The following is a 115,343-nucleotide window of genomic DNA, read 5'->3' as shown; positions in this document are numbered from 1 at the left end:
AATATTTCAAACAATATATAGTTTTTTTAGTCAAACATTTGAGGTATGAAAATTTAGTCCAGCATTATATAATACAATAACAAATATATTCCTATTAATTATCTTTATGAAGTTTGTTCGATTAATTTAAAAAAGGACTTGTTAGTCCTTTTATTCTTTTCAATCAATTATTAGTCCTGTGTCTTTATTAATTTCTGGTATTTGTGGTTCATTGTTTTTATTTCAACGATATACTAAATTATAGTTTCAAATAAAATCTGAATCATTTTTTAAGTGTTGTCATCAAGTGTTTTGATTATTAATAAAATTATTATCAAAATAAAATTTTGTCGTTATATAATTATTTTCATATTTATTTATATAAAAATATCATTTATTAGTAGCAGTTAAAAATTATTTATTAGGCGCCTGTGTTCTAGGAATATTAGTTCATTTGCTATTTTCTGGTAGTTGTTGTGGTTCTGGTGTAGGTTTATTACCCCCCCCCCGCGTTTTCATTATTATTTGGTTTTTCACAACTAATTAATGTTGTTGTACTTGTTGCTGTTAATCCGATTACTCCTAAAATACTTAGTAACTTTTTCATATTTTACTTCTCCTTTATTAAAATTACTTGAATGCTATAATTGATTTTATCATATATCAATAATGTATTAAATAATTTTAATATTAAATTTATAAATTAATGAAAGGTATATAAATGTTATGTATAGTCATTTAAGTTTTATTGATAAGGTTAAATTGGAAAAATTATTATTATCAAAATTATTTTTAAAAAAGAATGGTGAAATAAATATTTCACAAATTGCTAAATGTTTGAACAGAAATCGTAGTACTATTTTGCGAGAAATTAAGCGTTTTAAAACTATTGATGAATATAGTGCTTATAAGTCAGATAAAATGTATTATGAGAAAAGAAAAAAGAATAATAAAAGATATAAGTTTACAGAAGAACAATTAAATTTTATTAATATAAGATTTAATGTTTATCGTGATTCTCCATCACAACTTATTCATCGTTATTTTCTAAAGTTTGGTATTAAATTTCCTGTTTGTGTTAAAACATTGTATAAATGAATTCGTTTGGGTTTTTATGGTTTTTTAAAACAGAATTTACGTCATCGTGGTAAAAAATATAAAACAAAAGGAAAATTTGATAATGGTGGTAAATTAATTAATTTTAAATCAATATGAGATATTGAGAATAAAGAGACTGATGTTGGTTGATTTGAAATGGATACCATAGTTGGAAAAGAGCATCGATCTAGTAATTTGGTTTTATTTGAACAAAATAGTAAAAGTTATTTTGTTATGAAATTAAAAAATCATACTGCTAATGAAGTTGTGGAAAAGTTTAAAGATATTGTTATAAGTAATAATTTATTTGGGAAAATTAAAGGAATAATAACTGATAGAGGAAAAGAATTTAGTAAATGAAGAGAATTAGAAATATTTGCTGAAACACAAGTTTATTTTTGTGACCCTGGTAAACCACAACAAAAACCATTAATTGAATATATGAATTCTGAACTTAGAAAATGATTTCCTAAGGGAACTGTGATTTTAATAATGTTAGTCAACAAAAAATAAATTGAGTAGTTAATGTTATAAATGATAAATTAAGGCCTGTTCTTAATTGAAAAACAGCAAAAGAGGTATTTTCAGATAATTTTAAATAGGTTTATTTGAAGTAATTTAATAAATTATTTTTTAGTGTGCTTAATTTTCCTTAAAATAAAATAAAAACTATAAATATTTTGATTTTTAAAAATTTATAATTGATTTTTTATGATTTTTATTGTATTATTTGACTAATAAGATTTGTTGCAATTCATTTTACATAATTCCAATTTTAAAAGAAAAAGTATTATTATGCATGTGGACTAAATGGATCAATAACTGCTAAAGTATCTGGTTCTTCTTTTGCTCCCATTTTATCATCAATATTATAATATCTATTATCTGACATTTTAATTCAATCAATAATATCTTTTATTTCCGCTAATTCTTCATAAAAATCAATTATAAATCAATCATAAAATTTATAAGTTACTAAATCACCAACTTCTTGCGCATAATGTGCTAATTTATTGGTTAAATCAGCAAAATATGCCCGTTTTGTTTGATAGGTTTCCATTAGTTCAGTAATATTTTTAACATTATGATATTCTTCAGTAATATTTTTTACTTCATAATGACCATCACGATCTAATACAAAGTTCATAATTCGACGTTGATGTAAAACTTCGTCTTGGGCTTGAACTTGAAAATAATGACTAAAACCAGGAAAACCTAATTTTTCAGCGGCTGAACTTAAATTATAACAAAAAAATTGCATTTTAAGATGTTCATTAATATATTGTTGTAAGTCTTTTTCCATCTCTTTTGTTAACATAACTCTCCCCCTCTTTCTACTTCCATTGTACACCTTTTATTGTCAGTTTAATTTAAAACAAACTTTTTTATTAAAATAATAAAATTGGTTTTCTTTAAATTTGAATTTTGATACTTCAATTTTTTTAGCATCTGGGCTAATTTTTAATTCATCAAAATTAATTAATTCATTAAGATTAAGGTTAAAAATAGTTGTTTTCTTCTCATTAATATTTGGATAAAACTTATTCCAAATTGCTTTAATTTGCGTTGCTGGTTCATTATGATGAGCAAGATCATTTAATAATGTTCCAAATTGTTGATTTGATAATGTTAAATATTGATTATTATTTGGTTTAGTTAATTTTAACGTTGCATGTTTTAAAACTTTGCTTAAATCAACTTTATATGTTTGATTAACAACTAAATCATCAATAAACTTATTGTTTTTGGTTGGTAACGCGACAATTTTAAAGCTATAATTAGTAATTTCATTATTAGTTAAAGTTTGATCATTGGCTTTAAAATATTTTAATTCAAAATATTTATCAAAAGTTTCATCTTGATAACCTAGGAATTCCATTACTTTTATTTTAATAATCGTTGGTAATTTATCAACATAGTTGTCTTCTCCAATAACGATATTATTAGTTAAATATTTATCAAATTTTCAAGTTTGTAAACTTTCAAAATCAACATATTCTTTTTCATAAATAAAACCATTTTTACGGAATTTTCTTGGAGCTCTTCATTGCGCATAAACTGCTAATACTAATCCCAATACTGCAATTAAAATTAAAACAGCATAATCTAATTCCCGATAATTTTTAATAAATAATGTTGAGACATCATCACGTTGTGTTTCAAGAACAAAACGAATTAAATTTCATAAAAAGAAATAAAAACCAGTTTGCACTCCACTACGTGTTATTGAATAACGACCAGGATTATTTAATTTTGTTAATTGGGCACTATCATTGTGTCACCATCTTTTAAAAGTATTACTTAGTTCTGATTTCGATTTAGTAATTGATACTTTTGGCATTTCATCTAATTGTTTTTGCGTTGGCACATAATTAAAATACGCTTTATCCCAAACTTCTTTTCATGTCATTTTATCTTTTTTAATATATTTCCGATTAAAAAAATGAATAAAATTATATTTTAAATCAAAAGGATATTCTTTTGAATCTTTTTTCCACGGTTTTTTACTAAATAATTGACCAGCAAACGGAATAAAGAAAGTAATGAATAATCACACTAAAAAGTTGAAGAACGATTCATATAAGAAGATTGGTTGACGAAAGACAATTTGTCCGCCAACTGCAACTGTTTCTGGTGATAAACCATCTCATTGTCATAAGTTATCACGAATAAATGCTGGTAATCAACGTAATGAATCATAAGAAGTAACACTCCCCAATAATTCGTGATTAAAGAAATTACCTCAACGCCCTAATACTTGTCCCAATAAAATATTTGGAATAATAGCATCAGTGTAAACTCAAAGAGAAACTTTTGCTTTTCGTCCAACAATCCCAAAGACAATTAAACCAGCAATAGTTCCAAACAGAACACCACTATGAATACTCATTCCTGCTTTTCAAAAGGCAAATAATGATCAAAATGGTACGGCTCCTGGTTCTGTTACTCATGGATTATGAATATCATTATTAACTTTTCCAAAAAAACTAGCACCAAATAATGAAAAAGGAATAATAACAAAAATTGACCAAATTAAAGGTTCAATTGGAATCTTCTTAATTTTTAACCGAATAAAACAGGCTAAAACAGATAAAATCATTCCCGTTGTAATAAATACAGCATACATATGAACTCAACCATCATATGTTGCTAAAATATCATGCGGCGTATTCGTTGGGGTAATTCAATCCGGAGAAGGTGGACCACTTGTTAATAAGATGTTACTCATTTAATTTTTCACTCCTTTTATTAATAATTAATTACTAATAATCAATGCATAACAATTATATACCAAGTTCTAATAAAAAAGTACACTTATTTTCTTTAATTTTGTCGAAAACTCTTGATGAAATAAAAAAAATCATCAATATGACAATTTGAAAACTAATTTTGTGTAAGATTATGATTTTGCTTTAAATTTTTTAAACGTTAAAATATAATACCGTTGATTGTTGGTTTGGTGTTAAACCTTTGTGTTGGTATTTTCATTTTCAGAGCTTTAAATAATTTTGAATATTAGTGAAACCCAAACCATGATAATGAATTAAGGCTTCTTTAAGACTGGATTGTAATTTACTAATCTTATTTAACTTTTGATAACTAGTATCAGGGTTTGTACTAGTTTTGGTGGAATATAGAGTAGAATTTGTCTTTAATTTTGTCGAAAACTCTTGATATTTATAAAATATACCTAAAATTAGGTATATTTTTAATATATAGAGGTAAATAAATGATGAAAAAAATAATTACAGAATTAATAAATAGCTTAACAGATGATCAATTTTTAGAATTTTATGAAAAAATAAAACAACAAGCAGACTTAATTAAAAAACAAAAACGTTTAAATGAAATTGATCAAAAATTTAGAGATAAAGGCATTATATGTCCTAATTGCAAATCTTTTCATTGTGTTAAAAATGGTCATAATTCCGAAGGAAAACAAAAATATTTATGTAAAAAATGTCGTGCTAGTTTTGATGCATTTCGTCATCATTTTACTTATTGAAGTCATTTAAATTATGAACAGTGAAATTTATTAATTCAAATTTCATTGTTAGGACAATCTAGTAAAATAATTTCTCGTTTTATTAAAACAACCCCAAAAACCGCTTGATATAATCGACAAAAATTAATGCAATCAAAACAATTAGAAAATACACAGTTAAAATTTAAAAAATTAAATGGTCAAATCCAAATGGATGAAACATTTATTAAAGAAATTCATAAAGGCAATTTTAAAGATAAATTTGATAAACGAAAAACTCATCTCGATCCATTTTCAACTGATACCAAATGCTGTATTCAAATGGCAGTTGATAGCAATAATAATATTTTTGTTCAATCCACCAATACCAAAAGATTACAAAAACAATGGATTATTGAAAATATGAATAAGCAACTAATTAAAGAAAAATCAATAATTATTTCTGATATGCAACCACTATATTTATTAGTAGCAAAACAAACAAATTCTACTCTATATTCCACCAAAACTAGTACAAACCCTGATACTAGTTATCAAAAGTTAAATAAGATTAGTAAATTACAATCCAGTCTTAAAGAAGCCTTAATTCATTATCATGGTTTGGGTTTCACTAATATTCAAAATTATTTAAAGCTCTGAAAATGAAAATACCAACACAAAGGTTTAACACCAAACCAACAATCAACGGTATTATATTTTAACGTTTAAAAAATTTAAAGCAAAATCATAATCTTACACAAAATTAGTTTTCAAATTGTCATATTGATGATTTTTTTTATTTCATCAAGAGTTTTCGACAAAATTAAAGGAATTTGTTTGTTTTGCTACTAATAAATATAGTGGTTGCATATCAGAAATAATTATTGATTTTTCTTTAATTAGTTGCTTATTCATATTTTCAATAATCCATTGTTTTTGTAATCTTTTGGTATTGGTGGATTGAACAAAAATATTATTATTGCTATCAACTGCCATTTGAATACAGCATTTGGTATCAGTTGAAAATGGATCGAGATGAGTTTTTCGTTTATCAAATTTATCTTTAAAATTGCCTTTATGAATTTCTTTAATAAATGTTTCATCCATTTGGATTTGACCATTTAATTTTTTAAATTTTAACTGTGTATTTTCTAATTGTTTTGATTGCATTAATTTTTGTCGATTATATCAAGCGGTTTTTGGGGTTGTTTTAATAAAACGAGAAATTATTTTACTAGATTGTCCTAACAATGAAATTTGAATTAATAAATTTCACTGTTCATAATTTAAATGACTTCAATAAGTAAAATGATGACGAAATGCATCAAAACTAGCACGACATTTTTTACATAAATATTTTTGTTTTCCTTCGGAATTATGACCATTTTTAACACAATGAAAAGATTTGCAATTAGGACATATAATGCCTTTATCTCTAAATTTTTGATCAATTTCATTTAAACGTTTTTGTTTTTTAATTAAGTCTGCTTGTTGTTTTATTTTTTCATAAAATTCTAAAAATTGATCATCTGTTAAGCTATTTATTAATTCTGTAATTATTTTTTTCATCATTTATTTACCTCTATATATTAAAAATATACCTAATTTTAGGTATATTTTATAAATATCAAGAGTTTTCGACAAAATTAAAGCTTATTTTTACAACATATTTGTAATTCTCTTCTTTTTAAATTATAATTTACCCAAATTAATATAAACATTAGAAAGCGAAGTGAAATTAGAAATGAACAATACTGCGTTATCAGGAGCAGCAGTTAATAAAATTAAAACTCTTCATCAATAACATCTTCAACAACACTATAAAAAAATTACTAGTTTTTGACGAAAATCAATTATAATCGACATTATTTTTTGTATCTTAATTACAATTTTAGCAACATCTTTGCTAGTAGGAATTATCCTTAAAATTGTCAATACTAATAATAATCAATTACAATTTTATCTTATCTATCTTACCTTACCACTATTGGTGGTAACAATTATTATTTATATTTTAATCAAAGCTGGCGCTGTTAGCATTAGTCTCTTTCTTAACCGCTTAGATTATAATGCATATTACCGAATTGCAATTGAAGATCTTTGAAAAGATGAAATTAACCTTGATGAAGTAAGCAACAACTTTAAAATTATCCCCGAACCAAATTTTACTAGTTTTAGTAAATACCAAAAAAAATAATCTTTTACAACAAAGTTTAATTCGAGTAAGTAGTTTAGAAGAAAAACTAGATAATAAAATTATTAACGGAACAACAAAAAATAACACCTTTTCATTAGGTGTTATTACTGTTCGAAAAACAATGGTTTTCTTAAAAACATTAATTTTTTGTCTTCTTATTGGTCTAATTATTTTGGCTAGTCTTTCTAATAGTAAAGGCAAAGATGCAAAAACATCAAATAGCATTGCTAATGGTATTAATATGACTTAATTATTATTATGAATTGAAATGAAGCGATCAGAAAACTACTTTTTCTTTACTGCAACATTACCAAAAAACTTTGAAATTGAAGCAAATATTGTTCCTCATCAAAACAAATTTAAAAAGTTTATTTTAAATAACAAAGAAATTCAACTAGAAGGAACAGAATTTCCGAACTTATTTGATACTAATACAACTGATCCAGTTGAATTACGAAAGATTTTAACACCAAAAGTAATGGCTAATTTAATTGATAATAGTAATAAATATCAAGAAGTTTTATCAATGTCTTTTGTTAATAATAAGTTTACTTTACTGCTTGATAAATATTATTATAGTAAAAAAGCACATCATCAAGATCAAATTTGAAAACCAATTATTGCAAGGAACAAAAATATTCAAGACTGTATTGATGATTTAATTGCTAAAATTGAATTAGATTTAAGTCATTTAAAAAAGGGATTAGATTATTTAACTGGGTTTGACATTAAATAATCAAAAATTATTACTTGATATGGTTTAATTTTTTTATCAAAAGTTTGATAATTGTTATAAACAATTTTAAAATTAGGTGCCTTATCATCAAGCATAATTTCTTGGTTTGACAAATTAATAATTACTAAAAATTTTTGATCCTGATAAAAACGATAAAAACTTAGTACAACGGGATTAAGCTCAATAAAATCAATTTGGCCATAACTAAAGGCTAAATTTTTTTTGCGGAACTGAATTAAAAATTGATATGCTTTAAAAATTGATTGGGGACTGTGATAATCTTTTTCCCAGTTAACTTTTAAATAATTTGTATTTACATTAATTCATGGTTGATGAGAACTAAATCCACTAAACTGCTGATCATTTTATTGCATTGGTGTTCGAGCATTATCCCGTTAACGTGCACTAAGAACCTTTAAAATTGCAGATCTTTCATAACCCTTTTGTTGCAAAATTTGATAATAATTGATTGATTCAATATCTTTCAGTTGATTAATATTTTGATAATCATTATTTTCCATCCCAAATTCTTCCCCTTGATAAAGATATGGTGTTCCCCTTAACAATAAAACAACCGCAGCAAGCGCAATTGCTGATTCAAAACGATAACGTTGTGGGTCACCAAAACGAGACAACGCTCGTGGTTGGTTATGGTTATTTAAAAAGGTTGCTAACCAGCCACCTTCTATTTGAACTAATCTCTGTCATTCTTTAAGATTTGCTACTAATTTTGCGGGGTCATAAGGAGCTAATGCTCACTTTTCATTATTTAAATAATCAATTTTTAAATGGTGAAAAGTAAAAGCCATATTTAATTCTTTTGATGCTGGTTTAGTATATAAAATGTCTTGTTCAATTGAAGTTGAAGATAATTCCCCAACTGTGACAACATTTTCTTTCATATGATATGTTTTTTGCCCCATTTCTTGTAAATAAGTATGAACTTGTGGTGAATCAGTATAATATTTTCGCCCATCACCCGTTAAATCATCAACAAAGACTTCTGGTTTTCCAATTAAATTAATAACATCGAAGCGGAGCCCTTGTACCCCTTTTTGCAATCAATAATTAATAATTTCATAAATATCTTGGCGTAATTAATCATCACGCCAATTTAAGTCAATCTGAGTTTTATCAAATAAGTGTAAATAAAACTTTTGTAATTTATCAAGATACGCTCAAGCTGAACCACCAAACTTACTATGTCAATTATTTGGTAGCACTGTTTTATTTCCCGGTAAAAAGAAAAAACGCTTTTGATAATCTTTATACCCTGCAAGTGCTTTTTGAAACCACTGGTGTTCAATTGAACAATGATTAAAAATCATATCCATCATAATATAAATGTTTCGTTTTTTTGCTTCACTAATTAATTGTTCAAAATCATCCATTGTTCCAAACAAGGGATTTATTTTTTTATAATCAGCAACATCATAGCCATTATCTTTTTGTGGGGAAAAATAAATTGGATTTAGCCATAAATAATTAACACCTAACATTGCTAAATAATCTAACTTTTGAATAATACCTGGGATGTCACCAACCCCATCATTGTTAGTATCATAAAACGATTGTGTATGAATTTTATACACAATCGCTTCTTGAAAATTAATTTTACTCATTATGTTCTCCTTTACCGTTTAATTTCTTATTTACTAAGTATTTTCCACTACGTTTGGTTGTTTTCTAAAATTAAGTAAACTTTTTCCTTTAATGTTTAATAATTCATTTCGTAATTTAGTAAAACGTGGAATTTTTTCTAAAAACCAAGTTAGCGTCATACTTACTCCCATTGTTAATAATCCACTAATAATAAATCATATAAAGCCGGTTCCAATAAATGTGTTAACGCCATTAACCTGGCTAAAAGGTTGAATTGATAAGACACCTAGTCAGGCACCGTTTCCAATTCCGTTTGAAGTCACACCAGCAACTGTTAATAATAAGGAACCACTCGCTGAACCAATAATTGCACCTAAAAATGTTACTAATAACAAACCAACCGGAAAGACAATTCCAAAAATTACTTGTTTAATTCCTGTTGTTGTAATTCCTTGAATAGCATATAATGCAGCAATATACCCAACAGAAATAAATAGTCCTCCCAAAAAACCATTTAATAATGTATTAATAATTCCTGCCTTAATTTTACGATCAGACGATTCAAAAGCACCAATAATTGCTTGTTCAGAATAAGATAAATGGCCTTCTAAAACTGATACATCAACTTTTGCTAACTTATCAATTTCATTTTGATATTGCACTATTTTAATAGTATTTTTCATTGTTTTCCCCTTTATTTTTAAAATAAACTATGGTTTAGATTATACATTAAATCCTAATAATTTTGCAAATAATGTTCAGCATTCATCACGACCAATGTTTTTACTACTTGATGTTTTAATAAAATAATCGCCATCGGCAAAATTTAATTTTGTTTTAATAATTTTTTCTTGTTTCTGAATGTCGTTTTTTTTCAACTTATCTAACTTTGTTCCAATAACAACTGTTAGAATTTTAAAGTGCTTTAAATATTGGTACATCTCATAATCATCTTGGGTTGGAGAATGACGTAAATCAACTAAGAGACAAACAAATTTTAAATTATTTCGTTCAGTTAAATATTGTTCCATCATTTTTGCAAAAGCAACTTTATGTTCATCGTTCACTCTGGCAAAACCATAACCTGGGGCATCCACAATTCGAAATTGATTATTATTAATTGTAAAAAAATTTAGCATTCTTGTTTTTCCTGGAGTTTGTGAAACTTTTGCTAATTGCCGTTGATTTGTTAACATATTTAAAAAACTTGATTTTCCAACATTACTTTTTCCTAAAAAAGCAATTTCAAATAAATCATCATTAATTCATCCCATTTTATTTACAGCCGAAGTAAGATAATTGGCATTTTTAAACTTAAACATTATTTTCCCTCCAATTGGCGATTAATTTCATACATTAAAATTGTTCCTGCTTGAGCAACATTTAATGATTCTAACTTTGAACTAATCTTAATTTGAACATTATAGTCACTAATTTTTTGTAAATCAGCAGAAAGACCATGCCCTTCGTTTCCTAATGCTAAAATATATTTTTCTGTTTTGTTAACCTGTCATTCTTTCAAGAAAACACTTTTTTGTTTTAAAGCAGTTGTCACAAGTTTATAGTGTTTTGCTTGTAACGCTTTAATTTCTGACAAACTAAGTTCTTTAATAATAGTACGAAAAACTGCCCCTTGGCTGGCTCGCAATACTTTATCATTAAAAATATCAACCGGGTGATTATATAAAATAATATTAGTAAAATTAAAACCTAAACTGGTTCTAATTAATGTCCCTAAATTCCCGGGGTCTTGAATATTTTCTAATAATAAAATATTTTGATTGGCCTTAAAATCATTGTTACTATTCATTTTATTTAAGTCAATAACACCAACAATATTCTGACTATTTTTGCTCTGACTTAATTTTGCTAAAATAGGTTCTGAACAAATTGTTATTAAAACATTAGCAATATTTTTTAATTTTGACCTATTTGCTGCGGTTGTTAAAACCTCAACTAGTAATTCTTGTTGTAAAGCTTCTTCAATAATATTTCAACCTTCAATTAATGCTAAATTTAATTCGTCACGATATTTTCTGTCTTTTAACTTCACTAATAATTTAACATGTTCATTTTGAGTTGAATTAATTTCACGATACTGCATTTGCTTGTTTTCTTTCTCTCTTAATTAACATACATAAAACCAACAAGATATTTTTTTGTTTTAGGATCATCTCATTGTTTTTTAGTTTCTCCTGTTTCCCGAATTGCCACAGCCATTGCTCGTGGCCGTTTTGGTGGGTCTTGCATTTTTCCTAATAAAACCGATAATCCGGTGCGTTTATTTTCGTGATTATTTTCTTTGTTATAATCTTCGGCATCTTTAACACCAACTTGTTTTGCCATAATTTTAATTTTATTTTTTTTATATCAACGTTGAAATTGCAAGTATTTTTCAAAAGTTCATTCCTTTTCTTCTCATGTTAAGAAAATACGATCTTTTTCTTCATCTCAACTATCTAAGTAATCACGAAAATTTGTTTGTGAGGTTGGCCCTTGTTCCATCATTTTAAAAGTTCGATCAATTGTTTCTGATAGAGTATCATACCCGTAACCAATAAAAGCATTACCAATTCAATGATGTTTATAAATTGGTTTGATGGGATCAATTGGTTCAGTAAAAGTAACAGCATATGACCAATATTTATCATCAGCTTTACTACGAAAAAGTTCATATCCAAATTTTTCATGCTTTATAATTACGGCATCTTTCTTAATTTTGCATACTAAATGTTTAAAGCTTTTAACAATTGCATCAATTTCAGTTGCAGTTAAAGGGGCTTTTAATTTTGGTTGTTTTGATTTTAGAATATGTTCTGCATAATATGATGGCATAATAAGTATAAACCTCTTTCTTTAAACCTTAGTAATTAACTAATTATAATTTTAACTTTTATCATTCGTTAAGTAAAGGATAATTATTAATTAATCTTTACTTCAAAGATACTTTTTAAAAATTTTAAACATAAATAAATATTACAATTTAAAAAAGAAAGAACTTAATTTAATTATTTTGACAATTTAAATTCTTCTTTCTTTTTTTCTTAAAAATAATAGTTTAAACTTATTCTTAAAGTTTATTTTACTTGTGCATTTAAATAATCTTTTAAACATTTTAATGAACAAACATTAACATTATCAATTCGCATAATTTTTGATTTAAGGTTATCACATTGATAACAAACAAACGCTTTTGATTCATCTAAATGATGGGTACATGGTTTTGCTTTATGCACTCAACACTCCGTAATCCCTTCTCCTAATAGTTCAAAATCACTACCATTGTCATTGACCATTCGTGAAAAACTAACTCCTTGCGCAACATCATGACCACAAGCTGATTTAATTAAAACAGATAAAATTTCATATGAAGAATTAGCAAAAACTAAATTTGACATTTGATTTTCATAATTACAAGTTTCACAATCAAAATATGGAATATTAGTTAAATGTTGGATTTTTGCTACTAAATCAGCAAATTTATCTAATCATTTATTATTACTTAAAACTTTATTATTCATCTTTTTAATCCCCCCACTTAATTGTTTTATTAAGATATTTGCGTAAGCATTCTCGTGAACAATAATTATTATCAAGAACTAAGTGTTCATCATCTGGGTAAAGCAATTTTTTGCAATAAACACAAGCAACATTATTACGTAAAACTTTAATATATGAATTAGTGACATAATTCATTTCATTACATTCATTACATAAATCAACATTAAATTGATCAATTGTTTCTTTTTTTACATTAACTTTATCAAAACTAAAACCAAAAAAAGATCATAAATATTTAAATCATCAATATCTTTCTCCTGATTACAGTTATTACAATAAAACGAAGTAGTTTTACCAAGTTTAATTATTTCACATAAATACCCAAATAATTCATCTTTAAACTTAATTCAATATTCATAATGACGTTTAACAATATTTTAATTATTTTGCTCATTATTTTCAACAGTTGGTTTATCATGATCTTGCAAGTTTTCTAATTTCATTATTATATCCTCCAAAGAATTCAATGGATTAATTATATCACAAATTAAACGGAAACAATGATGAACTTATCCTTTAATTTTGTCGAAAACTCTTGATATTTATAAAATATACCTAAAATTAGGTATATTTTTAATATATAGAGGTAAATAAATGATGAAAAAAATAATTACAGAATTAATAAATAGCTTAACAGATGATCAATTTTTAGAATTTTATGAAAAAATAAAACAACAAGCAGACTTAATTAAAAAACAAAAACGTTTAAATGAAATTGATCAAAAATTTAGAGATAAAGGCATTATATGTCCTAATTGCAAATCTTTTCATTGTGTTAAAAATGGTCATAATTCCGAAGGAAAACAAAAATATTTATGTAAAAAATGTCGTGCTAGTTTTGATGCATTTCGTCATCATTTTACTTATTGAAGTCATTTAAATTATGAACAGTGAAATTTATTAATTCAAATTTCATTGTTAGGACAATCTAGTAAAATAATTTCTCGTTTTATTAAAACAACCCCAAAAACCGCTTGATATAATCGACAAAAATTAATGCAATCAAAACAATTAGAAAATACACAGTTAAAATTTAAAAAATTAAATGGTCAAATCCAAATGGATGAAACATTTATTAAAGAAATTCATAAAGGCAATTTTAAAGATAAATTTGATAAACGAAAAACTCATCTCGATCCATTTTCAACTGATACCAAATGCTGTATTCAAATGGCAGTTGATAGCAATAATAATATTTTTGTTCAATCCACCAATACCAAAAGATTACAAAAACAATGGATTATTGAAAATATGAATAAGCAACTAATTAAAGAAAAATCAATAATTATTTCTGATATGCAACCACTATATTTATTAGTAGCAAAACAAACAAATTCTACTCTATATTCCACCAAAACTAGTACAAACCCTGATACTAGTTATCAAAAGTTAAATAAGATTAGTAAATTACAATCCAGTCTTAAAGAAGCCTTAATTCATTATCATGGTTTGGGTTTCACTAATATTCAAAATTATTTAAAGCTCTGAAAATGAAAATACCAACACAAAGGTTTAACACCAAACCAACAATCAACGGTATTATATTTTAACGTTTAAAAAATTTAAAGCAAAATCATAATCTTACACAAAATTAGTTTTCAAATTGTCATATTGATGATTTTTTTTATTTCATCAAGAGTTTTCGACAAAATTAAAGAACTTATCTGTTAAATAATGTTAAATGAGGTAACAATGACCAAACAATTTAACTGAAAAATTTCTAAAAATTCATAGTATAATTCTTATATGAAATAACTATCTTTAAGATGAAAGGAGTCAAATTTATGGCTAAAAGAATGTTATCATCACTTTTCAACATCTTGTTTTGTTGATTAAACGTAATTTTATGAATTTTTAATGTGAATCCTGTTGGGACCCTGCTTTTTGGAACTGATTGTCCAAATACGCGCAAAGGAAAATTTGTTTATGGATTATGTTCTTTGTTACAATGAATTTTAATGGCAACAATTATTGGAACAATCTTCGTCATTATTTTCTGAGCAAAAGGAGAACCATCAATTGCTCAACGTCTTGCTAAATTAGTGTAATAATAAAAAATAAAAAGTTTTAATAAATATCCTTATAAAGATCTTTGTTAAAACTTTTTTAATTACAACAATATTACTTTGTTGTTAACAACGGAATTGCTTTTGTATAAATTTCTAACATTTTTTGTAAGTCGCTGATTTTAACATACTCATTATATGCATGCATTGTTGACTCATTAATATCAAATTCATCCCCAAAAGCAACACAGTTTGGCATTGCTTTTGCATAAGTTCCACCACCAATTGCGACTGGTTTTGCATAATGATCACCAGTAACATCACGATAAACTTGCATAATATTCTTAATCATTGGACTATCAAGTGGCATATGAATTGGTTTTTCTGAAGAAATAATCGCTAATTGTAAATGATATTTTGATAGTTCCGCTGTTAATGGTGCTTCAACATCTTTTAAATGATATGAAATTGGTACTCGCATGTTTAATGTCAAACGGGTTTTTTCAGCATTAATCTCAACAATGCCATTATTAACAATCAATAAACCGGTATCATCTTTCATTGTTGAAAAAATTTGTTTAAAATTAAAATCATTGTATAGATGTTTTTTCACAAAATTAGCAATTGGCGAGTCAGTTGTAAATTCAGCATACGTTGCTAATGTTACTAAAGCAGCATTAATTCCTCGTTCAGGTAAACTACCATGGGATGCTTTTCCTTTCACGATTAATCAATCATCTTCAAGATCTGTTTCAATTTGTTTTTGGTCTAACTTAGTTTTAATGTCTGTAAGATAAGGTCCTTGATAACGAACAACATCAGCCACACAATTGTACGCTTCGCCACCTAATAAAACAAATTTTTGTCCCTAACCAATAATATCGGCATTAATAATTCCTTTCTCGGCATAAACAACTGGAAACTCACCATCTGGGGTTATAACCTAATGCTGGAGTTCCTTCAACTGCCATATATGCTTTAATTGATGCTCAATCGGTTTCTTCTGTTAAACCAAAAATTAAACGAATACAATAATCTGGTTGATAATTATGATCTTTTAAATATTTTAAAGCATACAAATTAATAATGGTTGGTCCTTTATCATCAAATGCACCACGACCTAATAACTTTCCATCGCTAATTTGAGGTTGAAATGGTTCAAAATCTCATTTTTTAAGATCACCCGCCGGAACAACATCTAAATGCCCTAAAATTGCAAAGATTTCAGCACCCGTTCCATATTCTACATACCCATAACGATTTTCAGGGTCCTGATAAGTTTTAAAACCTAATTCTTTTGCTATAAATTAACAGCATAATCTAAGACAGCTTTTGTTCCTGCTCCAGATGGGGCATTTGGTTGTGCTGCACTACGAACAGATGGAATTTTAATAACATCTTGAATTTTTACTAGTGCTTCTGAAAAATATTTTTCTTGTAATTTAATAACATCTATTTCCATTTTATTTTCCTTTCCCTTTTAAGGGCCTTGATACTCATATTATAACATAAAAATTATTCCATAATATTAACTAAAATATCATTTAAGATATTTAATCCTTGTTTTGTACAACGTAAATGATTATTTTCAAAAACCAAATTATTTTTTGCAACTTCAGCGGTAATTTTAGCTTCATAATAATTTACTGCTGCTTGTGCATCTTTGACTGTTCCTAAATTAATGCCCTCCAAAATTCGTAATCCCATCATTAAAATTTGAAAATAATAATCTGCTAATGATATTTCTGTTTTCTGCTGCGTTCAATTGGCATATTTTCGACTATTTTCTAATAAATAATAACCATCATCATTAATAAAACCAGCTGCTCCTGGTCCAAGCAATCAAAATGATTTATTAGTTCAATATCCTAAATTATGCTGTGATTTTTTATTGTTATTAGTGTAATTTGAAATTTCATAACGAACATACCCCATTTTTTTAAGAGCCGCATTAATAATTTCATCAAAGGCAATATCATAATCAGGCAATTTAACTTTCGTTTTTCCTCAGTAAGAATTTTCTTTTAAAATTAATGAATATCAACTAATATGATCAGGTTGTAATTGTTTAACCATTATTAAGTCTTGTTCAATATCAGCTGTTGTTTGGTCAAATAAGTTATAAATTAAATCAAAAGAAATATTATTAAAACCCTCCCTGCGCGCTAAATTATAACTAGTAACAATATCTGCAACACTATGATGACGATTAATTTTTTTTAATAACTGATCACTAAATGTTTGCACCCCAATTGATAACCGATTAACATGATATTTTTTTAAAAGTTGCAATTGACTTTTCGTAATTCTTTCAGGATTTAATTCAATAGTATATTCAACAACTGCTGTTTGATCAATCTTTTGCAACAATTGTAATAATTTTTCTAATTGGCTATCATCCAAACTGTTGGGTGTTCCGCCTCCTAAATAAATTGTTTTTAAGTTGAATCGTGGTTGGGGCTGTGAAATTTCTGCTTCTAACGACAATAAATATTCGTCAACCATTTCATTTCGTGATTTTTTGATTTTAAAAAAATCACAATAAAAACAAATATGGTCACAAAAAGGAATATGTACATATAAATGTTCAATCATTATTAATCCTCACTTCTTTATTAATAATTATAAGATAATTTCAAATAAAAAAGAATTGTTTTCAACACAATTCTTAATTACGGTTAAATCAACGACCAAGGATTGGTTCACCACGACGTTTACGACGACGAGCAATTAACCATGGAATTGAAATTACTAGCGTTAAGATAATTAGAAAAATAATAAAAATAACTAAGCAAATGCGATTGGTTTTCTTCTTCAACGCCGCTAATTCTTCTGGTTTAACAATTTCATAACCATAATAACCAATAATATTTGCTTTACGTTTTTTTGTTAAAACAATATTAGCAATATGAATTCCTAATGTTGCAATTAAAATCGTAATTGTAATTGTAATTGCTGCTGTTAAATCATCAACAATTCCCCAACTTCAAAATCCAAATCGGAATTCTTCGCCAGAATGTTGTTGAAAACCATAAAGGATTCCTAACACAATTCCGCCAAAGAAATATGTTGGAAATGCTAATCAATTTAAAATAATACTACGAACAGTCATTTTTTTATAATTATCAATCAAGAAGTGTGGAATCGTATGATTACCACGCATTAAATGCGAGATATAATTGTTTGTTTCAATGCGAACCCGTGATAAATCAAAAATTCCGGCAAATAATAATCCTAATGAAATTAATAAAAAGGTAATTGTTAAAAATGGATGGGGAATATATTTCGCTTGAATTTCCATAATTGATGATAAACCTTGTTGATGTGAAATGAAATATAAGGCAATAAATAAACTTGTTGACATTGTGCCAAAAAGACCAAATGTAATCATAATTAGTGTTCGAACTTTTTCCGAACGAATTTCACGCGCAATTTCTAACGGAATTAATTTATTAGCATATTCACGATTAAAATGACGACGACGATGTTTTGCTGGTAATTGTGGCTGATAAGCATAACGATTATTTTCAAAACCATTTTGAAAAGGTTGACCTTCCAACTGGGCTGGTGGTAAATAATTATTATTTTGATAAAAGGCAGGTGGAGCTGGCATTGCATTTGCCATCATTTGGTTTCCATCAAAATATGGTTGTGGATTTACATTAGGATAATAGTTTTTGCCATCATAAGATAATTCGGACTGGTTAAATTGTTCGTTAAACTGTAACTGACTATATGGATTAACAACACGACGTTGGTAAGGACGACGATATTGATTTACATAAACATGATCATCATTAAAATAACCATCACGATTATTTTGATAATTCATTGCTTCTGGATACGAATACCCACCATAATTCTGTTGACCTGCTAAATATTGATCTTGCATTGAATTTGATGTTGGTTGATGAATTCGCCGTGGTAAAATTTGTGGTTGCACTGGACGAGAATAATTATTAGCGGCATCATGATTATAATAAGGTTCAACATAACCTGGCGGTGTTGATGGTGCTACTGGTGCTGTAATTAACTCACGTTCTTCATCAATATACTGTCTTTCATTATTTGTATAATAATTATATTGGTTATTTAAATTCATTCGTGCCGGACGAATTGTATTGTGATTTTGATATAACATTTCGGTATTATTTAATTGATTTTGTTTATATGTTTCATTGGGACGGAAGTACTGATCTTGTGGCCATTGATTTTGCGCAATACCATTATTATTTATTTGTTGATGAGAAAAATTTGGGTCATTTTGGTTCAATAATTCAGGATTAAAATTATCACCATAACCATTACCTGGTTGCATTTGTGACTGTTTATTATGTTCTTTATCTTTAGTCATAAAAGATTTTACTGTATTAAAAAAACCCATACTTTGTTTCACCTACCCTACTTGTGAAAATTAATTTATTTAAAAAAAGAATTATCTAGTTTTTATCACCCGTTTTTCTAGCTAGCATAATTTCTTGTTCAAAATACTCAATTTTTTCCTTAAAACTTGTTTCTTCTTTTAATTTCATCATATTTGTTCAATTTTGATTATTCTTTTTACTTCGAAATAAAGAAAAAGTAATAATAAAATAAATAAATAATAATAGCGTTGCGAACCCTAGTAGAAATCCAACTAACCCGATTATTGGAATTTCTAAATCTAAGATTTTGATACTAATAGCCAAGATTCCTCCCATATAAACACCACACTATCTAAAAGCATTATACTATAATTTTTAAATTTTTACAAAAAATATTTTTTTATTTTAATCCATCTTCTAACGACGTTAGAATCGCTTTTTTAAGTGTTTTTTGGTTCTCATATGTTAAAGCTAAGGTATCAACAAAATGTAATTGATTTATTTTACGATAAATTTTTCCAACCGTTGTCGCTAATTTTAGTAACTTTGGATCTTTATCAATGTAATTAATAATTTTGCTATCAATTCATTTTGTTTTTTCAACACCCAATCAATTAGCGTTTGTGCTTGATGATTGATCAGTATTAATTCAACATTTATTAGTTGCTTTCTTAGCATCTCATATTTTACTATCTGCTTGATAACCACATGTTGGTGAATAAATATTTATTAAAGCATCTTCTGTTGCTTGAGCAATATTTAATAAGCCACTCGTAATAATATATTGATCACCATAAATCTATGCCTGGGCTGTATCAACACCAACTACTTTTGCCTTTGCTTCATTATATTTAATTCGATCAATTGTATCTTGCGTTTATGATCCTGCAACCGGAAAAATAACATTCGCCTGTTTACTAATTAAGTAGTCTGAGATAACTTTACCATCCCCCTGATTAAATGATTGCGAAAACTATGATTCGTTTTTATTTAATACTGTTTGTACTTTATTAATCGGTTGTAATCCCTTCAATGTTGGACTAATTCCTTGTAAGAGAGTTAAAATATCTTGTTTTAAGTGATGTAAGTTAGGATAAAGGCTATTGTTATTAATTATTTCATTAAAAATATCCGCTGATAATAAAAAGCCTCATAAGTAATTTGAAACCCCAATTGGATTATCCATCCAACCATAAGTTCCAATCCCTAATTGACCATTAAATTGTGTTTGATGCAAATTAAGTCACATTGCTGTTACAAGTCCCGCTAAAAAACCAGCAATTTCTTTTTGAAATAAAATTCCAACAACATTATCTACTCACGATTCTTTTTGATCCATATTCTTATGAATATTTTTGCCACTACCATCAATAAAAATGATATTATTTGCTAATGTCGCCGCTCAACCAATGGTATTACCATGAATAAAACCTGGTAAAATTAATGTTTTTGCACCAGCAATACTTGCTGTAATATAAGCTGCTTTAAACTCTGCTGGGGTTAATCCTACTGGTTCAAAGTAACTGGCACGGATGTTACTATCTTGTCAATTTGATAAAACTGACTGTTCGGAATGTGTGACAAGATATCGACTAGCTCCTTCTCACGCTGATTGATTAAAAGACTTATCATTAATAGTACTACTACTAATAACTCAAATATTACTCATATATTGGTATTTTTTTAAACAAGCTGTTAAAAAACTAGTTAAAGGAATAACTATTTGTAACGCCATTATAAACTTCATTAGTTTTTTCATTATACACTCCTTTTTAAATAAGTTAAAAATAATAAAAAGCATTGCTTCTTAAACCAAGGAATAATTAATTATTATGTTAACTTTTATTTTTTTCATCTGCCCCAATTGCCATATTTGACTTTACCCGACTAATAAAGCTTTCACGTAGCAATAAGTTAATTTTAGGAACTAATAATCGTAAATGATTGCGATATTCCGCTAAAATTAGGTCTGAGGTATAATAAAATATTAACAGAATAATTAATACAATTGATGCACAAATTGTAAAAATTATTGTTGTAATGTTATCAATTTGACCAGCAAAATTATCAACTGGAATATAGTTTTGCCCGGGAACAACATAATTACTAAATATTCAAATTTGTTTGTCACGAACAAAGTCATCAAAGAATTTTGTAATAAATTCAACACCAAATCACAATAATTGGAATTGAGCAACAACGGGACGATTAGTTGGTGAACGATATTTTCACTCACAAGTCATTGCAAATAAAATACTAAAACACATTGAATAAGCTAAACCATTAATTATTTGTAAAAATAAGTATACATCAGGAGAATGGTTAAAAGCAGCAACACTAAAGAACAAGAATCATAATAACAACCCTAAACTAAAACAATATTTAACACCGATTTTATTATAAAGTAAATGACATACTAAATAAGCCCCAAAAAATTGCGGAATTAAAAATAACTGTTCATTCAAACGAACAAATTGGTTAACTTTTCAAACATTATGGTATTTTTCCCAAGTCCGCTGTCCCAATAATCAAATATAAATATTTGATTGGGAGATTTCTTTTAAGGCAATAATTAAAATAAACATAAAAAAGATAATTAAAACTTTTTTTCATTTAAATGGTTCAAACATTTTTTGTTGTTCAACGGTAAACGGCTGCAAAGTAAATTCTTTATGTGAAAAGAACGAATATAACATTGCGGCAATCCCAATCGCACAAACCACAATTGCCCCAATTATTACAACTTGTAAATGATTGGATAAATCGCTCCCTCTTGTTGTCACCAAATTATTAAATTCACCACCAAAAATAAGGGCAAAAGTCATTAATGGGGCAATTAAACTAACCGTTTTAAAAGGAAAAAACTTACGACCATAGACTTCATTATATGACAGAAAATAACTAGCTTTACTAATGATTCCAAACCCTAAAAAAATCGCCGCAATAATTAAAGTTGGTAGCGACGGATAAGCCATTAAAATAATAATCCCTAGTGCGGAACCAGCGAAAATCCCATATTGCGCAAAATGTCACCCAACACGATAAAAAACCTTATGTAAGAAAACATAAGGAATCATTGCTAAAAATGCATAAAATGAAAGCGATGTAACGGCAATTAACGCAACCCCCTCAAAATTATTGATTGAAGCAGCAAAAAATAAATTTCTAAATTCTAAATTATCACCAATAATTGCTGATAACGCAAATCAATATAAAAAAGTTTGAACGAAAAATGTCTTTTGACTAGCATGTTTAATTTTAATGTTTTTCGCTAAAATTAAAATATAAAGAACAAATAACAATAATAACATTAATGGATTAAATAGAAAAACATCTCAATTATTCTTTAACATGCTTGGCCCCTCTTTCTTCTATGATAAATTATAGCACAACTTAATTTACATCTGTTCAATAACATTAACCCCTAATAAGTTAAAGGCATTTGCTAAGATTTGATAAATTACTTTAATAAAAACTAAACGTTGTTTTGTTAATTCTAAGTTATCTAAATTAATAACTTTTGATTCATTATAATACGAATGGAATTGCCGTGCAATATTTTGTAAATAATCACAAATTAGATGCGGTTGACGTAACTTTGCGGCTCCTTCAATACAACGATTAAACAAATCAATATCATTTAAAAGATCTAATTCTTTTTGGGAAGTTAATAACTCAAAGGTTTTGACATCATCAACCTTAATATCATTAACTTTAGCTTGTTGTAAAACACTATTGCAACGTGCTGTTGCATATTGGGCATAATAAACTGGGTTTTTTGATGAATGCTCTTTTAAAACACCAATATCTAAATCCATATGACTTTGGGCACTCTTTGAAACTAACATGTAACGAATCGGGTCAACCCCAATTTCTTCAATTAAATCAATTAATCAAACTGCTGTTCCTTTTCGTTTACTCATTTTATATTCAGCACCATCTTTAATTAAACGGACCATTTGAATCATATCAATATCTAAAATATCTTTTTTATAACCTAATAACTGTAAACCAGCTAGCATTCGGATAATGTACCCATGGTGATCACCACCTCAAAAATTAACTAATTTATCAGCTTTTGACCGCATTAAGCGTTCATTATGGGAAGCTAAATCTGGTGTAATATATGTTAAATCGCCATTTGATTTAACTAAAACACGATCTTTATCATCACCAAAATCAGTTGTTTTTAATCATAATGCACCATCAAGCTGATATGTTTTATTTAGTTTCGAATATTGTGCTAATGTACTTTGAATTTTACCACCTTCATACATTGATGCTTCTGAAGAATAGTGTTCGATTTCAACACAAAATAATTTTAATTGTTCCTTAATAATATCTAAAAATAAATCAACTGACTTCTTACGAAACATTTCGTGCACTTCTGGATCACTAAGTTTATAATCCTCATCAAAAGTTACATCAATAAATTTATCTTGATACTTATCAACAAAATATTGTGCTACCCCATCACACATATCCCCGCGATATGCTTCTGGTGGTAGTTCTGTTTTTTTCCCTAATAAATTTAGATAACTTACAAAAACAGTTACTGCAAGATTATTAATTTGATTACCTGCATCATTAACATAATATTCAGTTTGCACTTTATACCCAGCGGCACGTAAAATCCGAGCAACACTATCACCAATTGCACCGTTTCGGGCATGCCCAATATGTAAAAAACCAGTAGGATTTGCTGATACAATTTCTAAATTATAAATAAAGTTTTTGGGGGCTGAATGACCATATTTTGTTTGTAATTTTAAAACATCACTAATAACGTGCTGTAATTGTTCATCAGCTAATGTAAAATTAATAAATCCTGCCCCAGCAATTTCAATTTTTTTAAAATACGGTTTATTATTTTTTTCAATAAAGGCAATAATTTCTGCGGCAATTTTGTTTGGCGCTTTTTTTAAATCCTTAGCTAATAATAAAGTTAGATTTGTTGATAAGTGCCCAAACCCTTCTTGCCGTGGTTTTTCAACCATCACTTCTTTTGTTAAATTGTGGACCTTTAAATATTGTTGTAAAAGTTCTTCAATCAGTTTAACGTTCGTATTCATAACTCCGCTTCCTTTCTTATTCTTATATATATTTTACATACTTTTTATAATTACTTATCTTTTTTTCGAATTTTACAATAATAAAATCCATCAGTATTGTTTTCATACCCAAAAGTTTGCTCAGTTGCAATTATTTCAAGATCATTATATTTTGCTAAAAAATTCCTAATTTGGAGGTTGTTTTCATATACTTCAAATGTACAAGTAGAGTAAACTAAAATACCTCCTGGCTTTAATAATTCATAGGCTTTCTCTAACAATTGTTCTTGGATTTCGACCAAATTAGCTAACTTCTCATTTGTAAAAGAATGATATTTGATTTCCGGTTTTCGTTTAATGACACCAAGACCACCACATGGTGCGTCACATAAAATTTTATCATATTTAACTGATGCAGTAATTTTTCTAGCATCTAATAAATGGGGATAAATATTTGTAATTCCCAGTCGTTTTGCATTAGTCTTAATTAAATTAAGTTTTCTTTCACTAATATCACATGCATCGATAATACCCTTATTATTCATTAACTGACTTAAATGGGTTGTTTTACCACCAGGAGCACTACACATATCTAAAACACGATCAGTTTCTTGCGGATCTAATACTTCGGCAATTCGCATACTCATTTCATCTTGAATAAAAATTAAGCCCTCTTCAAACATTTCTTAATTAATAACTGGTTTTTCGGCAATAACACCAACCGGAGAAACGACACTTTTTGTTAAATTATAACCAGCATACTTTGTTAATAATTCATCCTGTGTAATTTTTAAAGTATTGACACGAAAAGCAATCTTTGGAATTGTTAAATTATCTTCCATTACTTTTCGGGCAACTTCTTCGTTATATTCATTCCGAAGAATTAAATATAATGACAAAGGAAAACTATATTTAATACTTAACTTTTTTGTTTCATCAGTAAGTTTAATTTCAAAAATATCTTCCTTACTTTCAAAAATCTTTTTTAAAGTAGCATTAACAAACCCGGCATATTTTGGATTAAGTTTTTTGCCAATATTAACTGCTTCGTTAACAATAGCATAATTTGGAATTCGGTCTAAAAAACGAAATTGATAAATGCTCATTCATAAAATTACTTGGAGTTTTTGATTAGTTTTTCTATTATCAATAAATTGATTAGCAATATATTCTAAATATAATTTGTTCTTAAGAGTGCCATAAACAATTCGATAAACTAAGGTTTTATCCTGGTCAGTAAAACTGGCATTTAGTTCAATTGTTTTTGCTAATAAATGATTACTAAATTTATTCTTTGCAAAAACTTTTCACAGAATATCTCAGGCTAATTCTCTTGCTCGCATACCTTAACCACCTTTAGTTAACTTATATACGATTAGCAATTTCTTGCTCTAAAATTGTTTTAATTTCTGCCACTGCTTGTTCAACGGTATTATTCACAACAACATAATTATAGTTACTTTGTAACGGAAGTTCATCAGCTGCTTTTGCTAACCGGGCTTGAAGAACAGATTCCGGTTCACTTTTTCGACCCCGAATTCGGCTCTCTAATTCTTCTAAACTTGGTGGAATTAAAAAAATTGAAACTGCATCAGTAATTTTTTCTAATACTTGTGTTGCTCCTTGAACTTCAATTTCTAATAAAACATTATTTCCCTTTTCAATTTGTTCAATACAATATGATTTTGGGGTCCCATAATAATTCCCAACAAATTCTGCATATTCTAATAACTCATCATTTTTAATTGCATTTTCAAAGGTTGGCCGATCAACAAAGAAATAATTTAAGCCCTCAATTTCATCTGACCTCTTTTCCCTTGTTGTCATTGAAACTGAATAAGCTAAATTTAATTCTTCATACTTGAACAACTCCTGACAAATTGTTCCTTTGCCAACGCCTGATGGACCAGAGAAGATAATTAAAAAACCTTTTTTTTGCACACTAATTTTCTCCTTTTTCTAAACGTAGTATATATAAATACTTTTTTTTATATTTTTTGTAACGTAACATTACTAAGTCAAATTGAACAAATGATAGTTCTTGATTTGATTCACAAACTATTATTCCATAGTTATTTATAATATTGTTTTTCAATATTATAGTAATAATATCATAATAATATTCAATTTGTTTAAAAGGTGGATCCAAAAATAAAATATCAATTGTGCTATGGTTTTGAATTATTCAATTTAATAACACATTATAATCATAATTTAACACTTTTCCATTCGTAATTTTTAAGTTTTGAAGATTAGTTGTAATTATTTGGTAAGCACCTTGATGAAAATCATTAAAATAACATTGCTGTAAACCACGTGATAACCCTTCAATTCCTAGTTGACCACTACCAGCAAAAATATCTAAACCAGTTTTATTTTCATAAATAAAATAATTATCTAAAATATTAAACATATCCTCTTTTACCCGGGCTGTCATGGGTCGTGTATTCATCCCCCCTAATGTCTTAATTTGATAACCCTTATATTTTCCCCTAATTACACGCATCGTTTTAGTCCCTTTTCTATCTTTTTTAAATTATACTAAATTTCTTTAATAATTATGGGATATGTTATAATTTTTTAAGAGGTGATTTTTAGTGTTGCAAAATGAAATTCCAAGTAAAGACTGATTAGTATTTGATGATACACCATCAATTCGACAATCATCAAGTGATGTTTCATTCCCATTATTGCCTGAAAATGAACTTGTTATGCAAAAACTAATTGATTTTGTCCGATATTCACAAGATCCACAAAAAAATGATAAACAAACCATTAGACCTGCCGTTGGCCTTGCCGCCCCACAAATTGGTCATAATATTAAGATGTATTATATTAGAATCGAAGATACTGATGATGAAACTGGAACCAAAAAAATAAATGAGCATGCCATGATTAATCCAAAAATTAGTGGCAAAAGTAGCCAATTAGCTTGTATTGAAGAAGGAGAAGGTTGTTTAAGTGTTGATGGTGATAAAGAAGGTTTTGTTCCCCGTAGTTTTCGGATTATCATTGAAGGATATGACTATCTAAAACAACAAAAGGTAACAATTACCGTTCGAAGTTATGAAGCAATTGTTTTTCAACATGAACAAGAACATTTAGAAGGTAAATTATATTATGACTTAATTAATAAAAAGAATCCTTGATTAAAAAATTCTGATTGGATTATTTTATAAATTTAATAACTTTTAACTTTTTTAAGAAAAAGTATTTTTTTGTAAACTTATTAATCTTTGTGTTATAATTTTTTGCATACTGGGAGATTAACTTTTTTTCTTTATTAAATAATAAATTTAATAAAGAAAAAACTATGAATTTTTAGAATTATGAGGTGATAATTTCAATGAATGAAGAAAACAAAGAAATAAATAAAATTAGTAAACCAGCAACTACAAAACCAGCTAGTATAGTACCAAAAACAACAACACAAAATATTATTAAAAATAAGTTTCCAACAAAAGTCTTTGCCCTAGGAGGGTTAGAAGAAGTTGGTAAAAATACATACTGTATTGAACATGATGAAGAACTAATTATGCTTGATGCAGGAGTTAAATTTCCTAGTTCAACAATGCTTGGAGTAGATGCTGTTATTCCAAATTACAATTATTTGAAAGAAAATCAACGAAAAATAAAAGCCCTATTTATTACCCACGGGCATGAAGACCATATTGGGGGAATTCCATACTTATTAAGAGAAGTAACAATTCCAATCATTTATGCTCCTCGACTAGCTGCTGCTTTAATTCGTGACCGATTAAAAGAAGCAAAGTTAGAACAAACTACTATTGTCAAAGAAGTTGACAATATGAGTGTTATTAAAACAAAAAACTTTAAGATTAACTTTTTTGCTGTTAACCATAGTATTCCTGATGCTTTTGGCATGTCAGTTATGACACCAAATGGAAAAGTCGTATCAACAGGAGACTATAAATTTGACTGAACACCATTAGGACATCGTTCAGATATTGAACGAATGGCAAATGTGGGCCAAGAAGGTGTTATGTTACTAATGGCTGACAGTACAAATGCCGAAGTTGAGGGATATACTCAAACTGAAACAAAAATTATTAAAAATATTGCAGAATTATTCGTAAAAGCAAAAGGACGAATCCTAATTTCAACATTTGCTTCAAATGTTCACCGGATTCAACACATTGTTGAAATTGCGAATAAATATGGTCGTAAAATTTTAGTTTTCGGGAGAAGTTTAGATCGAATTATTAAAATTATCCGACAAATGGGACACTTAAAAATTTCTGATAAAGCCTTTATTAAAGCTAATGATGCTAAAAACTATAAGGATAACGAAATTTTAATTATTTGTACTGGAAGCCAAGGAGAACCAATGGCTGCTTTATCACGAATTGCAAATAATCAACATCAACATATTTCAATTGTTCCTGGTGATACTGTTATTTTCTCATCATCGCCAATTCCTGGTAACCAAGCTGATGTTGAACGTGTTATTAATAAACTAGTTCGTGCTGGCGCAATTGTTCAAGAAAATAGTCCGTTAAATCAAATCCATACCTCAGGACATGCTTCACAAGAAGAACAAAAACTATTATTTACATTATTAAAACCAAAATATTTTATGCCAATGCATGGGGATTATCGTATGTTACGTCAACACGGTGAAACCGCAAGTAGTGTTAATGTCCCAAAAGAAAACGTCTTTATTTGTGCCAATGGTGATCAAATTGAAATGTTGAATGGGACAGCTGCCATCGGAAAACGAATTGAAGCTGAAGCGGTGTATGTGGATGGAAAAGACTTATCTGGACAAACAACTGCCGTTGTTCGTGATCGTGAGATTTTGTCAAAAGATGGTTTAATTGCTGTTGTTATTTCAATTGATTCACAAAATAACCAGTTATTAACCCCTCCTCGTATTATTTCACGAGGAAGTTTCTATGTTAAAGAATCAGGAAATATTATTAATGAATCAATTCGCTTAGCAACCGAAGCAGTTAATGAAGTTTTAAAAACACAAAAACCAACCTTTGGTGCTCTTAAAAATGCAATCAAACAATCATTATCGCCGTTTATTTACCGTTATAAACGTCGTAATCCGCTAATTATTCCTGTCATTTTAAATAAAAAATAAAAGAATATTTTAATTATTCTTTTTTATTTTATAAAATGACATATAATTTTAATTAATACTAAGAAAGGATATTATTAACTATGAATAATGAACAAATTGAATTATTATGAACTAACTTAAAAAAACAAGACAACAAAGTGATAATTCCCTTAACAAAATTTCATGGGTATCAACAAACAACTGATAAAGGAACTATTTTAGCGCTTTTTAACGAAGCTGGCCACCCTATTGAACAAATTATAAATGGAATTGGTTTTGTCGCCTTTGATCATACTGTTTTTTATGCCCTTGGTGGGGGTCAAATCTCCGATACTGCTATTTTAATGAAAGATACACATACAATTAGCGTTTTTGATCTTAATAAACAAATTTATAAAAAAGTATATCTTCATCTTGTTGATACACAAGGAACAACAATTAAGCTTAATGATACTTTAGAACAAAAAATTGACCAAGAACGGCGCATTAAACTTACTAAAAACCATACAGCACAGCATCTTCTGTCATATATTATTGAGCAAATTTTAAATGATGGTGAAATGACATATTCAGTTCAAATTAAAACGGATTATGCTTTATTGGCAATGAATAAAGTTTATAATTGATTAGATATTATTTTAACAGCGCGAGAAAAAATTATTAATGATTTAATTAAACATGATATTGCTAAAATTGAACATCAAATGCCAATTGCCGAAGCAATAAAATTAAAAATTGCTCATCCAAATTTTGAATATGACCCAATTGTCCGCGTTGTTGAATTCCCTACAGCAACAATTGATTTATGTGGTGGAACCCATGTTAATAATTTACAAGAAATTGATTTTTTTGAAATTTGAGATTGTTGAGTTGATAAAAAGAAAGTTAGAATTCAATTTTCAACCAATAAAGCAACAACACAAGCATATTTTACGAACTGAATTAACCAAAAAAGAACAGCATTAGAACAAAGCGTCAAAAAAATTAGTGGTTATGATCCAACTTTTACTTTTATCATTCCTAATTTTTCGGTTCCAACAACTTTGATTGAAAAAAATAATTTAAACCTTAATATTGAAAAATTAGAAAAAGACTTAAATGAAACAGCAAAAGTTAAATATAAACAACTATTACAAATTATTGAAGAAACCACTTTTCCATTTAAAACAATTCCTATTAACGATAATTTAACAGTGCAAGAAATTATTATTAATGATGAAAAAATAACCCTTGAATTAGTTCGTAATAAATTAAATAAATACTTACAAGAACATCAAAATACCCTAATTATTTTTGTTAATACAAGGTTAAAGTATGGTTTTATTAGTTTTACGAAAAAAAATCAAACTGAATTTAATCTTAATAATTTCTTACAAACAAATAAAGAACAATTTAAAGTTACCGGTGGTGGAACCCCATTCTTTATTAGTTTTACATATCAAAATGAAATTAATTTATTTTTAGAACAATTATTAACTACTCTAAAAAATAAAAAGACCAAGAAGGTCTTTTTATTTTATCTAGTTAGAAAACTTGGTGCGGCAATAATTAAAATAGTACTAATACAATTTAAACCACTATGAGCAATAATATTATAAGTTACATTGCCATTAACAACAATGAACAACATCCCTAATGCTAGTGCTGCGCCTAAATAACCAAGAAGGTGTTCTCAATCACCAGTTGCCGTAACATGCATTCCAGCAAAAAAAATTGTTGAAGCAGCAAAAGCAATTCATTTATTTCCCGTTAAACTAAAAATTCCATGCCGACAAGCTAACTCTTCAATAATTGGGGCAACAAAAACCGTATAAATCGATAAAATAACAATATTTCACCACTTATCAAGCCCTTTAATTAAACTATTTTGATTATTTGATGCAGTTGGAGTTATTAATGATTGTAAATAACCAAAAGTAAGATTAAAAAGAAAAACCACAACAATTGCAATTGCACTAACTAGCAATAAACGTTTATAGTCTTGTTTAAAAGTTAATTTAATTTTTTTAAAAATAAATGGCGAAGTTTTGTAAGTAATAAAAATCGTCACCAACGCAGCAATTAAACTTGTTAATAAATTAATTGTTGTTAACGCAGCAGCAGATGGTTGAAATAAATTAGCAATAATACCAATTATTAAACCAACCATATTAGGAATAAAATAAAAATAATAAAATACAATTGCCCCAGAAAGCATAATTTCGTTTTGAGCACGACTAATAACAAAATAAGAACCAACAGCAACAATAATTCAACTAACAAAATTCATCCCAACTAATGAATATTGATCATGCGCAAATAAATAAGAAATTAAAATACTAATAAAAAATGGAGCAAAGATTGCTGTTCCGATAAAAATATAACCAGTATTACGAACATTCACCAGTTTAAAATCAAATGGTTCTGCACGGTCAACTACGGTTGGTTTTAATTCATATCATGGTCTTTTAAAATTATTATAAACATTTTCATTATCATTCATCTTTAATACTCCTTTAAACCCTATTTGTTAATTATATACCGATTATAACTAAAATATTGTTAAAATTACGAATTCTTTCATAAAAAAAGATATTAGATAATATCTTCTGATTTAACAATTAATGATGGTTGTGTCATTTCAACCGGAATTTCCTCATCCAACAATTCTAAAATGGTTGGTGCAATATCAGCAATCGCTGGGTCTTTATCACGTAATTTTAATCCTGCTTTAGTGATAATAATTGGAACTAATTGGGAAGTATGTTTTTTATTTGGTCCCCCAGTTTCATCAATCATAACTTCAGCATTACCATGATCAGCTGTAATAATCATAATTCCAGTAACTTTCTGCATTGCTTGATAAATTTTGCCAAGACAATCATCAATTGTTTTTACTGCTGCAATCGCTGCTGGTAAAATTCCAGTATGACCAACCATATCACAATTGGCAAAATTTAAAATAATAACATCAAATTCATTACGTTCAATTTCAGCAATCAATTTATTAGTAATCTCATATGCTGACATTTCTGGTTTTAAATCATATGTTGCAATTTTTGGTGATGGAATCAAATCAGCTGAAGCACATGGCAATGTAATTTCAGCTTGAGTTGCTAACCCATTTTTAAAATAGTCTTTTCCTCCGTCAAAGAAAAACGTCACATGCGCAATTTTTTCTGTTTCAGCAATTCGCAACTGACGATAACCCTTTTTGCTTAACCATTCTCCCAAGCCATTAACAACTTCAATTGGTTGAAAAGCAACATGTTTTGACCCAACTGTTTCAGCATATTCCATCATTGACACAAAATAAATGTCATTTAATTTTGGCACAAAATAACTTTCTGCTTCATTAACAGGAAAATTAGCATTTGTTAATGCTGAAGCAATCGCAATTGCCCGGTCAGGACGAAAGTTAGCAAAAAATACGCCGTCGCCCGCTTTAATGTAGCCTTGTGGGGTATTGATATTATAAGCTGGCATTAAAAACTCATCATTACGACCAGCCGCATATTCTTGATCAATATAGGCTAACGGGTCACTAAACTCAGCTCCTTTTCGTGAAACTAAAACATCATATGCAACTTGCACCCGGTCATATTTTTTATCACGATCCATTGCATAATAACGACCCCCAATTGTAGCAATCACCCCTACTTTTAAAACTGCTTGTAAAGCGTTAAATTGTTCAATATATGTTTTAATACATTCTGGTTTAGTATCACGACCATCACCAAATAAATGTAAATAAATTTCCTTAACACCTTCTTTTGCTGCTAATTGATACGCGACAAAGATATGATTAAGATGGGAATGAACACCACCATCAGAAAACAATCCCATGATATGAAAAGCACTATTATTTTGTTTTGCAAAATTAATTGCGGCTAAGATTTCTGGATTTTGATTAAAAGTTCCATCCTTAATAGCTTTATTAATTAATGTTAATGACTCATATTTAATTCTACCAGCGCCCAAATTAATATGACCAACTTCTGAATTTCCAATTTGCCCAGCTGGTAACCCAACTCATTCTCCCGATGCATGAGCAGCTACTCAAGGGTATTTTGCTTTTAACATTTCAACATTTGTCATATGTGCTTGTGTAACAGCGTTTCCTTTTGAATCAGGGGCAATTCCTCATCCATCAAGAATTGCTAATAAAATTGGTTGTTTAGCTTTCATCTTAATATTTCTCCTCTTTTTCTTTTTCCTCAACAATTATATAATTATTTTTTACTATTGAGAATATATTTTTCAATCATTTTTGCAACGCCGCCTTATTCAATATTACTAGTAATATCTTTTGCGATTGCTTTAATTTGATCCTGCCCATTATTCATTGCAATTCCTAACCCAACATTTTTTATCATTCAATAATCGTTCATACTGTCACAAATTGCCATCATTTCTGATAGGGCAATCCCCCACTGTTGTGAAATTCATTTTAAACCTGCTAATTTACTAATTCCAGGAGCATTTACTTCAGCGGTATGGGAAGCATCAATTGCAATTTCAATGTTTTCAGCACGTGCTAAAGTAATAAATTCATCCGTTTCCTGGACATCCATTATAATACATTTGTAATCAGTATTTTTCACTTCCGATAAACTATCATATTGAATAAATTCACCATGAAAGAAAGTTAATTCTGGGTTATTTTCGGCAATAGGATCAAAATTAACAACTACTTTTGTTAAATCATCAATATAACATCATATTTTTTTGTGATATTTTGTTGCTAATTGAAATAAAAAGTTAACTTGCAGGATAGACAACGTTTATTGATGCACAATCTTGTTTGTTTTAATATCATAAATACAAGCACTATTAAAACCAATAAAATACTGCTGAAAATAATCCATTTTTACTTTTAAAGCTTCTGGCAAGGATGTTAAAACTGGTCGTCCCGTTGCAAAGATAACTCGCACTCCCATTTCTTGGGCTTTAATAATTGGCATAATATTATCCGTTTCAATCCCTTGATGAAAACGACATACAGTTCCATCCATATCTAATGCGATTAATTTAATATTTCTCATAATTTCCTACTTTCTATTAAAAATTCCATAATTATATTGTAAAAGAAAAAACCATATTTTTAAATATGGTTTATGAATTTAAATAATAAGTAGTTGGTGATATTGATTTATTATCTGACATTAATGCTCCCGCGCTTTTACTAACAGTTAGGTTTGTTCCTAATAATCAATCTTTAATTTCGGTGCGAAAACCATAAATAGCGCCAACACAACCACCTAAAATTGCTAACATTATTAAAACACTAACGAAGACTGTTAATCAAGGACGTGATTTTTTTGTACAATTTTTACATTGACATTGTGTTCCATCATTTTCAATATTAGTATTTAATTTTCGATTTTTTTTACGACTTCCTTTGCTATTTTCATCTTCAAATAAATCGGTTGGTAAAGATGCTGCAATATTCATATTTTTACCAAGACCCACCTTAATATTATGATCAATTGGAACATTTAACAAATCGGATGGTTTAATGTTTTTTTGCCCATAATAATTTTCATTTTGATTTAAACCACAACTTTGTAAATTAGCAATTCGCTCCGCTAATGTTTGATTCTGTGTTGGAGCTGCCGCTGATTGTTGCACATTAGGCGTTGGATTTATCCCTTGTGAATTCTGTTGCACTGTTGGTGCAAAATTAGCACGTTGCTGATTCATAATTGGTTGCTGATATTGTTGATGCTGTTGTTGCTGATATTGTTGCGGCGCTGTATTTTGTCCCGATTGCTGTGCCTGTGAATATTCCTGTGCTGATGGTTGTTGTTGATATTGTTGCTGCGCAACATTCTGCTGATATTGCGACGGCGCACTAGCTGTTTGCTGCTGTGACTGCGAATATTGCTGCGGCGCCTGTGAATATTGCTGCGGGGCAACACTTTGTGGTGGTTGTTGCATCAAGTTTTGTTGTTGTGAATATTGCTGTGCTAATGGTTGTTGTTGATACTGCTGTGGTGCAACATTCTGCTGATATTGTTGCGGTGCAGCACTAAAATTATTCCCTTGATTAGGGGAAAGCTGTTGTTGATTATTGTCAGGTTTATTTTCTAAACCATTATTATTTCAAGTATGATGTAAACTCATTTTATGCCCTCTCACTATATATTGCCATACACTATTGTATAAAAATTATACCATAAAATGAGGATTTTTGCTATGCCAATATTGCTTTTGTAAAAACACTATTGATAATCGCACTTGGACGCTTATTGTTATATAAAATATCATATAACGCTTCAAACAATGGTAATACGATTTTATTAGCACGAGCATCTAAAACAATTGTTTTACAAGTTAAAACACCTTCAACTGTCTTAGCATGACTTGCTAAGACTTTTTTAGCATCATCTGCTTGTGCAATTTCAAAACCAAGTGAGTAATTTCGTGATTTGCTTGAAGTTGCAGTTAAAATTAAATCTGCTAATCCGGCAAAATTTAAAAAAGTTTCAATCCGAGCACCTTTTGCTTTTGCAAAAAGTTGAATTTCATTTAATCCCATCGTAATTAATGCTGCTTTAGCGTTATCTGATGCATAAAGACCGTTAAAAATCCCCGATGCAATTGCAACAGCATTTTTTAGGGCAACAGCATATTCAGCACCAACAACATCGGTATTTGCGAAGGTAACAAAATACTCATTATTAAATAAATTACGAACTTCTTGGGCCATTGCAATTTCATTTGAAACTGCCATAATGCACGTTGGTTTTCGTTGTAAAACTTCTTTAGCAATACTTGGACCATAAATTCCAACATATGCTTTTAAAATTTGATTATTAATTAATTTTCCAATTGAACGTGATAATACTTCATGTGTTTCAGGATCTAATCCTTTTGAAACATTAATAATAACAACTGGTTTTGTTACTGTTTGATTAATTCTTTCAATAATTGGTTTAATAGCAATAACTGGAATTCCCAAAATAATATATTCAGCGTCTTCAACAGCTTCGGTAAAATTAGTTGTTGCTTTAATTTCCCGATTAATTTTTAAATCACCAAAAAAATGAATATTTAAATGTTCATCGTTAATATCATTAACTTCTTTGCTATCAATGCCATACATTATAACATTATGATCATTATCTGTTAAAACATTAGCCAAAACAGTACCATATGCTCCCGTTCCGATAATAGTAATATTCTTTTGTTCTTTTCTCATTATTACTTACCTCATTACTTTCTTTCTCTAAATAATATTTTAATTGGTACACCATCAAACCCAAAATGTTCACGAATTTGATTTTCAAGAAACCGTTTATAAGAAAAATGAATATATTTAGGGTTGTTACAAAACATAATAAAAGTTGGAATCATACTTTCGGGTTGTGTTGCATAATAAATTTTTATTCGACCACCATTAAAATCTGGCGGTGGATTTAACAATTGTGCTTTAACTAAAATTTCATTTAAAACGCTTGTTTTGATGCGTTGCGTTAAACCAGTATAAACCTCGTCAATTGTTTGAAATAATATATGCAAACGTTTTTTTTCTAATGCTGAAACAAAAACCATTTTTGCATAACTTAAATATTTAAAATAACCACGAATTTGACTTTCAATTGTCTGCATTGAACGGTCGTTTTTTTCGACAACAGCATCCCATTTATTAACAGCTAAAATAATTGGCTTGTTTTGTTCAAAAGCAATTCCAGCAATATTAGTGTCTTGATCAGTAATTGTTACTGTCCCATCAATGATTAATAGAACAAGATCACTTCTTTCAATGGCACTAACGGCACGAAGAACACTATATTTTTCTAATTTTTCATAAACCTTCCCCTTCCGTCTAATCCCCGCTGTATCAATAACCGTATAAAGGTGATCATTTCGTTTAAAGGTTGTGTCAATTGAATCAGTTGTTGTTCCTGCAATTGGTGAGACAATTACTCGTTCTTCTCCTAAAATCGCATTTGTTAATGATGATTTCCCAACATTTGGTTTTCCAATTAAAGAAAAATGAATTCCTTCCGTTTTTGGTTGAATTGGAATTTGGTCTAAATAAGAAATGACTTTGTCCAATAAATCACCAATCCCAATCCCATGCGTTGCTGAAACGGCAATTGGTTCACCAAATCCTAATGTCATATATTCATATAATTCACTTTCTTTTTCTTGTTTATCATATTTATTAATAACTAATAAAACCGGTTTCTTTGCCCGATATAATATTTTTGCAATCATTTCATCATCTGGGGTAATTCCTTCTTTATATGATAAAACAAAAATAATAACATCAGCTTCCGCAATCGCAATTTCTGCTTGCATTTTAATTTCTTGGGCAAACATTGCTTCATTATCTAAAGTAATTCCTCCGGTGTCAATCATTAAAAATTCACGCGTTAATCATTCCGAAAAGGCATAAATTCGATCCCGTGTAACACCAGGAGTATCTTCAACAATTGCAAGACGGTTTTTAATAATACGATTAAATAATGTTGATTTCCCAACATTTGGTCGTCCTACAATTGCTACGGTTCCTTTTTGTGCCATTTATTTTCCTACTTTCTTATATTCCATTACAACTTGATAAATTGCAGCGACTGTTTGTTCAAAGGTTAAACTACTAGTATCTATTACAATTGCATCAGCAGCAATTTTTAATGTTCCAACTGTCCGACTTGTATCAACATGATCACGTTCTCTTAACTTTGTAGTAATTTCTGTTAAATTATTTGGTGTAATATCATTTTCATTATTTTGACTTCATCTTCGTTTAGCGCGAGCAGCAATACTAGCTGTTAAATAAATTTTTATTTCTGCATCCGGCAAAACAACAGTTGTAATATCACGACCAACAACAACATTACCCTTCTTAGTAACTAATTGGCGTTGTAATGCTACCATTGCTGTTCGAATAAACTCAAGACCGGTAATTTTATTAATATTATCCAAAACTAAACTTGTTTGAAGCATTGCTGTGACATCTTCATTATTAACATAAATTTTATTGTTTAACACTTGATAATTAAACTTTGTTAATAGAACTTGTAACTGCTGATTATTACTAAAATCAATCTGTGCCTTTGCACAAAAATAAGTAAAAGCACGGTAAGTTAATCCGGTGTCAATAAATTGATAGTTTAATTTTTTGGCCAATTCATAACCGGCAGAAGACTTACCACTACCAGCTGGACCATCAATAGCTATATTTAATTTCATCATCTTCTCCCATTTTCTATAACACAAAGATTAGTGCCAAACAAGCACCTAATAAAATAACAAGCAAAAGTATTGTTAATAATAACATTTTATAGTTTAGTTTTATTTTACGATAAGTAACTAGAACATTATTATGCTTTTCTTCTAATAAAATACTTGATTCCTTTAACATTTCTGCTGTACTACGATTGTCATTTTTGCGCATATGAGCAATTGTACTAAATTCAATGTTTGTTGAATTAATTTTAAAATCACTATTTTCTTCTTGGATTTTATCACTTAAACGGTGATATGTAATTTTTTCAGCTAGAATACTTTCTAAAATTGTCTGATATTTTTGATAAGTTGGTTTATTTAACAATGTTTCAGCAATTAAAATATTATGCATAATATCACCAGCATCTTGATCATTTTTTAAATTAACTTGAGCGGATATATTTGTTGTACTAACAACTTGTTCTAATAATTGCTGTAAATCATATTTAAAATCAGATGGATATGGTTGTTCATCTGGATTTTTATCCAAATATACTTTTTCTCAGCTAAATTCTTGTTCAAAATCTGATTTAACATTGTTAAAGAAAGTAGCATCAATGACATTTAATTTTGCCATATAACTATTAATTACTTGATTTGCCTGATTAATTTCTTGATCTAATTCAATTTCCTTCTTGATCATCTCACGTAGTTGGGCAAATTTTTCCATTCTAGTTTCCATTGTACTCCTCCAACTTTTTCAAACTACATTAAAATTATATATTATTATTAAAATTTTTGTTATCATTATAGTAATAAATAAGATAGTGGGGGGATCTCGATGGCAGACCGCGATATTTCAAAGAAAAGAACATATGTTAACACTGACTTGTGTATTTCTTGTGGAAGCTGTATTATGATTGATGAAACCGAAACATTCTTTATGGATGATGATGGTTTTGCAAATACAACTGAAAATGTTCAAGAACTAGTTGAAGCACAAATGGTTTGTCCAACGGCTGCCATTTTTATTAAAACATTAGAAGAATTTAAAGAAAATCGAAAAAGTAGTCTTGATACTGATTAAAAAATGTTTTATAAATATTTATAAAACATTTTTTAATAATTATTTTCTTGACGAGCAAAGTTAATTTCATTTTTCTTATTATATGCTGTAATTAAATCAGTTTCCGTAAACTTTAACTGCGCAGCAATAATTAAATATTGGTTTAAAACTTGAAAATAAATTTTAGTTGTTTGTTTTTTAATTAATTTAGCACAAGCAGCAAAACATTCTAAATAGAGTTTTGTTAAACTAACTACTTTACCAAAGTATTTATTTTGATAATGAAATTTATTAAAATCAACTTGTAAACTACTACCAATACTAATTAAAAAATGAATTCCATCAATATATTCTTCTAACAAAACATCTTGTTCTGAAGCTGGTTTGATACTTCAATATTTAAAATCACGTTGTTCATTAATAAATTCGGCTAGTTCAACTAGAAAAGCCAAAATTCGTTTATCTAAGGTTTGTTCATCATTTAACTTAAATTTTGTTAAAATATGATGATCTATCTTTTTTTGATTTTCAAGTAAATATGCAAAAGTTGCGTTACTTAACATTGTTATTGACCCCCTGTTCTGTTCTAATTTTGTTTAAAATAGTTTTTGCTCCTGGAATTTTATCATATTTCTTAACAACTTCCCCCGTTAATGAAGCAATAATCCGTTCTGAAGCAAACGGATCACGAGGATCATAAATTTATGCGTTGTCAAAAACTGTTGTCGCCTTTTCTTCTCCCATTGTCCCAATAATAATGGCGTGGAAACGATTACGTCTTTTTCTTAATATATTAATTTTTTCAATAATATCAGATGATAAATCTGATGTCATAAAATCACTAATTAATAATAAATCCGCATTAAAATATTCATTACTATCCATTACCGTTAAAGTATGTTGCAATGCTGGCTCAAAATCCGTATCACCACCAAAGCTTTTTGATAAAAAATCAATTAACTTTGGAACAGAATCTTTTAGTTGGGATAAGTTATAAACATCTAAACTTTTTGAAAAATTAATCATATAACACGGACGATGTTCTGATAAAGCAATTTTAGCAATCGCCAACGCCAATGCTTTAGCAATTTGTTCCGGACTACCACGCATTGAAGAAGATGTATCAATTGACAACACAATTGGCCCTTTCTCTTCAAGAACATATGATTCAACTGTCGTTAATTTAATTTGTTCTTTTGGAACCTTTATCTTGTGATAAAAATTCAAATGTTGTTAATTTTCCTTCAATATATTTTTTATAAAAAATATATTTTAAAATAGGATCACGTAATAAAAATAATTCAGCAGGAAACATATGTTCTAAATCTTTTGATTCAGTCGCCCCAATGATTTCTTCTGGCGATGAACCAACTGGTTTTCACTCAAAATCCATTACAATTTCTTCTAAAATTCGTTGTTCAATTAAATTACTTTCACCCTGATAACGTCCTAATAAAGTTGCAATTTCCATAATTGCGGGGTTACTTTCTAAAAATTTAGCAAACTTATCAATTGCTGTCATATCAACACCTGGTTTTAATAGTTCTGCTGGATCTCACATTTTTCCAAAAAAATTTCATACTGTCTTTAATAAACTATTTGCTTGATGATAAATTGCAATCTTATTGTACAAATCTTGCATAAATTTACTGCGTAACTCTTCAATTTTAGTGAACCGATAATCATTAATTCTTTTAATTAAAATGGATTCTCACATCCCAACAAAATCTCGAAATAACATATTAGGATTATTATTTTTCTTATTAAATTCATAACGATAATAGTTTAACCGATCATAAAACGGTGAATTGACTTTAAATAAAAAATCCTGTGTTGAAGCATAATTCTTTTTTAATCCTTCATACCCATTAACTTTAATTCAATGAAATAAATAAATTTCTTTTTCAATATTTGGACTCAATTTAATTTTCATAATTTCATCTTCAATTTTTTTATCATAAAAATTATTAATTTCTTGATCAAAAATATCACTTAATCATCGATTTGATTTTTTAACCAGAGCAAAATTTGGACTAGCTAAATAAGTCTTTTTTAATTCTATTAATTTTTCCGCTAATTTAACCCCTGCTTTTTGCTCTAAATATGGATTCATAATGAATACTCCTTTGTTTTACAAAATTAATTTTTAACTAAATTTGATAAACTGCCAGAATTAGGTTCGGTATTATCTTTTGAACGATAATCAACTTCAATAATATCCTCATTAAAATTCAGTTTGTCATCATTAAAAGCATTATTAACAGCTAAGATAAAACGGTCTCTAAAAAAGATACAATTTAATTCTAATAAACGTTCTTTTTCATCAGGAAAAGCAGTTGCTAACTTATCAATTTCACGTTCAACTGCTAAAATTCTTTTTTCAAGTTTAGAATTATTATCTTCAACTTTTGAATTTTTAATTTCAACTCTAATTTCCTCATATGTTTTAATAATTTTAAAAGTACTATCATTGACATAACTAATTTCAGTTTGTAACACATCAACCATATTATCTAAGTCTTCGCCATAATATAATTCAACTAATGTTGGTTGTGTTTTATTATGACGAGCATCAATCAAATCTTCAACGCGAATAAAACAAATCGGATATTGTTGATTTTTTCAAAGAATACGATGAAAAGTTCCTTGTAATTTTCCATCAAAAACATCCAAATACTCACTTTTACGACTATTAACTTCTTGAATATCTTCATACTGTGCTGATAATTCTTCTAATTCTTTACTTAAACGAATCTTTTTTTCACGAACATCATAAGTTAACGCATCTAGATAAAACTCGTTAAAAATAGCATTATATTCTTCTTCTTGTTGTTCGTCATCTCAAATACAATAGGGAATAACTAATCAATCAGCTTTATCAACCGTATCAAGACCATTATAAAAAGCTGATGCTTTCATTAAATGGGCAATCTTTTTTCATCGGCGATCAGAAATATAATATTCCCCATCAGTTGCAATATACATTGCTTTTCGAAACCGTGAAATAAAATCAAATGTTGATTGGGTCATTTTAACTTTATTAATTTTTTTTCGTCACACATCATATTCTTCATGGGTAATCTGTAAAGCTTCATCAACTTTAACATCTAATTCTGTTACTCCAGCAATCATATCATTAAAATTTGTTTCATCTTTTAAGCCATGGGCAATATAACGAATAATAAAACGATCATATAAGGCTTATAAACCTTGGCCCCCTGCTGGTAACTCATTTGACGCAGAAATCAATAATTTCATTGGAACTTTAATATCAACCCCCGCATTACGAAAAATCTTTTCATTAATAATTGTTAATAATGTATTTTGAATTGAAGGTCCTGCCTTTCAAATTTCATCTAAAAAGACAATTTCCGCAGTTGGTAAATATTTATCAATCAACCGTTTATATACTCCCTTTTGTAAATCCTCAATTGAAATTGGTCCAAAAATTTCTTCTGGTGTTGAAAAACGATTCATTAAATACTCAAAAATAGTCCCATTTTTAAAAGCATGTTTTAAACGTCGTGAAACTAATGATTTTGCAATTCCTGGTTTTCCTAAAAGAAAAATAGATTCTCCACTTAGCATTGCTAACATTGCTAAATTAAAAATTTCTTCTTTTTCATAAACATTTTGCTGTAATTGTTTTGTTAATTCTTCTAATCTTTCTGTAAGCGTCATCATTTTTCTTTACTCCTTAAACTTCTAAATTAATTTTTCGTTTGACATCATCTGATTTAACAATTAACAGACATGCCCCAACAATTCAAATTGAGGTAATTACTAAAACTAACACAATAAATATTAATAATCATTGACTAACTGGTTCTGAGGTATTTGCTTTAATACTACCTAAAATTAATAAAGCCGCACATAGAATTTCAACAAATAAAAAGTACAAAATTACTAACATAATGTAGGCAATTGCCCACCCATAAACCGCCCCCGCGGTTCGTGCCATTCCCATTGGAATAAAATATAATAAACTAAATAACAATGTGATAAATAAAAATCCATAACTTAAAAAATCCTTAACATAAATATTGGCAAAAACTTTAATACTGGGATCAACATAGTTACTTAAAGCAATTAATATTGCTTTTTTACCAATAAAATATGCCAAAGTAATTGCGAACACTTGCCCAAGAATAATAAAACTACGCCCAACTCGTTCTAACGGACTATCTCAAAACATTCGACGTTGAGAAAAATCATTATTTTGGGTTGGTGAAATATAACTAAAACGTTTTTGTTCTTGTTTTGATAATTCTTTAACTTCTTCTTCGTATTTTCGTCGTTCTTCCTCTGTATCAAGCAGTTCTAAATCAGGAAATTTATTTCCATATGTTGGCTTATTTTTATTCATCTTGAACCCCCTTTTGCTACATATGAACCATATTGTTATTATTTTAGCATTTTTTCATAAATTTAAACAATTAAATTACTTTAATTTTGTCGAAAACTCTTGATGAAATAAAAAAAATCATCAATATGACAATTTGAAAACTAATTTTGTGTAAGATTATGATTTTGCTTTAAATTTTTTAAACGTTAAAATATAATACCGTTGATTGTTGGTTTGGTGTTAAACCTTTGTGTTGGTATTTTCATTTTCAGAGCTTTAAATAATTTTGAATATTAGTGAAACCCAAACCATGATAATGAATTAAGGCTTCTTTAAGACTGGATTGTAATTTACTAATCTTATTTAACTTTTGATAACTAGTATCAGGGTTTGTACTAGTTTTGGTGGAATATAGAGTAGAATTTGTTTGTTTTGCTACTAATAAATATAGTGGTTGCATATCAGAAATAATTATTGATTTTTCTTTAATTAGTTGCTTATTCATATTTTCAATAATCCATTGTTTTTGTAATCTTTTGGTATTGGTGGATTGAACAAAAATATTATTATTGCTATCAACCGCCATTTGAATACAGCATTTGGTATCAGTTGAAAATGGATCGAGATGAGTTTTTCGTTTATCAAATTTATCTTTAAAATTGCCTTTATGAATTTCTTTAATAAATGTTTCATCCATTTGGATTTGACCATTTAATTTTTTAAATTTTAACTGTGTATTTTCTAATTGTTTTGATTGCATTAATTTTTGTCGATTATATCAAGCGGTTTTTGGGGTTGTTTTAATAAAACGAGAAATTATTTTACTAGATTGTCCTAACAATGAAATTTGAATTAATAAATTTCACTGTTCATAATTTAAATGACTTCAATAAGTAAAATGATGACGAAATGCATCAAAACTAGCACGACATTTTTTACATAAATATTTTTGTTTTCCTTCGGAATTATGACCATTTTTAACACAATGAAAAGATTTGCAATTAGGACATATAATGCCTTTATCTCTAAATTTTTGATCAATTTCATTTAAACGTTTTTGTTTTTTAATTAAGTCTGCTTGTTGTTTTATTTTTTCATAAAATTCTAAAAATTGATCATCTGTTAAGCTATTTATTAATTCTGTAATTATTTTTTTCATCATTTATTTACCTCTATATATTAAAAATATACCTAATTTTAGGTATATTTTATAAATATCAAGAGTTTTCGACAAAATTAAAGTTAAATTACATTTTTCCTACTTTTCAACAATAAAATCACGTGATATTATCCCATCAAAATATTTTGAACCATCCGTTGCTGTTACTGCATCATACCAATATCTTCCTGACACTTGAAAAATACTACTATCATTTAATCGGCGGCCATTTCCATCCGTAATAACAATTGTAAAATAATTAGTAATATTATTAATATTATAACCACCCCTATTAATAGCTGCTTTTAGTTGATTCATAATGGTGCTTACGACATTTCGAACCGAATTACCAAATTTTTGCTGCCCAGGATTAATCTTATTGTAATATTTATTAATTGAAACAGGCTCCACAGTTAAATTAAAGGTTGTTATGCCCGTTACAACATTATCATTGCCAAGGGCAGTAATTGTAATTGTCTTTTGACCGGTTGTTAATTTTATTAAACTATTTTCTGTAATACCACTAATGCTAAAATCAGAGTAATTTAAATTTAACCCCCTACTTTGTGCTCGTGCTAGAATTTGTGCTTTAATTTCACGATAGGCACGCTGTTGGGTCCAAGAACTATCCACCACTAATTGTGACAAGGAAATGGCACTAATTGGTGCTGCTGTAATCCGAATAACCCCTGTTTTAAAACTGCCTTGATAATTTAATGAGTCTTTCGTTGCCGTAATTATTGCATTATATGTTCCTACCCGCAAATTAGTATTATTATAGCGTCCAACATTAAGTTCATTTACCGCAATATTAAAAGCATTACTATGCGAACTTTCAACGGGATAATTATTACCTGGTTGTCCACTACCCGTTTGATTACGATAATCTCAATCATTGGCAGCTTGAAAAATTGCTTGTTGATAATCATTATATAGGTCTTTCACCCTATCCAAGGTTGTGTATGTTTTCGATAAAGCAAAAGTTGATTGTAAAACATTAAGATTGTTTTTATCAACGCCCCATGGATCTTTCACAACTTTAGTTGGAAGTTCATATTCATAAGATAAATCATAAAGTTTATTAAACGTTCCATCATATGAAAATTGCACATTAATAACAATGCTTGGAAAACTTAAAAGTTTATCTTGATACACATTATTATTATTTCCTCGTAACATTCCATTGATTGGCGGTTGTTTAGTAAAAGTTGTTCCCACAATTGTTGTGGGATTTATCCCAACACCAACGGTAATGTCCTTAACAATCTTGTTAATATCAATATATTGATTATTTAAATTTTCTAACAAATAACTTTTTAAACTTGATTTAATAGCATCAATCTTATTTGTTAAACGAAGATCAATTGCTTGTTCTGAATCATCATATTTAATATTTTCAATCACATCTTTAACATTAGCAACTAAGTTAAATTCTTGATAATTAATGGAACGAGCAGTATAACTTTGTTGATCATAATACATTTTTGTTGGATCCCGCGGTTAATTTTATCTGGCAAACCATTATTATTAATATTTAAAAACTGAATTAATACTTCATTATAAAAAATTTGGTGTTCAGAACCTCATACATATGAACTAAAATCATTATTTTCATAGTTAACATTATCAGAGACATTATCAGAACTTAATCCCATTTCTTTAATATAACCTTGATAAGAATAAACCCGTTGATCTTGCATTACGCCATTTAAAAATGTTTGATCAGTATTTCGATCATATAAATCATAACTATTTTAACATTAACAAAGGTTGGCATTTTAATTCCAATTTTGGTAAAAATATTGGCAATTGCCCCGTAATTATTACTGTGATAATCAAAAAGACTAGCACCAAATTGTTGTAAGGAATTAAATTTTTTAACATTATACTTAATATTTAATGTTAAATTACTTGCAGAAGGGTTATCTGTAATTGCTGCAAATGGAGTTCCATTTTTATTAACAACTTGCTCATTAATAATAATACTATTATCAGCCTTTGCGATTGGATAATATTCTGTTAAAAGTGCATTTAAAATTATTTCATTATTAGTGTCTAACGCAAGGCCATATTTCTGAACTAATGTCACAATTTTGCTATTACTCATTAAATTTAACATTTAACTTAAAGTTAATAATGTTGGTACTGCCGCTTGTGTTGTATCATATGTATAATCAAAAGTTTTCTCTAAATCAACATAATAACCAGCATTATCAGTTCCAATTAGTTACAAAGCAAATCTAATTTTATAAGTAAATAATCCGCGGTCTTTATCAACAGGAGTAACTGTTACTAACCCGTATTTATCATCACCATTATTATAGGGATAAGTTAAAATTTTTGGTCGTAAAATTAAATTCAATCGATTTCCTTGATAAATTATTCGAGTTCCTGACAAAGTGGCCCCTGTTCCTTTTAACATTGTTTCAACAGTACTTAAATTATTTTTAATTCAATCGTTTTTTGCAAAAATTTCTTGAATAATTTTAATATTATCTAAATTAGGATAAATATCAATCCCATCTTTTTCACCAGTATTAAAAGAAACATAACTCGCTAAATGTTCTGGCCTTGGATCACCATTAAGATCAAGTAATGGTTTTGATAATTGTTGATTTATCATTCTAGTAATTTTATCATCCAACAAAGTAGCATTAGCTCATGGATTTTTATTATGATAAGAAGAGGGTGCAACAACAGAATAAATAACACCACCTAGACCAGCTGCAATCGCAACTGTTCCAATAATGGCAAAAATCTTTAAATTAGTTTTTCGCGATAATTTTCGACGCATTGGTACTGGTGATTCTAAAATATTATTAGTCTTATCTTATTTTACCATTAATAGCCTTTCCTTCCATGCACATTAATCATTTTTTAAATCTGCTTTAAACTCTTTTTTTCTTCCTGCTTGCTTTTTTTCTTGTTGTTCTAAAACTGGTTTTTGAACATACACCCGCTGTTTTTTTTCTTTTAAATTATTTAAATTATATTTTTCTTTATTATACTTAATTGTTTCTAATTCAACAAGATGTTGTCGTTCTTGTTCTAATGTCACTAACTTTGTTTCAACTTTTTTAATTTTTGTTTCATCTGTTAAATATTCAAATTTTTTTCGTAAAATTCATTGTTTTTTAACTTCTCGTCACAATAAAACATAGGAAGGAAAAATCACTAGAATACAAACACTAATTAAAGTAAAAGCAACAATAAAATAATTATTAATTGTATTAAACATTCCAATATAAGCTTTAATTTTGTCGAAAACTCTTGATATTTATAAAATATACCTAAAATTAGGTATATTTTTAATATATAGAGGTAAATAAATGATGAAAAAAATAATTACAGAATTAATAAATAGCTTAACAGATGATCAATTTTTAGAATTTTATGAAAAAATAAAACAACAAGCAGACTTAATTAAAAAACAAAAACGTTTAAATGAAATTGATCAAAAATTTAGAGATAAAGGCATTATATGTCCTAATTGCAAATCTTTTCATTGTGTTAAAAATGGTCATAATTCCGAAGGAAAACAAAAATATTTATGTAAAAAATGTCGTGCTAGTTTTGATGCATTTCGTCATCATTTTACTTATTGAAGTCATTTAAATTATGAACAGTGAAATTTATTAATTCAAATTTCATTGTTAGGACAATCTAGTAAAATAATTTCTCGTTTTATTAAAACAACCCCAAAAACCGCTTGATATAATCGACAAAAATTAATGCAATCAAAACAATTAGAAAATACACAGTTAAAATTTAAAAAATTAAATGGTCAAATCCAAATGGATGAAACATTTATTAAAGAAATTCATAAAGGCAATTTTAAAGATAAATTTGATAAACGAAAAACTCATCTCGATCCATTTTCAACTGATACCAAATGCTGTATTCAAATGGCGGTTGATAGCAATAATAATATTTTTGTTCAATCCACCAATACCAAAAGATTACAAAAACAATGGATTATTGAAAATATGAATAAGCAACTAATTAAAGAAAAATCAATAATTATTTCTGATATGCAACCACTATATTTATTAGTAGCAAAACAAACAAATTCTACTCTATATTCCACCAAAACTAGTACAAACCCTGATACTAGTTATCAAAAGTTAAATAAGATTAGTAAATTACAATCCAGTCTTAAAGAAGCCTTAATTCATTATCATGGTTTGGGTTTCACTAATATTCAAAATTATTTAAAGCTCTGAAAATGAAAATACCAACACAAAGGTTTAACACCAAACCAACAATCAACGGTATTATATTTTAACGTTTAAAAAATTTAAAGCAAAATCATAATCTTACACAAAATTAGTTTTCAAATTGTCATATTGATGATTTTTTTTATTTCATCAAGAGTTTTCGACAAAATTAAAGAATATAAGTAACTGTTAAAATAAAACAAACTGTATAATATATGATGGCAAAAACAGTGGAAATAATAATTCAACTTTTAAAACTTGCCGCTCTTTTTAATTTAAGATAGGGCAAACCAATAAAACAAAAGAAAAAGAAGGCACAAACAAGGCCAATTACAACAGCAATAATATAATGAATTTCATAAGTTCGATGTAAAATAACTCCCGTTAAATTTTTGATATTATTGTAAGCCATCGCACAACCAGCACTAATAAAATAACCCATAAAAGTACCTAAAATAGAAAAACCAATGATTAATAACCGTGTTGCAACTTCAACTCGAGTGTTTCATTGTAATGCTAATTCATCGCGTTTTGAACTAATTTTTGTTAACATCCTAATCTCTCCTTATCCTCTTGTTGCACGAATTTGATTTGCTAATTCATTTTCAACTTTTCGTTGATATTTCTTACAGTTATTTTGTAAAGCCATACATCCAATTGCAAAACAAACAAAAGCAGCAAGAATGATTCCTCGTAAAATAAATGGGTTAATATTTAATCCAGCAACCGAACCTTTAATATAAAGCACTTGTAGGACCGCAATTAAAAAAACAATTATAAAATTAATGTTGCCAACAATGCTTACGATAATTGTTCAAATGTGAACAGTTCGTAAGGTCTGAGCCGTTAAAATTGGAATTGTTAAGAAAAAGAATGTTGATACTCAGGCAATTGATAAGAAAATAATTAAGGCAATAACAATTGGTTGTCCAATTGCCACAATTGGCCCCGTAAAAGAAGTGTTTAATTTTGAAACCAAAGACATCAGAAATTGGGCAATAACTTGACTTAAAGTTGGAATATATACCAATGAAACAACAATTAACATTAATTGCCCAAAAATAATCATTATGCGGGCTAAAGTTTCTCCTTTTGTTGCAAAATAATATTTAGTTGCATCAACGTTATAATGATAAGGCAAAGGTTTATTTTGTTTTTTGCGTTTTAATTCATACTCACCTAATGATTTAACTGTTTTATCCACCACCGTTTTGTCCAAACTTTTTAATGACGCTGGGCGATTATCTTCCACAAATTGAATTGTCTGAACCATTTCTGATGCGGTCTCACCTTTTGACAATATTGTTTTCTCTTTTTTCATTTGACACCTTCCTACTCAACCACTTTTAACTGTGATCTAAAATCTAAACTTTCCGCCATTGCAATATTAATCCGTTTTTGTTGTTGTCATGCTGAAAGTCATAATAAAAAACTCCCTCAAAACAAAACTAATGCACAAACTCCAGCCATAATAACACCCGGGAAATTTAAGCGCACTGGAATATAAAGATAAGCAACAACACTTATTGCTAACATTAATAAAGTAAAGAAAGACCCTAAGGTAATAAAAATAATTCCTGTTAATTTTATTGTTTTAATATTACGAACAATTAACGTTGGAATAACAAAAACTAACGAAAAGATAATGCCTAACAAAGCAAGCATAATTGTCATCCCACGAAAAACACCATCAGCAACACCAAAATTATTAAAAACAGCTGGAATTGGAATCTTACTAGTTGCAATCATTGCTAATGAGGCTGACACAATGATAATCACCCCCAGCATAATTCCTTGACCAAGTAAAATCAAAATACGGCCAACAATTTCCATTGCATTATTAAAATACATTCGTGTTAAACGAATATCTTGTTCTTGCGAACTTGCTTTTATCGTTCATTTGTCCTGTTTGCTCATCAATATCACCCAAAATTACTACTTTCCCTTTTATTTACAATGATTATAGCATTTTCTTCAAAAAATACTATCCCCTAAAAATAAAAAAATTCTTCTAGCTTAGAAGAATTTTTTATGGTTGATAAATAAGTTTTACTTTAAGTTTAACTGTTCCTTCAAATACCGGAATATTTAGCTGAATTGTAATAATTGATTCCTTAATAGAATCTGTTGCTATCGGCAAGACTAGTTGGTTTAAAACTTCATTTGTAAAGGCATTATACACATTTAAATCTAATGGTACATTTGGATACTTATTATGTAAAGCAGGATTTTTTGTAATGCTTTGATCTAATAATGTTTCCATAATTTTTACCAACAAAGCAGTTTTCTCGTCTTCAGTTGCTGGTAACTTACGAACAAAAATTGGTTCTACTTTATTAGTTAAATCAATATCTCCAAAAGCAGTTGGTATTCCTGGTGTTAATTTAAAATCAAGTGTTATTTTACCACCATAATTTGTTGGATTTAATAACATCAGATCGAATTGTAAAGAAATGTCTTTTGCTGTATTAGGGTCATAATTTTTAATCGCTTCACCAATCAGTGTTCCTAATTCTGTTACATTTCAATCAGCTTCATTTTTGGAAATCCCAAAAGTAAGTTCGTTCTGATCAACAAATGGTGGTTGTTTAATAACGTCTTTTCAAATTTGATGTTTAAAATAAGATCCCCGTTCTTTTCATGTCTCTAATTTTGTTGCATTAAAACGATAATTTTTACTTGTTAAATCAATTGGTAAATCAACTGTTATTGGATTATCAATCATTTTAATTTTTCCTTGAACAAGAACATCAACATCACGCCCTGATCCATCTTCTTGATTACCAAGAATTGAAATAACATAAGTTGCTCAATCACCATTACGCTCGGTTGCTTCTAATGCTCGTTTTAAATCGTCTTTTCGTTCAATTCTAAAATTACTTAATTGGTTTGATAAACTAGGACCTCATTCTGGGGTATTAATAACATTATTTCAAACTAAATTTAGCACCGAATCAACAGTATGATGATCTTGACGAACTAATAAAATTGAATCAACTGGTAATAAACTAATAGCCGTTCCTTGATTAATTAACTCAACTTCAATTGCAACATCACCTTTAAACATTGGATTTGTATTAAGGTTAATTGCATTTAATGTCACAACTCTTGACCCACCAATGCTAGGTCAATTTTGATTTAAAGTTGTCGTTCAACTCGTTACATCAAAGTCTTTTAGTTCTGGTCCATTTACTAAGTTTGCTTCTTGCATTGCCATCGCCCAGATGTAATCTTTATTAACATTTGGACGTTCTCTTTGCGTTACAACAACTGGCACCGTTAGTTTTATTGTTGGTGGTAACAATATTGGATCTTTAGTAACACCTCCAACAACACGAATATAATGGTGTGCATTCTCATCTTTTGGCGTTGCTAAAAAGTATAAATAAACAGCTTCTCCAACTGGGGGTTCTGTCACACTATTTCAGTCAATTAAATAGTCATTTCGATCATTTGAAACTCTTGCATCAGTGGCAAAATATTTTTTAACTTCTGTTCAAACTAAATCATATAGTGCATCTGGTGGTAAGTTATTTTGTTGTAATTTTAAGTTAACTTGCGCACGATAACTAATGACCGCTAACTTAATAACAATTGTTCCACTATACATTGCAGTTGGTGTATTCGCTTTACCATTATAAGCGGCCTGCATTTCAACATCTAATTTTTGGTTAAAAGTTACCGGTGGTATATTAAACCCTGACATATCGTACGTATCGTAACTCTTTGGTGTATCTGGTTGCAAATCATTAACTGCTACTTTTCAAATATCTTGGTATAAATCATTAATTGAATCATATTTTGTAATATCCCAAAGATCTTTTAACTGAATCGTTTGGCTAAGGTCAATTGATGCTGTTTTAATAACAGTAAAATGAATAATAATTGAACCAATATACGGAATATCATTATCATCACGAACTGTTAAAACAACATAACCCTCTTGTGGAGTGTTATCATTAACCGGTTTTTCCAAATTTGCAGAATCAGTAACAGTAAAAATATCTACTGTCAAAGTTGAAGCAATTCGTTGTTCTGTTTTTGCTTGCTCAAAAATTGAATCAAGAACAGGAATATTGTCATCAGTAACAATGACATTATTTGTCAAAGTAAATTCTGTCGCAAGATTTTCTTTTCCATTAATTTTTGAAGGTGAAGGTGTTCCACATTCTATTGCACTGGCTGTTGAACTACTTACCAAAACAGTTGCTATTAAAAGTGCTAAAATTTTTCGCATTGAGAACATCTCTCCTTCCCTAAGTATTTACTAGTATAATTATACACTGTTTATTATCTTATTGATAATTAATGTTAAAGCGGAAAGTGACCGCCTTTAAACTCTCTGGGATATTCCCACCTACTTGTAATGCTAATTTAATATCAAGGACCGTAAAAAGACTATAACGAGTTTCATCATTAGCAAGAATGGTATTAAATCATTCAAGGAATGTGCCAACACTACTATGATAATTATTAACTGGGGTAAATGTTGTTTGATAATCCTTTTTGAAAGTTGTTTCATATTGTGCTTTTGAAATACCATTAATAATATTTAATTTATTTCCTGCTACTTGGGCAATATTTTTGATAAACGCTCATGTTTGGTCAATAATTTGATTCATCAACATTGTTTCAAATGCCTTTTGATCAAGACTAATATTTCTTACATCAATATTAATTTGATTTAGTGTTGTTGTTGCTCCATATAAGTTAGCACTTCAATATTTTGTAAATAATGTATTTCGTTTTTGAGGATCATCAATGGTATACGCATCAACATTTCCTGGATGAACTAAATTAGTGACTGAGTGTAATGATGGTTGGTCAATTGTGACAAATTCTGTTCCTGGCAAAGAATTACCAAGAAAATAAATTACTAAATTTTTATTTTCTTGAATTGTTCGTTTAATGACAGTATAATCACTTTTTTCAATAAAACCATATGATTGAAATGGTAAAATATTTCAATCATAAACCCATTTATATTTTGAATCATTAGGATTGCTCAAAACATCACGTTGTAAATCTTTAACAGCAGTTGCTAGTGTCTCTTTCCCGCTTAAGACATCTGTTACCTGATTGCGTAAACGATTACCAATGATATTTTGAATTGTTTCATCTTTTGGCAAGAACATAAAATAAAATTGTTCTGGTTTAGTGACGTCTAATCGTTTCGGTTGAATTAATTGATATCAATCTTTTCAATCATTTGGTACTAAATCTTCGGGTAAAACTAACCCCCGGTTTTCTGATGTTTCTAAAACATTAATTAAGAAAATTAATAATTGCGGAATGTATTGACCTCCAATATTAATGTCTTTTTTTGCTAGTGATCCGCTAAAATCAGGATTATTTTGTTGTGCTGATTGAATCACTCGATTCATATCAAACATATAGCCAACACTATCAAAAAATACCCCTGGTAAAATTTGATCTTGTGGATTAACACTTGAAATGGCAAAATTACTGTATGGATTATAATCACCAATAAATTCTTTATCTGTCCCTTTATTTTCGTTGTAAAAAGCAGCAAATTTTGTTTTATAAGCCGCATAAACTTCATCATCTAAAGTTAAACTATTATTGCTTCCATTTAACATAATATTATTTGCTTGACTACCAAGAATTTTTGTCTGATTTTCTCAAATTGTTGGGTCAGGTTTATCCTTGTTCATTGTTTCTGCTGTTTTAAAATTTAAAAAGTTTGATAAAAATCCTTCAATTCCAACAAAAAGCGTTGGCATTCAAATTAATGTTGATTGTTCTTCACCTTTATATTTAATTTTTAAATACAACATATTTTCCATTAAATTTAACTTATTTTGTTGAACATCAGCAAGTCCTAATGATTTTGTTCCTTGCGGATTAGCGTAAATATTTAAAATTTGAATTTGGTTAACATCACCATATTTTCCTTTAAAAAAGATATTATTCGCAATATACATTTTTGGGGCATTTGCAAAAATATAATTATAAGCATATTCTAATCGTAATGATGTCGCTTGAACTCGTGTTTGTGCAACACAGCCAGTTGTTGGATCAGGTGGCAGTTCATATGTTGCAAAAACAGGAGTTTTTTTAGTATTATCCCGTAGTTCAGTTTTAGCAAAATTAACTTGAAAATAATCCCCTGCCTCAAAGTCTGGTAAAGGACCATCCGTTTGAATTCCCCCATAACTTAAGATTTTCGCTAAAAATGACACCGCAAAATAAGCCGACGGAATTAAAACTGCGATATATAACAATGCACAAATTGCCGCAATTCACCCTCTTTTTCGCGAAGCAACAGTAACGTTTTTCGTTAATTTATTAAGTTTATCTCAACTTCCTGGTTTTTTTGCCATTAGTTTCTTCCTTAATTCCCCTTTATATAACCTACGTGCTCTCTAATATGGACTCATTATAGCAAAATTAAGAATAAATGCAATTAAAGATTAGATTAGATTTTTTACAATTAATTAATATAAAAAAAGTTACTTTTTGTAACTTTAAATATGAATGGCATGTCCTTCTAAACAGTGCGCAACTTCCATTAAAACTTCTGATAAAGTTGGGTGCGGATGAATCGCTTTTCCAAATTCATGGATTGTTCCTTCTGTTTCCATACAAACAGTAATTTCTGAAATCATATCCGTTGCTGTTGCCGCAATAATATGGGCCCCTAAAATTTCACCGTATTTAGGTTCACATAAAATTTTAACAAACCCATCGGTTTCACCATCTGCTAGTGCTTTTCCATTCGCTGATAACGGAAATTTAAAAGCTTTATAAGCGATTTTATCTTTAATTGCTTGTTCTTCGGTGATTCCAACGGTTGCAACTTCTGGAAATGAATAAATACATGATGGAATGCGATTATAATTCATTTTTTCATTTTTTCCCTTAATATTATCAATTACTAAAAGACCTTGTGATGAAGCAACATGGGCTAACATTGCTCTTCCAACAACATCCCCAATTGCATAAACGCCTGGTAAATTAGTACGACATTGATCATCAACTTCAATATTTTTTCGTTCACCAATTTTTAACCCGATATTTTCAAAACCGGTTGTAACAGGGACACGACCAACCGATACTAAACAATAATCAGTTGCTAACTTAACTTCTTTTCCTTCACTATTATCATAAATGACGGTTTTACCTTTAATTTCTTTAATTTTAACAGATGTTTCAATTTTAACTTTATTTTTAATTAATAGTTTTGTTAATTCTTCACGAATATCTTTATCTAACATTTCTAAAATTGTATCTAAACCTTGTAAAATTGTTACTTCTGTTCCTAAACGACGGTATAAACAAGCAAATTCAATTCCAATAACACCACCACCAATAATTGCCAATTTTTTTGGAATTTTTGGTAATGATAAAGCTTCGGTTGATGAAATAACATAACCATCTTTTTCTGCTTGTTCAAAGCCTGGTAATGGTAAATTACGTGAAACACTTCCTGTTGCAATAATTAAATTTGTACATGTATAGCGTTTTCCTGCTACTTCAATTGTGTTTTTATCAATTGCTTTCGCTTCACCCTTAACTAGGTCAACCTTATTTTTTTTCAATAAGAATTCAACCCCTTTTGTTAATTGTGTTACTACTTTTGCTTTGCGTTCTTGCATTTTTACTCAATTTGGGGCAACTTCTGTCATTTTTGAAATATCAATTCCATAAGTATCAGCATGACCAATTAAATCGTAAACTTTACTACTTTTTAATAACGCTTTTGTTGGAATACAACCAACATTTAGACAAACACCACCATAATATTCTTTTTCAATAATTAATGTTTTTAAACCTTCTTGGGCTGCTTTAATTGCCGCAACATATCCACCTGGACCAGCTCCGACAACAATTACATCATATTTATTTTCCATCTCATAACCTCTTCTCTTACAATAATAATAAAGCTGGTGATTCTAATAATTCAGTTACTCGTGCTAAAAAGCGTCCACCATCAGCACCATCAATTAAACGATGATCAATTGTTAATGACAATGGTAAGATTGAACTAACTTCAACTTCATTGTTGCTATTAATAACTGGTGTTTTTTTAATAATTCCAACTCCTAAAATTGCAACTTCTGGGAAGTTAATAACTGGTGTTGCTAGTTCAATTCCAGCTGACCCAAAATTTGTAATTGTGAAAGTTCCATCTTTCATTTCATCTGGTTTTAATTTACGTTCACGTGTTTTTGATGCTAAATCATTAACCATTTTTGCAATTTGCATAACATTTAATTGATCAACACCTTTCACAACGGGAACCATTAATCCTGTTGGGGTATCAGTTGCCATCCCAATATTATAGTAATCTTTAAAAATAATTTCTTGTTGTTCTTGATCGTATGACGAATTTAAAATTGGAAAATCTTTTAACGCAACGGCACATGCCTTCATAAAGAAGGGCATATAAGTTAATTTAACGCCTTGCTTTTCTGCTTGTCCTTTTAATTGCGTTCTAATTTCAATTAATTTTGTAACATCAATATTTTTCATTAATGTTGTTTCTGCAATAACTGTTTTTGATAATGTCATTTGTTTAGCAATTGCCTTACGAATTGGTGACATTGGTTCACGACGAACAGCTCCCGTTGCCGTAATTTTTGGAATTTCAATTGGCATTGCTGATAATGATGGACCAGTTGGTGAGGCGCTATTACCCTGTGCTAAATCAGCTTTCATAATTTTACCATTTGACCCTGATCCTTGAATTTTTGTTAAATCAATTTTTAAATCAGCCGCCATTTTTCGCACAAGCGGTGTTGATAAAACATTGCTGTTATTACCACTATTAATATTATTACTATTTGGTAAATGACGGGGAGCTAAAACAGTATTTGAAATTGGCACAGCACCAACTACCCCGGCTGCTTTTTCTTCTTCTACTGGGGCTGAGGCTGGTTGTGCTGGGGCGGTATCAGTGCTATCTGCACCACCATCATCAATTTCAACCACAACATCACCAACGTAAATTGTGTCACCAACATTCATATTAATCTTGCTAACAACGCCATCACATGGAGAATAAATTTCTGTATTAACTTTATCTGTTTCAACAGCAAACATTTCATCTCCATCTTTAATTTTGTCGCCAACTTTAATCATAATATTAGCAACTTTTCCTTCAGTTAATCCTTCTCCGATATCTGCAAATTTAAATTTAACCATTTTTCTTACAACTCCTCTCTAAAATTGGTAGTTAATTAATTCTTTAATTTTAACAGCAATTTTTTGTACTGATGGTTGATGATAATGTTCTCCACGATCAAACGGAATAATAATATCATAACCTGTTACCCGTCCAGCGGGGGCTCTTAAATATTCAAAACAATTTTCATTAACGATTGTAATTACTTCTGAGGCAACTGAAAATGAACGAACTGCTTCATGAACAACTAAAATACGACCAGTTTTTTTAACTGATTCAATAACCATATCACAATCTCATGGTTGAATTGTTCGTAAATCAATTAGATCAACATTAACATTGACTCCTTCTTCTTTTAGTTGGGCCAATGCTTTTTCACAGTCACCAACCTGTGCCCCATAAGTAACAATTGTTAAATCATCACCTTCTTGAATTTTATAACCTTCACCAATTGGTAAAGTATAATATTCATCAGGAATTTCTTGTTTAAAGGCACGATAAATTTTTGTTGGTTCTAAAAAGATTACTGGATCTGGTGATTCAACAGCCGCTAATAATAATCCTTTCATATCATATGGACTTGAAGGAATAATCACTTTTAATCCTGGATTATGTGAAAACATTGCTTCCATTGCTTCAGAGTGGTGTTCTAACGCACGAATTCCTCCCCCCATTGGCATACGAACAATTAGGGGACAAGTGAAACGCCCACGTGAACGATTACGCATACGAGCAACATGAGTGAAAAGTTGTTGTAAAGCAGGATATGAAAATCCTTCAAATTGCATTTCAACAATTGGTTTCATCCCATTAATTGCCATTCCAACCGCACTTCCAACTAAAGTTGCCTCAGCAATTGGCGCATCAAAACAACGGTCTTCACCATATTTTTCTTGTAATCCAACTGTTGCTCGAAAAACTCCGCCTTCAAAACCAGCGTCTTCTCCATACAAAACAACATTTTGATGTTTTTCCATTGCTAGATCTAAAGCATGTGTTAATGCTTGAATATTATTTACAACTGGCATTAGTGATGTCCTCCTTTAATTGAATATTTTGCAAAGAATGCCTCTGCTTCTTGATATTGTTCTTCTAAAAATTTTGGCATTTCAGCATATGTGTAAGCAAAAATATCACGGATTGAAACATTATTGTTTTCTTCAACTCAAGCAAATTCACCTTTAATAAATTTATCCTGCTCAGCATCTAATGCTTCTTGTTCTTTTTCTGATCATTTTTTCTTTGCAATTAAGTATGCTTTTAAACGAATTAGAGGATCTTTTTTTAAGGCTTCTTCGTGTAATTTTTCATCACGATAAACTTTTGGGTCATCAGCTGATGAGTGAGCTCCTAAACGATATGTATTACATTCAATTAATGATGGTCCTTCGCCCTTACGAGCAAGACTAATTGCTTCTTGAACGGCACCATAAACAGCAAAAAAATCATTTCCATCAACTAAAATATTACGCATTCCAACACCAACTCCTTTAACAGCAAAGTTAATTGCTTTTGTTGCTTTTCGGCGTGGTGTTGAAATAGCATATTGGTTATTTTCAACAATAAAGATCGCTGGAACTTCATATAATTGCGCAAAGTTAATTGCCTCATAGAATTCTCCTTCTGATGTACCTCCATCACCAGTGGTTGTAATAGCAACACCATCACGTTTATTATACTTTTCGGCAAATGCTAAACCAGTTGCATGGGAATATTGTGTTGCAATTGGAATATTTACTGGCAAAGTATTGATTCCTTCTGGCATTTTACTCCCCATTTCATTTCCACATCAATATAACATAATGTTTCGCATTGGCACACCACTTGCTAATCAAGCAGCATTATTTCGGTAAGCTGAAGAAAATCAATCTTTTCCTTTAATGATTTGCATTCCATATGCTACTTCAGTTGCTTCTTGCCCCGTCGAAGATAAAAATGATAACATTCGCCCTTGACGTTGAATTTTATTTTGAAAATCATCTTGGCGACGAGATAAACACATTAATTTATACGCGGTTAAAACTTCATCATCGCTAATTTTTGGCATCAAGTCTGGTTTAACAATTTTTCCTGTTTCATCCATAATTTGAAGCATTTCATTTTTTAACGAATTAAACTTGTCAAAATACATTTTTAATTCCATCCTTTCTGTTTCTCTATAAGTTTTTAATTAAAAATAACATCTAAGATTTCTTGTGTTTCAAATTTCTCTCCAAAAATTTCTTTAATATTAATTTTTAATAATTCTTTTGTAATTTTGTCCGGACTATATTCGCAACCTGTTAGAAGCGTTTCAAGGTGATCTGTTCCACCTGAACCTAAAAAGTCACCATAAAATTTAATATTTGTGATTTTTCCTTCATTAACACTTAAACGAACATCAACAGTTCCTTTTCCTTCATAACGGATTTTATTTTGATAACTAAATTCTGGTGAATTACCAAAATTTCAGTTTCATGTTCGATATTTTTCATCCGCTAATTTATTAGCAGCAGCAATAATATCGGGCGGTAAATCAACCACTGTTTTTCCTTGGGCTAATAGTTCTTTTGTAATAAAATCCATAAACTGATCAATTGTAATATCTGTTTCTAACAATGGGCGAATATTTGTTACTCGCGCTGGAATTGATTTAATTCCTTTTGAAACAATTTTACTCTGATCAACATTCAAATATTTTTGCATCTTGCTTAAATCAACATCAAACAAAAATGTTCCATGATGTAATAAGCGATTTTTATATTTTATTTGAGCATTTCCAGAAATTTTTTTACCATTAATTTCAATATCATTTTTACCAGCAAACTTAGCATTTAAACCAAGCTTTTGTAAAACATTGATAATAGGTTGCAAAATACTTTCATAATTTTTCGCGATTTCATCATCTTTATCAACAATGATGGAAAAACATAGATTTCCATCATCTTGATAAACAGATCCTCCCCCAGTAATACGTCTAACAACATTTACTTTATCAGTCTCAACTGCTTGTAAATTAATTTCTTCAATTGTATTTTGGTTACGACCAATTACAATTGTATTCGAGTTTTTTCACAAAAAGAAAATATTGTCCTTAATTTCACTTTTTAAGAGATATTCATCTAAAGCCAAATTAAAATAGACATCCGTAGAAGGATTTTTAAAACAGATCATAGTTATTTTTTAAAGTAATTTAAACCTAGTACCCCTAATGCTGGCAAAGTAATAAAGTTATATGGTTTATTAAAGTGTGGCAAGAAAAAAATATCAACTAATGGTAATTCATCAATTGTAACTCCTTTCATAATAGCCAATGAAAACATATACATAACTTCTGTATGATTAGCTACTGAACCAACTTGTGCTCCAATAATTTTTCTTGTTTTTTTATCTCAAAGAATCTTAATTAAAACTTCTTGATAAGATTCCATAAACTCTGGACGATCATTATCGGTAAAAGTAATTTGTTCATAATCAAAACCAAGATCTTTTGCAACTGTTTCTGTTACTCCTGTTGAAGCTAATGCTCAACCAAAAACATTAATTGCATTTGAACCTTGGAATCCTGGTGATGCTAAACCTTCTGGTTTTAAAGCGTTAACAGCAGCAATAACTCCTGTTCGAACAGCATTTGTTGCTAAAGCAATATATGCTGGTGCTTTTTTAGCGTTATCATAAACTTCAACACAATCTCCAATTGCAAAAATATTTGGATCTGAAGTTCTCATATATTTATCAACCATAATTGCGGCATTTTTATCTAAATCAATAACACCATTTATAATTTCTGTGGCAGGTTTAAATCCAACTGATCAAATTACTAAATCAGCATCATATGAACCTTTATCGGTTACTACTTTTGTTACCTTGTTATTGTTTCCTTCGAATTTAATAACTTTTTCGCCACCACGTAAATTAACGCCCGCTTCCCGCATTGCGTTTTCAACTTTATCAGTAAATGGTTTATCGTAGTAACGTGGCATAATACGATCTGAAATATCAACTAGGGTCACATTTTTTCCTTTTTGGTGAAAAGCATCAACTAATTCAACGCCAATGTATCCTGCTCCACACACAACCACATTTTTAATATTTTTATCATCATTTGCTTTTTTTACCAATTCCCCGTGTTGGTATCATTTAACAATATGAACACCTTCTTGGTTAATACCCTCAATGTTTGGAATAATTGGTCATGAACCAATTGCTAAAATCAATTTGTCATAATTGTCATCAAATTCTTTGCCAGTTTTTAAATCTTTAACACGAATTTTTTTACTTTTATTATCAACTGATAATAATTCATGTTCCATATTTACTTTAATACCTTCACTTTGTAAAATCTCTGGTGAAGCATAAAATAAGCCTTTTGGATCCTTTACCTCTCCTGAAACTCATAATGCAATTCCACATCCCAAAAACGAAATATTGTTGTTTTTATCATAAGTAACAATTTCTGCTTTAGGATCTAATCTTCTTAGGGTTCTAACAGCAGTTGTCCCCGCATGATTAGTTCCGACTACAATAACTTTCATTTATATTCTCCTTCTCTGTTCTCACAGTATTTTTGGTTTTTTCGATATAACTAACTAAAAAAATGCCCATAGTTATATTTAAAAATGCGGCATATATTCCTGAAAATTAAATCATACCGTACCTTTATTATATACCTGCCATAAAAAATAGAAAAGAAAAACACACGAAAAAGGTAAGAAAACTGAAAAAATACCAAAATTTTTCAAAAATTTTGGTATTTTTTGACTAGGATATCGCTTATTTTTCAAAGTGTTTTAAGAATCAACGTCCTTCAACCGCTAATAAACGTTGTGTTTGCTCATTAACTGACGTTTTTTCTAATTCTTTATCAATTCGATAAATTCGCGCATCTAAATTATCTAAAAATGATAAAATTTCAGCTTCTAGTAAATGTGGTTCAACTGGTGACCCATATTCTAAACGACCATGACTAGCTAAAATCATATGTTCTAATAAAATAATCTTCTCAGAATTTAAATCATTAATTTTAGCCATATGGTTTAATTCATTTGCCATAATTGAAATATGACCAATTAATTTTCCTTCTAATGAAAAATCATTAGTTGCTCCACTTGTAATTTCAATAACTTTTCCCAAATCATGTAAAATAACACCACAATATAAAAGTTCAGAATCAATTAACCGATCAGAATATACATTAGCAACATTCTTTGCCATTTTTAACATTGTTAAACTATGTCAAATTAATCCTGATTTAATTTCATGGTGGTTGCGAACTGCTGCTGGTCAAATTTTAAATTGTTCCCCATATTTTGATAAAATTAAAGTCATAATTTCACGATATTCTGTTGTCTGCATTGCTTGCACTGTAGTAATAATTTCATCATACATTACATCAGGTGGAAGTGGTGCTACTTCAATAAAATCTTCTAAGTTAATACTATCATTATCAATAATGTCATAAGTATTAATTTTTGATTGTAACACTTTTCGATATTCAATAATATTAATATTTACTTTATAACAATTTCCTTTAATTCAACATTCAATATCAGCAGGACGAGCATCTCATAATCGTGCTTCAATTGTTCCTGTGCGGTCTTTTAATGTTATTGACAAATAAGTACTCCCATTTGAAGCAGTTCCTTGTGTTACCTTATCAGCAATGACCACTAATTCAATATTATTGGTCCCTTTCGTTAAGTCCCTAATATTCATTGTCTTTTTTCCTTTCTAAAAATAAAGAAATGCATAATGAAGAAAAACATCACTTTCTTGTTTTATAACAATAATCCTGGATTTGATAATAAATATGCAACATAATGTACAAACTTACTTGCTTCAGTAATATAAATCACAGCTTCATTATAACCAAGGGTAATTATCATAATATCACGAATTGTAATATCGTTTTTTTCAACAACAACTGGTTTTTTAAAGATAATTCCCATTGCAATTCCAGCAACATTGTCTTCTGGAATGGTAAAAGTTCCCCGCGTAATTCCATATTCACCATAATTTACAATTGAAAATGATGCATCTTGATAATCTTTGTCGGTTAATTTATCATTAATAGTTTGTTCAATTAATTTTGTTGCTTTTACCGCAATTTCTTTAATTGATTCATTTTTTAAATTAGATAAAACAGGCATTTTAATCCCCGCATCAATATCAACACTAAAAGCAATATTATAAAATCATTTTAATAAAAGGGCATGTTCTTTACTAATAAATGATGCATTTAAAATTGGGAATTTTTTTAAACCCTCATAAACTGCCTTAATATAAAATGGTAATAATGTTAATTCAAGCTCATTTGATAAATATGCTTCTCGCATGATTGATAATAAACTAACTAATTCACTAACATCAACCTCAACATCAATAAAACTATGAGCAATATTCTTTCTGCTTTCCATAATTACTTTTGCCCGGGTGATTGCTTGATGATTTAATTTAACTTGATCAGCTTGTAATACTTTACCATTATTGTCAAGAACTGCTTTGTCTGGCATATGTTCTGATGTTTCAACATGTGATTTTGAATGTCCTGCCGAATGTGCTTTTGTTTCAACAGAATGCGAAGCAGATTCACTATGACCACTATGTACCTTTGAATGTGAAGCAGCATGATGTGTTTTTACTTCTTCATCATGTTTTACTTCTTTATGGTGAACCGTAGATGTTGAATGAGACCCAGCATGTGGTTTTGGGTGCGAAACAGTTTCTGAACCAGAACTAGCATCTTCATCAACATGATAGCTCAAATGAGTTACTGGTTTTGAATGCGAAACATGTGTTTTTAAACCTTCAGAGGTGTCAGAATGCAAAACCGGGTGCGTTTCAGAATGAGCATAATGTCCTTTTACTTCTGTTCGATCTGGAGCAGATTCACTATGACTACTGTGGGTCTTTGGATCCGAAACAGAATGATGTGTTTTTACTGGCTCATCATGTTTTACTTCTTTATGATTGATTATAGACATTGTGTGATATTCTGCATGAGGTTTTGGTTCTCTATGATGAACAACAGATTCTGAATGATGAGGATGGGATTCGGAAGGTCCATTATTATGTTGTTTTGTTGAAACTACGTCTGTTACCCTTAAAACATTATGTCCTAACTTTGAATCAGTCTTCATTTCATCAATATTTGAGGCAGATAAAGCAATATCTTCTCCCAACTCTTCTAATGTTAAATCTTCACTAAAATAAATTGTTTCGGGATTATCATCATCTAAAATTAATTCTTTTTCATTACTTTCTTGATTTAACTCTTCTTGAATATCTGTATACATACGGTGAATCAACGTATTTGATATTTCATCATAGTTTTGCGTTTTTTCTTTCATTTCTGCTGATAATGCTAAGTCTCGTTCTAAATGTGCAATATCTTCAATAATTTCTTCTTTAATATTAATTGTTTCTAAATCATCTTTAACTGTTGTTAAATTTTCTTTTAATTGGCCAAGATCCTTTTTCAAGGTTTCAATATTATTTTCATTTGGAATATTTTCAATAACATTTTCAACTTTATCTTTTAATAAAAATGATGTTGTACTAACATTATCTTGAAATAAATTTTGTTTCTCTTGTTGCGGTGTTGTTCCTTTTGAGTTTAGCTCAATTGTTGGTTCAAAATCATTTTTAGGGTTTTCACCGGTAACTTCACGAGCTAATAATGTTTCAATTAATTCTTCACGAAAAATTTCAGTTTCTGATTTTTTAATATCAATTGATGGATTATTAGCTGCATTATATCTTGATGAACCACGAAAAGAACTAGTATTATAATCTTGACTAGTTTCATATTTTTGGTCATTAAGAGCGGGTTCTGGTGGCACAATTTCTAATAAAACATCGCCACTATTAATAACTTTATTTTCATAAGCAATAAGATTTTGTACTTCACCAGCTTCTGGCGTTTTTATTTCATATACTTTATTTTGAGTGATGACATTAACGATTTTATCTCCTGCTTGCACCTTTTGTTGATTTTTAACAAAAAGTTTATCGATAATACCTTTACGATTGTCATCAGCTTCAAATATAATCTTTGCCATTTAGTAACCCCCTAAAATATATCTTAGCATACTTTTAAGTATTTAAATAATTAGTTTCTAATTCTTGATACATTGCTTCCATTTTTGCTTTTGCTTGTTCATTTGTTTTATCAACACAAACAAAGTAAAACTTAATTTTTGGTTCTGTCCCACTTGCCCGAACAGCAAATCAACTACCGTCTTCAAAATAAAATTTTAGTAAATCTTGTCCTGGCATATTATATAACCCATTTAGATAATCTTCCTTTTTAATACATTTAATTCCGTTTAAACTAGCAATCTCTTCTTGTCGCAATTTTTGCAACATCCTCTTAATAATTGTCTTTCCATCAACACTATCACGAACTAAATTAACGGTATTACAGTAAAAATATCCAAATTTATCATATTGTTCAACTAAGACATCAAAAAGTGTTTTTCCTTGTTGGTGATAATATCAACAAGCTTCAGCTAATACCACCGATGATTGAATTCCATCTTTATCACGAGTAATATCTTTTAAAACATAACCATATGCTTCTTCAAAACCAAATAAAAACTGAACTCCGTTGCTATCTGCTTTACTCATTTGATCACCAATTCATTTAAAACCAGTTAATGTTTTAATAACCTTAACACCATAACTTTCAGCAACTTTATCTGATAAATTACCGGTGACAAAAGTATTATATAATACACCATTTTGAGGTAGTGTGTTGTTCTTTTTATAATGTGAAAATAAATATTCAATTAAAACTGGGGCAGTTTCATTCCCTGTCATTAAGTAGTATTCCTTATCCGCAATCTTAACCCCAATTCCCAAACGATCAGCATCTGGATCATTTAAAATAATAACATCTGCATCAACCTTTTTGGCATATTTTAATGCTAAATCATAACATTCAGTTAATTCTGGATTTGGATTGGGCGCAAAAGTAAAATTAAGGTCATTGGCAAATTGTTCTTCAACAATAATAACTTCATATCCACAGTCTTGTAAAATTCGTGGTGTTCAGTCTTTACTTGTGCCATGTAAATTAGAAAAAACAATTTTAATATTACGTTTTTGATTTGGATAAAACTGCATTACTTTAACATCGGCAATATAATTTTCTTCAATTGTTAAAGGAACATTAGTAATTAAACTTGGATCTGGTTTTAATGTTAAATTAAAAACTTCTTCTTTAATTTTCAAATAATTTGCTCCAATAATATCGGTTGCCACAGGTAAAAATTGGCAACCATTATGATCATAAATCTTATAACCATTGTACTCACGTGAATTATGACTAGCTGTAATAATGACACCGGCAGCAGCTTTTATTTTACGAACAGTATAGGAAACAACTGGTGTTGGTCGTAAATCATTATTATTAAATAAAATTGCTTTAATATTATTATTAGCAAAAATATCAGCAACCTCTTGTGCAAACTCAGTAGAAAAATGACGATTATCATGGCCAATTACAACACCCTTTGTTTTTAAATCAGTTTCTGAATAAATTTTCTTTAAATATTGCATAAATGCCAATGTTGCTCTTCTAATTGTATATAAATTCATTTTGCCCGTTCCAGGACCAAGTAATCCTCGTAACCCAGCTGTTCCAAATTCCAGATCATTCGAAAAAGCAGCAATTAATTCAACCTCAGACATTTGTTGAAATTCAGTTTCTAATGTTGGATCTAAGTTTTTAGCATTTTTCCATAACTTTAAATTATCTAAATATGACATATCAATTCTCCTTTAAAATCACCTTTTTAACAATTTTATTTTATAATATTTATAACAAATTACTAGTAAATCACTATTTATTTTCAATAATGTTATTAATAAAAAATAATCTTCATAAAGAAGATTATTTTAAATTGGTAATTCAAAGTCATAGATTTTTCCCTCAATAATATAAATTAAAGTTTCTGCAATGTTAATAATGTGTGTTCCTGCTCGTTCAATTGAACGTAATTGTTGCATTGTTAGTGTAATAACTTTAATTTCTTCTTTAGTTTTTGCTTCTCGGATTTTTTCAATTAATGCATCATTTTCAACTTTATAAATTTTATCTAATTCAGTATCATATTTTAAAATATTATATGCCGATTCAATTCGTTCTTCTTCAAAAATATTTGATACTTCAGTTAGCATTTCAATAACTTTAGCAACTAATTTTTTTAAAAAATTAATTAATTTAGTTGAGGGTTTATATTTAATATAGTAGCGACAAATACTTTTTGCATAGTCAGCAATCCGTTCAACCTCTTTAACAATTAAGATAAAACCAACTGCTCGTCGCAAATCTTTTGCTACCATTTGTTGTTTTGCAATTTTTCATAATGAAACTTCAATAAAAGCTTCTTGCATTTTATTAATTGTCTCATCAGAAGAAATCACATTTTTCCCAAGTTCAATATCATTTTCCTCAAGACACTTAACCATATCATCATATTGATTTTTTGTCATCGCAATCATATCAATAATCATTTGTTTTGTTTGGGCTAGATCATTTTCAATTTTAACGCTCATCGTTTCCTTCCTTCTCCTTTCTGTCATTATTCAAAACGACCAGTAATATAATCTTCCGTTTTTTTATTAGCCGGACGTGAAAAAATAATCTTAGTTTTATTATATTCAATTAATTTCCCTTTTGCAAAAAAAGCAGTATAATCAGCAACACGTGCTGCTTGTTGCATATGGTGGGTTACTAAAATAATTGTAAAATCTTTTTTCAATTGTGTAATTAATTCTTCAATCTTTGATGTTGATATTGGATCTAACGCACTTGTTGGCTCATCCATTAATAAAATTTTTGGTTTCATCGCAATGGCACGAGCAATACAAAGTCGTTGTTGTTGACCACCCGACAAAGCAAAAGCAGAATCTCTTAAATTATCTTTTACTTCATCTCACAATGCTGCTCGTTTTAAACTTTCAACAACAATACTATTAATAAGTTTTCGATCACGAATCCCTTGGTTTCGTGGTCCATAAGCAACATTATCATAAATGGACATTGGAAATGGTGAAGGTTTTTGAAAAACCATACCAATATCAGTTCTTAATTTGACAATATCTGTTTCAGGACTATAAATATTTTTTCCATTAATTAGAATTTCACCTTTAACAACGGATTTTAGCTCAACATCATTCATTCGATTAAATAATCGTAATAATGTTGATTTCCCCGACCCTGATGAACCAATAAAAGAAGTTACCGTATTTTCTTTAATTTTCATTGAAATGTTAAAAAGGGCTTGTTTATTTCCTTTATAGAAAAAATCAACATGTTTTACTTCAATTAAATCTGGATTATTGTCTGATGAATCAAATGTTGGATTATTAATGATTACTTTCGGATCCATTATTGTTCTCCCTTCTTATCATCTTTGTCTTCTTTTGCTGTTTGTTTTTTCTTAGGTCCAATTTTTCTTCAAAAATTAGTAACGTTTTCTTTTTGATGAAGATAGTTTTCTTTTGAAAAGAAAAATTTTAAACTATTAATTCGCATTTTTCACTTCTGCTTAAATCCAATTTTAACATAATTTGGAGCAAATTTTTTCCCTAAAATATGGGCAAAACTATTTGATAACCAAATTAACACCATAATGGCAAAAGCTAATTCAAACATAATCCGCATCGCATCAGCTGTTGCGCCTTCCTTTGATAACATTAAAATTTGCGTTGTCATACTTGCTCCTGGGGACATAAACCCAGCAATTGGCAACCGGACAGCGGTTCCCAATGTTAAATAAACTGGGGCTGACTCCCCAATTACTCGCCCAATTGCTAAGATAATTGCTGTTACAATTCCTGGCATTGCGTTTGGTAAAACAACTTTTAAGGTTGTTGATGTTTTATTTGCCCCTAAAGCTAACGAAGCATTTCGCATTGAATTTTCGACTCCCGCTAAAGCTTCTTCAATACTACGAATCATAATTGGCAAAATAACAATTGTTAAAGTTAATCCTGATGCTAAAACTGATAGGGGCAACCGACAAACACCAATAAAGAATGCTAATCCAAATGTTCCATAAATAATACTTGGTGTTGATGATAAAACATCAATTGCAAAGCGAACTGCTTTGGCAAAAATACTACTTTGACGAGCATATTCATTTAAATAAATCGCAACCATTAAACCTAATGGCACTGCAAAGATCATTGAACAAATAACTAATAACAAGGTGACAAAAAAGGTTGAAAGAATTCCCGCACCGCCATCAAATGTTGAAGTCGAAATTAAGTCGTGCCAAACCATTCCAAATAAACCTTTTCAAATTATAGTAATTAAAATAATTAAGGTAAAAGACACCACAATCACTGTTGATGAAATTAGGAAGAACATTCCTAAACCATCTTTAAATTTTTTAATTCCCCGTGTTTTTTCAATTCGTTCATAAAATAATTTATTAATTTTATTACCATTATATGATTTACTTAAACGTAAACTTTTTGTTGTTTTACGAGTATGATAATTTCGTTTACGCTTATTAAAAGCTTGCGATGAAATAATAAAAATATTAATAATACAAACAATTATAAATAAAACCAAACCAATAGCATATAAAGCTGACTCATGCATTGGTCCCGAGTTTTCTAACATTTCTAACCCAATTGTTGAAGCTACTGTCGCAATTGATGAAAAAATAAAATTAAGAAAACCATTCCCAACTTTTAATCCATCAGGTGCATTCCCGGCAATCATCATAACAGCCATTGTTTCCCCAATAATTCGAGCAACCCCCATCATAATGGCTGTAATAATTTTAAACCATGCTGATCGTAACACAATGCGATAAGTGGTATGTGTTTTACTCAAACCTAATGCTAATGATCCAAACCGATATGAATCGGGAACGTTTTCTAACGCATTTATTGATAAAGAAATCATAATTGGTAAACCCATAAATGCTAACGTAATTGATGTTACCAATAAGTTTGATGTTGATGGTGCTCCCATTAACATAAATAACGGTCCTAAAATAGCTAAGGCAAATAACCCAAAAACAACAGAAGGAATTCCTGCTAGCAATTGAATAATTCCTATCACACGACGTTTAATCGTTGGACTTAAATATTCTGAAATATATAATGAAGAAAAAATTGTTAACGGAATTGCAAAAAGTAACGCAATTAATAAAACAAAGAAAGTAGCAATAACAATTCGTCAAATTCCAAATTGATTATTATTAGCATTTCAGGTTTGACCAGATAAAAATCCTCAAAAACCACCTGGATAATGTTGGAAAAAATAAATTGATTTATAAATAATAAAACCAACTAAAGTTAATAAAATTAAAATTGTTAAAATCGCAAAACTATAAATAATAATTTTAGATCCAAAATCAGTTAATTGTTTTCGACCACGAAAATTATTGGCAAAGCGAATACGTCACATGCGCATTTTTTCCCGCACTGGTTTTCTATCTGCTGTCATAACTTCTTTAACATCTTTATTTGCCATCGTTAATTCTCCGATCCATTATATTCATAACCAGGATACGCCTGATATTTACCAGGGAATTTTTGTAAAATAGTATCTCAAATACTACTATAATTTGCGCTAAAATTCCATGGAACTTTTTCATTAGGTGTTGCTTTGCCGCTTTTTGCAAATTCTGTATTATTATTATATTTTCGGAAGAAAATATCATCAAATGTTAAGGGTTCTTCTCCTTCTTCAATATATCAATATGCTGCATCATGAACACTTAATTTAAAATTCGAGTCATAATACGGATTAATCTGACCATTACGCAAATACTGCTTTGTTTTTGCATATGGCAACGGGTCTAACATTAAAGCAATAAAAGCTAATGCCTTATCAAATTGTGAACCACGATAATTAATAATTCCGGTAAATGGTCGGGTTAAAGAATACTTTGGATTAAATTCTAAATTTTTATCAATAATTTTATATGGTAATTCTGGTGTCGTTGTGCTTTGGCCAATCACACTCGCAATTGATTGTATTCCTAAACGACTATCATCAATAATTGTTTTAAGATACGAAAACGAAATAAAGCCAATTGATCCTGGCGTAGTTGAAACAGCTTGATACATCGCACCATTTGATGCTGCAACTTGATTTGTATCATAGTTTTTGGTTTTAATTACTGCTGATTCAAAGAAATCTCTTGTTCCACTTCCTGCTTCTCGGGTTAAAGTATAAAACTTATTGCTCCCACCACTACAAGTTAGTTGTGAACCAAAAGCTTGTTGTCAAGTAAAATTAGTATCCGTATAAATTCGACGGATCAATTCTGTTCCTTTTCCACCATAAAAACTTTCAAAATGTAATGAATCTTGCGTAGGATTAATTTGACAACCAGCTGGTAAATGATAAAACAGTACAATATAATCACGGGCAAACACAAAACGAGATGTTTGATAATCTTCTCATAATTGTTGGGCATTAGCACGATTATCACCTTGAGTTGGCGTAGAATTAAAATCTTTTGATAAAAACCCAGAAGCATAACTCCCATTTTTAACGCCAACTAAAGCAGCTGCACTTCCTAATGAATTATATAGAATGTCTTCTTTTTTATCACGTTTATACTGCTCGGTAATATTTGCCATCACTTGTGCAACAGAAGTACTTCCCCCCGCGACAATAACATTACTCGCCGAAGCAACTGTTCAAATAACAATTGATATTACTAACACTAAAACAAAACCAATTAAAGTAATCATTTTATGGTTGCTAATCTCTCCTACTAAAGTTTTAAAGAAATTTTTCTTTTCTTGTTTCTTTGAAAAAGCTTTAGTAGATTCGTTTGGCTTCATCCGTTAAGTTTCCTCCCGCTGTAATATATTTTTAACTTTGCTCATTTATTTACATTAATTGTATCAAAAAAATAAAAAATCATAAAATATCTTATGCTTTTTTATTTTCAAAATCTTGAATCATTTCCTCAGCTTGTTGCAATTTAATTCCCACAATCTTTGTTACCCCTTTTTGTTGCATTGTTGCCCCATATAAGACATCACAATTTTCCATTGTTCCAACTCGATGAGTAACAACAATAAACTGGGTTGCCTCAACAAACGTACGAATGTATTTAGCAAAACGCTCAACATTTGCTGGATCTAACGGTGCTTCTGCTTCATCTAAAATAACTAACGGGATTGGGCGAACTTTTAAAATCGCAAATAGAACTGATAACGCAACCAATGATTTTTCACCACCAGATAATAAATTTAAATTAGTAATATTTTTTCCTTGTGGTGATACTTTAATATCAACACCAGTTTCTAATAAATTTTCTGGTTCAGTATAAATAATTTTTGCTGACCCACCACCAAATAAAACTTCAAAAGTTGATGGTAAATTTTTATTAACCTCTTTGATTGTTTTATCAAATTGTTCTTCCATAATAGCATCCATTTCATCAATCAACTTTAATAAATTTTTAACTGAATCATTTAAATCATTATATTCATTATTCATAAACTGGAAACGTTCATATTCTTCCTTATACTCATCAATTGCTTCTAAATTAACACTACCAATTTGCGCTAAATCACTTCGTAATTGTTTAATTTCATCACGAATCAAGTCTTCATTATCAATTACTTTTAATTCTAATGTTTTGGCATGATCATATGTCATTTGATACTCTTCTGTTAATCGTGTTAAATTTTGTTGAATTTTAACATTAATAATCGATAAATCAGTGTTGATTTTACTAATTTGGTCTTGTAAAGCGGAAATATAATAACGTTTTTCTGAAATATAATTATTCAATTCATTAATGGTGAATGATTGTTTATCTTTCAAACTGTGGGCAACATTTAATTGTTGTTCTAATTTTGTTTTTAAAAGTTCTTTTTGCTTAATTTTATCAACAATATTAAGAACCTCTTGATTTTCTTCTAATTTTGTTTCATCAATATTTTTTGCTGTTAACAAATGGTATTCACTTTGCAATTTCATCTGATCATGCTTAATAATTTCAATTTGCCGCTTTGCCGCACCAATTGAAGCCTGATTTTCAGCAATAATTTCATTAACTTCATCTAATTGATGGCGAATTGTACTTAACTGTTGGATAATTCCTTGTTGTTCATCACCCTTAACTTCTAAATGCCCATTAATTTCATTAAGCTCTTTTTCTGGATTTACAATTGTCATTTTATTACGGCGCGAACCACCCGAAACAGCTCCTTGTGGGCGAATTACCTCCCCATCCAAAGTAACAATATTGTAACGATATTTTGTTAATCTTCCAACTTCTTGGGCAACATCAAAATCGGCACAAATAATATAACGGCTTAATAAATAATCAATTGCAATGCGATATTCTTTGCTTGTTTTAACTAAATTATTTCCTAAACCTAAATATCCGGGTACTGACTTAATCACAAATTCTTCATCACCGCTAAGAAAACGCGGCGAAATAACATCCAATGGAATAAAAGTTGCCCGTCCAGCGCGATTTTGTTTTAAATATAAAATTGCTCGTTTTGCACTATCAACATTTTTAACTAAAATATCTTGTAACCGTCCCGTTAAAGCTGTCACAATTGCTTGTTCATACTTATTATCAACATTAATTATTTCTTGTACTAACCCAATAATACCGGGTAAAACATTTTTATTGTTGATAATATTTTTAACCCCTTCATGCAAATTATCTTGATTTTCAAACTTATGTTGTGCTCGTTCTAAATCGCTTTCTAAACGAACGATTGTTTTATTAATTGCCCCTAGATTCTCATTTAATTTAGCTTGAATTGCATTAAAATCATTGCGCTGATTACGATATTCAAGTTGTTGTTTTTCCAAAATTTCTAATTTTTCTTGTTCATTTTGGAGATTAAAAGTTAGTTCATTGTAATCACTAAGCATATTAGTAATTGTGATATCATTATTTGACATTTTTAAAGCAGCTTCTTTATTATCTAATTCAATTTTATGAACTTTTAAATCACTAATTTCTGAAACTAAACTCTGAAATTCTCTACTTAAAGTACTAATTTTTGTATCTAAGTTAAAATTTTCTTTATTCAATTCATTATATTCAATTTCTTTATTTTTTAATTCACGATCTGCTTCTTGTTTTGTACTTGTAATTGTTTTTTGTTGTTCACGTAATTCAAATAATTTATCATTAAAAAAAGTAATATCCTTAACCAAAACCGATAATTCAATTTCATTTAATTTATCCTTTAAGGTAGTATATTTTAAAGCTTTTTCACTTTGCCGTTTTAAACTTGGTAACTTTCGTTCAATTTCATTTAAAATATCTTTTAGACGAGCTAAATTTTCATTTGAACGTTCTAATTTTTTTAATGATTCTAATTTTCGTCGTTTGTATTTTGAAACCCCCGCCGCTTCTTCAAATAAAGCACGACGATCTAATGGTTTTGCTTCTGCAAAAGCATTAATATTGCCTTGTGAAATAATAGCTAGTGATGATTTTGTTAAACCACTATCCATCGCAAAATCTTGCACATCTTTTAAACGTACCCGTTGTTTGTTAATAAAATATTCATTTTCTCCTGTTCCTCGAAAAACACGACGAACAATTTCAATCTCATCATAATCCATTGCAAAAATTCGTTTTGTATTATCAAAAGTTAATTTTACTTCTGCCATATTTAAAGCTGATTTTGTTTCAGAACCATTAAAGATAACATCTTCACTATTATTTCCACGCAGTGATTTAATTGATTGTTCACCTAAACATCAACGAATTGCATCATTAATATTTGATTTTCCACTCCCATTAGGTCCAACAATTCCAATCATTTTATGATCAAAATTGACAGTTAATGGGTCAGCAAATGACTTAAATCCAAACGCCTCCAGTTTTTTCAAAAATAGCACTGATTTTCACTTCCTTAAAATTTAACCTAATAACAAACCGAATTATTCCTTATTAATTATTCTATAAAAGTTAACTATTTGCAATTAAATTTTTTAAAATCATTGATAAATAACAAAATTAGGGAAATAATTTTTACAATAAAAAAAGTTAAAGCAATTTTTTTGCAGATTATTAAGGATATAATGAAGCCGGTTATAAAATAAGTGAGAATTAACCACCCTCATCTCAGAACCAATAATTTAAGAAAGAAGATGTAACTATGAAAAAAATACTGGTTCTTTTTACTAGTCTAGCAATGGCTAGCACAAGTACAATTAGTACAATCGTTATCAATAATAAAAATAATAATGTTGAAGTTACCAATGGTGTTGATGTTAAAAATGGTGAATTTCCATGATATGGTCTTATAAGTAATAAGGGAGCACCAATTACAACCACCGGAATTGGTGGTGGTGTTTTAATTTCTCCAAATTGACTTTTAACAGCAGCGCATGTTGCTAGTGATTTTCAATTTGCACAGTTACCAATGCAAGTTACATTTGGCCTTTATGATAAAGTAACACCTTATCAACCAGAAACAGTATATGCTAACCAATATTTTGTCTATGGTGGCAGTCATTATGATATGAAAAAAGATATTGCTCTAGTTAAATTAGATCATCCCGTTACTGATATTACACCAATTCAAGTTGCAAATAAATCACAAATCCCCCAAGCAAGACAAAATGCAATTGTAACTGGTTTTGGAATTAGTGGTCTTGATTCACAAGGACAACCAATTTGACCAACACATATGAAAAAAGCATTAATGCCAATTCAAGACCACGCAATTACGAAAGGCCCAAAATACCAAATTTCTGATTTTGATCAAAATTATGATTTTTTAGGTGGAACAATTACTGGCAAAAGAATAAGCTCTGCCCTTGGTGATAGTGGTGGTCCTGTAATTCAAAAAATTAATAACCAATGAGTAACAGAAGGAATTGTTAGCCACGGTGTTTATGATTGAACAACACCATTACCAACTGTTTTTACTGCTGTTGGAGCTTTTAGTAATTGAATTCAAAATATTATTAAAAATAATTAACCTACACATTAATATTCAAAAAATATATTAAAAAAGCAATATTTATTGCTTTTTTTCTTTTATTATAATTTAATCATCTTCGTTATTAGGTTTCTTATTTTTATTATTTTTTTGGTTTTGACTTACTTCTTCTTTTTGTTCATTTTTATCTTTTACTTTTTTTGGGCGGTCTTTTTTCTTTTTAATAATTAGCTTGATTTTTTCTCACCATATAAAACCATTATTTTGATGATCTAGTAGAAGTAAGTTTAAGAAAATTCCAACAAAAGCAGCTAAAGCAACTCCCATAAATTGTAAATTACCACTACCAATATTAAAGTTAAAAATTGCTCCCCCCAATCCTAAGAATAACATAATTGCTGTTACAAAGACATTTTTCATATTGGTATAATCAATCCGATTATTAATTAAAACACGAATTCCATTTGTTGCAATTAAACCAAACATAATCATACTAATACCACCAATAACTGGACCTGGTAGCATTTGAACCAACTGGTTAACCGGGGCAATAAAAGATAACACAATCGCAAACAGGGCAGCTAATCCCGTTACTCACACTGAAGCAATTCTTGTCATTCCAACAACCGAGGTATTTTCACCATAAGTTGTGTTTGCAGGACCTCCTATTAAGCCATCAAAAATAATTGAAACCCCATCTGCAACTAATGTTCGATGCATTCCAGGATCTTTAACAAAATTCTTACCTGTCATTTGTCCCATACTAATATGATAACCAATATGTTCAGCAATGGCAATAATTGCCAAGGGACTAATTGCTAAAATTGCTGGGACAATATTACTTGCTTTTAAATCTCAAATTTTTTAAAATAAGGATATCACTGTCATTGACTTGGGTCACTAATTTTTGAAGTGTCTAAAATATGATATTGAGTTCCAATTGCAAAATGCAAAATAACACATAATAAATAACACATTACAACCCCAATAATAACTGGTACTACTTTTGCAAATCCCTTACATTTTAAAGCAATAATTGCCTTTACCAAAAAAGTAAAAACTGCAATCCCAATTCCAATTAAATGTGAATAACTTTCTTTTCAAGCTGCTGGATTTAATCCAGCATTATTAATAGCACTCGGAGCAACTGACATTCCAATAATAATAATTAATGGTCCAACAATAACTGCTGGCAATAGTCGTTCTAAAAATTTATTACCAATAAAATATACTAAAACTCCAAATGTAATATAAATAACTCCAACCATCATTACGGCAATAAAAATAGCATTTCCATACAAAGGATAACAAACCCCCATTGCTCCCATATAGGCAAATGAACTTCCTAAATACATTGGCACTTTTGCTGCCGTAATGGCAATGTAAATTAATGTTCCAACACCCGAACAAAATAAAGCCATTGAAATATTCATAACTTCAACACCAGCTGTTTGATTAATAATCAACGGCACTAACACTGTGGAACCAAACATTGCAAAAACATATTGCAAGGATAAAATTGATCATTGTAAAAAAGTTTTTGGGCGTTCATGGGGAGCTAATAATAATTTAACATTATTATCGATGCTCGTAATTTGTTCTTTTTCCATTTTTTCTCCTTTCATTCTTAAAATTGCATTAAAAACTAGTTTATAAACATTATCAACTAGTAAATTTTGCATTATTAATTTTCATTATATTGTTAATTTGTAGAATATTAAAGATATCAAAAAGAATTAACTTATTTTTTTGTAAAAAAATTTTTAATTCTTGTAGCATCTTAATTTGCATTTTATACCTCAACATTCTTAACATAAATAATATCATTTTTAAAATGATTTGTAAATATCTTCTTCTTAATTGTCTTGTAATATCCTTCATAAAGCTTTTTTCAAAATAAACCAATTATATGAAGAAATTCCCTATTTTTCTACTTTCACTCTTTTTTGCCCTAACAGTTATGAGAACAATCAAGCGCAGTGAGATTAATTCTCCCTTTTTTTATTTTATTAAACACTGTTATGGTTGCTACTCTCACTCAATTGTGCCAGGTGGTTTTGAAGTAATATCATAAGTCACACGATTAATACCGTGAACCTCACTAACAATCCGTGATGAAACTTTATCTAATAGTTCAAACGGTAACCGACTTCAATTCGCTGTCATAAAATCAGTTGTATCAACACTACGAACAACAGCAGTATAACCATATGTCCGAACATCACCCATTACCCCAACTGATTGAACGGGCAATAAAACAACAAAAGCTTGAGCAACTTGATCATATAAGTCAAAATTATATAATTCATCAATGAAAATTTGATCAGCTGCTTGTAGTAATGTTACTTTTTCGGATGTAATATCACCAATAATTCGAACTGCTAAACCTGGTCCTGGAAAAGGATGCTTGTAAACAAATTGATGATCAATTCCTAACGCTTCACCAGTCTTACGAACTTCATCTTTAAATAACACGCGTAATGGTTCAATTAATTGAAAGGGTAAATCTTTTGGCAATCCCCCCACATTATGATGCGATTTAATTTTTGCTGAAGGCCCTTTTACTGATACCGATTCAATCACATCAGGATAAATCGTTCCTTGCCCCAATCATTTAACATTTTTAATTTTTTGTGCTTCTTCATTAAAAATTTCAATAAATAAGTTTCCAATAATTTTTCGTTTTTGTTCTGGATTAGTAACTCCTTTTAATGCTGTTAAAAATCTTTCTTTAGCATCAATTTTTAGAATGCTTAAACCAAATTGTTTTTGAAATTTTTGTAAATCATATCAACCACTATCTTGACGCAATAACCCCGTATCAACAAAAATACAAGTTAGCTGTTGACCAATTGCTTGATGTAATAAGACTGCACAAACACTAGAATCAACTCCCCCCGATAATGCTAAAACAACATTGTCACTACCAACTTTAGTTTTAATTTCCCTTGTTGACATAGTAATAAATTCTGAAATTTTTCAATCTGCTTCACATTGGCAAATTTTAAAAACAAAATTTTTTAATAATTGTTCACCAATTAAAGTATGTGTTACTTCAGGATGAAATTGTAACCCATAAATTTTTTTCGTTGTATGTCTAATTGCACTAATTGAATTTGCGCTATGCGCAATTTGAACAAAATCTTTTGGCATCACTTCAATGTGATCAGCATGACTCATCCAGACTTGTGATTTAACTGGAACATTAGCAAATAAATCGTGGTGATCATCAATAACTAATTCTGAAAAACCAAATTCTTTTTTCGCTGCTCGTTGCACTTTTCCACCAGATAAATGACTAATTAACTGCATTCCATAACAAATTCCTAAAATTGGTAAATCTAATTGAAGTAACTCTGAATCAATTAAAAAAGCATCCTCTGCATAAACTGAAGCAGGACCACCGGATAAAATAATTCCTTTCATTGGGGTTGTTTTAATTTTTTCTAACGGTGTATTGTATGGTCACACCTCACAATATACTTCTAAGTCACGAATACGACGAGCAATTAGTTGCGTATATTGTGATCCAAAATCTAAGATAATAATTTTATTTTCTGTTTTCATTTATTCACCTCTAAATATATATACATCGGGTAACTGACGATATTGATCATCATAGTCAAACCCATAACCAACCATAAATTCATTTGGGAAATTAAATAAAGCATCATAATCATATTTAAAGTCAGGATGCATTTCAATTTTATCTGCTAAACAAACCACTCGTAAACTATTTGGTTTTTTTGCTTGTAATTTTTCAATCACAACCGATAATGTTTGCCCAGTATCAATTAAGTCTTCAATTAACAAAACATCTTGCCCGGTAATATCTTTTGAAATATCTTTATGAATTGTAATATTGTTGGTAGAATTTGTTTTTTCATAACTTGAAACACTCATTGTATCAACAACAATATAATTTTTAAGTCGTTTTAATAAATCACTCATAAAAAAGAGGGCTCCGTTCATTAAACCAATACAATATAATTTTTTTCCCGCATATAAGGTATTAATTTTTTCCGCATAAGTTTTGATTCCTTCTTGAATATTAGCTTCAGAAAGGTATAATTCTAGTTTTTCCATTTGCACAATTAATAATTCTCCTTTACAAAAATAAAAAAATAAAAGCATAAACTACTATAGTTAATTCTAAATAGGTTATGCAAATTATTTTTGTTAAATCAAGAAAATAAAACAAAAGAATCTTCATGACCTATAGTATCTTAATAACGGTAAGATGTAGAAACGTTAGTCCATAACACTAACATATATAAGCATTTTATTTTTATCACACAACAACTATAACTTATTATTGCTAGTAATGCAAGATAATTTTAAAATTATATGTTGTCCAATTCATTTATAATTAATTTTTATCTTTAATTCTAAAAATATTTTAATAAATATAGCAAAACATTATAACTTACAAAAAATATCATTAACACTTTCGATTGGTTGTGCACCATTTTTAATAAAACTATTGTTCTTATTAGCAATTGTAACTCGTTCGGGAAAGCAAAAAACTTCTTTGCCATCATGATTTGCTAACGTAACAAGCCGATGCGTATCATCATCAGGTTTTGATTGAACAATAATAACACCGTCCATTAGACCAGACATAATTCGATAAATTTCATATTTTGTTTTCTTTAAATTTCCATCATATGATTCAGAAATAACAATTTGAAATTTAACATCTGGATATTTTTTGCAAATGTGCGCATAATCTTGTCATTTTTTAATTATTAGAACACCATTACCGAACCCAAGATTTTCAATAACACATTGATTAATTCCTTTTTCTAGCATTACAATTAAAATTAATTTTCGTCTAATAATTTTTTTTGTTAACATTTTAGTAATCAATAATCCTGTTTCATCTGGTTTTGTTATACCACAAATTGCTAATTTATGGCATTTATTATTAACTATCGTTAAATCACCATCATAAAACAACACAAAAGGTGGTCGGTAAATATTGCAAAAAGCCTTTGGATAATCTTGATCAATAATTGTGACATACTGACAAGTAATTTTTGTTTCAATATCAATTAAATCTTCATAAGCAATTTTTTCTTTTGTCTCTAACGCTTGATAAATTTTAAGTCAATCCCCTTCATATTTTAATGCAAAAAAAAGTAGAACTCGACGCATCTTGCTTCCTTTCTATTAATAAATAAGTATCTTATTAACATAAAGAATATAACACGAAGAATTTTACTTTTTTAATTTTTATTTATCAGTAACATTATTTTTTAAAATAAGATCACGAACCGGTCGATAAGTTTTCCGATGAATTGCTGTTATTCCATATTTTTGTAAAGCAGATAAATGTTTTTTAGTCCCATAACCTTTATTATTTTTAAAATCATATTGCGGATATGTTTGATCATATTCTAAAATTAGATTATCCCGTGTTACTTTTGCTAAAATTGAAGCTGCCGCAATTGATTGTGAAAGATTATCACCATCAATAATTGCTTGATAATGATAAGATGGCGCTAATTTTTCAGCATCAGTTAAAATTAAATCTGGTTTAACTGTTAACTTATCAATTGCATTTTGCATCCCAACAATACTTGCTTGTTTTGGATTAAGTGTTTCAACCATTGTCACTGACATTGTTTCAATTGCATAACTGATGGCAACATTCATAATTTCTGTTGCTAACATTGTTCGTTGTTTTACCGTTAACTTTTTACTATCTTTAATTGCTGGATTAAAGTAATCAGCTGGTAAAATAACAGCACCAACAACTAATGGACCCACTAAACAACCTCGTCCTGCTTCATCTGTTCCTGCCATTATTGTCGTGGATGAATATGATGCTAAAATTTTTTGTTCAAAACTATTCATAATTTACATTTCCTTTTGTGGCGGAAACTCAAATGAAACTAATCCAAATCCATTATTTCATAATTTATTTAAAAAGTCAGTTACAATATTTATGACATTGTCTTCATCAACTTTGTGAAAACGATTTTGTTGCATTCTTAATAATAAATGAAATAATTCAACTTCATTGGTCACATCAAACTGATCAATTGGTAATAAATGATATTGTTTTGCTAATAATGAAAAGTAATGTTGATACATTCATTTAATAGCTGCTAAACAAACATCTTCTTTTGGTAAAATATCTTCTTTAATTGCCCGGGTAAATGCTAAATTAAGAGCCACTTGGTGCTGTTCAATTTTTGGTCATAAAATCCCGGGGGTATCAATTAAATCAATTTGTTCATTTAATTTTAATCATTGTTGGCCCTTTGTTACACCAGGTTTATTACCAACTCGTGCTGAATTACGGTTTACCAAAGCATTAATAAAAGTTGATTTACCAACATTAGGAATCCCCGTTACTAATACTTTTAACTTTGGCGTTTTAATACCTCGTGCTTTATCCCGAGTAATTTTAGAACTTAAAACAGCATAAATTTTCTCAACAATAATTTTATTAATTTTAGTATGTTTACTATCTAATGGTAAGACAGCAATTTGTTGTTGTTCATAATAATTAAGTCATACTTTGCTTACGATTGGATCTGCCAAATCTTTTTTATTTAAAATAATTAGTTTTGGCTTTGAACCTCGTAATTTATCAATTAAAGGATTGGCAGAAGAAAAAGGAATCCGACTATCAACAATTTCAATAATCAAATCCATTAATTTACTTTGTTCATCAATTTGCTTAATCGCCTTTGCCATATGGCCAGGAAATCAATGAATGTTCGTTGACATCTTCTTTTTCTCCCTTCTTAATGTTTTCCTTTATATAATTATTATTTAAAATAGTCCTCAACTCATTCTAACGAAATTGCTGGGATTTTTTTCCCATTTTGAAGATCTGCTAAAAAATCAGCACAAAGTAATAAATTATCGGTTGTTTCGCCTTCTGGCAATGAAACATTAGCTGACTTTAATTTAATAAATTCTTTCACAAGTTCATCAACCGAAGATTTTAATTGAACATTAACACTATATGCTGTTTCTAATTTTGCTTGATATTTTGTTAATAATAATTTAAAGGCTTTAATGGCCACAACTTCTGTGTTTTCTTCAATATTAAAAATTCCTAAAATTTGGATATTTCAATAAACATTAGGTGTTTTGAAATTAACACCGGTAATCGGTGCTGTGTCAATGAATTCAACATTATTATAACGATGAACTTTCTCACGACCAAATAATGCTAATTTTGCTTTTTCAAAGCTTTCACTATTGCTAAATAGTTTTGCTAATAAAATTTCTTTATTACTATGCGGTAAACTAATAATTAATATTTTTTTATCAACATAATCTTTTAAAAAGGCATGAAACCCTTTTAAACACTGTTGATATTGTTCTTCGCTTTGCTGGTCAGGACTTAATAACATTTGACAGTAAATTCCTTGCCCATAATAATATTCCATTCATTTTTTTGTTTGTTCCACATCAGCTTTTTGCGTATTTGAAAAAAGGATTATTCTTTTTACATGTTCTAATTTTGCATAATTTAAAAGATTAGCACCGGAGTACGCAACTCTTGCATCAACAACTTCAATAATAACATCTGCTGTTGCTGCTAGTTTATCAACTCTTTTATTATTTTTAATAAATTCACTTGGGATTGCAATTGTCTTGTCACACATAATTGTGTTTCCTCCTTGTTTTATAATTTTAGTAGAAATTAAAAAGACTTTAACAGCCTTTTTAATTTATTTAGTTTTAATGATTTCCTTAATCCGTGCAGCTTTACCAACACGATTTCGCATATAGTAAATACGAGCACGACGAACACGCCCATATTTTACAACTTCAATTTTATCAATTAAAGGTGAATGTAGTGGAAAATTTCTTTCAACCCCAGCACCATTACTAATTTTACGAATTGTAACTGATTTAGTAATGACACTACCTTGTAACTTAATTACTACTCCTTCAAAAACTTGGATTCTAAATTTATTTCCTTCCTGAATTTTATAGTGAACCTTGATAGTATCTCCTGAAGAAAACTCAGGTAAATCAGCACGAAGTTGATCCCTTGTAATTTCTTCTGTTAAACGCATATTCATAACTGTTCTTCCTTTCTATGGTTAATAAACCTATTTTATTTTTCATTTTTAATTTTTGTTAATAAAATTTCTTGTTGTGGTGTTAAAGTTATTTTTGATAATAAATCTGGTCGTTTTAATCAAGTTTTTTTTAATGCCTCATATTCTCGTCACTGTGCAATGTTTTGATGATGACCGCTTAACAAAACCTCAGGCACAAGATGTCCATCATATGCAACTGGCTTTGTATAAACGGGATAATCTAAGAGATTATTTGTAAAAGAATCATTGAGATGTGACTGTGCATTAATAACATCACTGCATAGTCTTGCAACACTATCAATCACAATCATACTTGCTAATTCACCACCAGTTAAAACATAATCTCCAATTGATAATTCATAATCAACATAATGTAAAATTCTTTCATCAAAACCTTCATAATGACCACAAACCAAGATTAAATCCTGCTCTTGTTTTGCCAACTGTTGAGCTTGCTGTTGACGATATTGTTTTCCCTGAGGTGATAATAAAATAGTAATACTATTTTTAGTTTGGTGCGCTTTAATGGCTTTAACTAATGGTTCAATCATTAGGACCATTCCTTCACCACCGCCATATTGATAATCATCAACTTGGTGATGTTTACCAACACTATAATCCCGAAGATTGACAATATTAATTGCAATTAGTTTCTTTGCTAAAGCTTTTTCAATAATTGATGTTGTTAAAAAATTATTAAACATTTCCGGGAACAAAGTCAATACTGTAAACTGTTTCATTTAAATAACCTTTTTTAAAATTACTTTTTGCTGAATCAAATCAATTTGTTCAACATATTCATCAACATATGGAATCATCATCTTTGTTTGATCAGTTTTTTGAATTTCAAAAACAACATGTGCTTTTGTTTCAAATTGATGTGATAATGTTCCAATTACAACATCCTGATAAAAAACTTTAAAATTAGTTAAATCCTCTTGACTAATAACTGTTGCTAATTCCAAATCCGCCTTTTGGCATAACAAATAACATTCTTTAAAATCTAACACTTCGTTAATATTATTAAATTCTTTAAATTTAAGAATATAACCATGATTAGTAAGTGTAATTTTAATTAATGTTACTGGTTGATAAAGCAGCGGCAACTGAAGAAACATTACCTTATTAACTAACTGTTCTACATCCTTAATGTTAATTAATAAAGTTGCCTTAACTTCTCCCTTAATTGCATGCGGTTTATTAATCTTAAAAATTTTTAATAAATCTTTCATTTAAAAAACCTCAAATTTAATATTAACTTTATGTTGATCAAATTGCCCTCTAATATTTAATAATGTTCGTAAACTATTAGCAATTAAACCTGATTTACCAACAACATACCCAAAAACTTCTTCACTACACATTACTAATAAATTAATTTCACCTGTTTTTGTTTCTGGCAATTGTCGAATCTCATAATATAATTCGTTATTGTCTTGAGAAATTAACGGTTCAATTAAATTTTTAAGTTCTGTAATATACATATTGTTTATTGTTGTAACTTTAAACAACAGCTATTTTTTTGTGCTTTTTTTGGGTTTTGAAACTTGTCTTTCATTATGTAACTTAGTCATTAAACCTTCTTTACTTAATAAATTACGAACTGTATCGGTTGGTTGCGCTCCTGTTGATAATCATTTATAAGCAATATCTTGATCAATTTTTACATCACCATTTAAAGGATTATATGTTCCAATTAATTCAATATATTCTCCATCACGTTTGACACGAGCATCTGTTGCAACAATCCGATAAAAAGCCGCTTTCTTTTTACCTGTTCTTTTTAAACGTAATTTTACCATCAATTTTTTCCTTTCTAATTCTATTTTCCTGTTAAACTATGAAACTTAACATCCTATATATCATACCTTAAATAAAAAAAGAGTCAAGTTTTTCAACTTAACACTTTTTCAATGATAGAGAGAAATAATTGGAACTTTTAAAGGTAAATTTTATTTGGAATAATTATAAATTATCCCATTTTCAATTAATAAAAATTGAACAAAAATAGTTGGTAATTTAATATTTTTTCGTTTAATTGTTTTCCCTTGTCTTCCAACCTCAGCAACTAAATTATTTAAATAAAAAAACTTTGCTTTATAAAGCAAAGTTTTAATTTTAATAAATATTTAATAATATTAAATTTCTAATTTTATCCTAGTATTCCTTTAATTATATTTTTTCATCAATCATTTATGTCATTTGGCTCATAAAAATCTTTATTTGTAACATCAAATGATGAAACTTTCAACGAATTTCATACTCGATAAATAGCATTCACACTTTGTGTTATAATGCATAAAAGAGCATGAATTTCTTTGCCACTACGATATAAATACATATCAATTCGTGATGTGTGATGAGCGACAATAAATCTATATTCATAATTTATTAGTTCTTGTTTAAGGTAAATGGGTTGCCGACTAGATCAATTATTCTTATCAATTTTTGAAGAACCAATTAATTTTGTTGATACTTTAATATTTTTTCGCTGAATAGTTGCTCCTTGACCACCAGCCGCAACAACTGAATTATTTAAATTAATATAATCATAATATTTCAGAAACTCTTCTCATGAAGTTGCATAATCAGTTCATTTAAATAACTTAATATTAAAATGATCAGTTGTACCCCCCCCCCGTACTAATAGCTCCTATTTTATTGATAAAGTAACACGAATACTTTTAATAAGATTATTCTGGTACTCATTATTTATATTTAAATAATACGATATTCCCGCCGTTGTAACACCCGGTGATGCCGCAACAACAGTAGCCGCAATGGCTCACGGTACACTAATCCCAAAAAATCAGGCCGCTGCTCAAAAACCAGCGGCTGCAATTGCGACAATAGTAGTTGCTGTTTTAAACCCCAAATTTATATCATTTAGTTTATCTCAATATTCTAATGCAGCTTGTTTATCTTTGCTGATACTATAGGTTGCAACATTAATATCATTATTAAAATTTAACCCTGAATTTGAACTAAAAGCCATAGTTCCTTCATTTTTTTGGATTTCTTTGTCATACAAATTTTTAAAATCTGGAAATTCAGTTCGAAAATCATTTATCATAATATCAAATAAATTCGTAAATAATTGTCCTCCCATTTTTTGATATTTTTTTACACTTTTTTTACCAAATTCACTAACTGATTTAAACATCTCTTTTTCACGTGAAGTTTTATTCGAAGAGTTTTTATTTAAATCTTTAAAGTATTTATTAACTTGATCTCAATCAACTTCATCCGTTTCAGATTCAGGACTTTGTAAAACTGATAAATTCTTGTTAATAATTCCTTCATTGTTTGCTATCAAATTACTATTTGCGGTCAGATTTATGATTCCGCTTCCAACAATTGTTATTGTACCCAATAACACTAACAACTTTTACATATATAATTTAATATTCATTCTATTCTATACAACCCAACCACCCTACCAAAACTAATAAACTTTAATAATAAAAAATAAATAAGATAATTTGTTAAAAAATTAAATATATTAGTTCAAAATAAAAATATTTTTTAAAACCCATTTTAGTGATAAAAAATATTTAATAATGTTTGTGGTATGAAAACATCTTTGTTTTGTAATGTTACACTTTCTTCTTTAATTCCGAATACTTTTTCATTAACACGTTTATTTAATGTTTCACCATGATACTTACGATATAATTTGTTATTTAAAAAAAAATATAAATATTGTAAACCAACAAACGTGCCAAAATGCAAATGAAAGAAAAGATTAAAATTAATCATCCTCATTCTTGATAAACATTTAGGAAAAAATATGGATATCATGTATTTGATGGTCTATGGTCTAAATAACATAATGTTCCCCGAATTAAAATAATAATAAAATACAAAACTGGGTAAATTAAAATTAATCATAATGTTAATTTATGATGTTTTTTAAGATTATATTGAAAATTCCCTGATGTTAAAATATAACTAATAATCATACTAACTGGGATCACTAAATGTAACACAATTGTTGATATTCATGAATAAGCATCATATTGGTTAGCATCTTGGGTATTGATAAAAATTCCTAACCAAAAAACTAACATTGTAATTGTAATATATGTCGTAACTGCTAATTTTATTAAATAACTCGGGCTACGATTTGCAAACTTACTTTCAAATAAGTAAACAAAGAAATACATTGCAACAATATAATTTGTTTGCGTTGTAAAAAAAGCATAATAATTTGATACTCGTTCTGCATAACCTAACGCACTAAATTGTGGTAATGGAGCAATAATTGTGAAAACTAAATCAACAATTAAAAAAGATAATACTAATAACAAAACTCCTAAGAGAACATAAAATAAAATTTTATTATTTCATTTAAACATACAAAAACCTCCGATATTAAATTAATTAATTTTTACTTAATATTTTATAATATTTTTGTTACGATGTTATTTTTTAATTGATATTACTTTTATAGTTCCTTTTTTAATAAAATTCAACTGTATTTCCAAGCTATATTATTTATTAAGATCAATCATAAACCTCTGATGTGACTAATTAAAATTTATCAAAATAATCAGTCATAACAATATCTCTTGGTTTTAAAATACCTCTCATTATTTAATTGTAATTTGCAAATTTTTAATTAATGTTTTAGAACAATCAGGACAAGCTAACGATGGAAAAACATCCCCATTTGAAACAAATTTAATTCCAACAGGATTAAAGAAATTATGACAAACTTCACATTCCTTCAGTCCTTGTTTGACTTGACCCAAACACTTTTCACACATATTGGCATTATTTTCTCGTAAAAAATATTCATGACAATGAATACAATTACCAATGTCATTTTTAAACTGCCCTGTTTCTCATTTTGAATATTCATAACGATCATTTGAACCAACATAAGCATAAACTTTTAAAATTCATTTATTATCTTTTGAAACTTTCTTGCCATTTAAAGTTACTTTTGTTAGTAAATATTTGTTAGCTTCTATTTGATTTGTAAAAATTTTAACAACTTTAGCTTGATCTGGATAAAGTGCATTTTCAGTGTAAAACACTATATACAAATTTTTTGTCTTATTCACTATGTTTCCATCCTTTCTTGTTGTCTTGGAAGCGGATAATTTTGCGCTGCACATTTAAAACAAATAAGATATTCTTTATTATTAACTAATAATTTTCCGAATAATTCACGGTTAAAATCATCACGAACAAGACGATGTTTTTTACACAAGTCACATTGAAAGGTTTCAATTCCTGCTAATTCGCTTTCACATTCTGAACAAAGTTGATTACGATCTAATTTACTTTTTACCCGATTACATTGTTGACAAACCGATAATTCTTTAATAAATTCTTCTGTTGCCCGTTTATTCAATTCATAATTATCCGTTGTATTATCAAAGGTAAAGATTAAACAAAATGAAATTTGATTAACAATATCAGTATTATATTTATTATCTAAATAACAATCTTCCAAAGCTTCCTTTGCATCAACAGCTGTTTTGCAAATGCAACGCAATGTTTGTGTTGTTCCATTTCCATCAAAAATAAAATAATAATCCCAATTCACTGTATTATTCCTCATTCTACGACATTAATAGCTATTCTTTATTATTATATCACTAATTTACAAAAACAAAACAGAAAAACACTTTAATTTTGTCGAAAACTCTTGATGAAATAAAAAAAATCATCAATATGACAATTTGAAAACTAATTTTGTGTAAGATTATGATTTTGCTTTAAATTTTTTAAACGTTAAAATATAATACCGTTGATTGTTGGTTTGGTGTTAAACCTTTGTGTTGGTATTTTCATTTTCAGAGCTTTAAATAATTTTGAATATTAGTGAAACCCAAACCATGATAATGAATTAAGGCTTCTTTAAGACTGGATTGTAATTTACTAATCTTATTTAACTTTTGATAACTAGTATCAGGGTTTGTACTAGTTTTGGTGGAATATAGAGTAGAATTTGTTTGTTTTGCTACTAATAAATATAGTGGTTGCATATCAGAAATAATTATTGATTTTTCTTTAATTAGTTGCTTATTCATATTTTCAATAATCCATTGTTTTTGTAATCTTTTGGTATTGGTGGATTGAACAAAAATATTATTATTGCTATCAACTGCCATTTGAATACAGCATTTGGTATCAGTTGAAAATGGATCGAGATGAGTTTTTCGTTTATCAAATTTATCTTTAAAATTGCCTTTATGAATTTCTTTAATAAATGTTTCATCCATTTGGATTTGACCATTTAATTTTTTAAATTTTAACTGTGTATTTTCTAATTGTTTTGATTGCATTAATTTTTGTCGATTATATCAAGCGGTTTTTGGGGTTGTTTTAATAAAACGAGAAATTATTTTACTAGATTGTCCTAACAATGAAATTTGAATTAATAAATTTCACTGTTCATAATTTAAATGACTTCAATAAGTAAAATGATGACGAAATGCATCAAAACTAGCACGACATTTTTTACATAAATATTTTTGTTTTCCTTCGGAATTATGACCATTTTTAACACAATGAAAAGATTTGCAATTAGGACATATAATGCCTTTATCTCTAAATTTTTGATCAATTTCATTTAAACGTTTTTGTTTTTTAATTAAGTCTGCTTGTTGTTTTATTTTTTCATAAAATTCTAAAAATTGATCATCTGTTAAGCTATTTATTAATTCTGTAATTATTTTTTTCATCATTTATTTACCTCTATATATTAAAAATATACCTAATTTTAGGTATATTTTATAAATATCAAGAGTTTTCGACAAAATTAAAGGAAAAACATAAAAGACCCTTATGGTCTTCTTTTTTCTTCATAGTTGATTCAACTGCACGGTAAGACAATATTATCTAACTATTTTAAATTAATTAGTAAAAATTCGTAAAACCTTTAATGCTAATACTCGTGGGCTTTGATCAAGTTCTTTACGAATTTTGGGATTATCAATAATTAAGGATAAAAATTCATATACTTTACTTTCATTATATGTCGACAGTTTATCAATAAATTTTTTAACATTTAATTTTAATGCAACTAGTAATTTTAAAATTTTATTTCAACTAGTTTTTGAACAATCTTTTTCAATTCGACAAATTGTTGATTGTTGTAAGCCAGATATCTTTGCTAATTCACGCTGGGTCAAACCCTTATGAATCCGTAATTGCTTAATAACTTCGTTCATTTATATATTCCTTTCATATAAAAAATAACTAAGTTAAATAATATATTTCTTTATCTATGCAATGCAAAAATTATAGCAGAAAAAAAATTTTATTGTTAAATAAAATTTTTGTATGCATCAGATTAAAATAATAAATTACGAGGAGTACGCGGGAAAGGAATCACATCACGAATATTCAACGCTCCGGTCACATACATTACCAAACGTTCAAATCCAAGTCCAAACCCAGCACTTTTATAATAACCATATTTTCGTAAATCTAAGTACCATTGTAAATCTGTTGTTGGAATTTTTAATTCGTGACAACGAGCAATAATCTTATCATAACTATTTTCCCGAACACTTCCTCCTACTAATTCTCCAATTCCTGGCACCAGTAAATCACAAGCAGCGACTGTTTTATTATCATTAACTTTCATATAAAAAGCTTTAATCTCTTTTGGATAGTTAAATAAAAACGTTGGTTTCTTAGTTTCTTGTTCACATAAATATCTTTCATGTTCAGTTTGTAAATCCATTCCCCAAAAAATATCAGCATTATCAAATTTATGACCATTCTTTACTGCTGTTTGTAAAATTGTAATTGCTTCGGTATATGAAAGTCGCACAAATTGATTATTAACAACATTTTGTAATCTTGTTAGTAACTGATCATCACCATTATCATTTAAGAACGCAAGTTCACGATGATTATTATTGAATAAATAATTAATAATATATTTCACCATTGTTTCAATTAAGTCCATATTCTCGGTTAAATCAATAAACGCAACTTCTGGTTCAATCATTCAAAATTCGGCAGCATGTTTTGTTGTGTTAGAATTTTCTGCCCGAAAGGTTGGGCCAAAAGTATAAACTTGACGAAAGGCTTGCGCAAACCCTTCAGCATGAAGTTGGCCAGAAACGGTTAAACTAGCTTTTTTGCCAAAGAAATCTTCGGCATAATGATCATCGGTTCTTGTTGTAACAACAAATGATTCACCAGCTCCTTCAGCATCATTCCCTGTAATAATTGGAGTATGAACATAAATAAAATTATTTTTGTTAAAGAATTCGTGAATTGCAAAAGCACTGCTGCTACGAATTCGAAAAATTGCATTAAAAGTATTAGTTTTTGCTCGTAAATGTGCAATTTCACGTAAATATTCATAAGTGTGTTCTTTTTTTTGTAACGGGTAATCTTCACTTGCTTGGTCAAGAATTTCAATGTTACTTGCTTGAATTTCAAATTGTTGCTTTGCAGTTGGCGTTAAACAAAACTTTCCGGTAACTTTTACTACCGATGAAACACGTACGCCACTAAGTTCTAAAAAATTAGTTAATTGTTCCGCCTTATAAACAATTTGAACATTGTCAAAAATAGTTCCATCATTAACAACTAGAAACCCTAATTTTCCACTACTACGATTTGAACGCACTCATCCTAAAATCGTAATTTCACTTTGATCTTGAATCTGATCTTGATATAATTGTAAAACTGTCGTCATTATTTATCTCCTTTTTGTTTTTATAATTTAATTGCACTTTGTAATGCTAATTCAACCATCTGGTGAAAATTATTTTGGCGTTCAGTAGCAGAGGAGGTAACTTCACCTGAAATAAACGAATCTGAAATCGTTAATAATGTTGCTGCTTTTTTATTTAATGCTAACGCATTAGCAAACAAAGCAAATGATTCCATTTCAACACAAACCGCATTATATTCAGCTTTAATCTTCTTTCAATCATCTGCATTTTTACGATAAAAAACATCAGAAGAATGGACAATGCCAGGATAGGTCTTAATCTTAGCTGCTTGAGCAACTTCTTCAATTGTTTCAAAAATATCTTGTGAAGCTTGAAGAACTTTATCATTAACTCCAGCAACAATTTCAGCAAAATTATTTTCGCCATAAGCTCCCGTTACATTAACAATATCATAAACTTTTAATGCTGCATCATAACTTCCAGCTGAACCAACCCGAATAATATTATCAACATAATAAAATTTAAATAATTCATACGAATAAATCCCAATACTTGGACAACCCATTCCGTTTCCAGCAATTGTAATTGGTTTATTCTGATAAGTCCCTGTATACATATACATATTTCTAATTTCATTTACTAATTTTACATTTTCTAAAAAAGTTTCCGTAATAAATTTAGCTCGTAATGGATCACCGGGCATCAAAACTGTCTTAGCAATATCTTCTTTTTTGGCATTAATATGTGGTGTCATTGTAATCTCCTCTTAATATTCTATGTTTAATTTATATTGTACTATAGAAAACAAAAAGAAACATTAGTTCCTTGCAATTTAACGATACTTTTTTAAAATTTTATTACTTTTAACCTTATTTTCTAAATATTGGCGATCTTTATCCATTGATAATAACACCTGAATTAAATTATCGTTTCAATATATTAATGGTAATAGCACTGAAATAAAAATTTCACTTTTTTCATATAATGATGATGAAACAACAATATGGTTAACATCAGCATATTTTGATAAATCAGAATTATATTTTGAAGTAACGGCAACAACATTTGCACCATTGTTTTTTGCTTCTTTTGCAGCCGCAACAACAGATTGTGTTTTTCCCTCTAAACTCATACAAATTAGTAAATCATCTGGTTGCATTAAACTTGCCCGCATAATAGTATTATTTTCATCTTCAACTAAAATACTACAAGCAAAACCAAAACTAAATAAACGATTAGCTAACTCTTTTACTGATAAACCGGTATTACCAACACCAACTAAATAAATTGCTTTTGCTTTTTTTAGTAGTGTCACTGTTTCTAACAATTTATCACTATGAAAAATTTGATTGTTACGTTGTAAAATATCTTGATAATATAAAAAATATTCTCTGTTGCATCTAAATTTAAATTATTAGTTTCTAATCGTTCTTGTTCAGCAACAATTGCAATAATAAAATCACGATAACCTTTAAAACCTAATTTATCAATTAAAGAATAAATTGGCGAATAACCAATGCCCGTTGCTTTTGATAATTCTTCAATCTTGATATTACGAATATTGCGAACATTATCGCGAATATAATTAGCAATTTTAACTTCTTTTTTAGTACAACTTCCTTGAATCATTGATAACTTAGAAAGGATTGAAATATTTTCCATTTGTTAATAATCCCAACGATTATCTTGTTGTGCCATGACAAACTCTTTATCAACGATATCTGATGATCAAATCTTATTAATTAAATGATCAGTAAAATACATTCAAGGTAATAGTTTATTGACATAAATTTTATGGTCATTAGCGCGTTGATTAGGGGTAGAAATAATATGTGATCAATTTGATAATTGAACCGCTTTTGACATATCTTTTCCAGAAATAGCAATAATTGTAACTCCTTTTTCTTTCGCAATTGTTAAAGCTTTGTTGACTGATTCATTATCACCAAATAATGAATAAGCTAAAATTAAATCATTTTTATTCATAAAACGAGAACGAACCATTAGATCCTCTTCATTTTCATTTAAATTAAAGGCATTAAAACCAAAGTGATATAATTCTAATGCTAAAGTTTGTGATAACGCATTAGTTGAACCCATTCCAATCACAAAAATTCGATATGCTACCTTAATAGCATTAATCGTTTGATTCATTACATCATTATTAATCATCGTATCATTTTGATTAAGAATATCAAAGTATGTTTTTTTCATTAAACTTTCCATGTTTTCAAAATCTAATGATTTAATTTCAACATCAGCAGCAATTGCAATTAGAAAATCACGATAACCTTTAATTTGCACTTTTCGTAACAAACCATAAATTGCACTATAACCAGTATTAACTCGTTGTGCTAAAATTTCAATATTCATTGTTGTTACTTCTTTCATATTTTCTTTAATATATTTAATTATTTCATTTTCCTTTTTGGTAAAATTCTTTGAATCAAATGTCTCTAATTTTGATAAAAACGATGCCATTGTATCTAATCTCCTTTTATTCTATTTTCCATTAATTCTTGTTCCGCCAAGCGGGCAATCATTGCAGCATTATCAGTACAATATTCTAATTTTGGAATGATTACTTTTAAATTTGATGTTGCTAGATCTAATATTGCTGTCCGCAATGCACTATTGGCAGAAACGCCGCCAACTAACGTAACCATCTTTGGTTGAAAATTTTTAATTGCCAACTTTGTTTTTCGCATAATAATATCAACACAAGTTTTCTGAAAGGTGGCACAAAAATTAGGGAGGTTAAGATTTTCCTTACCGTGTTCTTTTGCAATTAAATTAGCTGCCGCTGATTTTAAACCACTAAAAGAAAAATTATAACTTTGGTCATTCAAAGGCAATGGTAAATGATAAGCGGTTGGTGTCCCAGTTCCTGCTATTTTATCAATGATTGGCCCGCCAGGATATCCTAGTTCTAGCATGCGTGCAACTTTATCATAACATTCACCAACTGCATCATCTAATGTTGAACCTAAAATTTCAAAATCTAAATGTTTTTTCATTAATATTAGTTGGGTATGGCCACCACTAACAAGGACCGCTAACAAGGGAAATAAAAAATTATTATCAATTGCACTAGCGTAAATATGACCATATAAATGATTTAATGGCAGAATTGGAATTGCTAAATAGCTGGCTAAAGTTTCAGCAATTATTTTACCAATATGTAACGCACCAATTAAACCTGGTTTTGCTGTGTAAGCAATGTATTGTAAATCTGTGATTTTTATTTTTGCTGTTTGTAAAGCTTCTAATAAAACATATGGAAAATTTTTTAAATGCAAGCGGGACGCAAGCTCTGGAACAACACCACCACATTTTGTGTGTTCATTAATTTGGGACGAAATAACATTTGCTAAAATTTTTCCATTTTTATAAATCGCAACACTAGTTTCATCACAACTTGTTTCAATTGCAAGAATTACCATTACATACACCTCTAAAATATTATATAATAATTTTTAATAAAATGATAAGAAACCGATTACTATCAAAAATAATAAAAAATACTACAAAATTGTAGTATTTATTTTTGTTTTGTATATTCAATAAAAATCCAATCTAAATAACCTTGTTGTCTTTCATTACTTTTTCGATTCCTGCAATTGCAGATTTTTCGTCAGCACCTGATGCAACAATTTCCACTTCTGCACCTTGGTGAATTCCTAACGCAATAATAGTCATAATTGATTTCAGATTACCAGTTTTTCCTCCTGAGAAAATAGTAATATCTGACTGGTACTTTCCTGCTTCTCCTACAATTAATGCAGCTGGGCGAGCATGCATCCCAACAGGATCAGCGATAACAGCTTTAAATGATGCCATTAAATTTCCTCCTTTAAAATATACTCACTTATTATATCAAAAAAATAAAAATAACTATATTATCATTCAACAATTTTACCTTTTTAACCAATAATTTCAACGGGAATTTCTTGTTGTTCATCAGAAATTGTTCTTGAATTTAGAAATATCATTATCTGTTCAATAATTCAATTAAAATTAATTTTAATTGCTTGATTTGATATCAAATAATTAGTCACTAAATTGGGTTCAAAAATAACATTAATAATTTTGCAATCTAATTTTTTAATACTTTTAACAAGAAAATAACTTTCTTCATCAACACAAATTACTGTTTCAATATGTTTGTCAATTATCTTATTTGTCAATAATGTTACATCAGTTTCATAATCATCAACAGTTAAAACAAGATAATTTGTCAATAAGTTTAAATCATTACTAGCCTTAAAATATCCTCGATATAATGTTTTTCACTCTGTTCCTAATGATAAATACAAGATTGCTTTTGTTTGCAAAGCAATTTTTGTTACTAATTGATACATTATTTTTTCAAAGTTAAAATATAATGCTTGGAACTTGTTATTTTGTTGTCCAAACAGAAGAACATTGATATTATTTTCATATTTTTTTAATAGTTTTGAAACTGTTTCATAATAACTAGTAAAAATAATTATTTTCATATTTCATTGTTGTTGTAAGGCTTGTAGCTTTAAGTCAAAGAGGTTTTCATCTTCATTAACCAACACGATATTAATCATAATATTTTCATTGGCTAATTTATTTGCTAAAAATTGAATAATTTGGCAAGTCCATTTTGATGTTTTATCAAAAATTAATAATGTAACATTTGTTTGCACCTGATTCTTTTTAAATAAAAAATCATTTTGTTGTAAAATTGCGTTAATCCGCTCTCGCATATCATCACTAATTGAACCGCCACTAAAATAGCGCGAAATTGTGCCAACACCACAACCAGCAATTTTTGCTAATTCTTTATAATTTTTAATTTTCATCTAGTTCAACCTCCCTTATTCTACTTTCTTAATTGCCTGACTATCTGCTGAAATGATTTTAACTTTGTACGGGTCTGGAAAAACAATTTGTACATTTTGAGCAATAATTTTTACAACCACCCCAATGCCAAACAAATCATGACTAACAGTATCATTTAATTTTCATAAGTTAGGTTTAAAAGATGGTTCAACATTTTTGTTCAAATGAAAAACTGTTGTTTCACCACTTAACTTCATCCCATTACGGTTTGAAAAAGGTTTTGGTTTACTAAATATTAATTCACTATTAACCTTTTGATGAAAATCACTATCTAATTCTTTAATAAAACGCGAAGGAAAACGTTCGTTTCCAGTAATATATGAATAACCTTCTGGATGACTTAAAAATAACATTTCTTGTGCTCTTGTAATCGCAACATATAATGTTCGTCGTTCCTCTTCAATCTGATCATAGCCCATTTTAATTGCCTGACTTGATGGAAAAATTCCTTCATTTAAACCAACAATAAAAACAATCTTTTTTTCTAATCCTTTCGCATTATGAATTGTCATTAAAGAAACAGTATTATCAGTTAAATTATCACTATCACTATCGGTTTGTAATGAAACTAATTGTAAGTATTCACTTAATAATTCAACTCCAGTTAGATTATCATTTTGCTGGTCAAATTTTTTTATTGAGTTAATTAATTCTAAAATATTTTCTTCACGTTCTTCTTCAAAATTATCACGCAAACGTTGTTGATATCCTGTTTTATTTAACAATAATATTACCAGATTTTCAATTGTTGCTGTTTTTGGTAATTCTGTTAAAGCAGCTAACATTGCTGTGCGTAAAGCAGCTAGATTATGTTGTAAACTTGTTGGTAATAAATCAAAATGATGTTCTAACAATGCCGTAAAAGTTAATTCTCGTTCTTTTAAAACTGTGAGAATTTGTTCAAATGCTTTTGGACCAATTTTTGGCGTTAATAATAATACTCGTTCCACTGCTAACTGGTCATTATTCATAATTATTTTTAAAAAGGCAAGCGCATCTTTAATTTCCTTTCGTTCATAAAATTTGAACGCTCCAAAAATACGATAAGAAATTCCATAGTCTGCTAAAGCAACTTCTAAATCACGCGATAAGTAATTTGCCCGATATAAAATTAAAACATCTTTATAATCATAACTTTCTTGTTTAATCAATTCCTTAACTTTTCGTGCCACAAAGTCACTTTCATCAGCACTATTTACAGCATGATATAAAATTGGTAACTGTCCTAATGTTTGGTTTGTAAATAAATCCTTTTCAATTCGGTCTTTATTATTTGCAATTAAATTATTAGCTAATGACAAAATACTTTGACTTGATCGATAATTTTCATTCAGAATAATTGTTTCTGTTCCCGGAAAATATTGCTCAAGATTTAAAATTAACCTAACTTTTGCTCCCCGTCATGAATAAATTGTTTGATCAGGATCCCCAACAACCATAATATTATGTGCGTCACCAACTAATCATTTAATAATATCAAATTGAATTTCATTTGTATCTTGAAATTCATCAACTAAAAAATAATCAAAACGATTTTGTCATTTTTCTAAAACTTCTGGATGGTGTTTAAATAACTTATATGTTAGCAAGATTAAATCGTTAAAATCAAGACTATTTAATTCTTTTAACCGTGTCTCATAATGTCCATACACTTCCGCTCAACGTTTTTCATCCCCAATTGCATTATCCTTTGCACTGGCCGGACTAATAAAATCATTCTTTTGATTACTAATATAATTCTTTACCATCCGGCTTTCTTGGGCATCATACTTAGCATTAAATGTTTTATAAATATTACGTAAAATACTATCTTGATCAGCCATATCAATAATATTAAAATTACGCTCATAATTTAGCGCAACAATATCTTCGCGTAAGATGCGTACACACAAAGCATGATAAGTTGAAATCATACAACGTTTGCCATTAACACCAATTAAGTCAACAATCCGTTCTTTCATTTCATTCGCTGCTTTATTCGTAAAAGTCACCGCACAAATTCGTCATGGTTGTAAATCAGCGTATTTAATTAAATAAGCAATCTTATTAATAATTACTCGTGTTTTTCCACTACCAGCGCCAGCAATAATTCGAACAGAACCATTAATTGCTAAGACAGCCTCTCGTTGATTTGGATTTAAATGTTCAATAAATTCATTCCTCATGTGCTTCTGCCTTTCTTTTCAAACAATTACATTTTACCTTATAATTCATCAATTTCTTTTAAAATTTCATCAGAAATATTCCCCGGTTGATCTTTTTGTAAATGAACATGTTGATGCTCTCTTGTTATTGGTTTTTTTGACGCCTTTTTTTGTTTTTTAACAATTGGTTTTGTTTTAACATTAAATAAATTAAAATGACGATCAAATAAAATTTGATGATTTGGATTTAAAACAACCGCAAAAATTAACCCTAAATATCATAAAAAATAAGTTGTTGTTACAATTCGAATCACAATAATTGCCACGGGATTTTTGTTAGTTGTTCGAAATAAATCACCTAAATTAACATGAAAAATTAAATTTAAACTTAAATTTGTTAATAATACAATAAACCACGGCAAAAATATAATAAATAATTCTCGCGTAAAAATAACTCCTAATTTTAACTTTTGTTCTGTGTTAACTAATTTAATTTGAAACAAAAACTTACCAATCGTTTTACCATCTCAAAAATACGGTAAAAGGACAAAATAACAAAAGAACAACAAAAATGTTATGCCAATCACAACAATTGGTGGTCAAACAGTACGCTGACCATATCAGTAATTCATTGTCAAAGTTAAAATTAATGGAATTAAACTAGCTAAAATAATATCAAGAAAACGCACGAAAATAATGCGTGCTGGTCGCGCTAATTGGTGCAAGTTATAATCTTCGCCTTTCGTTGTTGTTGCTATTGTCATATCCTCCGTATCGTTGTTTTGCATCGAATGCTTAGTTTTATCATTTAATTCTGTCATAAAATCTTATTTAGCATTTTCTAGTTTTCAATTTTTAATAAATCCTTTAATATCACTAACAATTACTTTAAACTTTGGTTCTTGAATATCTTTAATGTATTTATTTTTAAGAAAACTTTTATATCGTCGTTCTAATTTATTTTCGGTGCTATGAATCGCTTTAATTGATAAGGCTTTATTGTTTTGCAACCGTACCAGACGTAAAAATGTCACAAGACAAAAACGAATAAAGGCATATTCTAATTCTTCTTGATACTCACGATATAAATTTAAATCACGATATAAATTAAAAATATAAATTCATTGTTTTAGTAAATCAAAAACGCTATAATTGACAAGCCCTAATTCATAATCAGCTAAAATATCTTCAATTGCTAAAAAACCGTTGGCATATGCTAAGATATTATAAATGAAGAAGGCATCAGTCCGGCGATAATTAAGTAACATAATATTTTTTTGCAATACTAATTTACGCCGAAAAATTTTAGTAAAAACCAAAGAATGGGTGTAAGCTAACACTTCCTTATCTGTTTTTGGAGATAATAAAACATTAGCTTTATTACGAATCTCACTATTTCCTTTTGAATGCGGATAATGTAACCGAAATTCAACAATATCAATTTTTTTATGCTCAACTTGGTGTTTTGTAACATTTTCTTTTAGCACAGCAACAGCTGTTTTATGAATAACTTCGCCTTCATCAACAATCATAAAATAATCCCCACGCGCAACACAAATAGCACTATTAAGACCATAAGAAAAACCTTGACTTCGTAAATTTGTAACGACTTGCATTTTTTTACCAACATTATAAAAATGCTCACTCATAACCTCTAATGTTTGTGATTTAGGTTGAAAACCAGTATCATCAACTAAAACAATTTCATAATCACCATTGGTTTGCTCTTTAATTGACATTAATGTTTTCATTAGTTTGACGGGGTTATTCTGTGTTACAATAAGAAATGATAAAAACATACTAGTATCCCCCCTATTTATACTTGTAATAATTATAACATTTTAATTTATTTTTTAGTATAATTATTATATTACACTAGAAAAGAAAATCATTGAACTTAAATGCTTTGAAAATAGAGGTTTTAAAATGCCAAATGAAACATTACAAAAAATTTTACAACAAAGAGAAATTAAAACAACCGATGATATTATCTTTCGTACCATCTTTGATGTTTTAAGTGCCCTTTTTACCGATGAAAATCATCTTTCAACATTGAAAAGTGGTTATACTATTAATGATCACCAACAAGTGTGACTAGTAAATATCCCACCACCCCATCGCCTTGCTGGGGGAATTGAAAAGGGTTATGCCAATTACATTGCTCCTGATGGAACATATCTTTATCAATTTGATAGCACCAAACCGCTTAGTAAACGAAAAAAACTTGGTGAACAACAAAGCCAACAGCAAACTGAATTTGTCACTTTTGCAAAATTAAATGAAAAAGAAAAAGGCATTGGTTATCACTTTGTTGGTGTTTTTCGGTTTAATTGTTATACCGATGAAGATTGTCAAACAATGATTTATAAAAAAATTGCTAATTCTTATCACTTACCACCTATAAAATAATTTCCAACACAAAAAACAAAAACCATACTTAATTCTAAGTATGGTTTTAAAAATTATAATTATTATTACGATTTTGTTTTGCTTCTAATCGTTGTTGTTTTGCTTCTTCGCGCGCCATTCGTTTTACACGGCCATAATCAAACGGGTCATATTTTCCTGTTCCCGCTTTAATATGCTTACCAAAAATATTAATCTTTCAAGTTCAATTTCTTTCTTTGAATCTCATCATTATCTCCCCCTATAATAAATTATCAAGCCCTATTTGTTTATAATACACGATATTAGAATATTTTTCAATTTCAAATTCTTTAATTTTGTCGAAAACTCTTGATGAAATAAAAAAAATCATCAATATGACAATTTGAAAACTAATTTTGTGTAAGATTATGATTTTGCTTTAAATTTTTTAAACGTTAAAATATAATACCGTTGATTGTTGGTTTGGTGTTAAACCTTTGTGTTGGTATTTTCATTTTCAGAGCTTTAAATAATTTTGAATATTAGTGAAACCCAAACCATGATAATGAATTAAGGCTTCTTTAAGACTGGATTGTAATTTACTAATCTTATTTAACTTTTGATAACTAGTATCAGGGTTTGTACTAGTTTTGGTGGAATATAGAGTAGAATTTGTTTGTTTTGCTACTAATAAATATAGTGGTTGCATATCAGAAATAATTATTGATTTTTCTTTAATTAGTTGCTTATTCATATTTTCAATAATCCATTGTTTTTGTAATCTTTTGGTATTGGTGGATTGAACAAAAATATTATTATTGCTATCAACTGCCATTTGAATACAGCATTTGGTATCAGTTGAAAATGGATCGAGATGAGTTTTTCGTTTATCAAATTTATCTTTAAAATTGCCTTTATGAATTTCTTTAATAAATGTTTCATCCATTTGGATTTGACCATTTAATTTTTTAAATTTTAACTGTGTATTTTCTAATTGTTTTGATTGCATTAATTTTTGTCGATTATATCAAGCGGTTTTTGGGGTTGTTTTAATAAAACGAGAAATTATTTTACTAGATTGTCCTAACAATGAAATTTGAATTAATAAATTTCACTGTTCATAATTTAAATGACTTCAATAAGTAAAATGATGACGAAATGCATCAAAACTAGCACGACATTTTTTACATAAATATTTTTGTTTTCCTTCGGAATTATGACCATTTTTAACACAATGAAAAGATTTGCAATTAGGACATATAATGCCTTTATCTCTAAATTTTTGATCAATTTCATTTAAACGTTTTTGTTTTTTAATTAAGTCTGCTTGTTGTTTTATTTTTTCATAAAATTCTAAAAATTGATCATCTGTTAAGCTATTTATTAATTCTGTAATTATTTTTTTCATCATTTATTTACCTCCATATATTAAAAATATACCTAATTTTAGGTATATTTTATAAATATCAAGAGTTTTCGACAAAATTAAAGCTTTTTTATTGTATTTCATGATTAATATGTTAATATAATTATAACTTTTTATGATTTAGTTTTACAGTATACAATACAATAAAAAAATAAATGGAGTCAAAACATGATTACAATTAAAACTGGGCAAGAAATTGAATATATGCAGAAAGCTGGTGTTGTTTTAAAACAAATTCATCAAGAATTACGAGCAATGATTAAACCGGGCGTAACAGGAATAATGCTTAATCATCGCGCAGAAGAAATTATTGCCGCAAATGATTGTCAACCCAATTTTAAAGGATTATATGGTTTTCCTGCATCAATTTGTGTTTCTTTAAATACTGTCTTAGTGCATGGGATTCCTAATGATGTTCCATTCCAAGTGGGTGATCTTGTTTCAATTGATGCAGGATGTGCTTATAAGGGCTATAATAGTGATGGTGCTTTTACTGTTATTGTTGATGCTGATCAAAATCCAGAGCATGTTAAGTTACTAACTGTTACAGAAACAGCGTTAACAAAAGCAATGGCAATTTTAAAACCAGGCGTTCGGATTGGTGATATTGGTGCTGTAATCCAAACATATGTTGAAGGGGAAGGCTTTTACTTACCAACTGAATTTACTGGTCACGGAATTGGGCGCAGTTTACATGAAGACCCAATAATTCCGAATGTTGGAAGTGCGGGAACGGGGCTGCGGTTGCAAGCAGGGATGACAATTTGTATTGAACCAATGGTCCAAATTGGAACTAAAGCGATTAAAATGTTAGATGATGGGTGAACACCTGTTTCGGCATTAGGATTAGCGAGTGCCCACTTTGAGCATACGATATTAATTACTGAAACTGGTTATGAGGTTTTAACATAACGTTTTTTATTATTTTTATAATTTTTAAATTTGAACTTTAATTTTGTCGAAAACTCTTGATATTTATAAAATATACCTAAAATTAGGTATATTTTTAATATATGGAGGTAAATAAATGATGAAAAAAATAATTACAGAATTAATAAATAGCTTAACAGATGATCAATTTTTAGAATTTTATGAAAAAATAAAACAACAAGCAGACTTAATTAAAAAACAAAAACGTTTAAATGAAATTGATCAAAAATTTAGAGATAAAGGCATTATATGTCCTAATTGCAAATCTTTTCATTGTGTTAAAAATGGTCATAATTCCGAAGGAAAACAAAAATATTTATGTAAAAAATGTCGTGCTAGTTTTGATGCATTTCGTCATCATTTTACTTATTGAAGTCATTTAAATTATGAACAGTGAAATTTATTAATTCAAATTTCATTGTTAGGACAATCTAGTAAAATAATTTCTCGTTTTATTAAAACAACCCCAAAAACCGCTTGATATAATCGACAAAAATTAATGCAATCAAAACAATTAGAAAATACACAGTTAAAATTTAAAAAATTAAATGGTCAAATCCAAATGGATGAAACATTTATTAAAGAAATTCATAAAGGCAATTTTAAAGATAAATTTGATAAACGAAAAACTCATCTCGATCCATTTTCAACTGATACCAAATGCTGTATTCAAATGGCAGTTGATAGCAATAATAATATTTTTGTTCAATCCACCAATACCAAAAGATTACAAAAACAATGGATTATTGAAAATATGAATAAGCAACTAATTAAAGAAAAATCAATAATTATTTCTGATATGCAACCACTATATTTATTAGTAGCAAAACAAACAAATTCTACTCTATATTCCACCAAAACTAGTACAAACCCTGATACTAGTTATCAAAAGTTAAATAAGATTAGTAAATTACAATCCAGTCTTAAAGAAGCCTTAATTCATTATCATGGTTTGGGTTTCACTAATATTCAAAATTATTTAAAGCTCTGAAAATGAAAATACCAACACAAAGGTTTAACACCAAACCAACAATCAACGGTATTATATTTTAACGTTTAAAAAATTTAAAGCAAAATCATAATCTTACACAAAATTAGTTTTCAAATTGTCATATTGATGATTTTTTTTATTTCATCAAGAGTTTTCGACAAAATTAAAGTAAAAAAGTAAAAAGTAGTAATAAAACTATTTTTTACTTTTTTATATTTTTATTAATTTATTTATTTTCGTTTGTTTTACTAATATTTTCAATATTGTCTGTTTTATTTTGTCTTTTATTTAAGTTTTGGAATGCTGTTTTTATTTCCTGAATTTCTTTATCATCATTTTTTAATAATTCAGGGTGACAATTTTTATAACTTAATTTAAGATGTTTTTTAACTATATTAAAATCAAGCACCTCAACTTCAATTTCATCACCAATATCAAAAAAATATTTAATATCTTTAACAAAATAATCTGAAACTTCACTAATATGGATTAAACCATCAGCCTTTTCTGCTCGACAAAAAGCACCATAGGGAATAATATTTGTTATTTTTACAATAATTTTGTTATTTTTATCATACATATATTTTTTCTCCTTTACTAAAATCTAATTATATTATTAAAATGCTGAAAAAAATTTGTTAAACACAAAAATAATTAATAGATTTTATTATTTTTATTATATACATTAACTAATTAATGAACAAATATTTTTTTAAAATATTGTTTTGATGTAAAATCCCCTAAACAAGGTCTTATTGTAGTATTTAATATATCTAAAACAGATTTTAATCTACTGCGAATATTAATTATAGGCTCATTTCGTAAAAACCAACGCCTTATATCTCTATTTATCCTTTCAACTAATGCTTTTTGTTTTGGTTTTCCAGGGTCACAAAAATAAACTCTTATTTTTAAATATTTTTCTATTAGTTTTCATTTATAAAATTCTTTTCCTCTATCTGTTAAAATACAACTAAATTTATTAATACCAATTTGTCTAATCATTTTCATTAAAACCATTAACACAATACTTGCTTTTTTAGTAAATAAAATATCATAAAAAACTATTTTAGATTTCCGATTTACTAAAACTAACAAATGAAAATTACCACAATCAAGGGTATCCATTTCTCAAATTCCACTAAAACTTAAATCATCTCCATAATCATTTAAAAATTGCTTATAATCTCTAATATTAAGCAATACACCACGATTATCATTTTTTTCACCATTTTTAGTTTTTCGCTTTTTATTTTTAAAATACAAATTATTTTTTGATAAATTAAAATAACCTAATCTAATATATTTATACATTGTTTTAAAACATACACTAAATTTTACATTATATTGTAATTCATACGACATAATAATATTTTGTGGCGAACGACCAAAATTATTATATTCATTAGAAAAATGACTTAATTCTTGTGAATTTAACATTGAATATTTACGACATTGTTTTTTGTTTTTATCATGTATTTTTTGTGCTTTTGCAGCATTATAATCACCAATATTATCAAACATATTTAATTCTTGCCAAATAGTTCTATAATCTCTATTCATTTGCTTAGCAATTTTTCGAATATTAATTGTTCCATTTTTCTTTTTAAATAATTCATTGTTTTTTAATTTTTCCAAATTTACTCTTTCATTAATATCTAATCTTTCATATTTTTTCACACTTTACCTCCTAAAATATTAAAATATGTTATAATTTACTTAAAATAATTATAGCATTTTAAGTAAGGAGTTAAATATATGAAAAAATGACTTAGCATTTTAGGAGCAATCGGATTAACAGCAACAAGTACAACAACATTAATTAGTTGTGAAAAACCAAATAACAATGAAAACGGAGGGGGTAATAAACCGAAACCTACACCTGAACCACAACAACCACAAGAACCACCAATTGGAAGTAATTGAAAATGATATTCAGGAGATGAATTGAACCATGGACCAACTAATAAATGATATATATTAATATCTAAATCAACTAATTAAACTGATGCAGTATATGCAATAGATTTAATTCATTTTACAACAAGTACAAGTATTAAAACAACATATCCACTTTTAAAGTCAATATACAGATGAGAAGAACTAAATAAACCAGCTCTACCAATAATTGATAATAAAACAGGTAAAATTACTGATTGAAAAGAATAAAAGGACCTATAAGTCCTTTTTTATATTAATCGAACAAATTTCATAAAAATAATTAATAGGAATATATTTGTTATTGTGTTATATAATGCTGGACTAAATTTTCATACTTCGAATGTTTGATTAAAAAAACTATATATTGTTTGAAATATTTTACCAACTCCGCTTGCTAATTCATTCACTTGCTTAACACCAGGAATATTATTTACAATTCAAATTGCCGCATTTCTAATATGACACGCTAAATTATATCAACTACAACTTTCATATTGTGCTTGTCATCATTGCCCATCAGGAAATAATCCACCATTATTTATTTCTTGTCAGTTATAAATACCAAAATTAAAATCATAATAACGATACATATCATTTTCTTTTTGTGCTTGTAATTCAAAAACATTATAACCAATTTTTTGTTCTTCAATCTTTTTATATTTTAAACCATATTTATCTTTTAAAGCACCTTCAAAAATATAACCTTCATTTTGATTAATATTATAATCATTTGCAACAGAAAAATCATAATTAAATACATTACCATAGTTAATGTTATAAAATCGTTTTTTAAATGCTGAATACAATTTAATATCTAGTTGCTTATATTTATCAGAAAAATAAAAATAACGAGGATAAATCTTAAAACCATTATTTGCTAATAAACCATATTTTTTATTATAACCTTGCACATAAGTATTGTTTTCTAAGTCAAAAATTGTTCGTAAATAATCTTTATAAAAGTTTTGCGAAACTGTAAACATACTATTTAACAATTTTTCAAATTGATTTTTATTCGTATTATTTTCATCAATTAAAACATCTCTAAAATTAACTAATTTCAAACCAAAAAAATTAATTAAAACAGTATTATATTCTAAATTATCAATATAACCACTTTCAATAAAATTACTACGATTTTGGAATACTGGAACTAAAGCATGAGCAAAAAATGCTTTTAAAAACTTATTAATATCAATTTGGCCTTTCATCTGTTCAAAAATATCTTTACCAGTATTAGGAGTATTATCTTGATTATAATTATATGTTTCAACACTAAAATTAAAGATACTATCTTTTTCTTTCATAAAAGTAAACAAAAAACCTAAATCATCAGTATATCGATAACTATTTGCATTATTACCATCCCAATATTGTTTAAGATGTGTTAATTCTAAACTACCAGCAACAATATTTTTATGTTCATCAATCGTTAAAATCATTCGATAAATTGATTTTCTAGTTAAAATAATACTAGGTTTTCAGTCCAATTTTTCCATATTATTAATAATTTCAAAATCAAAGATTATTCTTTGACTGCCTAAATTTGAATCATCATAATCAGGATTACCACCTTGCTGTATTCTAATATTTTCTTGAACAATTACATCAATATACTTTAATAAAAAAGAACGAACCTTTTGATAATCATTATCAGTATAAAAAAGAAGATTACCTTGATTATCTATTTCAGGAACTTGTTTATCAGTTGGAATACTTGTATTTTCTCATCTGTATATTGACTTTAAAAATGGATATGTTGTTTTAATACTTGTACTTGTTGTAAAATGAATTAAATCTATTGCATATACTGCATCAGTTGAATTAGTTGATTTAGATATTAATATATATCATTTATTAGTTGGTCCATGGTTCAATTCATCTCCTGAATATCATTTTCAATTCTGAAATTTTAAATTAACTTGTTGCAAATTGTCAATACTTTTTTCTAATTTATTAATTATTTCAACAGTATTAAAATACTTAGCAAAAGAATAAGAAAAATTTGTTAATTCTTTTAGAAATTGTTTTTTATCAACATCATAAAATTTATCAATGTTATATTGTTTAACATAACTATCTCAATTTTTGTATAAATCCATAAATTCATTACTGGGTTTATCAAATGAAATCCCCGTTGAATAACTATCCTTTAAAAAATCTAAATATCATTTATCATTATAAGTTAATGATTGCGATGTTTTTAAAGTTGGATTAATAAAATAATTGGTTTCAGACCAATTTTCAAAAAAACTACTGCGTAAAAACATTGTATTAATAAAATCAGTTTCATTCATTCCTGTTGTTTGTTGATTAACAGTATAATTTTGTTGATTTAACGGTTTAAATGCTGTTAAAGTAATAAAAGGAATAATTAAACCTAAAAGCCCTAAAAGTCCTATTGAAAATAAAGAAAATAATTTTTTCATAAATAACTCCTAACTATATAATGTTTTTGAAACAATAAACCCAACAATATATAAACTTGATATTGTTAACATTAACGGATGACTAAACAAAATTGCCATCTTACCAAATAAAGAAAGTAAAAAAGTATCTGAGTTATATAAATCCATAATAATATTTTTTGCTGATGTTAATTGATTAATAATAACTGTAATAAAACCAGTACCAAATATAGCAATTGCCGCAACCAATAAAACTAGTCTAATCATTATTTATGCACTCTCCGATATCCTTGTTCTCTTGTTTTTGCTTGTTTTGCTAAACTTGATAATTGTTGTTTATTACGATTAATTTTAAACTGTTTACGCTCTGTAATATGTTTTTGCATACCTTGTTTAGTATCTGAAACTCCACGAGCAGTCGCAGAATAAATATTTGATACCCCCGTTTGTACTATTGAACCTAATTCGTTATATTGTGTTCTTGTGCCGTGAATTGCATAAATTGATAACTTAACAACCATAAAAAAAATAATAAAATAAGCAATTGTTGTATTTGTCATTGGTAATTTAGTATTTCAAATTACATCAAAAATAAACAAAAAAACATCAAAAATAAAACTAAAAATCTTATCTCAATTACTACTTTCTGACAACAAATTAATCATTTTTATCACTTCCTTTTTCTTTTTTAGGTTTTAAATTCTTTTTAAAAATATCAATATCAAACAATTCTAACCGCTCTTTAACACTCAATTTAGTAATTTCTGACCAATAGTATTCTTTGTTATTAATTATTTCATCATTTTTTAAATCACGAACAAACTTTAATCATTGACTATCATATTTCTGTGCAAATTCTAACGGAATAATTATTTTAAAAAACCGAATTCCTAAACAAACATCTGACTTATGTTTTACTCGTTTACCTTCTGCTGTTCGTTCTACTGATTTTGTTTTTCAAATTTCATAATCCGTAATATCTTGAAAAATACCAATTCGCATAATAAAGAAACGATTAAAAAAATTAAATCCTTTTTTAGCAATCGGTTTTTTAAGTGAAATTGGAATAATAATACCACTTGCTAATTGTCGGATATTATTTCAAATCATACCCTCACGCTGTGCTGTAAACAAAGCACGATTACCAAAATGTCTTGCTAAAACAATTCACGGAATTTTACCACTATGGACTTTTTTCTCATCGTGAGGACTAGTTCCATCAATATATAAATAACTTTCATCAAATAAAATAACACTATCATCAGGGGGAACTGGTTTTGTTCTATCTGTAAAATCTAAATTTTTAAATGTTAAAACTTTAACTTTCTCATCTTCTAACGGATAATTACTATAAATTTTATCTGTTAATAATTTCATAGTTTGTGATAAATAAGTTAAAAGTAAAGTTTTTCCGGTTCCTAATTTACCAATAATAACTGATAACGGATTATCTCAAACAAAACTTACTAACCGAAAAGCATTTAACTGATAAAATATGTTTTTTCAAACTCATCATACAAAATAAACACATTGCAAAGCAAATAATAATCAAAATACTAAACCAGTATAATTTAATGAAATTATTCAAAATAACAAATCAATTAAACTAAACAAAATCATTGAACTACTAATATAACAATAATTTTTTAAGAAAAATACAAACTTTTTCATTATTTAAAATACCCAACTATTTTAAAAATCATTCATAACAAAAACCAAGTTAAAAATAAAATAACAATTCAAACACCAACCATCAAAGTTAAATATTCATTCTGTGTCAAAGTCCAAGTTGTAATACTTTCAACATTTGTTTTATTTATAAACAAAAAGACATGAATAAAAAACTCTTTTAATTTTTCTCAATCATTTTGCATTTTTAAAAACTCCACATTTTTTGAATAAGTTTAAAAAACATCCCAAAAAATAAAACGATAAATAATACAAACGATATAACATATAAAAATTCAGGGGCATTTGAACCAAAAATATAACTAACAAATTGAACTCAATAGTCATATAAACTCATTTAATTTAAACTTTCTAAATCATTAATTAATTCTTGCTCTTTTTCAACACTTCAATTTGTTAAATTATTATTGTTATTATTTACTTTTACTTTTTTAGGTTCATTTGAAAATAATGCTTTGTGCATACGATTAAAATAATTTTGTTTATATTGATTATACAAATTAATTAATTCTGTTCCAGTTAAATACTTTCAAATATGACGTTTTAAATTTTCATCATATTTTACAATAGGATAAGAATTATCATAAATCAAACCAATTGCTACTTGTTCTGAATGTTTTTCACTCGGATAAATAAATTTATTACTTAATCAAAAACCAATATGGCGATTATGATTAGGTAAATTTATAAATGAAGCTTTATCAGTCTGAAAAACTATGAATTCTTTACGAATAAAATAATTCTCTATATTTTGATTTTTCTTAACAAAATTACTCAATTTTATCAACTCCTTAATAAACATTTTTTTTAATTAACAATGTTATAAATAATGTTAAAATATTGTTTATCTATTGTTTAATAAACATTGTTAAATATAAAAATAATAAAAATTGGCTTTAATTTTGTCGAAAACTCTTGATGAAATAAAAAAAATCATCAATATGACAATTTGAAAACTAATTTTGTGTAAGATTATGATTTTGCTTTAAATTTTTTAAACGTTAAAATATAATACCGTTGATTGTTGGTTTGGTGTTAAACCTTTGTGTTGGTATTTTCATTTTCAGAGCTTTAAATAATTTTGAATATTAGTGAAACCCAAACCATGATAATGAATTAAGGCTTCTTTAAGACTGGATTGTAATTTACTAATCTTATTTAACTTTTGATAACTAGTATCAGGGTTTGTACTAGTTTTGGTGGAATATAGAGTAGAATTTGTTTGTTTTGCTACTAATAAATATAGTGGTTGCATATCAGAAATAATTATTGATTTTTCTTTAATTAGTTGCTTATTCATATTTTCAATAATCCATTGTTTTTGTAATCTTTTGGTATTGGTGGATTGAACAAAAATATTATTATTGCTATCAACTGCCATTTGAATACAGCATTTGGTATCAGTTGAAAATGGATCGAGATGAGTTTTTCGTTTATCAAATTTATCTTTAAAATTGCCTTTATGAATTTCTTTAATAAATGTTTCATCCATTTGGATTTGACCATTTAATTTTTTAAATTTTAACTGTGTATTTTCTAATTGTTTTGATTGCATTAATTTTTGTCGATTATATCAAGCGGTTTTTGGGGTTGTTTTAATAAAACGAGAAATTATTTTACTAGATTGTCCTAACAATGAAATTTGAATTAATAAATTTCACTGTTCATAATTTAAATGACTTCAATAAGTAAAATGATGACGAAATGCATCAAAACTAGCACGACATTTTTTACATAAATATTTTTGTTTTCCTTCGGAATTATGACCATTTTTAACACAATGAAAAGATTTGCAATTAGGACATATAATGCCTTTATCTCTAAATTTTTGATCAATTTCATTTAAACGTTTTTGTTTTTTAATTAAGTCTGCTTGTTGTTTTATTTTTTCATAAAATTCTAAAAATTGATCATCTGTTAAGCTATTTATTAATTCTGTAATTATTTTTTTCATCATTTATTTACCTCTATATATTAAAAATATACCTAATTTTAGGTATATTTTATAAATATCAAGAGTTTTCGACAAAATTAAAGAAAATTGGCACACTGAAAAATACTATTAAGTTTTAAAATAATAGTTATACAAAATAAATTAATAAAAAATAAATAAACTAGTGTGCCTTAGTTTCTTATTACTAAAATCCTTTGACCATAACACGGAAAAAGTTTAATATTTTAACAATAACAAAAATACCAAATGGAATT

General features: G+C 28.4%; 122 protein-coding genes, 4 pseudogenes and 1 riboswitch (2 of these 127 running past the window's edge). Of the genes and pseudogenes, 18 read left to right on the top strand and 108 right to left on the bottom strand.

Annotated elements, in window-relative coordinates:
- Positions 1–130, top strand: a pseudogene (locus AACK91_RS07250) (spiroplasma phage ORF1-like family protein) (it extends 2,075 nt beyond the left edge of the window).
- Positions 131–475: 345 nt separating this feature from the next.
- On the opposite strand, the gene AACK91_RS07245 reads toward AACK91_RS07250, so the two are convergent.
- Positions 476–586, bottom strand: a complete 111-nt coding sequence (locus AACK91_RS07245; RefSeq protein ID WP_338964107.1) for a lipoprotein — start codon at positions 584–586, stop codon at positions 476–478.
- 119 nt (positions 587–705) lie between these two features.
- On the opposite strand from AACK91_RS07245, the pseudogene AACK91_RS07240 reads away from it, so the two are divergent.
- Positions 706–1,679 (top strand): annotated as a pseudogene (locus AACK91_RS07240) (IS30 family transposase).
- A 191-nt stretch (positions 1,680–1,870) separates the two neighbouring features.
- On the opposite strand, the gene AACK91_RS07235 reads toward AACK91_RS07240, so the two are convergent.
- A complete protein-coding gene (locus AACK91_RS07235) occupies positions 1,871–2,395 on the bottom strand; it encodes a ferritin (RefSeq protein ID WP_338965526.1) in 525 nt (174 codons plus the stop codon).
- Between the two features lie 36 nt (positions 2,396–2,431).
- Positions 2,432–4,306, bottom strand: a complete 1,875-nt coding sequence (locus AACK91_RS07230) for a prolipoprotein diacylglyceryl transferase (RefSeq protein WP_338965525.1) — start codon at positions 4,304–4,306, stop codon at positions 2,432–2,434.
- A 501-nt stretch (positions 4,307–4,807) separates the two neighbouring features.
- Here AACK91_RS07230 and AACK91_RS07225 point away from each other — a divergent pair.
- Positions 4,808–5,770 carry an IS1/IS1595 family N-terminal zinc-binding domain-containing protein gene (locus AACK91_RS07225; protein ID WP_338963247.1) on the top strand — a complete coding sequence of 321 codons (963 nt, stop codon included), beginning with the start codon at positions 4,808–4,810 and terminating at the stop codon, positions 5,768–5,770.
- Positions 5,771–5,794: 24 nt separating this feature from the next.
- Here the strand turns inward: AACK91_RS07225 and AACK91_RS07220 are convergent, their stop codons facing one another.
- Positions 5,795–6,613 carry an IS1/IS1595 family N-terminal zinc-binding domain-containing protein gene (locus AACK91_RS07220; RefSeq protein ID WP_338965524.1) on the bottom strand — a complete coding sequence of 273 codons (819 nt, stop codon included), beginning with the start codon at positions 6,611–6,613 and terminating at the stop codon, positions 5,795–5,797.
- Positions 6,614–6,944: 331 nt separating this feature from the next.
- On the opposite strand from AACK91_RS07220, the gene AACK91_RS07215 reads away from it, so the two are divergent.
- Positions 6,945–7,238 carry a hypothetical protein gene (locus AACK91_RS07215; RefSeq protein ID WP_338965523.1) on the top strand — a complete coding sequence of 98 codons (294 nt, stop codon included), beginning with the start codon at positions 6,945–6,947 and terminating at the stop codon, positions 7,236–7,238.
- Positions 7,239–7,506: 268 nt separating this feature from the next.
- On the top strand, positions 7,507–7,974 hold the full coding sequence (locus AACK91_RS07210) for a DUF3137 domain-containing protein (protein WP_338965522.1): 468 nt from the start codon (positions 7,507–7,509) through the stop codon (positions 7,972–7,974).
- Between the two features lie 395 nt (positions 7,975–8,369).
- Here the strand turns inward: AACK91_RS07210 and AACK91_RS07205 are convergent.
- From AACK91_RS07205 to AACK91_RS07175, 7 genes and pseudogenes are all read right to left on the bottom strand, one after another.
- Positions 8,370–9,596 (bottom strand): annotated as a pseudogene (locus AACK91_RS07205) (alpha-amylase family glycosyl hydrolase).
- Between the two features lie 33 nt (positions 9,597–9,629).
- A complete protein-coding gene (locus AACK91_RS07200) occupies positions 9,630–10,259 on the bottom strand; it encodes a formate/nitrite transporter family protein (protein WP_338965520.1) in 630 nt (209 codons plus the stop codon).
- Between the two features lie 39 nt (positions 10,260–10,298).
- Entirely contained in the window at positions 10,299–10,898 is a 600-nt protein-coding gene (gene yihA / locus AACK91_RS07195; RefSeq protein WP_338965519.1) for a ribosome biogenesis GTP-binding protein YihA/YsxC, read from the bottom strand.
- On the bottom strand, positions 10,898–11,680 hold the full coding sequence (locus AACK91_RS07190) for an RNA methyltransferase (RefSeq protein ID WP_338965518.1): 783 nt from the start codon (positions 11,678–11,680) through the stop codon (positions 10,898–10,900). Before AACK91_RS07190 ends, yihA begins: the two co-directional genes overlap by 1 nt.
- A 20-nt stretch (positions 11,681–11,700) precedes the next feature.
- Positions 11,701–12,411 carry a hypothetical protein gene (locus AACK91_RS07185; RefSeq protein ID WP_338965516.1) on the bottom strand — a complete coding sequence of 237 codons (711 nt, stop codon included), beginning with the start codon at positions 12,409–12,411 and terminating at the stop codon, positions 11,701–11,703.
- A 242-nt stretch (positions 12,412–12,653) separates the two neighbouring features.
- The gene (locus AACK91_RS07180) at positions 12,654–13,097 is read right to left on the bottom strand and encodes a hypothetical protein (protein ID WP_338965515.1); all 444 of its coding nucleotides are present in this window, start codon (positions 13,095–13,097) and stop codon (positions 12,654–12,656) included.
- Between the two features lie 4 nt (positions 13,098–13,101).
- Positions 13,102–13,272, bottom strand: coding sequence for a hypothetical protein (locus tag AACK91_RS07175; protein WP_338965514.1), 171 nt, complete (start codon positions 13,270–13,272; stop codon positions 13,102–13,104).
- Between the two features lie 459 nt (positions 13,273–13,731).
- Here AACK91_RS07175 and AACK91_RS07170 point away from each other — a divergent pair, with 459 nt between their 5' ends.
- Together AACK91_RS07170 and AACK91_RS07165 are read left to right on the top strand one after the other, a co-directional pair.
- Complete coding sequence (locus AACK91_RS07170; RefSeq protein WP_338963247.1) at positions 13,732–14,694, top strand: IS1/IS1595 family N-terminal zinc-binding domain-containing protein; 963 nt, start codon at positions 13,732–13,734, stop codon at positions 14,692–14,694.
- 227 nt (positions 14,695–14,921) lie between these two features.
- On the top strand, positions 14,922–15,185 hold the full coding sequence (locus tag AACK91_RS07165; protein ID WP_040093062.1) for a hypothetical protein: 264 nt from the start codon (positions 14,922–14,924) through the stop codon (positions 15,183–15,185).
- Positions 15,186–15,258: 73 nt separating this feature from the next.
- Here AACK91_RS07165 and AACK91_RS07160 read toward each other — a convergent pair whose 3' ends face one another.
- The 14 genes and pseudogenes from AACK91_RS07160 to rsmD all read right to left on the bottom strand — a co-directional run.
- On the bottom strand, positions 15,259–15,969 hold the full coding sequence (locus tag AACK91_RS07160; RefSeq protein ID WP_338965512.1) for a M20/M25/M40 family metallo-hydrolase: 711 nt from the start codon (positions 15,967–15,969) through the stop codon (positions 15,259–15,261).
- 61 nt (positions 15,970–16,030) lie between these two features.
- Complete coding sequence (locus tag AACK91_RS07155) at positions 16,031–16,345, bottom strand: M20/M25/M40 family metallo-hydrolase (protein WP_338966593.1); 315 nt, start codon at positions 16,343–16,345, stop codon at positions 16,031–16,033.
- A 98-nt stretch (positions 16,346–16,443) separates the two neighbouring features.
- On the bottom strand, positions 16,444–16,605 hold the full coding sequence (locus tag AACK91_RS07150) for a hypothetical protein (protein ID WP_338965510.1): 162 nt from the start codon (positions 16,603–16,605) through the stop codon (positions 16,444–16,446).
- A gap of 53 nt (positions 16,606–16,658) precedes the next feature.
- On the bottom strand, positions 16,659–17,738 hold the full coding sequence (gene hemW, locus AACK91_RS07145; protein WP_338965508.1) for a radical SAM family heme chaperone HemW: 1,080 nt from the start codon (positions 17,736–17,738) through the stop codon (positions 16,659–16,661).
- Between the two features lie 73 nt (positions 17,739–17,811).
- Positions 17,812–19,527 carry an MSC_0882 family membrane protein gene (locus AACK91_RS07140; protein WP_338965507.1) on the bottom strand — a complete coding sequence of 572 codons (1,716 nt, stop codon included), beginning with the start codon at positions 19,525–19,527 and terminating at the stop codon, positions 17,812–17,814.
- Between the two features lie 55 nt (positions 19,528–19,582).
- Positions 19,583–19,843: a hypothetical protein gene (locus tag AACK91_RS07135; protein WP_040093058.1), complete on the bottom strand. Its 261-nt coding sequence runs from the start codon at positions 19,841–19,843 to the stop codon at positions 19,583–19,585.
- A 64-nt stretch (positions 19,844–19,907) separates the two neighbouring features.
- Positions 19,908–20,117, bottom strand: coding sequence for a hypothetical protein (locus AACK91_RS07130; protein WP_338965504.1), 210 nt, complete (start codon positions 20,115–20,117; stop codon positions 19,908–19,910).
- Between the two features lie 363 nt (positions 20,118–20,480).
- On the bottom strand, positions 20,481–21,266 hold the full coding sequence (locus AACK91_RS07125) for a hypothetical protein (RefSeq protein WP_338965502.1): 786 nt from the start codon (positions 21,264–21,266) through the stop codon (positions 20,481–20,483).
- Positions 21,267–21,342: 76 nt separating this feature from the next.
- Positions 21,343–22,860 (bottom strand): hypothetical protein, encoded by a 1,518-nt coding sequence (locus AACK91_RS07120; RefSeq protein ID WP_338965500.1) that lies wholly within the window; start codon positions 22,858–22,860, stop codon positions 21,343–21,345.
- 45 nt (positions 22,861–22,905) lie between these two features.
- Positions 22,906–24,579 carry an arginine--tRNA ligase gene (gene argS, locus AACK91_RS07115; protein ID WP_338965499.1) on the bottom strand — a complete coding sequence of 558 codons (1,674 nt, stop codon included), beginning with the start codon at positions 24,577–24,579 and terminating at the stop codon, positions 22,906–22,908.
- A 50-nt stretch (positions 24,580–24,629) separates the two neighbouring features.
- On the bottom strand, positions 24,630–25,241 hold the full coding sequence (locus AACK91_RS07110) for an RsmB/NOP family class I SAM-dependent RNA methyltransferase (RefSeq protein WP_338965498.1): 612 nt from the start codon (positions 25,239–25,241) through the stop codon (positions 24,630–24,632).
- Between the two features lie 3 nt (positions 25,242–25,244).
- On the bottom strand, positions 25,245–25,901 hold the full coding sequence (locus AACK91_RS07105) for a transcription antitermination factor NusB (RefSeq protein ID WP_338965495.1): 657 nt from the start codon (positions 25,899–25,901) through the stop codon (positions 25,245–25,247).
- 22 nt (positions 25,902–25,923) lie between these two features.
- Positions 25,924–26,499, bottom strand: a complete 576-nt coding sequence (gmk, locus tag AACK91_RS07100; protein ID WP_338965494.1) for a guanylate kinase — start codon at positions 26,497–26,499, stop codon at positions 25,924–25,926.
- Position 26,500: 1 nt separating this feature from the next.
- Positions 26,501–27,070: pseudogene (gene rsmD, locus AACK91_RS07095) on the bottom strand (16S rRNA (guanine(966)-N(2))-methyltransferase RsmD); the annotation flags it as partial.
- Positions 27,071–27,155: 85 nt separating this feature from the next.
- Between rsmD and def the strand changes: the two are divergent.
- The 3 genes from def to AACK91_RS07080 all read left to right on the top strand — a co-directional run bounded on the left by def (position 27,156) and on the right by AACK91_RS07080 (position 31,245).
- Positions 27,156–27,737, top strand: a complete 582-nt coding sequence (gene def, locus AACK91_RS07090; RefSeq protein ID WP_338965492.1) for a peptide deformylase — start codon at positions 27,156–27,158, stop codon at positions 27,735–27,737.
- Positions 27,738–27,904: 167 nt separating this feature from the next.
- Positions 27,905–29,668 carry a ribonuclease J1 gene (rnjA, locus tag AACK91_RS07085; protein WP_338965490.1) on the top strand — a complete coding sequence of 588 codons (1,764 nt, stop codon included), beginning with the start codon at positions 27,905–27,907 and terminating at the stop codon, positions 29,666–29,668.
- Positions 29,669–29,748: 80 nt separating this feature from the next.
- Positions 29,749–31,245 (top strand): alanine--tRNA ligase-related protein, encoded by a 1,497-nt coding sequence (locus AACK91_RS07080; protein ID WP_338965488.1) that lies wholly within the window; start codon positions 29,749–29,751, stop codon positions 31,243–31,245.
- Here AACK91_RS07080 and AACK91_RS07075 read toward each other — a convergent pair.
- The 9 genes from AACK91_RS07075 to AACK91_RS07035 all read right to left on the bottom strand — a co-directional run bounded on the left by AACK91_RS07075 (position 31,164) and on the right by AACK91_RS07035 (position 39,548).
- Positions 31,164–32,129, bottom strand: coding sequence for a CPBP family intramembrane glutamic endopeptidase (locus AACK91_RS07075; RefSeq protein WP_338965487.1), 966 nt, complete (start codon positions 32,127–32,129; stop codon positions 31,164–31,166). The genes AACK91_RS07080 and AACK91_RS07075 overlap by 82 nt on opposite strands.
- Before the next feature lie 92 nt (positions 32,130–32,221).
- Entirely contained in the window at positions 32,222–33,814 is a 1,593-nt protein-coding gene (gpmI, locus tag AACK91_RS07070; RefSeq protein WP_338965485.1) for a 2,3-bisphosphoglycerate-independent phosphoglycerate mutase, read from the bottom strand.
- A gap of 95 nt (positions 33,815–33,909) precedes the next feature.
- The gene (locus AACK91_RS07065) at positions 33,910–34,407 is read right to left on the bottom strand and encodes an HAD family hydrolase (RefSeq protein WP_338965483.1); all 498 of its coding nucleotides are present in this window, start codon (positions 34,405–34,407) and stop codon (positions 33,910–33,912) included.
- Positions 34,408–34,410: 3 nt separating this feature from the next.
- A complete protein-coding gene (locus AACK91_RS07060; protein ID WP_338965481.1) occupies positions 34,411–34,671 on the bottom strand; it encodes an HAD hydrolase family protein in 261 nt (86 codons plus the stop codon).
- A gap of 70 nt (positions 34,672–34,741) precedes the next feature.
- A complete protein-coding gene (locus AACK91_RS07055) occupies positions 34,742–35,752 on the bottom strand; it encodes a hypothetical protein (RefSeq protein WP_338965479.1) in 1,011 nt (336 codons plus the stop codon).
- Positions 35,753–35,822: 70 nt separating this feature from the next.
- Complete coding sequence (locus AACK91_RS07050; RefSeq protein WP_338965477.1) at positions 35,823–36,830, bottom strand: NAD(P)H-dependent glycerol-3-phosphate dehydrogenase; 1,008 nt, start codon at positions 36,828–36,830, stop codon at positions 35,823–35,825.
- Positions 36,831–36,844: 14 nt separating this feature from the next.
- Positions 36,845–38,161: a ribosome biogenesis GTPase Der gene (gene der / locus AACK91_RS07045; protein WP_338965475.1), complete on the bottom strand. Its 1,317-nt coding sequence runs from the start codon at positions 38,159–38,161 to the stop codon at positions 36,845–36,847.
- On the bottom strand, positions 38,162–38,833 hold the full coding sequence (cmk, locus tag AACK91_RS07040) for a (d)CMP kinase (RefSeq protein WP_338965473.1): 672 nt from the start codon (positions 38,831–38,833) through the stop codon (positions 38,162–38,164). It lies immediately after the preceding gene.
- A 13-nt stretch (positions 38,834–38,846) separates the two neighbouring features.
- Positions 38,847–39,548, bottom strand: coding sequence for a hypothetical protein (locus tag AACK91_RS07035; RefSeq protein ID WP_338965471.1), 702 nt, complete (start codon positions 39,546–39,548; stop codon positions 38,847–38,849).
- A 99-nt stretch (positions 39,549–39,647) separates the two neighbouring features.
- Here AACK91_RS07035 and AACK91_RS07030 point away from each other — a divergent pair, with 99 nt between their 5' ends.
- Positions 39,648–39,893: a ferredoxin gene (locus AACK91_RS07030; protein ID WP_338965469.1), complete on the top strand. Its 246-nt coding sequence runs from the start codon at positions 39,648–39,650 to the stop codon at positions 39,891–39,893.
- Positions 39,894–39,925: 32 nt separating this feature from the next.
- On the opposite strand, the gene AACK91_RS07025 is transcribed toward AACK91_RS07030, so the two are convergent.
- The 12 genes from AACK91_RS07025 to AACK91_RS06970 all read right to left on the bottom strand — a co-directional run bounded on the left by AACK91_RS07025 (position 39,926) and on the right by AACK91_RS06970 (position 48,614).
- The gene (locus AACK91_RS07025; RefSeq protein WP_338965468.1) at positions 39,926–40,435 is read right to left on the bottom strand and encodes a dUTP diphosphatase; all 510 of its coding nucleotides are present in this window, start codon (positions 40,433–40,435) and stop codon (positions 39,926–39,928) included.
- A 139-nt stretch (positions 40,436–40,574) separates the two neighbouring features.
- Positions 40,575–40,982, bottom strand: a complete 408-nt coding sequence (locus AACK91_RS07020; RefSeq protein ID WP_338965467.1) for a hypothetical protein — start codon at positions 40,980–40,982, stop codon at positions 40,575–40,577.
- Positions 40,983–41,055: 73 nt separating this feature from the next.
- Positions 41,056–41,985, bottom strand: a complete 930-nt coding sequence (locus AACK91_RS07015; protein ID WP_338965465.1) for a hypothetical protein — start codon at positions 41,983–41,985, stop codon at positions 41,056–41,058.
- Between the two features lie 26 nt (positions 41,986–42,011).
- Positions 42,012–43,004 carry a hypothetical protein gene (locus tag AACK91_RS07010; RefSeq protein ID WP_338965463.1) on the bottom strand — a complete coding sequence of 331 codons (993 nt, stop codon included), beginning with the start codon at positions 43,002–43,004 and terminating at the stop codon, positions 42,012–42,014.
- A gap of 69 nt (positions 43,005–43,073) precedes the next feature.
- The gene (locus AACK91_RS07005) at positions 43,074–43,556 is read right to left on the bottom strand and encodes an AAA family ATPase (RefSeq protein WP_338965461.1); all 483 of its coding nucleotides are present in this window, start codon (positions 43,554–43,556) and stop codon (positions 43,074–43,076) included.
- A gap of 13 nt (positions 43,557–43,569) precedes the next feature.
- Positions 43,570–44,238, bottom strand: coding sequence for a hypothetical protein (locus AACK91_RS07000; protein WP_338965459.1), 669 nt, complete (start codon positions 44,236–44,238; stop codon positions 43,570–43,572).
- Between the two features lie 178 nt (positions 44,239–44,416).
- Positions 44,417–45,379 carry an IS1/IS1595 family N-terminal zinc-binding domain-containing protein gene (locus AACK91_RS06995; RefSeq protein WP_338963247.1) on the bottom strand — a complete coding sequence of 321 codons (963 nt, stop codon included), beginning with the start codon at positions 45,377–45,379 and terminating at the stop codon, positions 44,417–44,419.
- Positions 45,380–45,475: 96 nt separating this feature from the next.
- Positions 45,476–46,858, bottom strand: a complete 1,383-nt coding sequence (locus AACK91_RS06990) for a hypothetical protein (protein WP_338965458.1) — start codon at positions 46,856–46,858, stop codon at positions 45,476–45,478.
- Positions 46,798–47,076, bottom strand: coding sequence for a hypothetical protein (locus AACK91_RS06985; RefSeq protein WP_338965457.1), 279 nt, complete (start codon positions 47,074–47,076; stop codon positions 46,798–46,800). Before AACK91_RS06985 ends, AACK91_RS06990 begins: the two co-directional genes overlap by 61 nt.
- An 8-nt stretch (positions 47,077–47,084) precedes the next feature.
- Positions 47,085–47,483, bottom strand: a complete 399-nt coding sequence (locus AACK91_RS06980) for a hypothetical protein (protein ID WP_338965456.1) — start codon at positions 47,481–47,483, stop codon at positions 47,085–47,087.
- Between the two features lie 120 nt (positions 47,484–47,603).
- Positions 47,604–48,170: a hypothetical protein gene (locus tag AACK91_RS06975; RefSeq protein WP_338965455.1), complete on the bottom strand. Its 567-nt coding sequence runs from the start codon at positions 48,168–48,170 to the stop codon at positions 47,604–47,606.
- 72 nt (positions 48,171–48,242) lie between these two features.
- Positions 48,243–48,614: a hypothetical protein gene (locus AACK91_RS06970; RefSeq protein ID WP_338965453.1), complete on the bottom strand. Its 372-nt coding sequence runs from the start codon at positions 48,612–48,614 to the stop codon at positions 48,243–48,245.
- 91 nt (positions 48,615–48,705) lie between these two features.
- On the opposite strand from AACK91_RS06970, the gene AACK91_RS06965 reads away from it, so the two are divergent.
- Positions 48,706–49,668 carry an IS1/IS1595 family N-terminal zinc-binding domain-containing protein gene (locus AACK91_RS06965; RefSeq protein WP_338963247.1) on the top strand — a complete coding sequence of 321 codons (963 nt, stop codon included), beginning with the start codon at positions 48,706–48,708 and terminating at the stop codon, positions 49,666–49,668.
- A gap of 94 nt (positions 49,669–49,762) precedes the next feature.
- Here AACK91_RS06965 and AACK91_RS06960 read toward each other — a convergent pair whose 3' ends face one another.
- The 19 genes from AACK91_RS06960 to AACK91_RS06870 all read right to left on the bottom strand — a co-directional run bounded on the left by AACK91_RS06960 (position 49,763) and on the right by AACK91_RS06870 (position 76,589).
- Entirely contained in the window at positions 49,763–50,146 is a 384-nt protein-coding gene (locus AACK91_RS06960; protein ID WP_338965451.1) for a hypothetical protein, read from the bottom strand.
- A 12-nt stretch (positions 50,147–50,158) separates the two neighbouring features.
- On the bottom strand, positions 50,159–50,914 hold the full coding sequence (locus tag AACK91_RS06955; RefSeq protein WP_338965450.1) for a hypothetical protein: 756 nt from the start codon (positions 50,912–50,914) through the stop codon (positions 50,159–50,161).
- An 11-nt stretch (positions 50,915–50,925) separates the two neighbouring features.
- A complete protein-coding gene (locus AACK91_RS06950) occupies positions 50,926–51,510 on the bottom strand; it encodes a hypothetical protein (protein ID WP_338965448.1) in 585 nt (194 codons plus the stop codon).
- 112 nt (positions 51,511–51,622) lie between these two features.
- Positions 51,623–53,830: a hypothetical protein gene (locus AACK91_RS06945; RefSeq protein WP_338965446.1), complete on the bottom strand. Its 2,208-nt coding sequence runs from the start codon at positions 53,828–53,830 to the stop codon at positions 51,623–51,625.
- A 58-nt stretch (positions 53,831–53,888) separates the two neighbouring features.
- Positions 53,889–55,937 (bottom strand): hypothetical protein, encoded by a 2,049-nt coding sequence (locus AACK91_RS06940; RefSeq protein WP_338965444.1) that lies wholly within the window; start codon positions 55,935–55,937, stop codon positions 53,889–53,891.
- Between the two features lie 144 nt (positions 55,938–56,081).
- Positions 56,082–57,467 carry a dihydrolipoyl dehydrogenase gene (gene lpdA, locus AACK91_RS06935; RefSeq protein ID WP_338965443.1) on the bottom strand — a complete coding sequence of 462 codons (1,386 nt, stop codon included), beginning with the start codon at positions 57,465–57,467 and terminating at the stop codon, positions 56,082–56,084.
- Positions 57,468–57,483: 16 nt separating this feature from the next.
- The gene (locus AACK91_RS06930) at positions 57,484–58,761 is read right to left on the bottom strand and encodes a dihydrolipoamide acetyltransferase family protein (protein WP_338965442.1); all 1,278 of its coding nucleotides are present in this window, start codon (positions 58,759–58,761) and stop codon (positions 57,484–57,486) included.
- Between the two features lie 18 nt (positions 58,762–58,779).
- Entirely contained in the window at positions 58,780–59,769 is a 990-nt protein-coding gene (locus tag AACK91_RS06925) for an alpha-ketoacid dehydrogenase subunit beta (protein WP_338965440.1), read from the bottom strand.
- Positions 59,769–60,872 (bottom strand): pyruvate dehydrogenase (acetyl-transferring) E1 component subunit alpha, encoded by a 1,104-nt coding sequence (pdhA, locus tag AACK91_RS06920; RefSeq protein ID WP_419335384.1) that lies wholly within the window; start codon positions 60,870–60,872, stop codon positions 59,769–59,771. The genes AACK91_RS06925 and pdhA overlap by 1 nt, the downstream gene beginning before the upstream one ends.
- A 35-nt stretch (positions 60,873–60,907) precedes the next feature.
- On the bottom strand, positions 60,908–61,894 hold the full coding sequence (locus AACK91_RS06915; RefSeq protein ID WP_338965437.1) for a lipoate--protein ligase: 987 nt from the start codon (positions 61,892–61,894) through the stop codon (positions 60,908–60,910).
- 2 nt (positions 61,895–61,896) lie between these two features.
- Positions 61,897–63,255 carry an FAD-dependent oxidoreductase gene (locus AACK91_RS06910; RefSeq protein WP_338965436.1) on the bottom strand — a complete coding sequence of 453 codons (1,359 nt, stop codon included), beginning with the start codon at positions 63,253–63,255 and terminating at the stop codon, positions 61,897–61,899.
- A gap of 238 nt (positions 63,256–63,493) precedes the next feature.
- Positions 63,494–64,435, bottom strand: coding sequence for a 3'-5' exoribonuclease YhaM family protein (locus AACK91_RS06905; RefSeq protein WP_338965434.1), 942 nt, complete (start codon positions 64,433–64,435; stop codon positions 63,494–63,496).
- Between the two features lie 62 nt (positions 64,436–64,497).
- On the bottom strand, positions 64,498–66,780 hold the full coding sequence (locus AACK91_RS06900; protein WP_338965433.1) for a 2-oxo acid dehydrogenase subunit E2: 2,283 nt from the start codon (positions 66,778–66,780) through the stop codon (positions 64,498–64,500).
- Between the two features lie 34 nt (positions 66,781–66,814).
- Positions 66,815–68,491, bottom strand: a complete 1,677-nt coding sequence (locus AACK91_RS06895; protein WP_338965431.1) for a phospho-sugar mutase — start codon at positions 68,489–68,491, stop codon at positions 66,815–66,817.
- Between the two features lie 129 nt (positions 68,492–68,620).
- The gene (phoU, locus tag AACK91_RS06890; RefSeq protein ID WP_338965429.1) at positions 68,621–69,280 is read right to left on the bottom strand and encodes a phosphate signaling complex protein PhoU; all 660 of its coding nucleotides are present in this window, start codon (positions 69,278–69,280) and stop codon (positions 68,621–68,623) included.
- 26 nt (positions 69,281–69,306) lie between these two features.
- Positions 69,307–70,116, bottom strand: a complete 810-nt coding sequence (gene pstB / locus AACK91_RS06885; protein ID WP_338965428.1) for a phosphate ABC transporter ATP-binding protein PstB — start codon at positions 70,114–70,116, stop codon at positions 69,307–69,309.
- Positions 70,116–72,218, bottom strand: a complete 2,103-nt coding sequence (pstA, locus tag AACK91_RS06880; RefSeq protein ID WP_338965426.1) for a phosphate ABC transporter permease PstA — start codon at positions 72,216–72,218, stop codon at positions 70,116–70,118. Before pstA ends, pstB begins: the two co-directional genes overlap by 1 nt.
- Positions 72,219–72,220: 2 nt before the next feature.
- On the bottom strand, positions 72,221–73,543 hold the full coding sequence (gene ptsS / locus AACK91_RS06875) for a phosphate ABC transporter substrate-binding protein (protein ID WP_338965424.1): 1,323 nt from the start codon (positions 73,541–73,543) through the stop codon (positions 72,221–72,223).
- 91 nt (positions 73,544–73,634) lie between these two features.
- Positions 73,635–76,589, bottom strand: a complete 2,955-nt coding sequence (locus tag AACK91_RS06870) for a chromosome segregation protein SMC (protein WP_338965423.1) — start codon at positions 76,587–76,589, stop codon at positions 73,635–73,637.
- 260 nt (positions 76,590–76,849) lie between these two features.
- Between AACK91_RS06870 and AACK91_RS06865 the strand changes: the two genes are divergently transcribed.
- Positions 76,850–77,677 carry a serine protease gene (locus AACK91_RS06865; RefSeq protein ID WP_338965422.1) on the top strand — a complete coding sequence of 276 codons (828 nt, stop codon included), beginning with the start codon at positions 76,850–76,852 and terminating at the stop codon, positions 77,675–77,677.
- Positions 77,678–77,746: 69 nt separating this feature from the next.
- Here AACK91_RS06865 and AACK91_RS06860 read toward each other — a convergent pair whose 3' ends face one another.
- The 14 genes from AACK91_RS06860 to AACK91_RS06795 all read right to left on the bottom strand — a co-directional run bounded on the left by AACK91_RS06860 (position 77,747) and on the right by AACK91_RS06795 (position 87,821).
- On the bottom strand, positions 77,747–78,445 hold the full coding sequence (locus tag AACK91_RS06860; protein ID WP_338965420.1) for a solute carrier family 23 protein: 699 nt from the start codon (positions 78,443–78,445) through the stop codon (positions 77,747–77,749).
- Positions 78,446–78,486: 41 nt separating this feature from the next.
- Positions 78,487–79,320 carry a solute carrier family 23 protein gene (locus AACK91_RS06855; protein ID WP_338965418.1) on the bottom strand — a complete coding sequence of 278 codons (834 nt, stop codon included), beginning with the start codon at positions 79,318–79,320 and terminating at the stop codon, positions 78,487–78,489.
- A gap of 346 nt (positions 79,321–79,666) precedes the next feature.
- Positions 79,667–81,205: a glutamine-hydrolyzing GMP synthase gene (gene guaA, locus AACK91_RS06850; protein WP_338965417.1), complete on the bottom strand. Its 1,539-nt coding sequence runs from the start codon at positions 81,203–81,205 to the stop codon at positions 79,667–79,669.
- Entirely contained in the window at positions 81,206–81,724 is a 519-nt protein-coding gene (gene hpt, locus AACK91_RS06845; protein WP_338966592.1) for a hypoxanthine phosphoribosyltransferase, read from the bottom strand.
- Positions 81,725–81,837: 113 nt separating this feature from the next.
- A riboswitch (purine riboswitch) is annotated at positions 81,838–81,935 on the bottom strand.
- Positions 81,936–82,057: 122 nt separating this feature from the next.
- The gene (locus AACK91_RS06840) at positions 82,058–82,795 is read right to left on the bottom strand and encodes a DNA-processing protein DprA (RefSeq protein WP_338965415.1); all 738 of its coding nucleotides are present in this window, start codon (positions 82,793–82,795) and stop codon (positions 82,058–82,060) included.
- A gap of 78 nt (positions 82,796–82,873) precedes the next feature.
- Positions 82,874–83,497 (bottom strand): ribonuclease HII, encoded by a 624-nt coding sequence (locus AACK91_RS06835; protein ID WP_338965413.1) that lies wholly within the window; start codon positions 83,495–83,497, stop codon positions 82,874–82,876.
- A gap of 3 nt (positions 83,498–83,500) precedes the next feature.
- A complete protein-coding gene (gene ylqF / locus AACK91_RS06830; RefSeq protein WP_338965412.1) occupies positions 83,501–84,379 on the bottom strand; it encodes a ribosome biogenesis GTPase YlqF in 879 nt (292 codons plus the stop codon).
- Positions 84,380–84,420: 41 nt separating this feature from the next.
- Positions 84,421–85,269, bottom strand: coding sequence for a ribosome biogenesis GTPase RsgA (locus tag AACK91_RS06825; protein WP_338965410.1), 849 nt, complete (start codon positions 85,267–85,269; stop codon positions 84,421–84,423).
- A gap of 66 nt (positions 85,270–85,335) precedes the next feature.
- Positions 85,336–85,692, bottom strand: a complete 357-nt coding sequence (gene rplS / locus AACK91_RS06820) for a 50S ribosomal protein L19 (protein WP_338965409.1) — start codon at positions 85,690–85,692, stop codon at positions 85,336–85,338.
- Positions 85,693–85,727: 35 nt separating this feature from the next.
- Complete coding sequence (trmD, locus tag AACK91_RS06815; RefSeq protein WP_338965408.1) at positions 85,728–86,453, bottom strand: tRNA (guanosine(37)-N1)-methyltransferase TrmD; 726 nt, start codon at positions 86,451–86,453, stop codon at positions 85,728–85,730.
- Positions 86,454–86,945: a ribosome maturation factor RimM gene (rimM, locus tag AACK91_RS06810; protein WP_338965407.1), complete on the bottom strand. Its 492-nt coding sequence runs from the start codon at positions 86,943–86,945 to the stop codon at positions 86,454–86,456.
- The gene (locus AACK91_RS06805; protein WP_127092573.1) at positions 86,946–87,197 is read right to left on the bottom strand and encodes a hypothetical protein; all 252 of its coding nucleotides are present in this window, start codon (positions 87,195–87,197) and stop codon (positions 86,946–86,948) included.
- A 30-nt stretch (positions 87,198–87,227) separates the two neighbouring features.
- Positions 87,228–87,518 (bottom strand): 30S ribosomal protein S16, encoded by a 291-nt coding sequence (gene rpsP / locus AACK91_RS06800; RefSeq protein WP_174842681.1) that lies wholly within the window; start codon positions 87,516–87,518, stop codon positions 87,228–87,230.
- Between the two features lie 147 nt (positions 87,519–87,665).
- A complete protein-coding gene (locus AACK91_RS06795) occupies positions 87,666–87,821 on the bottom strand; it encodes a hypothetical protein (RefSeq protein ID WP_338965405.1) in 156 nt (51 codons plus the stop codon).
- Between the two features lie 303 nt (positions 87,822–88,124).
- Here AACK91_RS06795 and AACK91_RS06790 point away from each other — a divergent pair, with 303 nt between their 5' ends.
- Positions 88,125–88,262, top strand: a complete 138-nt coding sequence (locus tag AACK91_RS06790) for a hypothetical protein (RefSeq protein ID WP_338965404.1) — start codon at positions 88,125–88,127, stop codon at positions 88,260–88,262.
- Between the two features lie 104 nt (positions 88,263–88,366).
- Here AACK91_RS06790 and AACK91_RS06785 read toward each other — a convergent pair whose 3' ends face one another.
- The 17 genes from AACK91_RS06785 to AACK91_RS06705 form a co-directional block, all read right to left on the bottom strand.
- Positions 88,367–89,092 carry a hypothetical protein gene (locus AACK91_RS06785; RefSeq protein ID WP_338965402.1) on the bottom strand — a complete coding sequence of 242 codons (726 nt, stop codon included), beginning with the start codon at positions 89,090–89,092 and terminating at the stop codon, positions 88,367–88,369.
- 304 nt (positions 89,093–89,396) lie between these two features.
- Positions 89,397–90,071 (bottom strand): hypothetical protein, encoded by a 675-nt coding sequence (locus AACK91_RS06780; RefSeq protein ID WP_338965401.1) that lies wholly within the window; start codon positions 90,069–90,071, stop codon positions 89,397–89,399.
- Between the two features lie 234 nt (positions 90,072–90,305).
- Complete coding sequence (locus AACK91_RS06775; protein ID WP_338965399.1) at positions 90,306–90,755, bottom strand: hypothetical protein; 450 nt, start codon at positions 90,753–90,755, stop codon at positions 90,306–90,308.
- A 26-nt stretch (positions 90,756–90,781) separates the two neighbouring features.
- Complete coding sequence (locus tag AACK91_RS06770; RefSeq protein ID WP_338965397.1) at positions 90,782–91,285, bottom strand: hypothetical protein; 504 nt, start codon at positions 91,283–91,285, stop codon at positions 90,782–90,784.
- 166 nt (positions 91,286–91,451) lie between these two features.
- Complete coding sequence (locus AACK91_RS06765) at positions 91,452–92,414, bottom strand: IS1/IS1595 family N-terminal zinc-binding domain-containing protein (RefSeq protein WP_338963247.1); 963 nt, start codon at positions 92,412–92,414, stop codon at positions 91,452–91,454.
- A gap of 168 nt (positions 92,415–92,582) precedes the next feature.
- Positions 92,583–92,900, bottom strand: coding sequence for a helix-turn-helix transcriptional regulator (locus AACK91_RS06760; protein ID WP_338965395.1), 318 nt, complete (start codon positions 92,898–92,900; stop codon positions 92,583–92,585).
- Between the two features lie 122 nt (positions 92,901–93,022).
- On the bottom strand, positions 93,023–94,387 hold the full coding sequence (gene asnS, locus AACK91_RS06755) for an asparagine--tRNA ligase (protein ID WP_338965394.1): 1,365 nt from the start codon (positions 94,385–94,387) through the stop codon (positions 93,023–93,025).
- A gap of 20 nt (positions 94,388–94,407) precedes the next feature.
- The gene (gene deoD / locus AACK91_RS06750; protein WP_338965392.1) at positions 94,408–95,121 is read right to left on the bottom strand and encodes a purine-nucleoside phosphorylase; all 714 of its coding nucleotides are present in this window, start codon (positions 95,119–95,121) and stop codon (positions 94,408–94,410) included.
- Positions 95,122–95,199: 78 nt separating this feature from the next.
- Positions 95,200–95,682, bottom strand: coding sequence for an SIS domain-containing protein (locus tag AACK91_RS06745; protein WP_338965391.1), 483 nt, complete (start codon positions 95,680–95,682; stop codon positions 95,200–95,202).
- Between the two features lie 5 nt (positions 95,683–95,687).
- Entirely contained in the window at positions 95,688–96,029 is a 342-nt protein-coding gene (locus AACK91_RS06740; RefSeq protein WP_338965390.1) for a hypothetical protein, read from the bottom strand.
- 3 nt (positions 96,030–96,032) lie between these two features.
- Positions 96,033–96,848, bottom strand: coding sequence for a MurR/RpiR family transcriptional regulator (locus AACK91_RS06735; protein ID WP_338965388.1), 816 nt, complete (start codon positions 96,846–96,848; stop codon positions 96,033–96,035).
- A 5-nt stretch (positions 96,849–96,853) separates the two neighbouring features.
- Positions 96,854–97,810: a tRNA (adenosine(37)-N6)-threonylcarbamoyltransferase complex transferase subunit TsaD gene (gene tsaD / locus AACK91_RS06730; protein WP_338965386.1), complete on the bottom strand. Its 957-nt coding sequence runs from the start codon at positions 97,808–97,810 to the stop codon at positions 96,854–96,856.
- A gap of 133 nt (positions 97,811–97,943) precedes the next feature.
- On the bottom strand, positions 97,944–98,207 hold the full coding sequence (locus AACK91_RS06725) for an HPr family phosphocarrier protein (protein ID WP_338965384.1): 264 nt from the start codon (positions 98,205–98,207) through the stop codon (positions 97,944–97,946).
- Between the two features lie 83 nt (positions 98,208–98,290).
- Positions 98,291–99,199, bottom strand: coding sequence for a hypothetical protein (locus AACK91_RS06720; RefSeq protein ID WP_338965383.1), 909 nt, complete (start codon positions 99,197–99,199; stop codon positions 98,291–98,293).
- A 15-nt stretch (positions 99,200–99,214) separates the two neighbouring features.
- Complete coding sequence (locus tag AACK91_RS06715; protein ID WP_338965382.1) at positions 99,215–101,404, bottom strand: ATP-dependent helicase; 2,190 nt, start codon at positions 101,402–101,404, stop codon at positions 99,215–99,217.
- A gap of 38 nt (positions 101,405–101,442) precedes the next feature.
- Positions 101,443–102,204, bottom strand: a complete 762-nt coding sequence (locus tag AACK91_RS06710; RefSeq protein ID WP_338965380.1) for an RDD family protein — start codon at positions 102,202–102,204, stop codon at positions 101,443–101,445.
- A gap of 6 nt (positions 102,205–102,210) precedes the next feature.
- A complete protein-coding gene (locus AACK91_RS06705; RefSeq protein WP_338965378.1) occupies positions 102,211–103,182 on the bottom strand; it encodes a glycosyltransferase family 2 protein in 972 nt (323 codons plus the stop codon).
- 127 nt (positions 103,183–103,309) lie between these two features.
- Here AACK91_RS06705 and AACK91_RS06700 point away from each other — a divergent pair, with 127 nt between their 5' ends.
- Positions 103,310–103,792, top strand: coding sequence for a hypothetical protein (locus AACK91_RS06700; RefSeq protein ID WP_338965376.1), 483 nt, complete (start codon positions 103,310–103,312; stop codon positions 103,790–103,792).
- A 46-nt stretch (positions 103,793–103,838) separates the two neighbouring features.
- Here the strand turns inward: AACK91_RS06700 and AACK91_RS06695 are convergent, their stop codons facing one another.
- Together AACK91_RS06695 and AACK91_RS06690 are read right to left on the bottom strand one after the other, a co-directional pair.
- Positions 103,839–104,021: a hypothetical protein gene (locus AACK91_RS06695; RefSeq protein ID WP_242441434.1), complete on the bottom strand. Its 183-nt coding sequence runs from the start codon at positions 104,019–104,021 to the stop codon at positions 103,839–103,841.
- Between the two features lie 177 nt (positions 104,022–104,198).
- Positions 104,199–105,161 (bottom strand): IS1/IS1595 family N-terminal zinc-binding domain-containing protein, encoded by a 963-nt coding sequence (locus AACK91_RS06690; protein WP_338963247.1) that lies wholly within the window; start codon positions 105,159–105,161, stop codon positions 104,199–104,201.
- 183 nt (positions 105,162–105,344) lie between these two features.
- On the opposite strand from AACK91_RS06690, the gene map reads away from it, so the two are divergent.
- Together map and AACK91_RS06680 are read left to right on the top strand one after the other, a co-directional pair.
- On the top strand, positions 105,345–106,088 hold the full coding sequence (gene map / locus AACK91_RS06685) for a type I methionyl aminopeptidase (protein ID WP_338965373.1): 744 nt from the start codon (positions 105,345–105,347) through the stop codon (positions 106,086–106,088).
- A gap of 115 nt (positions 106,089–106,203) precedes the next feature.
- A complete protein-coding gene (locus AACK91_RS06680; protein WP_338963247.1) occupies positions 106,204–107,166 on the top strand; it encodes an IS1/IS1595 family N-terminal zinc-binding domain-containing protein in 963 nt (320 codons plus the stop codon).
- A 157-nt stretch (positions 107,167–107,323) separates the two neighbouring features.
- On the opposite strand, the gene AACK91_RS06675 is transcribed toward AACK91_RS06680, so the two are convergent.
- On the bottom strand, positions 107,324–107,677 hold the full coding sequence (locus AACK91_RS06675) for a S1 RNA-binding domain-containing protein (protein ID WP_338965372.1): 354 nt from the start codon (positions 107,675–107,677) through the stop codon (positions 107,324–107,326).
- Between the two features lie 113 nt (positions 107,678–107,790).
- A complete protein-coding gene (locus AACK91_RS06670) occupies positions 107,791–108,777 on the bottom strand; it encodes an IS30 family transposase (RefSeq protein WP_338965371.1) in 987 nt (328 codons plus the stop codon).
- Between the two features lie 78 nt (positions 108,778–108,855).
- On the opposite strand from AACK91_RS06670, the gene AACK91_RS06665 reads away from it, so the two are divergent.
- Positions 108,856–109,101 (top strand): lipoprotein, encoded by a 246-nt coding sequence (locus AACK91_RS06665; RefSeq protein ID WP_338965369.1) that lies wholly within the window; start codon positions 108,856–108,858, stop codon positions 109,099–109,101.
- Between the two features lie 185 nt (positions 109,102–109,286).
- Here the strand turns inward: AACK91_RS06665 and AACK91_RS06660 are convergent, their stop codons facing one another.
- From AACK91_RS06660 to AACK91_RS06625, 8 genes are all read right to left on the bottom strand, one after another.
- Positions 109,287–111,467 (bottom strand): spiroplasma phage ORF1-like family protein, encoded by a 2,181-nt coding sequence (locus tag AACK91_RS06660; RefSeq protein WP_338965368.1) that lies wholly within the window; start codon positions 111,465–111,467, stop codon positions 109,287–109,289.
- A 9-nt stretch (positions 111,468–111,476) separates the two neighbouring features.
- Positions 111,477–111,713 (bottom strand): hypothetical protein, encoded by a 237-nt coding sequence (locus AACK91_RS06655; protein WP_004027616.1) that lies wholly within the window; start codon positions 111,711–111,713, stop codon positions 111,477–111,479.
- Entirely contained in the window at positions 111,713–112,111 is a 399-nt protein-coding gene (locus AACK91_RS06650) for a hypothetical protein (protein WP_338963282.1), read from the bottom strand. Before AACK91_RS06650 ends, AACK91_RS06655 begins: the two co-directional genes overlap by 1 nt.
- A complete protein-coding gene (locus tag AACK91_RS06645) occupies positions 112,104–113,117 on the bottom strand; it encodes a hypothetical protein (protein WP_338965366.1) in 1,014 nt (337 codons plus the stop codon). Before AACK91_RS06645 ends, AACK91_RS06650 begins: the two co-directional genes overlap by 8 nt.
- Positions 113,117–113,320 carry a DUF2649 family protein gene (locus AACK91_RS06640; RefSeq protein WP_126821076.1) on the bottom strand — a complete coding sequence of 68 codons (204 nt, stop codon included), beginning with the start codon at positions 113,318–113,320 and terminating at the stop codon, positions 113,117–113,119. Before AACK91_RS06640 ends, AACK91_RS06645 begins: the two co-directional genes overlap by 1 nt.
- Positions 113,321–113,472: 152 nt before the next feature.
- On the bottom strand, positions 113,473–113,913 hold the full coding sequence (locus AACK91_RS06635) for a DUF3627 domain-containing protein (protein WP_338963574.1): 441 nt from the start codon (positions 113,911–113,913) through the stop codon (positions 113,473–113,475).
- Between the two features lie 216 nt (positions 113,914–114,129).
- A complete protein-coding gene (locus AACK91_RS06630; protein WP_338963247.1) occupies positions 114,130–115,092 on the bottom strand; it encodes an IS1/IS1595 family N-terminal zinc-binding domain-containing protein in 963 nt (320 codons plus the stop codon).
- 181 nt (positions 115,093–115,273) lie between these two features.
- A protein-coding gene (locus AACK91_RS06625) for a hypothetical protein (protein ID WP_126821078.1) crosses the window boundary here: on the bottom strand, positions 115,274–115,343 show its 3' portion. The gene runs 182 nt beyond the window's last position; 70 of the gene's 252 nt are visible here — the last part of the coding sequence; its start codon lies off the right edge, out of view; its stop codon occupies positions 115,274–115,276.

The sequence above is a fragment of the Spiroplasma endosymbiont of Sarcophaga carnaria genome (assembly GCF_964019595.1).
Lineage (GTDB): Bacteria > Bacillota_I > Bacilli_A > Mycoplasmatales > Mycoplasmataceae > Spiroplasma > Spiroplasma poulsonii.
Note: the sequence above shows the minus strand (reverse complement) of the source record. Positions and strands in the feature narration are given on the sequence as shown.